Origin of the sequence: Leucobacter celer subsp. astrifaciens, from assembly GCF_001273835.1 — a bacterium.
Classification (GTDB): Bacteria; Actinomycetota; Actinomycetes; order Actinomycetales; family Microbacteriaceae; genus Leucobacter; species Leucobacter celer.
In genome coordinates this window covers 57,672-166,104 of the sequence record NZ_JHEI01000139.1, presented here as the reverse complement: position 1 = coordinate 166,104, position 108,433 = coordinate 57,672, and the positions used below count along the sequence as shown (strand labels likewise).

Here is a 108,433-nt window from a genome sequence, read left to right as displayed (position 1 = left end):
GTCATCCTACGCGGAGGCGAGACCCGGCACCCCGTCATCCTGCGCGGAGGCGAGGAACGAGCCGGAGTCGCAGGATCCATCGGAGCGGAGCTGACGGTGTGGATCCTGCGACTCGCTCCGCTCGCGCAGGATGACGGGGACCCCGCCGGTCGAGCGCAGCGGGGACCCCGCCGATTGAGCGAGCGGAGACCACGCCGATTGAGCGAGCGGAGCGAGTCGAAATCACCGACATCGCGGGTGTCGACCCCGCCCAGCTCGCGCAACCGGCGAGGGCGGCTCAGTGCCCCCGGTCGATCCACTCCTGCAGGTGGGGCTTCTCGGCGCCGATCGTGGTCGAGTCGCCGTGGCCGGTGTGCACGACGGTCTCCTCGGGCAGCGTCAGCAGGCGCTCCCGGATCGAGTCGATGATCGTCGGGAAATCGCTGTAGGAGCGCCCGGTCGCACCGGGGCCGCCCTGGAACAGGGTGTCGCCCGTGAACACGGCGGCGAGCGCCGGCGCGACGAAGCAGGTGGATCCCGGCGAGTGACCCGGGGTGTGCCTGGCGGTGAGCTGCACGCCCGCGACCGCGTAGACATCGCCGTCGGCGATCTGCGCGTCGGGTTCTTCGTCGTAGACCGCATCCCAGAGCATCCGGTCGTGCGGGTTGAGGAACAGCGGCGCCTGCAGCAGCTCGGCGGTCTCCCGCGCGGCGCGGATGTGGTCGTCGTGCCCGTGGGTGAGCAGGACCGCGTGCGTCGTGCGGTCGCCGACCGCCGCGGCGACCGCGGCGGCGTCGTGCGCCGGATCGATCACGATCACCTCGGTGTCGTCGCCCACGATCCAGACGTTGTTGTCGACCTCCCACGTACCCCCGTCGAGCGAGAAGGTGCCGCTCGTCACGAGCCGTTCGATGCGCGCGGCCATCAGAGCACCACCACCGACCGCAGGATGTTGCCGCCCGCCATCTTGCCGAACGCCGTCTCGACGTCACCGAGCCCGATACGCTCGCTCACGAAGCCGTCGAGATCGAGCCTGCCGAGCTTGTACTGGTCGATGAGCATCGTGAAGTCGCGGCTGGGCAGGCAGTCGCCGTACCAGGACGACTTCAGCGATCCGCCGCGGCCGAACACGTCGAGCAGCGGCAGCTGCAGCTGCATCTCGGGGGTCGGCACGCCCACCAGCACCACGCGTCCCGCGAGATCCCGCGCGTAGAACGCCTGCGTGTAGGTCTCGGGCCGCCCCACGGCGTCGATCACCACGTCGGCGCCGAACCCGCCCGTGAGCGCACGGATCGCCTCGACCGCGTCCTCCGCCTTCGAGTTGACGGTGTGCGTCGCGCCGAAGCGCTTCGCCTGCTCGAGCTTCGCGTCGTCGATGTCGACCGCGACGATGGTGGTCGCGCCCGCCAGCTGCGCGCCCGCGATCGCCGCGGCGCCCACGCCGCCGCAGCCGATCACCGCGACCGACTCGCCCCGCTGCACCTCGCCCGTGTTGATCGCGGCGCCGATGCCTGCCATGATCCCGCAGCCCAGCAGGCCGACGGCGGCGGCGTCCGACTCCTCGTCGATCTTCGTGCACTGCCCCGCAGCCACGAGCGTCTTCTCCGCGAACGAGCCGATGCCCAGCGCGGGCGACAGCTCCGTGCCGTCCTCGAGCGTCATCTTCTGCGTCGCGTTGTGCGTGGCGAAGCAGTACTGCGGCTGCCCCTTCCGGCAGGCCCGGCACTGCCCGCACACGGCCCGCCAGTTCAGGATCACCCGATCCCCCACCGCCACCTCGGTGACGCCCTCGCCCACGACGGCCACTCGCGCGGTCGACTCGTGGCCGAGCAGGAACGGGAAGTCGTCGCTGATGCCGCCCTGCTGGTAGTGGTAGTCGGTGTGGCACACGCCGCAGCTCAGCACATCGACCACGACCTCGCCCGGCCCCGGATCCGGGACGATGATCGTCTCGATCGCAGCCGGCGCGTTCTTCTCGCGCACCACCACACCCTGTACCCGATAGACCATGTGGGATTCCTTCCGAGAGTCTCTGCGTCGAGCCCGAACCTGAGATGGCCCGATCCCCTCCAGGCTATCGGTGGATCGCCGCCGGGGAGTCCGGGTGATCCACGGAAATCCCGGGGATCGACCCCGGTATTTCCGAGGATCGCGCCCGGGGATGCCGGGTGTCGGGCCCGGGTGACGCCTCTCCTCGGCCTGAACGGCGTCCGGTGTCGACCGTTCTTCCCGGTTGTTTCGGCCGTCACCGTTGTTTCGGATCGGATCACCCCGATTCCATCCGAAACAACGGTGACGGCCGAAACAGCAGCGGGGCCGGGACGTGGACGCGCGCCCTGTCTCGCCGCACCCGGCCCGCACCCGTTCCGCACCGAGCGCCCCGTAGCATGGAGCGGTGAGCGGCCACCGCAGGGCCGCGCACGAAAGGATCCCCATGACTCCCGAAGAGTTCCGCGCCCACGGGCATCAGCTCATCGACTGGATCGCCGACTATCGCGCGGGGCTCGTCGAGCTGCCGGTGCCGGCGCAGGTGGAACCGGGAGAGGTGGCGGCGAAACTGCCCGCCTCCGCGCCCGAGACCGGTGACGGCGGGCAATCCCTCATCACGGATCTCGACGAGATCGTGGTACCGGGGCTGTCGCTCTGGCAGCACCCCGGCTTCTTCAACTTCTTCCCCGCGAACAGCGAGCTCTCCTCGGTGCTCGGCGACATCGCCAGCGCGGGCCTCGGCGTGATCGGCCTCTCCTGGGAGTCGAGCCCCGCACTCTCCGAGGTCGAGTTGCGGGTGACGGACTGGGCGCGGCAGCTCTTCGGCCTCTCGGACGAGTGGCGCGGCGTGATCCAGGACACCGCCTCGACGTCGACGCTGCTCGCGCTGCTCGAGGCGCGGGAGCACGCATCGCAGTTCTCGATGACGGGCGGGGGCCTGGCCGCCCTCGATCGGCCGCTCGTCGCCTACATGTCGCGGTACGCGCACTCCTCCGTGCCGAAGGCGGCGCTGCTGGCGGGTTTCGGCACGGACCACATCCGCTGGATCGACACCGACGAGACCTTCGCGATGCGACCCGACGCCCTCGCCGCGGCGATCGCCGAGGATCGCGCGGCCGGGCGCGTGCCCGCTGTGGTCGTGGCCACCTGCGGCACGACCACGACGACCGCGATGGATCCACTGGCCGGCATCGGCGCGATCGCCCGCGCGGAGGGGCTCTGGTTCCACGTCGACGCGGCGATGGCGGGATCGGCGATGATCCTGCCCGAGTGCCGACCGCTGTGGGATGGCGTGGAACTGGCCGACTCGCTCGTCGTCAACGCCCACAAGTGGCTGGGCGTCGCCTTCGACTGCTCGCTGTACTACGTGAAGGACCCCGCTCATCTCGAGCGGGTGATGTCGACGAATCCGTCCTACCTGCGCTCTGCGCACGACGACGACGTGACGAACCTGCGCGACTGGGGCATCCCGCTGGGCCGGCGCTTCCGCGCGCTCAAACTCTGGTTCATGCTCAAGGCGGAGGGCGCCGAAGCCCTGCGCGCCCGCCTGCGGCGGGATCTCGACAACGCGCAGTGGCTCGCGGCTCGGATCGAGGAGGCACCCGGGTGGCGGGTGCTCGCTCCGGTGCATCTGCAGACCGTCTGCGTGCGCCATGAGCCCCCGGCCGACGACGGGGCCGCACTGACCGGCGAGGCGCTGGATCGGCACACGCGGACGTGGGCGGAGCGGGTGAACGCGTCGGGCCGGGCCTGGGTCTCGCTCTCCACCCTCGAGGATCGCTGGATGGTGCGCGTCTCGATCGGCGCACTCGGAACCGAGCGGGAGCACGTCGAGGAGCTGTGGCGGGAGATGCAGGCCGCGGTCTCCTGAGGCCGGCCCGCAGCCGCCCGACGCACGACGACCGCTGCGCTCAGTCCGGCCAGCGGTACCGCCCGCCGCGCGCGGCGAACTCCGCGGCGACCTCGGCGCGCAACTCCGCGTCGGCGAGGTAGTCGACCGCGGCCGACGCCAGCGCGGCGGCGGCATCGGCCATCGCGTCGAAGGCGGCCGGCTGCACCGTCCACTCCGCGAATGCGGCGTTGTGCGGTTGCACGTCTCCGGGTCCGCCGAGGCCGATCAGGGGGTGTATGGCAGGGATGAACTGGGTGACGTTGCCCATATCGGTGGATGCCCCGCCCTGCGACGGGATCGCAGGCGAGGGCGGGACGGTGCGCCCCCGCGCGGCGAGCGCACCGGCCCAGCGTTTCGTGAGTTCGACGTTGGGCTCCAACGGCAGATAGGGCGGCACCGGGTCGACCTCGATCTCGGCGCGGGTCCCGGTCGACAGCGCCGCTCCCTCGAGCGCTGCCACGACACGATCGGTCAGCGCACGCAGCGTATCGATCTCGCCCGAGCGCACGTAGAAGAGCGCCGAGGCCCGCTCTGGTACGACATTGGGAGCCGCTCCGCCCTCGGTGATGATGCCGTGGACGCGGTCGATCGGCAGGATGTGCTGGCGCAGCTGGGCCAACGACTGGTAGGCGGTGACGACGGCGTCGAGGGCGTTGAGTCCGAGCCACGGCGACGCCGCGGCGTGGGCGGCCCTGCCGTGGTAGGTCACGGCGACCCGGCGCACTCCCGTGCTGCGCTGCCCGGACACGGGCGAGACGGCGGAGCCGCTGCTCGGATGCACCATGCCCGCGGCGTCGACGTCGTCGAAGCCGCCCGCGCGGATGATGTGCTCCTTGCCGCCGCCGTTCTCCTCGGCGGGAGTGCCGATGAGCGACAGGCGGGCACCGAGCCGCCGAGCGATCGGGGCCGCGGCGAGGAACGCGCCGATCCCGATGCCGGCGATGATGTTGTGCCCGCACGCCTGCCCCACGCCGGGCAGCGCGTCGTACTCGGCGATGACGGCGAAGTGCGGCGCGCCCTCAGAGCCGACCGTGGCCCGCAGCGCCGTGTCGAGCCCGTAGGCTCCGACTTCGGCTTCCACGCCATGAGACTCCAGCAGCTCCGCGAGCTTTCGCACCGATCGGTGCTCCTCGAAGCCGACCTCGGGCTCGCCGTGCAGCGAGATCGCCAGCGCCTCGAGCTCCGGCCGCAGGGCATCGACCGCACGGCCGATCTCGCCGACGGTCTCCTCTCCTGCTCCCCCGAAGCGGGAGGGCGCGTCATCGGGCGGAGGCGGTGTCTTCTCGGCCCGCTGCTGATAGGCGAGGTAGACCTCGCGCGGATCGCTCACGTCGGTCCGCCCTCAGATGGTGACGCGCTCGCCGTCGGGGCGGCGCAGCTCGAGCCGGTACCCGGGACGGTCTCCCGCGACGACCTCCGCAGCCCCGTCGCCGAGGCCGAGAGCGGCGAGCGTCTCGCGCAGCGGCTCGGGATCGGGCTCGACGCGCACGAAGGAGACGAGCTCGATGGCAGGGATATCGCTGAGGCCCGGCTGGGTGGTCGTGCCCCAGTCGATGAGGAAGGGCACGTCGAGCCGAGCGGCGTCGGCACCGGTGAGCCGCCACTCCAGCAGGTCGCCGGAGGGCGTGCGCCGCGACAGGTCCCATACATCTCCCGGGTCGTACCCGCGCTCGCGCGCTCCGGCGACCGCCGCGTCGATGTCGTCGGGGTGTACGGAGTAGGCCTGCGCGCTCGGCCCCTCGAGCGCGTCGATCCCGAACGTCGTCGGCGGGCTCTCGTGCGTGCGGGCCGGATCCGGGCCGATGAGCTCGATGTACTGCGGCCCTCGCTCGCCGCCGACCGTCAGGGCGACGAGCGCGTTGGCGGTGCCGGTGGGGTGCGCTCCTCCCGGAGCCGCCGTCACTCCGGTGCGCTCGGCGAACCACGCGACGAGCGCGTCGAGGTCGGGGCCGGCGATGACGACGTGATCCAGCAATCGTGGGATGCTCATGATGAGAGTCCACCACAGACCACCGACACGGCGCCGTCCGACCGTCACACGCCGTAAAGCGGCTCCGATGAGAATCCCCGCACTTCTCTTCGCGCGCCACTAGTTGCTACCTCACTTCAGGTTTGGTGACAACTACTGGCGCGCGAAAGTGTCTCGCGGGCGGCGAAGAACTCACTCGGTCAGCGGAGGGTGTGCATCGGAGGGCACGAGGCTCAGATCGCCGTCGTGAGATACCCGCCGTCGACGGGCAGCACGGCTCCGGTGATGAACGAGGCCGCGTCGGAGGCGAGGAAGGCGATCACGTGCGCGACCTCCTCCGGCGCTCCGAAGCGCGCCAGCGGCGTGCGCGACAGGATGCGCTCTTTCGAGTCGTCGTCAAGACCGGAGGCGAGCGGCGTCTCGATCCACCCAGGCGCCACGGAATTCACGCGGATCCCGTCGCCCGCCCACGCCTCGGCGAGCGACTTGGTCAGCTGCACGACCCCGCCCTTCGCCGCCGAGTACGCGACGCGGGTGCCGCCCCCGAAGTAGGCGAACATCGACGCGATCGTGATGAGCGAACCGCCCGAGGCGCGCAGCAGCGGGCGCGTGAGCTCCGCGACGCGGTAGACGGCGCCGAGCTGGATAGCGAGCACCCGGTTGAACGGCTCCCACTCGAGCTCGCGGTCGCCCAGGCTGATGCCGGCGGCCGGCACGAGCACGTCGAGGCGATCGAGGCGGTCGATCACGGCCCGCAGCGCGGCATCGTCGGTGACATCCACCCCGTGCAGTTCGATCTCGACGTCGGGTGCGATCTCCGCCTGATCCGCCCCGAGCCCGATCGCGACCACCCGAGCGCCCAGGCGGGCGAAGACCTCCGCAGCGGCGAGGCCGATGCCCGAGGTACCTCCGGTGACGAGCACGGTCCTCCCCGAGAAGAGCCCAGGGGCGAGTGCTGGGACGGATTGCGCGATGGGCGGCTCTGCTGACACGAGCGGATCCTCTCTGATGCTGCTGCGACCGGTCGACCGGTTACCGCCATGCTACTCGCGGGGTTCCGGGCGGGTCGGCCGTTCGCCGTCAGAGTCGCGCGCCGCGCAATCGGCGGCTCCGTCGAGAGCACCTCCGCGAGCACCTTCGCGGGCGCTCGCGAGAGCGTCCGCGAAGCCGCGGAACCTCGGGTGCAGCAGCACGAACAGGGCGACCACCGCCATCAGCATCGCTCCGATGATGATCGGCAGCGGCGGCCAGAGCCCGTAGAGCGCGGTGCTCGCGGTCGGGGCGATGACGAAGGTGAGGCCGTTCGTGGCGCCGATCAGACCGGCGAGGCCGCCCTGCTCGTCTCGATGCACGAGCAGGGTCGGCCCGGCGGTGTACCCGGGCATCGCGATCCCGAGCCCGAGGCCGATCAGCAGCATCGAGACGATCAGCAGCCAGGGCCCCGCGTCGAGGACCAGCAGCACGAACCCGAGCAGCGCGGTGACGGAACCCACCCGCAGGAGGGCGGGCGGGCCCCATCCGGAGCGCGGCACGATGATGCTCTGCGCCGCCACCATGCCGAACCCGGCCGCGAGCAGCGTGCCGCCCGTGACCAGTCCCGTCATCTCCGCGTCAAGGCCGAGCCGATCCTGCACGATGAACCCCGAGATGACCTGTATGAAGCCGAGCGCGGTGAACATGCCGAACCCGGCGAGCAGGAACGGCCAGACACGATGATCAGTGGGTCTGATGCGCACGGGCTCCGGGATGAGCTCGTGGCGCGGCTCCCTGCGCAACCGCAGGGCGATGACCGCCAGCGCTACCGTGAGCAGCACCGGAACGACGACGATCGGGGCGAGCAGTCCGAACCCGGCGAGCGCGCCGCCGAGCACCGCTCCCCCGATCATCGCCACGCCCTGCACCGCGCCGATGCCGGCCATGCCCCGGGTGCGCGCCGCCTCGTCCCGGGTGACATCGGCGATGTAGGCCTGCGCGGTCGGCGGGATCGCCGCGATCGCCGTGCCGAAGCCGACTCCGCGCAGCAGCACGAACAGCACGAACACGGTCGTGCCTGTGAGCGCCGCCCGCATGCCGACGGCGGCCACGACCGCGAACGCCGCCATCGCCACGGCGCCCAGCCCGAGCGCCGCTACGAGCACGGGTTTGCGGCCCCACGACTGGGATCGCCGCCCCCAGAACTGGCTGCTGGCCACGACCATCACCGCGGCGACACTGATCGTCGCCCCGATCTGCCACTCGGCGAGCCCGACCTCCCGTGCCAGCGGTGCGATGATCGGATTGAGGGTCATCTGCCCGAGATAGGCCAGGAACACGGTCGCCAGCAGCAGTGGGATCTGCGGTGCCGCCGGGAGTCCGGCGGGCGTCGTATCGGTCATGTCTTCCTTCTCCGTCGGATCGGGTGCGGATGGAGCGGAGCCGGTCTGTCGGCTCGGGATCGGCGCGTCGGGTTCATGCTGCACGGGCCTCGGCGGGCGCGAGCACCAGCTGCTGGTCGGCGGCGAGCGCGAGCAGGTCCTCGTCGTGGCTGATGAGCAGCACGACGGCCCCGTCGTCGGCCACGCGCCGGATCTGATCGGAGATCGATCGCAGGTGGCGCCTGTCCACGCCCGAGCTGGGTTCGTCGAACACCACGATGCGCCGCGCCGCGAGACGCACCGCGGCGACGACGAGGCGCTGCTGCTGACCGCCGGAGAGCGCGAGCGGGTGACGTTCGGCGAGGTGGTCGAGGTCGAGTGCTTCGAGTACGGCAGGGGCGGCGGACGACGCATCGGAGCCCCTCCCGGATCCGACAGCCGCGAGATTGATCTCGGCGGCGACGCTGTCGGTGAAGAGCTGCCGCTGCACGTCCTGCATCACGATCGCGCTCGCCCGCTGCCGCCTCCGCGGGCTCAGCGGCCGGCCGTCGAGTCGCACGGCGCCCTCCGCGCGCTGCAGACCGACGACGATTCTCGCGAGGGTCGATTTGCCGGCACCGTTCACTCCCCGGATCGCGGTGACCTCGCCGGCGGCGAAGGCCACCCGATCGAGTTCGAGCACGGTGCGCCCCGCGATACGGCACCGTATCCCCTCGAGTTCGAGCGCCGCTGCCGGCACCTCCTCCCCCGGCGTCGACCGGGCCGTGCTCGCCCCTGCAGCGGGAAGATGCGGGAGGGACGCGGCGCGTATCTCACCGCGCAGCCCCTCGCGCTCGAGCTCGGTGTCGGAGACCTCGCGGAACCGATCGGCGCTCCACTCGCGGTCGATCCGTCCGCGCCGCATCACGATCACACGATCGACCAGCCGCTCGAGGTAGCGCAGCCGGTGCTCGGCCACGACGATCGTCACCCCCTGCGCCTTGAGCCGGGCCAACGTCGCCGCGAGCCGCTCGACGGCATCCACGGAGAGATTCGAGCTCGGCTCGTCGAGCAGCAGCACACGGGGATCGTGGGCGGCGGAGGCGGCGATGGCGACCTGCTGCTGCTGTCCGCCCGACAGACGCTGCAGTCGCGCCTCGATCGGCATCGTCGCGGAGAGGTCCGCGAGCGCCGCGTCGACCCGCTCGCGGATCAGCTCGGGCGCGAAGCCGAAATTCTCCATCGCGAAAGCGATCTCCTCCTCTGCGGAGTCGGCGAAGAACTGCCGGCGCGGGTGCTGCAGCACGCTGCCCGTGCGCAGGCCGATCTCGTCGAGCTCAGTGTCCCGTGCCGGGAGCCCGTCGATGGTGACCGTGCCGGTGCAGGACCCCTCCTCGTGGAAGTGCGGGATGAGGCCGTTCATCAACCGCAGCGCGGTCGATTTGCCCGAGCCGCTCGCGCCGCACAGCACCACGAATTCGCCGGGCGAGATGCGCAGCGAGAGCGCCTCGAGGCTCGCAGCCTCAGCGCCGGGATAGGTCCAGGTGACGTCATCGATGTCGATCATGTCTGCGGGGTCTCGATTTCAGTGTCGGGAGAGGCGATGGGTTGCCGAGGTGCGCGGGGTCACCCGAGCGGCGAGGGCAGCACCAGCGCGGCGACGGTGAGCGCGACGACGGCCAGCAGCAGGACGAGGTCGACGGATCCGAACCGCGGCGCGTGCAGCGCAGTGGGGGCGCGACGCGAGCCGAGTCCGCGCAGGATCGCCGACGCCGACAGGTCCTCGCTCGCCCGCAGGCTCGCCGCGATCATGGGCACCGTGAAGCGCTCGATGCCGAGCATCGGGTGCCGCATCAGACCGCCGGTGCCGACGAGTCCGCGCAGCCGCATGGCGTCGATCACGGCCGCCGCCTCGGACGCGACGACCGGGAAGAAGCGCAGCATCGTTGCGAGCGTGACGGAGAGCGAGCGCGGCGCGCGCCAGGCGCGGAGCGCCGCACCGAGCTGCGTGGGCGAGGTGGTCGCGATGACGTGCATGCCGATCCCGATCGCCACGACGAATCGCAGGAGATAGGCGCACGCGACCGAGATGATCGCGGTGAACCCGTTCGGCCACCAGAGCGGCAGGAGCCAGCCCAGACCCCACACGATCGCGGCGGTGATGGCCAGGCCGATCCCGCGTCGCAGCGCGCCTTCCCAGAGCGCGAGCGACACTCCGATGACGAGAACGGGCAGCACGAAGCGCAGGCCACCAGGACCCATGACCGCAGCACTCGCGACGACGACCAGCAGGATCTTGGTGCGCGGATCGAGTGCGCTCCGCCTGCCGACCGGCACGGAGCCGAGCACCGTCCGCTCGCGGACCGCCGCGGTGCCGTCAGGCAAGGCCCGCCTTGACGAAGTGCTTGCGCAGCATCGCCGAGCCGAGCAGCCCGCCCACCAGGCCGCAGACCACGGTGGCGAGCGCATAGATCCAGAGCGCCGTCACCGACACCGTCTGATCGAATACCGCGACATACTCCTCGCCCATCTGCTGCATCCCGGGCGAGTTCAGGTACTCCTCGCGGTTGAGCAGCATCGGGATCCAGGGTCCCACGTACCAGAAGGTGAAGATCGTGTACGCCCAGATCGCGGCCCATTTCGAGCGGTACCCGCCCGCCGCCAGCACGATGTCGGCGATCACCGAGAGCACGATCGTGAGCACGGTGCTCTGCCAGGGCTGTCCCGACATCAGGTACAGCAGGGCCACCACCGTGCCGAAGAGGGTGACCATGCCGGGATGCTTCACTCGGTTGAGGAACAGCATGTACGGGATCCCCGCGACGATGATGCTGAGCGGCAGAATGACGAGCATGACCAGCGGGCTGATGATGCCGAGCATGTTGATCGCGAAGACCACGACGAAGTAGATCACGGCGAAGATGGCGATGTTGACGAGGTCGCGCGCCGAGAATCTCAGCCCGCGGCGCGCGCCTTTCTCGGTCGTGGTGGGAGCGGATGCGTTGTTCATGCGGTGGTCCTTTCGAGCGCGGTGCGGAAGCGGCGGGTGTGGGCGAGGAGCGAGCGAGGCGGATCGGATCAGCCGCCGTCGGCGATCCGCCAGCCGGTGGCTCCGACCCGATCTCGCCAGTAGCGCGCATAGGGACCGGCGGCTGAGAGCAGTTCGGGGTGCGTGCCCTGCTCGGCGATGCCGCCCTCACCGTCGAGCATGATGATGCGGTCGGCCGTCATGATCGTCTGCAGACGATGCGCGACGACCACGAGCGTGCGTTCGGCGCGGATCGCGTCGATGGCCTCGCCGATCGCGATCTCGTTGCCGATGTCCAGCGCGGCGGTGGCCTCGTCGAGCAGCACGATCGGAGCGTCCTTCAACAGCGCCCGGGCAATCGAGACACGCTGACGCTCGCCGCCTGAGAGATTGGAACCGCCCTCGCCGACGCGAGCGTCCCAACCGCCAGGCAGCCGCTCGGCGATCTCGTCGACTCTGGCGCTGGTGGCAGCCGCGATGACCTCGTCGCGGCTGAGCTCGGGATTGCCGATCCAGACGTTGTTCAGAATCGTGTCGTCGAAGAGGTACACGTCCTGGAACACCGGCGCGACCGCGGCCTCGACCGCCGCGGTGCCGAGCTGCGGCAGCGGCACTCCTCCGATCGAGACGGTGCCGGCCTCGGCGTCGTAGAATCGCGCGATGAGCCTGGTGATGGTGGTCTTGCCGGATCCCGACGGGCCGACGATCGCGGTCATTCGCCCCGAGGGAATCTCGAACGACAGGTGTTCGAGCACGGACGCACCGCCGTAGCCGAACGTCACCTCGTCGAACACGATTCCCCGGTCGGCAGGTGCGCCGGGCTCGTCCGGCTCAGACAGCGGGGTGACCGCATAGAGATCGTCGAGGTTGTTGAGCGTGGTCTTCGCCACCGAGACGCCGCCGCTCAGGGCGCCCGACTCCGAGATCGGCTCGGTGAACCGCACCCCCAGCACGAGCAGCGCGATGAGTGTCGCGGGATCGAGTGAGCCGCCGATCGAGAGGTAGGCGCCGAGCACGATGACCACGGTGAGTGCGAGCTGCACGCAGCCCGCAAACGTCGCGATTCCCGCGCCGCCGGTGACGAGCAGCCCGCGATACGCGCGATGCTGCCGCTGAAGCGCGTCTTCGACGAGCCGGTCGGCCACGGAGTCGTCGCCCGCGGTTCTGAGCGCCGGTTGCACTCGCGCGAACTCGATCACGCGATTCGACGCCTCGCCGATCGCGACGACGTGCTCGTCGCTGTCCCGCTCCATCCCCCGGCTGAGCCAGCGGAACACGATCCACATGACCGGCACGGTCGCCGCCATGGCCGCGGCGAGACGCCAGTCGAAGAAGAGCATGCCGAGGAGCACCGTGGCCGGGGTGATGAAGCCGGTGAGGATCAGGCGCACGATCGTGTACGGCGTCGATGAGACGAACATCGCACCGCGGGTCGCGATGTCGGCGACGAGTCCGGATCGATCGGTGCCGAACCACGCGATCGGCAGTTCGACGAGGCGGTCCCCGAGTCGCTCGAGCAGGGAGGTGAGCACCTCGGTGCTGGCTCGCATACCGATCTGACTCGCGAACCAGAACGTGATCGCGTAGGCGACGGCGACGGCGACGATCGCGAGCAGCCAGGTCGCGGCGGCCCCGGTGTCTCCCAGGAAGAGGGCGCGCAGCAGTGGAACCAGCATGACGAACGCGACTCCCTGCAGCACCGCGGTCGCGACGATGCACACGAGCTCGGTCACGAGCATGCGCCGGGCGGTCTGCGACGAGTAGTGGAGCAGTCGACGGATCATCCCTGCACTCCTTCCGGTAGCGAGCGTGCGTGGTTCGCCTGATAGTCGGCCCACATCTTCGCGAAGGGACCGTCGGCGTCGACCAGCTCGGCGTGCCCACCGCGTTCCACGATCCGTCCGCCGTCGAGCACCAGGATCTGATCGACGCCGACGATCGTGTGCAGACGATGAGCGATGACGAGCACGGTGCGGTCGGCTGTGAGTGCGGTCAATGCCTCCTGGATGGCGGCTTCCGAGTCGGGGTCGGCGAACGCGGTCGCCTCATCGAGCACGAGGATCGGAGCGTCGGCGAGGAGCGCCCGCGCGATCGTCACGCGCTGCGCCTCGCCGCCGGAGAGGTTCGCGTCGTCCCCGACGACCGCGTCGTAGCCGCGCTCGAAGCACAGGATCCGGTCGTGGATCTGCGCCGCGCGCGCGGCTCGCTCGACCTCGTCGTCGCTCGCGCCGGGGCAGGTGAGACGGATGTTGTCGCGCAGGCTCGCACGCAGCAGCTGCACGTCCTGGAACACGAAGCCGACTTCGCGGTACAGCTCGCGCGAGGCGATCTCGCGTACATCGGCTCCCCCGATCGCCACGGACCCCTCGGCGACGTCGTAGAACCTCGGTACGAGCCGAGCGAGCGTCGACTTGCCCGAGCCGGAGGCCCCGACGAGAGCGGTCACGGTGCCCGGCAGGCAACTCGCCGCGATGTCGTGCAGCACTGGGTGCTCTCCGTCGTAGCTGAAGGAGACGCCCTCGACCACCACGGCGTGACCTTCCGGAGCACGGGGCGCAGTCGGCTGCGGCACAGCCGCCAGCGCGAAGAACGCCGCGAGCGACTCCTGCGCCTTCATCGCGTTGCGCAGGAACTGGGCTGAGGAGCCGAGCTTCATGAGCGGCGAGGACAGGCTGAGACCGAGCAGCACCCCCGGCAGCACGTCGATCGGCTCGGCGAGCCCCCCGTTCACGAGCGCGATCCCGACGGCGAGCAGATAGGCAAGCACCACGACGGGCGAGGTCACGATCTCGATAGCGCTCGACACGATCGACGTCTCGCGCGTCCACCGCGCGATGAAGTCGACGTAGTGCTTCGTCTCGTCGCGGTAGCGGCGGTGGCTGCGGCCGATCTGTCCGAAGCGCTTGACGACGGCGATCCCCTGCACGAACTCGACGGTCGCCCCCGAGAGCCGCTCGGTCGCCTCGTCGTACTGCTGGAACCGTTCGGCACCGCCCCGCATCATCAGCGAATAAAGCACGATCGTGACGAGCAGCGGGACGAGCGCCGCGAGCGCGAGTTGCCATTGCACGATGAACAGGTAGACGAGTGCGATGACGGGCACCGCCACCGCCGTGATGACGTCCTGGATCGCGTGCGCGACCAGCTGATGCAACGCATTGACGTCGTTCTCGACCATCTTGCGCACGGTGCCTGAGGCGCGGGAGTCGAACCAGCCGAGCGGCAGGCGCTGCAGGTGGCGGATGATGCGCTGACGCAGCGACAGCTGCAGTTCGGCGTCGGCGAAGTGGCTCACCATGCCCGAGGTGAAAGCGGCCCCGAACGAGACGAACAGCGCGACGATCGCGACGATCGCGATCGCCCAGACGCGCCCGGCGTCGACCTTCCCTCCGTCGAGGGCCGGCAGCAGTGCGCGAGCCAACTCGACGATCGCGATGAACGGCACGACGCTGCTCACCGCACCGAGCAGGCTCAAGCCGATGATCGCTGCCAGGCTCCCGCGCACCGGGGCGAAGAAGCTCTCGCCCCGGTCTTCGGCTGCTCTCTCGGACATCACGACCCCATCTCACTCATGAGAATGATTATCACATAGATAATAGAACACTGTTTACATCAGATGATACACACTCAGGTTAGGCTTGCCTCACCTGCTCGCCCGATCGATGTCGGGGATACTTGATCGAGAAGAGGGGGATCCCGTGACGCAGAGACCAGCAGCGCCGTTTCATCAAGGGATGACCCCCGAGCGGATCGTCGACGCGGCACTCGACCTCACACGGGAGTCCCACCTCTACGGCTGGTCGATCCGCGACCTCGCGCGCCGCATCGACGTCACCCCCTCCGTCATCTACCATCACGTCGGCGGCAAGGATCTACTCGCCCGAAGGGTCACCGAGCGGGTGCTCGCGCAGCTCCCTCTCCCCGCAGAGGATCTCGTCTGGCAGGCCTGGTTCCGCGAACTGGTGCGGGCCGTCTACCCGCTGCTGACTGCCTACCCCGGGGTCGCGAAGTGGCTGCTCATGCACGGCGTGCCCTTCCCGTCGCTCGCGCCGACCTTCGATGTCGGCGTGGGCAAGCTCCAGGTGGCCGGCTTCGGCGACGACGCGCTGTTCGCCTATTCGACGCTCATGAACAACGCGACGCTCACGATCTCGATGGGCGACGACCGGCTCCTGCACGAGGACGACGGCCCGCGCGACCACGCAGCCATGATGGCGGAGTATCGCGCGCTGGCCGTCGAGAGCCCCGGATTCGCCTCCCTCGGCACCGACTTCATCGAGCCGTTCGCGAGCGGCGGGGAGGCGGCTGCGCGCATGCGGGAGCGCTACTTCCGCTATGTCGTCGAGGCGACGATCGCGGGCGTCGAGGCGATCAGATCCCGGTGAGCGGCCCGGCCTCGCGCAGCTCCGCGATGGGCAGTCGGTTTCGCAGTCTCAGCCTCCTTGCGCCCCTGCACCGAGAAGACCCGCACCCGGTCATTGCGGCTCACGATGCCGTTGAGCGATGTCTCCTCCCCGGATGATCGGAGCAACCGGCTGCTCTGCCATTGTTTCGCCCGTTCTCGATCCCGACCCGTGACCGTGCTCGTGCTCGTGCTGGGGAAGAGCGCTTCGACCACGAGTTCAGGATCGACTGCGCGATCCTGCCGGCACGTCGACCATCACCCGGAGGGGCGGTGCGGGCGCACCGCACGCGTGGCTGCGGTGTCGCGGACGCCCCACCTCGACCGGCTCGGACGACACTGCGGCCGCCGGAGGGAGGCGCGCGGCCGCCTCCCTCCGGGACTCAGAAAGTCGGCCTGCGGGTGAGGTTGAAGTACCGCACCTCCTGATACTCCTCCAGCCCCTCAGAGCTGCCTTCGCGCCCGATTCCCGACTGCTTGACTCCCCCGAACGGAGCAGCGACGTTCGACAAGAGCCCCTGATTGATGCCGACCATACCCGTCTCGAGCGCCTCCGACACGTTGAGTGCGCGGTCGATGTTCTCGGTGAACACGAAGGCCGCCAGGCCGAAGCAGGTGTCATTCGCCTTCGCAACCGCCTCCTCCTGGGTGCGCACCCGGGTGATCGACGCAACGGGGCCGAAGATCTCCGTCGAGGTGATGTCGGCCTCGACCGGTACGTTATCGAGCACGGTCGCTTCGAAGAACGTACCCGCTCCGGGAAGGGCCCTACCACCGGTGCGGAGATCCGCGCCTTTCGCAACGGCATCGTCGACGAGATGCCTCAAGCGAGCCACGGCTCGATCGTCCACGACGGGGCCGAGCTCAACCTCACGGTTGAGCGGGTTCCCCTGCACGAGCCCGGCCATCCGCTCGGTGAACCCCGCGATGAAGTCGTCGGCAATTCCCTCTTGGACGAACATGCGGTTGGCCGAGACGCAGGTCTGACCTCCGTTGCGCATCTTCGCGAGCATCGCACCCTCGATTGCGCGCTCGAGATCCGCGTCGTCGAACACGAGCAGCGGTGCGTTCCCGCCAAGCTCCATCGAGCTCTTCACGATGTTCTGAGCGGCGAGCTGCATGAGTGTCGAGCCGACCGGAGTCGAGCCGGTGAACGAGACCTTGCGCACACGCTCGTCGGCGAGCACGGCCTCGCTGAACGCGGACGCACTTCTCGTGGTGATCACCTGCACGAGCCCCTCGGGAACTCCCGCCTCTTCGAACAGTTTGACAGTCAAGTAGGTCGTGAGCGGGGTCAGGGTCGCGGGCTTCACCACGCAGCCGCAGCCGGCAGCGAGCGCCGGTGCGATCTTGCGGGTCGCCATCGCCATCGGGAAGTTCCATGGTGTGATCAGCACCGAGAGCCCGACGGGGCCACGCGTAGTGATCATCGTCGCACCACCGGCGGGGGCCTCACGGTAGCTGCCGCCTGCTCGCAACGCCTCCTCGGCGAACCAACGCACGTAGTCGGCAGCGTACTGCACCTCGGCGTACGACTCGGAGATGGTCTTGCCCATCTCGCGGCTCATCACGAGCGCGAGATCGTCGCGCCGTTCGATGAGCTTCGCGTAGACCGCGTGCAGCACGTCGGAGCGGCGGCGAGGAGTCGTCCTGGCCCAGGCCCGTCCGGCGGCGTCCGCGAGCGCCACCGCTTCGAGCGCGGTCGCCACCGTGTGGTTCGGGATCGTTGCGATCTGCTCACCCGTCGCAGGATCATCGACGGGGATCGATCCGTCCATCCCGGCGAGCGGGCTGGCGGGGACGGCGGCGAGCGCCTCGACGGATCGTGCGAGCAGCTCCGGATCTGCATTTTCGTACGGCATATTGCGATTCCTCTCTAGAACACACCGTCGAGCGCACTGCGGACGCTGGCGGCGAGATCGATGATTTCGTGGTCTTCGGCGATGAACGGCGGACTGATCTGCAGCGCGTTGCCTGCCATCGGGCGCAGGATGAGACCCGCCTCGATCAACTCGTCACTGACCGCGACAGCACTCAGGTCATCGACGAGTTGGACGGCGCCCATCAGCCCCGCCGTGCGCACCTCCGCAACCAGCGGATGCGCGGCGAGGGCGGCGAGCTCTGCGCGGAGTACGCCGCCCAGCGCCTTTGCCCGCGCGACCAGCCGCTCTCGCTCGATGATGTGGAGGTTCATCAGGGCGAGCGCGCTGGCCGTCGCGTGCCCCGAGTAGGTCACACCGTGCCTGAACGTGGCGGACTCGGCGCCGCGAGCGAAGTAGGGCTCCCAGACCCGCGGCGAGACGAAGATGCCACCGAGCGGCGCATACCCCGAGGTGATGCCCTTGGCCACGGTGACCATGTCGGGGCGCAACCCGCACTCCTTGCTCGCGAACATGTCACCCGTGCGCCCGAAGCCGGTGATCACCTCGTCGGCGATGAGCAGGATCTCGTGCTCATCGCAGAGTCGTTGCAGCGTTTCTGCGTAGCCGGGCGTGAACGGGAATACGCCCCCGGCACCAATCACGGGTTCCGTGATGACCGCAGCGATGTTCTCCGGCCCGATCGCGCGGATCTGCCGCTCGAGTTCGGATGGGTCGTCGCGCGACACACGGGCGGTCTCGGGCACGAGTGAATCGCCGAAACCCTGCCGGTTGAAGTCGAGCCCGGCGACGGAGGTGCCGTACGCGTGCAAGCCGTGGTAAGCGCCCTCACGACTCAGGATGAACCGTTTCGACGGGCGGCCGACCGCCTGCCAGTAGTGCCGTGCGAGCTTCATCGCACCATCGTCCGCATCGGAGCCGCCGCTGTTGAGGATGATCTTCGGATCGGCGATCGGAGAGAGCTCGACCAGACGTTCCGTGAGTTCGACGGCCCGCTCGTTCAAGAACCGCCCGAAGACGTGGTAGGTCTCGAGTTTCCTGATCTGGTCGGCCGCCGCGAGCGCCATCTCCTCGCGGCCGTGTCCGATGTTCGTATGCCAGAGGCTTGCAGTGCCGTCGAACAGACGGCGGCCGTCTCGCGAGTAGAGGTAGGATCCTTCGCCCCGCTCGATGACCAGTTGCCGTCCCTGCACGGACGGCATGTGGGCTTGGCCGCTCCACAGCGCGCTGCCCTCATCGCTGGACGCTAGCATTCCGAGGCGCCTCCCCTTCTTCACCGTTGAACCCGTCGAGGCCGACCGGTCGCCCCGCTCACCGCGGCGGCGCGGGCACCCGCTTCGAATATACTATACAAAATAGTAAATCCGTAGAACCGAGGTGCCCGTCATCCTGCGCGAGCTTGCGGTCCCTACCGTCATCCTGCGTGCGTGAAATGCTCGGGCAGAACGCGCCAGCGTTCTGCGCATTTCGCGGTGGCGCCACCGCGCCAGTGCGAGTCGCAGGATCCAGACACGTGGATCCTGCGGCTCCGGCTCGTTCCTCGCCTCCGCGCAGAATGACGGAGTGGGGGCTGTTGCGTGTGCCCCCTTCGACAAGCTCAGGGGGCGGAACAGGAGCAGACTCACCCCAGACGAACCACGCCCCTAGAAGACCCGCTGCGCGCGATGGGCCAGCAGGAACTCCTCGACCAGGGCGACGACCTCCTCGTATCTCCCCTCCAACGCCAGCCGCATCATGTGCACCTGCAGCACTTCCTGCTCGACCACGTAGTCGAGGAATGCCGCGCCGTCCCCCGGCCCCATGTCGCGCAAGCGGCGCAACTCCTCCACGTACTCGACGGTCTTGGGGTAGGCGTATTTCAGGAAAGGGGCGATCAGCGCTCGCGGCGCCGCGCCGGAGACGGCGCCCCGCAGCCTCGTCCACGGGCCGGGATCCGGATCCAGGCCCCAGCGCTGCGCCGCCCGCCGGTATCTGGGCGCGTTGAACTCCTCGAGCCGCACGTACGCGGCCCAGAACGCCCGGCTCGGGTCACCCTCGAGACGCCGGGCGATGCCGCTCGTGGATCGCAGCGCCCACGACCGATTGGCGAGTTCATGGCGGAAGGCCCGGGCGAATTCTCGTGAGATCATCAGTGTCCTCGCTACTTCTTGTCGAAACGTGACGTCAGGGCAGCGCCCGGACTGGGCAGGGCGGCAGCGACCTCGCGGGCGGCGCGCTCACCCGACTGGATGGCCCCCTCGAGGTAGCCCGGATGCTCACTCGCGGTCTCCGCGCCGGCCCAGTGCACGTTGCCGACAGGCAGGTGCGCGTGCGGCATGATCCCGGCGGTCGTGCCGGGATCCGGCACGACGACGTATCCGCCGCCGACGTGCTCGTCGAGATGCCAGGCCCGCTCATGCCACTCCACCGGGTCGATGATGCGCCCGCCCAGGTGCGGCACGAGAGGGGCGAGCAGGATCTCCCTGCGCTCCTCCGCGGTCAGGCCGTCCAGCGCCCGAGCCTCGGGGCCCGACGCCAGCATGCAGAGGTGCCCCGGGCCGCCGGGCGCTGTGGAATCGACGACGAGGCGACCCGGGCGGTCGAGGATGAAGAACTCGGCACGCGCGCGATCTCGCCAGAAGGGACGTTCGAACACCGCGACTGCCTTGTAGACCGACCCCATGTGCGTGTCGCGCTCCAGCGCGTGGCGGTGCGCGGGCAACGGCGGGTCGTGCACGATGCGGCGGGCCACAGGCGGAGGCGCCGTGACGATGACCCGGGCCGCGCGGAAGGCGCGCGAGGCGGTCCGCACGATCACCACGCTGCCGTCCCGGCCGATCTCGGCGACCCGCTGCCCGGTCAGCACACGGGGGCCGAGCTCATCGGCCAGCCGGTCGATGATCGCGCCGACGCCCTCGACGAGGAGGGAGTCCTGAGCACCGTTCGCAGCGGAGAGCATGGTGCGCATCCCGCCCTGCATGCGCACCATGCGCAGCATCGCGTGGATCGAGTAGCGATCGAGATCGGCGGTCCAGGAGGTCAGGGCGATCACCTCGAGAATCCGGCGCGCGGTGCGTCCGGGCACCCTGCGCAGCCAGCTCTCGAGCGTCACGCCGTTCCAGCGCTCGGTCGCGCCGCTGCGGGACAGGAGAGCGACGACCGCCAGGGCGGCGCCCGCCGACAGCGCCCCGGGAGACAGCAGCGAGATCTTGCGGCCGCGATCGATGATGTGCGGCATCCACTCGGCGTGCATGCCGTACTGGGTGAGTCCGAGCTCGGCCGCGAGCGCGCTGATCCGGTGGTGATCGGCGCCGATCCACTGCCCGCCGAGGTCGAGCCGGGAGCCGAGCGACGTCGTCACGCCCATCGCTCGTCCGCCGACCCGGTCAGCCGACTCGAGCACGAGCACGTCGATGTCGCGGCGGCGCAATTCGCGCGCTGCCATCAGGCCCGAGAGGCCTGCGCCGACGACGATCACGGTGGCGTCCAGCGGAGCGGCGCCCGGCGACGGGGAGCCCGCCCGATCCTGTTCCTGCATGGGGTGTCCTTTCGAGGGGTGGGGGTCAGCCGTGTCCGATCAGGTCCGTGACGAACCGCAGACGGGCGCGGTCGTGGGGCGGCTGGATCACGCGCAGCGTGTCCGGCACGAGCGGCTTGCGCAGCACGGGCTTGAGGTGGGAGAAGGTGCGCCACGAGGCTTCGCCGTGATAGGCGCCGATCCCGCTGGCACCGACGCCGCCGAACGGCAGTCCGGTCGCCGCGACGTGGATCAGGCCGGCGTCGTGCACGACGGCCCCCGACGAGGTGCGCCGCTCGAACAGGCGGCGCGTGCGCGCCGAGGAGCTGAAGACGTAGAGCGCCAGCGGCTTGTCCCAGCTCGTGATGGCTGAGACCGCCTCCTCCGCCGAGGCGACCGGGACGATGGGCAGGATCGGGCCGAAGATCTCCTCCCGCAGCACGGGGTGCGGCGCCTCGGGCCCGAGCACCGGGGCGCCCACCGCCGGAGGCGCGAGCACGACGGTGGGAGCAAGATACCTGTCCGCACGATCGCGTTCACCGCCGACGAGCACCTCCGAGCCGTCGAGCAGACCGGTCAGGCGGTCGAACTGCCGCTCGTCGACGATGCGCCCGTACTCCGCGCTGGTGCTCGGGTCGCTCCCCCACATGTCGGCGATCGCCTCGCGCAGCGCTTCGGCCAGTGCCGTCACCCGGTCCGGGGTCGTCATCACGTAGTCGGGAGCCACGCAGGTCTGGCCGGCATTGGTGAACTTCGCCCACGCCAGGCGCCTCGCCGCACGGTGCAGATCGGCGTCGTCGTCGAACCAGGCCGGCGACTTCCCTCCGAGTTCGAGCGTCACGGGCGTGAGGTGCTCGGCGGCGGCCCGCATCACGATGCGCCCCACCCGTCCGCTTCCCGTGAAGACGATGTGGTCGAACCGCTGCGCCAGGAGTTCGGTGGTCTCCGGGACGCCACCGGACACGGCGCGCACCGAGCCGTCGGAGAAGTAGCGCTCGACCAGGCGGCACAGCAGCTCGGAGGTGGCCGGAGCGAGCTCGCTCGGCTTGAGAACGACCGTGTTGCCCGCCGCGAGAGCGCCGACGAGCGGGCCGAGCAGCAGTTGCACGGGATAGTTCCACGGCGCGATCACCAGCACGACGCCGAGGGGCTCGGATCTCAGCCGGGCCCGCGCCGGCCACAGAGCGAGCGGCACCGGTCCGCGACGGGGGCGGGCCCAGCGCTTCAGGTGCCGCAGGGTGTGGCTCACCTCGCCGAGCACGACTCCGATCTCGGTGACCTGCGCCTCTCCCGGGCTCTTACGCAGATCGCTCCACAGGGCGGCCTCGAGCTCCGACCGGTTCTCCAGCAGCATCGCCCGCAGCCGTCGCAGGCGCTCGGACCGGGCCCGCAGCGACCGGGTTGCGCCCGTGTCGAACAGCTCGCGCGCGCCGGTCACGGCGTCGGCGACCGCGGAGGCGGTCGGAGATGACGATGTCGGCATGATCCCACGCCCCCAAGTAGCTCTACCAGTTGTTATCTATAACAAATGGTATACCTACTTTGAGACTTCGTCCATGCCGCGCCGCTAGACTGCGGGCTGAGCACTCGTCCGAATGGAGACATCGTGAGCATCGAACGACCAGACGGTCGAGCCCTGCGGTATCAGCACCGCAGGGCGGAGCTCCTGGAGGCCGTGCTCAGCTATCTCCTGGATGAGGGGCTCCAGGGCCTGTCGTTCCGCAAGCTCGCGAGCGCCGTCGGAATATCGCACGTCACGCTGCGGCACCACTTCGGCAGCAAGGACGAGCTGGTGCTCGAGGTGTTCGAGTTGATCCGGGATCGCGAACCGGTGCCCGAGCATCTGCCCGAGGGCGAGCCGCCGGAGGAGGTGCTCCGCCTCCTGTGGTCGTGGTGGACCGCGCCGGAGAACCTGCGCTACCTCCGTCTGATGTACGAGGCCTACGGCGTCGCGCTCCGGCAGCCCGACACCTACCGCGAGTTCCTCCAGAGCACCATCCCCCACTGGCTCGACGACGCCCGACGGATGACCCTGGCCGCCGGCTGCCCGGCAGACCGAGCCGATGCGTTCGCGACGTTCATCGTCGCTCAGCTGCGCGGCCTCCTCCTCGACCTCCTCACGACCGGCGACCAGGTGCGCGCCGAGGCCGGGCTCGCCCTGCTGATCGAGAGCCTGCAGCTGATGAGCAGGACCTGGCCCGCCGTCGGGCAGCAGTCGAAGCACCCGAAGGCATAGCGAGCGCGTCAGCGGCTATCGGCGGTCGAGCGCATTGCGGCCCATCGCTTCTGGCGCGGCGACGGCGGCGCGGATCGCGCGAAATCGCGATGCGATCTGCGAACCACGGAGCGGGGTGGAAATTACCAGACCGGCACGGTTTCTGCAATTAGGATTTGGAATCGGGATGATCGCAATGACGACGTGGAGGAGCAACAGCGCACATGGCCTATATAGACGCGACCATACGGTCTTCGCAGATCGTGGCGGCGGCCCGTGAGGTGATGGTGCGCGACAGCGTGCCGCGCACCACGATCCGGGCGGTTGCCGCCGAAGCCGGGATTCCGCTCGGCACGCTGCAGCACGTGTTCCCCACCAAGGAGTTGCTGGTTCAGGCGGTCATGGAGGATGTCGCCGCGGAGACGATCCAGCAAGCGGGATCGTTGCCCGCCGGAGCCGGGGTGGCCGAAACCATCCGTCTGGGAGCACGCGCGTACTGGGCCGGCCTTGTCGCCGACAGCCTTCCCGAGCAGGTGATGCAGATCGAGCTCCTGAGCCACACATACAGGACCCCTGGGAGCCGGGCGTCTGCGCGGTGGCCCTTCGGCGAGCAGGCAGCCGCGCTGGCGTCGATCCTCGAGACGGTGGCGCAGCGCAGCGGAGAGATCTGCCAGACCTCGCTCGAACGCATCGCGCGCGTCTTCATCGCCGGCCTGGACGGCTTGATGCTGCAGTACATGAGCGACGAGAACCGTGTGCGTGCCGAGGAGGACCTCGAGGCGCTCATCGAGGCGATGATCGGCTACGCGAGGATCCGCCCCGCGGTGCCCGCCGACGCCTAGGAGGCAGGCTCGATGAGAAACGGTGCGGGCGGGTGCTCTCACCCGCCCGCACCGTTGTCACCCTGCGCTACGCGTCTCTGCTCTGCCGGTTCCGCCGAACGAAGAGGAGGGCACCCGCGGCGATCAGGGCTGCGGCGAGCGTGAGAGCGAACGCCAACGACGCGGCTCCGGTCTGAGACAGGCCCGAAGCGATACCCGCACTGGCCACCTCTTCCGGATGCGTGCCCGAGGGGCCGCCCTCGTTCTCGTTCCCGTTCTCGTTCTCGTTCCCGCCAGAGCCTTCATCGTCGTCCACAGGAGGCGTCGCGGGATTCAGGGTGAGGGTGTTCGTCACCGTCACGGTCACCGTCTCGTCCTCGCCGATCGTCAGCTCCGTGGTCGACAGCTCAGGCTCAGCCCAACTCGCACCCGGCACATCCTCCGGAGCTCGCTCCGACAACGTCAGCACCGCGCCCACCGGCAGCGGCTCCGATGACACGACGTCACCGCCCGCAGGAAGCTCCAGCGTTCCCGAACCGGCCTCGAAACCGGGGCCCGCCGGATAGCTGTAATCGAGGTGGAACACCGCGCTCGGATCCACGAGTGCAGCACCGTCGCCGGCCAGCAGCTTCGATGCCTCGAACACACCGCGGTCGAGCATGAGGGTGTTCGTCACCGTCACGCTCACCGTCTCGTCCTCGCCGATGGTCAGCGCGGTGGTCGACAGCTCGGGCGCAGCCCACGTCGCGCCGGGCAGGGCGTCGGGGGTCTGCTCCGACAGGGTGACGACAGCACCGACCGGGAGAAGCTCCGACGACACGATGTCGCCGTTCGCGGGCAGCTCCAGCGTTCCCGAGCCGGCCTCGTAGCCGGGCCCGGCCGGGTAGCTGTAGTCGAGGTAGAACACGGCCTCGTCGTTCACGAGCGCAGCCCCGTCACCGGTCACGACCTTCGAGGCTTCGAACAGCGCACGGTCGAGCAGGAGCGTGTTCGTCACCGTCACGGTCACGGACTCGTCCTCGCCGATCGTCAGCGCGGTGGTCGACAACTCGGGCTCCGCCCACGTCGCACCGGCAATCGCCTCCGGGGTCCGCTCCGACAGGGTCAGCACCGCACCGAGCGGCAGCGGCTCCGATGACACGGCATCGCCGCTCGCGGGAAGCTCGAGAGTGCCCGAACCTGCCTCGTACCCATCACCAGCGGGGTAGCTGTAGTCCAGGTAGAACACCGCGTCAGGATCCACCAGCGCAGCACCATCACCAGCCAGCAGCTTCGACGCCTGGAAAGACGCGCGATCGAGCATGAGGGTGTTCGTGACCGTCACGGCCACGGTCTCGTCCTCGCCGATCGTCAGCGTGGTGGTCGACAACTCGGGCTCAGCCCACGTCGCACCGGGCACAGCCTCGGGAGTCTGCTCCGACAGTGTCAGCACGGCACCCACCGGCAGCGACTCCGACGACACGACCTCACCGTTCGCGGGAAGCTCCAGCGTTCCCGATCCCGCTTCGAAGCCAGGCCCGGCCGGGTAGCTGTAATCCAGGTAGAACACCGCATCGGAGTCCACGAGCGCAGCACCGTCACCGGCGATCGCCTTCGAGGCCTCGAACGCTCCGCGATCCAGGGAAGCCTCGTTCGTCAGGGTGACCTCGACGGTCGTGCGATCCCCGACCGCGAAGGAGTCGGTCGAGAACTCTGGAGCGGCCCAGGTGATGTTGCCCGGCTCGCTCGGCAGGATCTCCTCGAGGTGCACGATGGAGCCCGTCTCGTAATCACCGCTGAGCCACGTGGCCCCCTCTGCGACCTCGAAGACGCCCTCATCGATCGTCGTCGCGCCGTCGGGCGTCGTCACGGTGTAGTTGCCGGTGAAGACGATCCCCTCGACGCGCTGATCTTCCCAGTTCACCGTCTTCGAGATGGAGAAGTTGCCGAAGCCCTCGCCGGAGCCGGTGCCCCCGCCGCCCTGGCGGACGACCTGGTCGCTGACGGCAACCGTCTCCTGACCCTCGATAGTGATGTCTGCGGCGTTGGTGTAGGTTCCCGCACCCTGCGCTCCCGCGTTGGTCACGTTCACGAATACGTCGAGCGAATAGAACCAGCCCTCCTCGGTGACGAAGGTCACGAGCCAGCCTTCCGGCGTCTCCTCGAGCTCAAAGTCGACAACGTCCCAGTACTCCGGGTTGCCGTTCCCATCGAACTCGTTCGTGCCGAGCACCTGGATGGAGGGCATACCGTCGAGATCCTGGAACTCCTGGTTGGGGCCCAGGCGCTCCAGCACCGTCACGGTCTGGCCACCGGCCATGCCCGTGGCCGGCGCCTCGATGTCGATGATCCACCAGATGGTGTCATCATCGCGGTCGTAGAAGCCGTACTTGTCGTGCCACATGCCGTCGAACACGCAGTCCGTGCACGGACCGCCCCAAGGAGTGACGGTCACGCTCCCCGAGACATCGCCGAAGTCGTAGGTGATCTCGGTCGCTTCGGTCACGGTGGTGGTGACCGTGGCCCAGAAGAAGAAGGTGCCCGAGAGGTTCAGGGGGTTGGCCGCGATGTAATCGGAGTCGATGTCGCAGAAGAGCTGCGTCGCCGTCACCGTGCACGATCCCATGGCGTCCCCGTCGGGGTTGAGGAGCGGGAAGGAGTCGGTGAGGCCCTGCAGCCCGGCAGGCAGATCGACGACGAATCCTGCGGGAGTGGTGGGGTTGTTGGGAAGAGACCATGCTCCATCGATACGCGCGCTCGATCCCGACTGGACAGTCGACTGGGCGAACTCCATCGAGGTCAGAGTCGCATCGGTCTCATAGGGCGGAGCGGCGGAGGCGGCTGTCGCCGCTCCTCCGATGGTCATGGCCACCGCGAGCAGGATCGCTCCCAAGCTGCGCCATCGTACTTTCTGCTTCACAGATGGTCCTTCCTTTCAGAAGTTGTTTCGTTCGGCACGATGCGGGCATCGCGCAATCTCGACCCTCCGACGGGATTGGTCCCGGGACATTCGAGATGAACGCCGGCCAAAGCCCTCCAGCCCGGGTGGGGATCCCCCACCCCACCCGGGTGCGGCCCTCAGGAGAGAGATTGGGGTCTCGGGCCGCCCGTCCGACAGCGAAGAGCTGCGGACGTTGTGGAGAAGAATGCCGTTGATGACGCGAAAGGCTTCGCACCCACGTCATTCCTCAATTTTCATGTCATACGACTGACTGACTTTAACAAGACTTCGGCCATTGCGCTAGACGTCAACGTCCTCGCGCCGCTCGGGACAACCCCGTCAGGCGATCAGCTGGCGGCGCCCCAGACGTTTTCGCACCCCGGCGACGAACCAGTCGAACAGCACCTGATGCTCGGCCATCTTCTCGGGGTGCCACTGCACGCTGAGCAGGAGCCAGTCGCCGTCGACGGGCTCGACCGCCTCTACGACGCCATCTTCTGAGCGGGCGACCACGCGCAGACCGGGGGCGCACACGTCCACGGCCTGATGGTGGATCGAATTGACGCGTGCCGACTGGCCGAGCACTTGGCCGAGGAATCGGCTGTCGGGTTCGATGCTGATCGAATGCTCGGCGACTGGAGACTCACCGGGTGCAGCGGGGCCGGGCGAGTGCTGGATCGGCGCCTGCGCGATGTCCTGATGCAACGTGCCGCCGAGCGCGACGTTGACCAACTGCTGGCCGCGACAGATCGCGAACAGGGGAAGATTGCGCCGGCGCGCTTCGTGCACCAACGCAAGGTCGAAGGCGTCGGCCTCGGGGGTGGTGCTCTTGCTTCCCCGGTCCTCCTGGCCGTAGAACGAGGGGTCGACGTCCTCCCCGCCGATCAGTACAAGCGCATCCGCCCCGGCCAGCACGCGCGCGACGCGCTCGGGAGCGTCCCGGGGAACCTGCAGCACGATGGCCCCGGCGTTCTGGGTGCGCTGGACGTAGTCGGTGATGGAGCCCTCGATGTCGAACACACCGTAGGGGGCGATGTCCATTGTCTTGCGCCAGGTGCTCACGTAGATAACCGGTGTCACTTCTCCATTGATTTGATCAACCATGACTGTTAGCGTATACCGTACTCGGTGTTTTGTCTCGCGGCTTTCGCGATCTCACGCCGGCGCAGATACCCACTCGAAGACGAGGGCACCTTCCGATGCACTGCTCTTCAGAGCCTCCGCCGGAGCACACCGGGTTTCCTAACGGATTTTCGACAGGGTCGCCCACTGGAGGACGATCCTTCAAGAAAGGTGACGATGGTGTCCTCTTCAACAAGCGATGCGCCGGCGACCCAGTCGCTGCGCAGCGGAGCAGTGGGTGCTCCCGCGATCGCGTTCTTCGTGATCGCAGCGGCCGCACCGCTGACTTGCGTCATGGGAATCACTCCGCTCCTGATCGGCTACGGCGTCGGGATGTCGGCTCCACTGATCTACATTCTCATCGGCCTGGTACTGCTGCTCTTCGCGGTGGGCTACGTGGCGATGAGCCGTCGCATCCGCAACGCCGGATCGATGTACGCGTACATCGCTCAAGGGCTCGGCCCGTCTTGGGGAGCCGGAGCCTCGTTCGTCGCGCTGGCGGCGTACTTCTGCTCGATCATCACGCTGCTCGGTTTCTTCGGCTTCGTGACGAACGGCCTCATCCGGGATATCGTCGGCGTGGACATCCCCTGGTATCTGCTCTGCCTCGCGGCGATCGCCGTCTGCGTAGTGCTCGGCAGGAGCAATCTCGAGCTGGGTGCGAAGGTGCTGGGCCTGCTCCTGATCGCCGAACTGTCCGTGCTGCTCGTCCTCGCCGTCGCCGTGATCTTCACTGGCGGCTCCGAAGGAGTGACCTTCGATTCCTGGAACCCTGCCGGGTTGTTCGGTCCCGGTCTCGGGGTGAGCCTCGCATTCGGGTACGCCTCCTACATCGGATTCGAGCAGACCGCGATCTACTCGGAGGAGGCGAAGGACCCGAAACGGTCGGTGAAGCGCGCCACCATCGGCGCCGTCATCTTCACATCGCTGTTCTACGCACTGATGACCTGGGTGATGGTCCTCGCGTTCGGACGCAGCGAGGCAATGCAGGTCGCCCTGGAAAACCCGGGAGAGATGGTGGTTCTGGCCGCCAGCGACTATCTGGGGCAGGGAGTCGTGTGGGTCGTTCAGATCCTCGTGGTCACCGGCTCCTTTGCGGCGATCCTCGCTTTCCACAACGCCATCTCCCGCTACTTCTTCTCGCTCGGCCGCGAGAAGGTACTCCCGCGCAGCCTGGGCTATGTCCGCGAGGTCGCCCAGTCTCCGCACCGGGGCAGCATGACGGTAGGTGCGGTGAACAGCGTGGCACTCCTCGCGCTCTTCCTCCTTGGCGCGGACCCCTATCTCGACATCTTCACCTGGGGCGCCGCTGCGTCGACGGTCGGATTCGTCTTCCTGCAGACGCTCTGCTCAGCGGCAATCGTCGTCTACTTCCGCAGACATCGGGATGCCGAGGAGGGACTCTGGACCACCACAATCGCCCCCGTGCTCGCGACACTCGTGCTCGGGTCGGGGGTCGTGCTGATCGTCGCCAACTTCGGCAATCTCGTGGGTGGCGAGGTGGGCATCGCCCCGTTCATCGTCGCCCTCCTCTACCTCGGCATGGGCACCATCGGCTTCATCATCGCGGAGGTGATGAAGCGCAAGCGCCGCGCAGAATGGGCCGCCATCGGCACCGGCAGGGTCGAGGTGGTCGCCGCCCCCCAGGAGGCACCGGTCGCGAACTGAGGTCCCGGGCGGGGAGGGCGCAGGCGAAAACCGCCTCGGCGCCCTCCCCGTTCGCATACCCGACTCCTCCCGCTCATGACGGGGTGTCACAGGGGTCCGCAACCCGAGCCCACTACGCTGAAGAGAACACCCCGAGGAAAGCGATCGATTTCGTGGCCATTCAGAAGATTTCCCTCTCGCGAGAGACACTCGGTGAAGCCGCCTACCGGCACCTCTTTCAGGGATTCCTGAACAAGGAACTGGTGCCCGGCACCCGCCTGCTCATGGACGAATTGGCCGAGCAGATGGGTATCAGCCGCACACCCGTACGCGAGGCCCTGCAGCGCCTCGAGCGCGAGGGCGTCATCGAGCCGCACGGTGGCAGAGGCTACGTGGTGTGCGAGACGACGACCGCCGAACTCGACCATCGCTACGAGGCCAGAGAGGCCATCGAGGGGTACGCCGTCCGCCGTGCGGCCGCACTTGAGCCCGGGGCCCGTGCAGCCCTGCGCGCCGAGTTCGAGCAGTTGCTGATCAAGCCCCAGACCACCGCGGAAGAAGTTTTCACCGTCAACCGCGATGTGCATCGCATGATCGTCGAGGCCATCGACAACACCTACCTGGAGGAGTCCTTCGATCTCCTCTGGAACCGGGTGCTCACCTCGGACATCTGGACCCGCATGCTCGACAGCGACGACGTCTCGGGCGACTTCGATCGCGCCCACCGCGAACTGTTCGACGCCATAGATTCAGGTGACCCCGCTCACGCGTACGAGGTCATGCTCAGGCACATCCACAGCGGACGGACGCTCCACGAGATCTGATGTCTCGCCGCGCCGCACGCAGAAGGCGGGCCGATCTTCACAGATCGACCCGCCTTCGCCTGATTCCGGCTATAGCGCCCCGATGTAGCGCGTGCGCTCGAGCTCGGAAACTGGCTGCGTGATCGCGTCGTACTCCCGCTGCACCGTGTCGACATAGGTGTCGATGAGGAGTGCGGGGAATGCCTCGCGCGCGAGGTCGGACCCGTTCAGGGCGTCGATCGCGGCCGGCACGGTACGCGGCAGCTTCTTCGCGTTGGGGTCAGTGTAGGCATTGAGCTCGCAGCGCGGTCCGGGCTGCAGACGATTGCGCACGCCGTCGAGGCCGGCCGCCAGCTGCCCCGCCACCGCGAGATAGAGGTTGCTCGTGGAGCAGGGATCCCGCTGCTCGAAGCGGTAGCTGCCCTCGGCCTCGATCATGCGGATCGCCACGGTGCGGTTGTCGCCGCCCCAGGAGTCGGTCGTCGGGCTGAGCGTGAAGTCCTGCCGGCGCTTGTAGTCGTTCACGCTCCAGGACCCGAAGAGCGAGAATTCGCCGATCCGGCGCTGCAGACCGCCGAGGTAGTGCATCGCGTACTCCGAGGGCCCGTCGGCCGAGTCGAAGAGGTTCGTGCCGTCGCGCCACATCGACTGGTGGATGTGCAGGCCGCTGCCGCTCTCCTCGTCGAAGGGCTTCGCCATGTAGGTCGCGACGAGCCCGTGCTTCGCGGCGAGCTCCTTGACAGCGCCGCGCATCAGGATCGCGTCGTCCGCCGCCTTCAGCGCGCGGTCGTAGCGGAGCGTGATCTCCATCTGGCCGGTGCCGTACTCCTGCATGCCGGCCTCGACCGGGAGTCCGTACGCGACGAGGTTCGTCATGATGTCGGTGAGGATCGCGTCGTAGGGCGACCCGTCGTAGACACCGTAGGTGTTCATCTGCGAGATGAGCGGCCGGTGGGTCTCGGGATCGAGCAGGTAGAACTCCATCTCGAGCGCGATCTGCGCGTCGACGCCCTCCTGCTCGAATTCTCCGAGCACCGACACGAGGGCGTTGCGCGGACAGAGCTCGGAGGGCGTGCCGTCCGGGTTCTCGATCGCGCAGAACACCTGCGCGACCCCCGGCCGCCAGGGCACCTCGCGCAGCGTGCCCGGGATGGGTTTGATCACGACATCCGGATAGCCCTCGTCCATGCCGCCGGCGGGCGACTCGTCGGGGCACTCGCAGCGCACGCCCCAGTAGAGCGGCGCTCCGGGGATGTGCGAGCCCTCGTGCTCTACGCGCGGCCACTGATTCGCGGGAACCTTCTTCCCGCGCAGCACACCGAAGACATCTGCGAAGATCATCTCGACGGTGTGGATCCCCTCGGGGAGTTTCGTCTCGGACACCAAATCCTCCTTGATTGGCTCGGATCGAATCGGGACAGCGTCGTCCGATCACATATATACCGTATACTAAATATTATATTGCAGCAACCGGAATCCTGCTCGCCGCGAAGCACTCCGGGCGCTCCTCCGGTCACCCGACGAGTTCGGCGGCGAGCTGCTGGCGCAGCAGGCCTCCCTCCGCACCTCCATCGACGACGAGGTCCTCCCCCGAGATCCAGGAGGCCTCGTCCGAGGCCAGGAACGCGATCGCCGCGGCGATCTCCTCGGGGGTGCCGTGCCGACCGGCGAACTCCTTGAGCGGGTCGAGCTGCTCCTCCCCGATCGAGTCGTAGAAGTCCTGCAGCAGCGGTGTCTCGGTCGGACCGGGGCTGACCGTGTTCATGCGCATGCCGGGCACCAGCCGCCGCGAGGAGATCATGGTCCAGACAATGACGGTCGCCTTCGCCAGGTTGTAGGCCTCGAACGATTCCTGCCCCTCAGGCAGATACGGGGCGACGTTGACGCGGGCGTCCTCGAGGCTCCGGGAGCGGATCAGCGCCTTCACCCCCTCGATGCGCCTGCGCCACTCGAATCCGGTGGTCGACGCGATCGTCACGACGTTCGACTCGGAGGTCATCCGCTGCACCGCCAGCTCCGTGAGTCGACGCATGCCGAGGAAGTTGACCGCGAGGGCGGCATCGACGCCGCTCTTCCCTGAGATCCCCGCGGCGTTCACCAGCACGTCGATGTGCTCCGGCAACCGGGTGGCGGCCGCATCGATCGCGTCCGGATCGGTGAGATCGACGATCACCGTCGGGACGTCGCGCGGGGAGGGGTTGCGATCGACCACGACCACACGGTCGCCGTCGTTCAGGAAACGCTCGACGACCTTGTCGCCGATGCCGGATGCGCCGCCGGTGATGACGACGGTCCTGGATGCTGTCATGTTCGTCTTCCTCTCGGAGTGTGCGGCGCGCCGCCGCAGTGCGGCGCGCCGGGGTGGATCGTGGGGCCGGCGTCACCGGGGATCGATGAGCACCGACTTGCTCTTGGTGTACTCGAGCACGCTCTCGCGCCCGAGCTCGCGGCTGTTGCCCGAGAGCTGCTGGCCGCCGAAGCTGACCCCCGGATCGAGCTTGCCGACGGTGTTCACCCAGACGAGGCCGCCCCGCAGCCGCTGGGTCAAACGATGCGCTCGAGAGATGTCGCGCGTCCAGATCGCCGCCGCGAGGTCGTAGTCCGAGGCGTTCGCGAGGCGCAGGGCCTCATCCTCGTCGCGGAAGGTGATGACCGACAGCACCGGGCCGAAGATCTCCTCGCGCGCCACGCGCATCTCGTTCGTCACGCCGGTCACGATGGTCGGCTGGAGGAAGTAGCCGGTGTCGCCGACGGTGTCGCCGCCGACCGCGATCGCACCGCCCTCGGCGCGAGCCGCATCGACGTATCCGCGCACGGTGCCGAGCTGCTTCTCGGACACCAGCGGCCCCAGCGTGGTCGCCTCGTCGAGCGGATCCCCGACCCGCAGCTTGGCCGTCTCCTCCGCGAGCAGCTCCAGCATCTCCCGCTCGATGCTCTCGTGCACGAAGAGGCGCGTGGGCGCGATGCATACCTGGCCGGCGTTCTCCCACACGGCCTCAGCGGACCCGGCTGCGGCCTTTCGCAGGTCGGCGTCGGGGAAGACGAGATTGGGGGTCTTCCCCCCGAGCTCGACGCTCACCTTCTTCATCAGCGGTGCGGCCGCCTCCAGGATGCGCCTGCCGACGGGGGAAGAACCGGTGAAAGACACCTTCTTCACGTCCGGGTGGGTGGTGAGCGCCTCCCCGACGATCCGGCCGGCACCCGTCACCACGTTCAGCACGCCGTCGGGCAGTCCGACCGCTCGAGCGAGATCCGCGAGGTAGAGCGTGGTGTATGAGGACAGCTCGGCGGGCTTCAGCACGATCGTGTTCCCGGCGGCGAGCGCGGGACCGATCTTGTGGGACGCCATCACCAGCGGGAAGTTCCAGGGGGTGATCGCCGCGCAGACGCCGATCGGCTGGCGCACGGTCATGCCGATGAACGGCTGACGCACCGGATTGAGGTCGCCCTCGATCTTCGTGGGCCACCCCCCGTAGTAGCGGAACACCAGCGCCACTCCCCCGATGTCGTCGCGCGCCTGCGTGATCGGCTTCCCCATGTCCAGCGATTCGAGTTCCGCGAGCGTCTCGAGGTGCTCGTCGACGGCGTCGGCGAGGTCGAACAGGTACTGCGCGCGGGTGGCCGGGCTGATGTCGCGCCACGCCGGACTCTCGAGTGCGCGGGCGGCCGCGGCCACCGCGACATCCACGTCCGCCGCGGTGGCCGCGGCGATCCTGCCGAGGGGCAGCCCCGTCGCCGGGTCGACGGACTCGAAGGTGCCGCCGTCCCCCGCCGGCACGTCCCAGGCCCCGCCGATGCGGAGCCCCTGCAGGCGGTCGAGGAAGGCCAGGGTCGCGTGTCCGAGCGGCCGGCAGTGGCCGCGGGTCGGGTCGGGTCGATGATTCATCGTGTGCTGCGCTCCGGTTCTCGGGCCGCGCTCAGGCGGCGATCCTGGTGAGGCGGACGGGAAGGTGCTTCACGCCGTGCGTGAGGTTGGATCGCAACCGCTTCACGTCGCCGACGAGCTCGAATCGCTCCACCTGCTCGATCTGGTGCTGCAGCAGCACCTTCAGCTCGAGGCGGGCGAGGGAGTTGCCGAGGCAGCGGTGCGCCCCGCCGCCACCGAACGCGAGGTGGAAGTTCGGCTTCCGCTCGATGTCGAAGGTGTGGGGATCCTCGAACACCCGCTCGTCGTAGTTCGCGGAGGCATACCACATGGCGATCTTGTCGCCCGCTTCGAGCTGCTTGCCGTGCATCTCGGTGTCCCGGGTCACGGTGCGGCGGAAATGGTGGATCGGAGTGGCCCAGCGCAGGATCTCCTCCACCGCGCTGTCCACCAGCTCGGGGTTCTCGCGCAGCTTGGCCCACTGCTCGGGGAAGTCGCAGAATGCCTTGGCCGCGTGCGAGAACGCCATGCGGGTGGTCTCGTTGCCGGCGATCACCAGCAGAGAGAAGAAGTTCGCCAACTCGTGCGGGGTCAGCTTGCGGCCGTCGACCTCGCTCGTGATGAGCAGCGAGAAGACGTCGTGGCCGAGATCCTTCTCGCGGCCGATGCGCAGTCTGTCGCCGTACTCCCAGAGTTCGCGGCCCGCGGGACTCGAGAACTGGTACTTGCTGTTCTCGGCCAGCACCTCGGGGGTGAGTGCGGTGCGCGGCGCGTGATCCGGATCGGAACTCGCGATCATCTCGTCGCCCAGCTCCATGATGTAGTGCGCCTCCGTGTCGGGCACGTCGAGGAGGGCGGCCAGCACCCGCACGGGGATCTCCGACGAGATCTTCGAGACGTACTCGATCGTGTCGTCCTTCAGCGCCTCGGACAGCGTCTCCGTGACGATCCGGTCGACCTTCTCGTCCCAGTTGCGGCGCACGATCCCCGGGTTGAAGCTCGGGGCGAGGATCTTGCGATATCCGGTGTGCAGGGGCGGATCGGTGTCGATCATCGTGCGGCGCCCCTGCAGGTCGGCCTCGGGGATGTCCTCGAGCGTGGTCCCGCCTTTCTCCGAGGAGAAGGTGGCGGTGTCTCGGCTCAGCGCGACGACGTCGTCGTAGCGGGTGAAGGACCAGTATCCGCGCGAACCGTCGCCGGGTTCCGTCCAGTGCACCGGGTCCTCGTCGCGCAGTTCCCGGAAGAACTCGTGCGGCACGGACTCCTCGAACGCGAGCGAGGAGAGCAGGTGGTCGTTCTCGTGACCGACAGTCATGGTGGGGTCCTTTCGAATGGTGCGGCAGCGCTGCCGCGGAGTTCCGGGAGTGACGCGACGCGTCAGACGAGCTGCGCCTTCAGCTCGGCGAGCACGCCCGGCACCCAGGCGAGCGCGAGCTCGGTGCCGTCGTCGATCGATGACGCGTCGTGGCGGCCGTAATCGCCGATGCGGGTCGCCCCGAGCTCGGTGAGTTTGCGGTCGATGATCTCGCTGCCCCGGCTGTAGGTCTCCGCGTAGAAGGAGTCGCCGAGACCGAACATGGCGTAGCGCACGCCGCTCAGGTCGGGGGCCTTCGCTTCGAGCTCGGCCAGGAACGGGATCGCGGTGTTCGGGAGTTCGCCATCCCCGTGCGTCGAGCAGACGATCAGGTAGGCGTGCACGTCCGGATCGACGTTGGTGGGGTCGGTGTCGGCGAGATCGGCGAGCTCGGCCTCGTAGAGTTCGCCGGTCAGATAGGCGACGAGATCCTGAGCGATGAACTCGGAGTTGCCCGACTCGGTGCCGTACAGAACGCTGAATTTCATGGGTTGATCCCTCGTTTCGGAGATGACTGCTGAGTGCTGAGGTCCGCGCTACGCCGCCGGAGCGTTTTCTCGGGCGACGTGGAGCATCTGCGCGGAGGAGCGCAGTTTGGCCCTGATCCTGCCGAAAGGTGCGCTCTCGCGCTCATGCCGATCCACGGCGAGCCACTGGTCGTAACTGACCGCCGCCACTGCGACTTCCTCTGGCAGGATCGGCGTGCCGGCTTCGACGCGATCGATGGCCCCGCTGCCGAAGTCCGAGACGATCTCGGCCGCCACCGCGACCGCGTCAGCCCGGTTCTCCGGGATCGTGCCTCGAGGCCCTCTGCGAAGCCATCCGACCCGGTAGAGTCCGGGCCGGATCCGACCGGACCCGGCGTCGGGCGTCGCGATGGCGAGACAGCCCGGGCCGGCCTCGAATCCGATGGCCGAGATGATGCTGTCCGCGGCGACCTCGAGGCGGCTGCCCTCGCCCGTGGAGACGAGCAGTCGCTCGACCCGGTCCGTCCCGACCACCCGCTCGGGTCTCGCGCCGAAGTGCAGCCGGAGTTCGATGCGCACGTCGTCGGGTACCGCCCTTGCTGCGAGCTCGCGCAGCGCCTCGACGCGCGATTTCTGAGTGCGGTCCGCGACCGTGTCCGTATCGACGCCGACGGCTCCGTGCAGTGTGACGTGAAGTCCCGCGATCTGCGACAGCTCTCGGATCATCTGCGCATCGCATTTCGCGAGTTCGATGGGTGAGCGCGAGAAGACATCGACCGACGCGACCTGCGATCTGCGGTAGGCGTCGAGCGCGGCATCATTGATGTCGCTGCCGTCGAAGTCGGTGTCCTCCTTCGCGAGGAAGCGGATCAGGTCGATCGCAACGTTGCCCATCCCCACGATCGAGACACGCTCACCGAGCCGAGCGAGCGCGTCTTCGGCGGCTTCGCCGTCAGGGTGGCTGTTCAGCAGCCCCGTGATCGCTCCGGAGCCGTAGACCCCGGGCAGGTCATCTCCCGGAACACCGAGGGGACGGTCTGCGGCAAGACCGGTCGCGAGCACCACGGCGTCTGCGACGTCCACGAGTTCATCGAGGGTCACCGCACCCGCCTCCGGCTCGCGGACGACCCGAACGTTCCCCGCGAACTCCACGCCTTCGCGGGTGAAGATCCGATCGAACTGGCGCGTGATGCTCTTCGTGCTCTGGTGGTCCGCCGCCACGCCGTAGCGAACCAGACCGAAAGGGCAGGGCAGGCGGTCGATCACCACGATCTGAGCGCCGGGAAGCGAACGGCGCAACGCGCCCGCGATGAAGCAGCCGCTGGGACCGGCGCCGACGATCACGATGCGAGGCTCGCGTTCGGCAATGTCTGTCATCTCACCACTCCTTTATGGGATACCGTATACGGTACTCCATTGAGAGATATCACGCAATTCGCGTTCTGATTCGTCAGGCCGCGGCACCCGAAGAATCGCAGGACCGCGAAGACCGGCCGAAGCCGGCACCCAACCGGAATCGACCCGGGAGGAGCAAGGTCCGGGTCAGATCAGGCCGAGCTCGACAGCCCTGACCGCGAGCACGACCCGTGACGATATCCCGGTCTTCGCAAAGATGTGCTCGAGGTGCGTAGCGACCGTGCGCCGGCTCACGCTGAGCACCGCCGAGATCTCCGCGTTGCTCCGGCCGTGGGCGACGTAGCGCATAACCTCGAGCTCCCGCGGGCTCAGCAGGAACAGCTGCCGCTCTCGGTGATCATCGACGACGAGTCGACTCTGCTCGGCGAGCCGGGCAAGGCCCTCCCGCTCCAGTTCGCTCACCCGATCCCGGGCGAAGCTCACGTGCAGCATGCTGGTGATGCGCCTCTGCTCGATCTCGAGCGCGATCGTGGATCCCTCGTGGTATCCAGAAGGTCGCAGCACGCTCTTGGCTGTCACCGTGCTGCGGAAGCCGCGCACATCCTCCCAGCAGAGCGGGGACCCGTAGGCAGAGCGCACGATGTCGAATACCCCCGGCTCATCGGCGAAATCGCGCGTGAGGTACTCCGCCACTCGGGGGCGGTATCCATGGTTCGCGAGCACCCGGTAGTCGCGCTCGTCTGCTTCCCGGTACGAGATGATGGCCGCTTGGAAATCGAGTGCTTCGCTCCAGCGGGCGAGGAGGCCGCGCGCGATGGTGGCCGGCGACCGGTGCTCGGGCCGGTCGGCCACCATCGCGTCGATCCCTGACATGGTCCGAACCTTAACAAGCGGCGCGCCCGGACGCGAGCCCTCAGCCGACCGGACGCCGATCGGCCCACGGTCGCGCCGCCTCGAAATTGGAGGCGACCCGCAGGAGCAGGCCCTCGGCTCGGTGACGCGCCGCGATCTGCAGGCCGACCGGGCGTCCGTCCGCGGTGAATCCGGCGGGAACGGTGATCGCCGGGTTGTTGAGCATGTTGTAGGGGTAGGTCAGCAGCCAATCGAGGATCCGCTCGCGCAGCGACGCCCCCTCGAGCCAGTCCGGCGCGAACTGCGTGAGCGGGAACGTCGCCGAGGCGAGTGTCGGCGAGACGATCACGTCGTAGTCCTCCATGAACGAGGTCCACGCATCCCACATGGCGCCGCGCACGACATCGGCACGGCCGACGTCGACGCCGCTGAGCGTCTCCGCCTCCTCCATGATGCCGATGAGCCCGTCGTCGACCTCTCCGCGCAGCCGCTTCCAGTCGAGCAGATCGTACTCGCTGGCGAAGCCGGGCACCCACACCCCCTGCCACATCGCGACGGAAGTCCCCGCCCACCGCGGGGAGGCCTCCGAAACCTCCGCGCCGAGCTCGGCGAATGCGCTCAGCGCTTCGAGGCACACCCGCGCGACCTCGGGTTCGACGTACTGTCCGAGGCCCATGTCCGGGGACCAGGCGACGCGAAGCCCTCGGATATCGCCGCGCATCGCCGCGACGTACGAGTCCTCCGACCTGGGGGTCGACAGCGGGTCGGCGTGATCGGGCCCGGCGATGACGTCGAGCATCAGCGCGTTGTCGGCCACGGTGCGGGTGACGGGCCCGTGATAGGCCCAGTTGTAGTAGCGTCCCGCGAGGATCGTCTGGGGGACCGCCCCCGTCGTCGGCTTCATCCCCACGACCCCGCACAGCGCCGCGGGGATCCGCACCGAACCGGCGCCGTCGCTGCCCTCCGCGAGCGGCCCGAGGCCCGCGGCGACGGCGGCAGCGGCTCCCCCGGACGACCCGCCTGCGCTGTACCCGCGCTTCCACGGGTTGTGCGTCGGCCCGAACAGATGGTTGTCCGTCCCTCCGTAGTATCCGCTCTCGGGGGTGTTCGTCTTGCCGAGGAAGAGTCCGCCGGCCTCTCTCAGGCGGCGCACCACGACCGCGTCGTGCTCCGGGACGTTGTCCTTCAGCGGCTTCATGCCGAAGGTCAGCGGACGCCCCGCGACCGCGGTCAGGTCCTTGATGGTGAAGGGCACGCCGTGGAGCGGGCCGAGCGGGTCGCCCCGCCTCTGCCGTCCGGCCAGTTCCGCCGCGTCGGCGCGCACCTGGTCGGCGTCGAAATCGATGATGGCGTTGATCTCCGGGTTGATCCGCTCGACGCGATCGATCATCTCCTCGGCGACCTCGTTCGGCGAGAGTCTGCCGCTCGCGATCTCCGCGGCCATCTCTGCGGCGGGCATCCAGCCGAGTTCTGCGTTGCTCATGTGAAACATCCTTGTTCTCATCCAACGGGTGGATCTCACATGCTAGAAACGCCGTGCCCGGTGCGCGATCGGTCGGATGACCGATGGCGCTCGGCGAGGATCAGGCGTCCGGGTCGTCGGGCGGAGGATTGTGCTCGCCCAGTCGCGGTACCAGCCCGGGCTGCGCGTGCTCTCCGTCGAAGAGGAGCGGCAGTCGCGGGAGCGACAACCGGGTGCCGTCCTCTCGCGTGGCGACCGGATCGGCCATCGGCACGAACAGGCGGCGGTGAGCGAGATGCGGGTTCGCCCGCACCTCGGCGATGTCCTGCACGAACCCCACGGGCTGGCCCGCGAGGCGCAGCGCCTCAGCCGCCTCGTCGCGTGTGAGACCGGCGGCCCACGCCTCGAACGCCGGGATCACGCGGTCGCGCATGCGGTCGGCGCGCTTCAGCACGGTGTCGAGTTCGGGGTCCACGACGAGCTCCGGGCGCCCCATCGCCTCGGCGCAGCGCCGCCACATGTCGTCGGTCGGGATCACGATCGACAGCCAGCCGCCATCGCCCGCGCGGAACATCCCCACGGGGCTGAAGCGATCGATCCCGCGACTCGGAACGGCTCCCGTGAACTCGTGCAGGGTGAGCGGCCGCTCGAGGAAGGCGGCGGTGATGTCGAGCATCGCCGCGTCGACGAGGCTGCCCTCCCGCGTGCGTTCGCGCTGCACGAGCGCCATCAGGATCCCGATCGCGGAATACACCGCGGTCAGCATGTCGGTCGTGCCCATCGGGGTCAGGGTCGGCGGGCCGTCGGCCTCGCCCACGAGGCTCGCGAGCCCCGACATGCCCTGGATCACGGAGTCGAACGCCGGCCAGTCCGCGGCCTCTCCGCCCGTGCTGCCGAAGCCCGTGATCTCGCAGATGACCAGGCGGGGGTAGCGCTCGCGCAGCGTCGCCGGGGCCAGCCCCATACGCGTGAGCGATCCGGGCCGCAGATTGCACACGAGCACGTCGGCTTCGGCGAGCATCCGCTCGAGTTCGGCGACGCCGTCCTCCGTGTTCAGCGCGAGCTCCACGGAGCGCTTTCCCCGGTTGTACGAGGCGAAGCCTCCGCTGATGGCCTCGTCTCCCGAGCCGATGCGCGGATCGTAGGCGCGCCGCGGATCTCCCACACCCGGCCGCTCGATCTTCGTCACCTCGGCACCGGCATCGGCGAGCATCGATGTGCAGTAGGGACCCGCGATGAACTGCTCGAGCGATACCACCCGCAGGCCCTGCAGCAGCGTCAAACCGCTCATGGTGTCCTCCGGCTACGCCTGCTGGCGGCGCTCGAAGTATCCTGCCAGCTTCTCACCCGCGTTGCGGATGTGCTGCGCCATGGCCTCGCGCGCCGCGTCGGCGTCGTGCGAGACGATCGCGTCGCATACCGCCGAATGATCCTCAGCCGTTGTCTCCGGCCAACCGTCGATCTGAGCGTAGAAGGCGCTCGGCACGTACTTGACGAAATTTCCGAGCGCCCAGCGCAGGCGCTCCGACCCGGAGGCGAGGTACACCCGGCGGTGGAACTCGTCGTTCAGCTGCTCGAGGCGAGGGGTATCCCCGTGTTTGGCGGCGGACATGAGCCGCTCATGATTCTCCACGAGTTCCGCCGTCTGCTCCTCGGTGATCAGTCGTGCGGCTCGCGCGGCAAGCTCGCCTGCGACGAGCGCGTGGGCCTCGAAGATATCCCGGATGTCGGTCGCGGTGAGCGCCCGAACCGTGAAGCCTCTGCGCGGCACCAGCTCGAGGAAGCCCTCGGCGCGCAGCGCGTGCAAAGCCTCCCGCACCGGAGTCGCGGAGACGTCGAGTGCCTCACCCACCGCCTCCGCGCGCACAGAGGTGCCCGGAGCGAGCTCCCCCGCCATGATGGATTGCCGCAGATAGGAGGCGACCTCATCGCTGAGCTGGCGTCGTTGCATATGGTTCTCCTCTGGCTGCAGCCCGGTCGCTTCGCATCCGCGCACGCATCCGCCGGGCAGGGGCGTACTCGAACAATTCTATTGAGGTCGCACGGCGGCGTCCGCCACCCGAGGCTGGCCCGCGAGGATCATCTGTCGGCGAAGCCCGTGCGTGGGATCTCCCCGAGACTTCATTTTAAATATTTTATATAGTAAATTGAAGATATTCGATACCCCGTAAGTTTCCCTCCTGGAAGGATCCAGCATGCCTCACCTCAACGAAGAAGAGAGTTTCCTGGTCGAAACCGTTCGCGCGTTCATCGATCGCGAGGTCAAGCCGACTGTGCGCGAGGTCGAGCACGCGAACGAGTACCCGGAGCGCTGGATCGAGCAGATGAAGGAGATCGGGATCTACGGCCTCGCCGTACCCGAGGAGTACGGCGGGATGCCCGTTTCCATGCCCTGCTACGCACAGGTCGCAGAGGAGTTGGCCCGCGGCTGGATGACCCTCACCGGCGCGATGGGAGGCCACACCGTCGTCGCGAAGCTGCTCGACGCGTACGGCACGGAGGAGCAGAAGCAGAAGTACCTTCCGCGCATGGCCACGGGCGACCTGCGCGCGACGATGGCGCTCACCGAACCCGGCGGCGGCTCCGACCTGCAGGCGATGAGCACGACTGCGCGCCAGGACGGCGACGACCTCGTCATCAACGGGTCGAAGATGTGGATCACCAACGCTCGCCGTTCCGGCCTTGTCGCGCTGCTCTGCAAGACGGACCCCGCCGCCGAACCCCGGCACCGGGGCATCTCGATCGTGCTCGTCGAGCCCGGTCCCGGATTCGAGGTGTCCCAGGACCTGCCGAAGCTGGGCTACAAGGGTGTAGAGACCTGCGAGCTCATCTTCACCGACTACCGCACATCCCGGGCGCAGATTCTCGGCACCGTGCCGGGCCAGGGGTTCGCTCAGATGATGCGCGGGCTCGAGACCGGCCGCATCAACGTCGCTGCACGCGCACTCGGCGTGGCGTCGGCCGCACTCGAAGACTCGCTCAAATACGCGCAGGAGCGCGAGTCTTTCGGCAAGCCGATCTGGAAGCATCAGGCGATCGGTCACTACCTTGCGAATATGGCGACCAAACTCACCGCCGCACGTCAGCTCACCCGCCATGCGGCAGAGCAGTACGACAGCGGCGCCCGCGCCGATATGGAAGCCGGCATGGCGAAGCTCTTCGCCTCGGAAGTCGCCATGGAGATCGCTCTCGACGCCGTCCGCATCCACGGCGGCTACGGCTACTCGACCGAGTTCGATGTCGAGCGGTACTTCCGCGACGCACCGCTCATGATCGTCGGTGAAGGCACGAACGAGATCCAGCGCAACGTCATCGCATCGCAGCTGATCTCCCGCGGCAGTATCTGAAGCAGCGACGCATGGCAGGTTTCGACGAGAAACGTAAGGAAGTGGATCCGGTGTCAGCACTCCCCCTCGAGGGCATCACAGTAGTCTCAATTGAGCAGGCGGTCGCAGCGCCTTTCGCGACCAGGCAACTCGCCGATCTCGGTGCGCGTGTCATCAAGCTCGAACGGGAGTCGGGTGACTTCGCACGCAACTACGACACGACCGTCGACGGCGAGGCCAGCTACTTCGTGTGGCTGAATCGCGGCAAGGAGTCCGTGGTGATGGATCTCAAGTCCGAGGCTGATCAGCAGGTCCTCAGATCGATGCTCGCACGAGCCGACGTGTTCGTCGAGAACCTCGCACCCGGAGCAGTCGAGCGACTCGGCTTCACTGAGCAGGTGCTGCGCAAGATCAATCCCAGACTCATCAGCGTGTCGATCTCCGGCTTCGGGAAGGGCGGCCCGCACGCCCGCAAGAAAGCGTACGACCTCATCATCCAATGCGAGGCCGGGATGCTCTCCGTGACCGGCACCGAGGGGTTCCCGGCGAAGGTCGGGGTCTCGATCGCCGACATCTCCGCCGGGATGTACGCCTACTCCGGCGTGCTCGCGGCGCTGATCAAGCGTGGGCGCACGGGAGAGGGCTCCCACGTCGAGGTGAGCATGCTCGAGGCACTCGGCGAATGGATGCAGCAGACCTACCTGTACGCCGAGTACTCCGGCGCTGCTCCCAAGCGCTCGGGTGCCGCGCACGCCAGCATCGCTCCGTACGGACCGTTCCGCGCGTCCGATGGAGTCGTGTTCCTCGGACTGCAGAACGAACGCGAGTGGGCGCTGTTCTGCGACCGCGTCCTCGACCGACCCGAACTGACCGGCGACACAGCCTACGCCTCGAACTCGCTTCGCGTCGCGAACCGCGAGCGTCTGGGAGAGACGATCGAAGACCGGCTTCGGGACCGGACAGTCGCGGAGGTGCAGGAACTGCTCGACGAGGTCGGCATCGCGAACGCGCAGATGCGCACGATGGCCGATTTCTCGGCCCACCCTCAGCTGGCGGCTCGCGACCGATGGCGCACCGTTGACACCCCGTCGGGCCGAGCGCGGGTGACCCTACCGCCCGTCACGTTCGGTGACGAGCCGCCCATGGGAGCCGTCCCCGCGCTCGGTGCGCACACCGAGCGCGTCTTCGCTGAATTCGGGACCTAGAACCACGAGTCGCCCGCGGCGGCGTTTCGACGCCGCGGGCGACTCACCTGTGCACCGCGGTCCTCGCGGCGCTCCGTCGTCCCTGCCGTGCTACCGGGCCTGAGCGAGAATCCGCGCGGCGCGATCCCGTATCGGCTTGTCGACCATCTGCCCGTCGATCTGCGCCGCACCATCCGCGCTCTCGGCGGCAGCCACCACGCGGCGGGCCCACTCGAGACGCTCCGCGCTCGGCAGAAAACCGTCGTGGATCGCTGGGATCTGGGCCGGATGGATGCTGAGCTGAGCGGTTGCCCCCAGCCCGCGCAGGCGCGCAGCCTCGGCGGCGACGGCGTCGAGGTCCTTGATCTCGAACGGAGGCGACGCGACGGGCGCGACGAGACCGGCCAGTCGGGACTCGAGCACGAGCTTCGCATACACCCAGTCGACCGTCGCGGACGCGATCTCGACGTCGAGGTCGACGGAGAGATCCGCGGCCCCGACGGCGAAGCGGGTGAGCCCGGGCACTCCGGCGATCTCTCCGGCTGCGGCGACACCCGCAGCGCTCTCAATGAGCGCGATCGTCTCCGCCCCGCTGCCCGCTCCCCCCAGCACCTCGACGATGCGCCTGACGTCGGAGGCCCGCTCGGCCTTCGGCAGCAGCACTCCCGCGAGGGAACCGCGCGCGATGGCTGAAAGTCCGGCGATGGTCTCGACATCCCTCGCGAACCAGACCGAGTCGGCGGCGTTGATGCGCACGTGCGCCGGGCGCTCGAGACCCCGCTCGAGCGCCGCGAGCAGGTAGTCGAGCGCCGCCTCCTTCTCGTCAAACGCCACCGCATCCTCGAGGTCGATGATGACCGCGTCGGCGGCGCTCGCGAGCGCCTTGTCAAATCGATCCGGACGCGAGGCCGGCACGAACAAGTAGGAGACGGCGGCGGCCGCAACCTCGGATCGACTCATCGGAGGACTCTCTTTCTATCGTTCACTGACTCTGCCGAACACACCCGCGATCGGCGCGAGGATCAGGGGCCTCGCCGCCCAGGTGGCGGCCGCCGCGACGAGCAGACCACCGGCAAACCAGGCGAACCCGGTCCAGCTGACCGCGTCAGTCCCGGCGAACATGTGGTTGAGATTGCGCAGCGCCCCTGTCGCGAGGACGAGGGTGACGTGCACCACCACGAAGAGCGTGAAGAACAGCATCACCGGAAAATGAATCGCCCGTGCCACCGGCGCCGGGTAGATCCGGTTCAGACGATCCGCGTGCTTCGGCCACCACTCGCTCATGCGCACCCCAGAGATCGCGGCGAGCGGAGCTGCGATGAACACCACCATGAAGTACATGATCTGCTGCAGGCTGTTGTAGTTCACCCAACCGTTCTCCGTAGGCCAATCGAGGGTGAGGTACTGCAGCATCGCACTCGCCGCGTTCGGGAACACTTCCCAGCTCGTCGGCACGATACGCGCCCAGTGCCCGCTCGCGAAGAGCAGCACGACGAAGACGAGGCCGTTGAGCAACCAGAGCAGGTCGATGCTGGTATGCAGCCAGAGGTAGATACTGACCTTCTTCCCGCCGCGCTTGGGCGCGAAGAAGGCAGGCGGCTTCTGCTGATGGCGCACCAGCAGCCCGGTGCGCACGATGAGCACCATGAAGAAGAAGTTGAGGAAGTGAGTCCAGCGCGCCCAGCCGGGGAATCCCGGCTCGGGGTGTGCGGGCGATTCGTACTCCCCCGGGTGGCGATCCAGGAATTCGGGCACCCCGGGAAGGGTCGTCACCCCGCGCGCCGCCAGCACGATCACACCGGCCGCCGCGATCGCCCCGATCACCCACAGCGACAGGTATCGCACCCGCTGCGCGAGCGTCCGGGGTGCAGTTCTCGTGATGTCGGCGACCTGCGGCGTCGATACCGACGCCGAGGCGTCCGCCGCGACCACTGCTGCTCCAGGAGCCGGGATCGGCGCCGACACCGGAGCGGCGGAACGAACCGGCCCGAGATCCCGGGTAGCGGTGTTCGGAAGGGGGCCCCGATCGAGCGTTGCCGCGATCGAGGCGGACTCCGGTTGCGGCTCGAGAACCGCCGGCGGCCAGGGATCTCCGCCGGTAACCCTCGGAAGTCCTCGGCGCAGCCGAGCACCGCTCAGGGACCCCGTGACCGCTGACGATCCGAGCTCCGACTCCGAAGCGGCGCCTGAAGCCGATGCGTTCGGCGCAGTCGCCCCCGCGGACGGGAGGCTCGGCCCAGCACCGGAACCCTCCGCGGTCAGGACCGCGGCGGGCGGCACGAGCGGCACACCGACTGGACCTTCTCCGAGAGCGCCCGGCCCGGCGCTCGCGGAGGGCGGCCACGGATCTCCCCCGGGCACCCGGGGCAAGCCCCGTCGAAGCGTACTCCGATCGCTCGACATCTCAGGCCCTCAACTTCCCGATCTCGGCGATGAGACGCGGGACAATGGAGTGCGCATCACCGACGATCCCGAAATCCGCGATGTCGAATATCGGCGCGTCGGCATCCTTGTTGACTGCGATGATGAATTTCGAGGTCTGCATCCCTGCTTTGTGCTGGACTGCGCCGGAGATGCCGAGTGCGATGTACAGTTGCGGCGCAACCGAGACTCCGGTCTGCCCCACCTGATAGCTCTGCGGCACCCATCCCGCGTCCACTGCGGCGCGGGAGGCGCCGAGCGCCGCACCCAGTGCATCGGCGAGGTCTTCTGCGATTGAGAACTGCTCCTTCGACCCCAGACCACGGCCACCTGAGACGATGGTTCTCGCGCCTCGCAACTCCGGTCGCGTCCCCCCGGCGTCCATCGGTTCGATCGAGAGCACCTCGACCTCCCGCACGGCACTCGGTGGAAGGTCGAGCAGCATCTCGTTCGAAGGCCGGGCCGCCGCGCGCACGTCCATGACACCCTGCCTCACTGTGATGACCGGGGCCCCCAGGGTCACCGCCGAGACGACGGTGTAGGCACCTCCGTAGGCTGCGTTGACCGCGGTGACTCCCTCGGCGTCGCGACCGACTTCGACCGCATCCGCGATCACTCCCGAACGGGTACGGACGGCAAATCGCGCGGCTGTCTCGCGCCCCTCGATCGAGTGCGAGACGAGCACTGCATCGGGCCGGACGAGCTCGGAGGCCGCCACGAGCGCATCCGCGGCACTGGAACTCGTACCGGCTCGGATCACGGTGGCTGCACCGATCTCGGCGAGTTGCCCGGTGATCCCGGCATCGTCGGAGATCACCACGGCGACGGGTGTGCCGACCGTCGCCGCTGCACCCAGCAGGGCGGCCGCGGATTTTGCTGGTTCTCCGCCCCGGGCGAGATCAGTCAGCACGAGAATCGAATCGGTCGCGAATTCCATCTTCAGTTCCTCTGATTTCTGCGACGTGCGCGGTCAGACGAGCCGGTTCTCGGCGAGGAAGCCGGCGAGCCGCTCGACCGCATCGCCGTCGTCGGTGATCTTCACTCCGGCAGCGCGCGGGGGCCGTTCGGAGATCGCGGTCATGATGGTGCGGGAGGCGCTCATGTCGGTGGCATCGATGCCCAGATCGGCCAGACTTCTCACGGTGAGCGGCTTCTTCTTCGCCGCCATGATCCCCTTGAAATTCGGGAAACGCGCATCGGGCAGTTGCTCGGTGATCGAGATGACAGCCGGGAGAGTCGTGGCGACCTGCATCGTCGCGAGGTCGACCGCTCGCGCGCCCGACACGCGTTCCGCATGGATCGTGACGCTCTCGAGGTTCGTGAGCACGGGTATCTCGAGCAGTTCGGCGATCATGGCTGGCAGCATGCCCGCAGCGCCGTCGGTCGATTGGTTTCCGGCGATGACGAGGTCGAAGTCCTCTGCCCGGAGGGCCGCGGCGATCGTCTCGGCGGTCAGACCGAGATCTGCTCCGAGAAGCTCCTCATCGACGACGTGGACCGCTGAGTCGGCCCCGATCGCGAGCATCTTGCGCACGCTGCCGGTTGCGGTCGCCGGGGCGACGGTGAGTACCAGGACCTCCGTGCCCTCGACGACATCTGCGTACCCGAGGGCGACTTCGAGCGCACGCTCTCCGATCTCATCGATCACCGCTTCCGAAGCCCCGCGGTCGGCAAGCCCGGTCTCGAGGTTGAGCTTGCGGTCACCATAGGTATCGGGAACCTCCTTCACCAGCACCACGATCTTCATCGACATGTCCTTCCCGTGGTAGCCCGGTCAACCGGAGAAACCGGTTCATCTGCTTCCATCGTGAGATTAATATATAATATTTTCTATCCAGAAACAAGGGCCCGCACTCAAGTCCGACATCCGGAGAGTGGCGTTGCTTTCCTCCATTTTATATATTATATTTACGAAACGAACCGCGGCCGCAACGTCGCCCGACGATCGCAGAGGAGATCACGATGGCCGAGCACCCGGCATTCGAACAGGACTTCGGCCACTGGATCGGACGCAGCGAAACGCTCCACGACATCGCATCTCGATCCGCCGCCATCGGACTCGCCGCCGTGCTGGAACGGCCTATCGCACCCGCTGCCATGGACACCACCCGCGTGTTCCCGCTGGGCCACTGGCTGCAGTTCACCCCGACCGCGCCCATGAGCGAGCTCGGCGACGACGGACACCCCGAGCTCGGCGGCTTCATGCCCCCGCTCGATCTCCCGCGACGCATGTGGGCGGGCAGCAGAATCGACTACCACTCCCCGATCGTCATCGGGCAGCATCTCGAACGCCTCTCGACCATCGAATCGATCACCCCGAAGATCGGATCGAGCGGGCGCCTCTGCTTCGTTGTCCTGCACCATGAGATCTCCGCGGACGGTGAACTCGCAGTCACCGACCGCCAGACCATCGTGTACCGCGATGCCGTCAACGTTGACCCGACCAGCCCCTCGCCCCGCCGCCCGCCCCGCCCGGACGGCCCGGTACCGGCGGGCTGGGACTGGAGCCTCGCCCGGCACCCCATCGAGACGACGCTGTTCCGCTACTCCGCGCTGACCTTCAACACGCACCGCATCCACTACGACCTGCCGTACACAACAGGCGTAGAGGGATACCCCGGTCTCGTCGTGCACGGCCCACTGCTCGCCACCTATCTCATGGACGGATTCCTGCGGGCGCATCCCGATGCGGAGGTCGCATCATTCGAGTTCACCGCGCGCTCGCCGATCTTCTGCGGTGAGCAGATCCATGTGGCCGGCCGCGCGAACGGCGAGAACGCCGAAGAGCTCGCGGTCATCGCTCCGGACGGCACGGCAGCACTGACCGCGCGCCTCACCTACCGGTAGCGCGCGCAAGCTCCGCGCGGTCGTCCGGCCTGACGGAATGCCCACCCGGTGGGCTGGGCGACCGCACGGTACATCCGTTCCGTTCCGATCCGCTCTGCGGTCCGGTCTCTCAGCCCAACAGCTCCGACAGCTCAAGCCAGCGCTCCTCGAGCGCCGCGACCTCGTCCTCGATGGCGGTGATCTTCGTCATCTCCGCGTTCAGCAGCGTGTAGTCGCTCTGATCCAGGAGCGCGAGCCCATCGCGGGACTTCGCGGCGTCCGCCTGCAGGCGCTCCATCTTGCGCTCGACCGCGGAGAGCTCCTTCTCGGCGGTGCGGCGCTCGGCACCTGAGAGCCCCTCCGTCATCCTGCGCGAAGTCGCAGGATCCATACCGGGGTGAGATTCTGCGACTCGCTTCGCTCCCGCAGAATGACGGGAGGGAGCAGCGGAGACGGCATCCTCCGCGGCGCGGAGCTTCAGGTACTCGTCCACCCCGCTCGGCAGGTGCCGCAGGCGCCGATCCAGGATCGCGTACTGCTGATCCGTCACGCGCTCGAGGAAGTACCGGTCGTGCGACACCACGATCAGCGTGCCCGGCCACGAGTCGAGCAGATCCTCCATCGCGGCCAGCATGTCGGTGTCGAGGTCGTTGGTCGGCTCCACGAGCATGTTTGGGGCTGACACAGAAAGAGCACCTACTCGTTATGAACACTACACGCGCACTTATCTACACCAGAGCTTCCATGGATCGCCTCTATCTGAAGCGGTCCGTCGGCGATCAGGAGACCGACTGCCGCGCCTGGTGCGACCAGCAAGGCTGGGACGTCGGACGCGTTATCACCGACGCGAACCGCTCCGCTTCCCAGTGGCGAACCCGCGAACGAGAGGGCTTCGAGGAAGCGCTGCACCTGATCCGTTCGGCAGCCTTCGACGCGTTCGTGACGTGGGAGCCGTCCCGTGCCGGACGCGAGATGCCGGCGTATGTGCGGTTACGGGCAGCGTGTCAGGAGGCGGGGGTGCTGTATCTGACAAAGGGGCGGGTCTACGATTTCTCCCGCAGCGACGACGCGTTCATGATGGGGTTGGAGTTCCTCACTGCCGAGAAGGACGCCGCGACCATCCGCGAACGCCAACTGCGCACGGTCCGGCTGAACGCGCAGAAGGGCCGCCCACACGGGCAGCTCCCCTACGGGTACCGACGGGTCTACGACACCACCAGCGGGGTGCTGCTGCGGCAGGAAATCGACCCAGTCCAGGCGAACCTGATCCGCACCGCGGTCGAGGAGATCATGCACGGTGTCCCGGTCAACCGGATCATCACCCGCCTGAACCGGGAGGGCGTGCCAACACCAAAGAAGCCGCTGACCGAGAATTCTCGTGGCTGGATGACCGCGACGCTGCGGCAGATCATCAAGAACCCACCATCGCAGGACTCCGTGTCTACCGGGGCGAGATCATCGGGGAGGCCGACTGGCCCGCGATCCTCACCGTGAAGCGGTGGGAGGAGGTCAACCAGGTCCTCAACGACAGCGCCCGCCGCGTCCGCTACGTCGAGGAAGATAACCACAGCCACCCGAAATGGCTGCTGTCCCACATCGCAAAGTGTGGGTACTGCGGGCGCGCGCTCGTCCGCCTCAGCGGCGTCATCCCCCGAAAAGACGGCAGCCTCCGCAACAACTACGCCTGCCCACAAATCGGCTGCCGCAAAATCAGCATCGACCTCGAACGCACCGACACCTACGTCACCGGAGTCCTCATCGGCTGGCTCTCCACACCAGAGAACCTCGCCATCCTCTCCGACCCCGAAGAACAATGGATTGACCGAGTCAAAGAAGCACAGGAACTCGTCACCGAACTCCAACGGCGACTCGACGAAGCAGCGAAGGAGTATGCGGAGGGCCGAATCAGCCTGTCGATGCTCTCCAACGTCGAGCAACGCCTCACCCCGCAGATCGAACAGGCCAGCAAAGCCCCCGTCCCGCCCATCACTGACGAGAACCTCGCCGCACTCCTCCGAGCCGACGACATCGAAAAGGCCTGGAAGGGGCTCGCGATCGTCGACCGGCGACACATTTTGAAAGCACTCCTCGACATCCGCATCGAGAAAGCACCCCAGCTCGGCGGCAAATTCCACACCGGACGGATCAAGATCGCGCCCCGGTTCGCGCCGTCGACTACATATCAATGGCGACAGCAGGCCAACTGAGGACCTGCGAGAGAAGTGCAGTGCGTCCGACGAGGGAATGCACTTGGATCACAGAGTTCTGGAAAACACCATATTCCAGCGTCAGCGGAATCCGTAGTTTTCCAGAAAGCATGCTACATTCGGTAAACCACGCAGTTCCGCTGACGGCGGAGATCCAAGGTTTCCAGAACGGAGGGCCACGATGGGCGAGATCATCACCATGCCAGCGCCTGAGTCGACGCGGCAAGTCCTCCGCGCCTGCGTGGATGCGCTCAGCTCCAGGCTGCCGACCGGATGGACTCTGGTCGAACGCGAGGAAGAGTCGCTCGGCTCAAAGCGTGTAGACGCCGCGCTGCATCTCACGGACCCTGCAGGAACTGTGATCGACTTTGTCGTCGAGGCTAAGCGCGTCGTCGAGCGACGCGACCTCGGGCGCATCCGCGACCAGCTCAACGACATCATCCGCGAGGTCGGTGGCGAGGCGAAGGGACTGGTCGCCGGGCGTTACCTCTCTCCTCAGGTTCGTGCCGAGCTAGCACAGCTCGGTCTGGCCTACGTCGACGCCACGGGCAACATGCGGATCGCGCTCGACCGCCCCGCGATCTTCCTCTCCGACCGCGTCACCGACCGTGACCCGTGGCGTGGCCCCGGTCGCCCTCGCGGCAGCCTCAAGGGTGAACCGGCCGCCCGCGTCGTTCGGACCCTCCTCGATTACCGGGGACCGCTTTCCATCTCCGAACTCCTCAAGCTGTCCGGCGCGTCAACTGGCGGCACCTACCGGGTACGCGACTACCTCATTGAGGAAGGCCTCCTCGAGCAGCTCTCCGACGCCACTTACCGGGTGCCGGACTGGCCGAAACTGTTGCGTGAATGGGCCGCCGACTATGCTCTACCTCCCGTCTCGACCCAGGCATTCATTGCTCCTCGTGGCATCGAGTCTCTCCGTGCCAGGGCGGCAAATGTTGACGGATTTCGCTACGCCGTGACGGGGAGCTTCGCCGCCAAGGAGTGGGCGCCTTACGCCCCCGCGAGGCTCGCTCGCGTCTACGTCCAGGACATCGCTGCTGCCGCTACCTGGCTTGATCTTCGTCCGACCGATGTTGGACAGAACGTGCTGCTCGTCGAGCCGAAAGATCCCCGCAGCAACGTTTTCGAGAACTCCTGGACCGCGCGCGACGGCGTAACGCTCGCGGCCCCATCGCAGGTCGCTGTGGATCTCTTGAACGGTCCGGGCCGCAACCCCGCCGAGGGTGAGGCGCTCATTGCGTGGATGCTGGCAAACGAGGAGGTATGGCGGAAATGACTGACGCCGTCTCCCTGGCCCGCCGGGGTCTGCTCGACGCCATCGAAGCGCTCCAAGACCACCTTGATGCGATCATCCTCGTCGGCGCTCAGGCAATCTACCTCCACGCCGGCGAGGCGGACGTCGCGCTCGCGGCTTACACGACCGACGGTGACCTGGTCATCGACCCGACCATCCTCGGCACTGACCCACTCATTGAGGACGCCCTGAAGTCAGGCGGCTTCGAACCTCTGAAGAACAAGGACGGGCAGCGCGTCGTCGGATCATGGATCACCGACTTCGATGTCGCCGTCGATCTGATGGTCCCTACCGAGGTCGCCGGCCCCGGGAAGAAGACGAGTCGCGGCGTCGAAGCGCCTCCGCACGACCGGTACGCGATGCGCCGCACCCACGGGCTCGAAGGCGCCATCGTCGACTACTACGTGAAGACGATCACCTCGCTGGAGCCGAACGATTCACGCTCCTTCGAAGTGAAGGTCGCCGGCCCAGCGGCGCTGCTCGTCGCAAAACTGCACAAGATCAACGACAGGCTCGAACAGCCGCAGAATCGGCGCGACGACAAAGACGCGCACGACGTCTACCGCCTGCTCAGGACGATCGAAACAGCGACGCTCGCAGATACACTTCAGCGTCTACTCACTACGCCAGTGACCAAGGCCGTTACCACCGAGGCTGTCGGAATGCTTCGCGAGCTCTTCGGATCGAGCAGCGCACAGGGTTCGCTCATGGCCGGACGATCCGAGGAAGGCGTCGGCGACCCAGAGCAGGTCTCGCTCGCGGCGAGCTTCCTGGCAACAGACTTGCTCGCCGCGCTCGCAGATCAGTCGGCGTAGGGATTCCGTCCATCTGCCCTGCCAATGCCAGAAATTGGAGCGCGACCTGGGGCTTTGAGAATCGGTCGATACGGATTCTCAGCATCAAGGTCAATAAATGAAACGTCGGCATCAAGCAGCGGTTGGAACTCGGCGTAATAGTCAGCTGGCACCTTCTTGAACTTCAAATTCGCCAATGCGAGCTGGTAGTAAACAAGCCAATACTCGTCTCGCATGTATGCAGGGGGGTGCCGTTTCTCGAAGCTCGTCACAAATGTCTTGACGGCCGGAAGATACTCGGTCGCGCACGTCAGAAGCGCGAGCGGAAGGCAGTCACCAGAGCGGACAATTTCTTTGACGCTCTCTTCATCAACCTCTACCTGGTTCACGAGAAGCAAGTAAATGATCCATGTAGCTGCGTCAGTCCGCCGGTTACTGACGTGCTCCCGCAGGATCTGGTTGAGAGCCTCGGCGCGTTCCGAGACGGCACCGGAGCCGACTTGCATCAAGATTCGGCAGACCGTTCCCATCGCGATCGGCCGCAGGAAGCCGATCGTAAGGAGACGGTCGGCGACTTCAATACGGACTGCATCCTCGACTGAATCAAGTGCGAGAGCGTTCTCGATAGTAACAAGCGCGAAGCGCAGAGCTCCGTCCTCGTCAGCACCCTCCTGCGACTCAATCGCCTGGTCGATCAGGTCGAGCAGCTTTCCCGCAGTATTCCCTCCGCGGAGCGCAATCCGCAGCTCGCGCATCCATCGAGGTCGTACCGGTATTGGCAGTTCTGTGATCTTGGTCTTGCCCGGGTGGACGGTGAGTTTCAGCACGGCAAGCGCGTCGCGGAGGTCCCTTACGAAGGCTTCCGCCCCATCCCGACTCGGCCCAACGAAAAAGTAGTCGTCGATGAAACGGCGGAATTCGTGACCTTGGTTGCGGAGATGCTCGTCCACCGCGCCAAGCATGATCTCTCCAACGACTGCCGAGGTACCAGGCCCGATTGAGATGCCGGTTGTCTCCTTGCGGCGAGCCTGCCGCAACTCGATGTCGAGCCGGTTTGCCCAATCAGCACCGTCATCCTGTTTGTCCTTCGCAGTTTCAACGCCATGCACGGCCCAGGGGATCGCGTGAGTATAGATTGAGCTATAAAAATTCGTGACGTCGGCTTTCGCAAGAAATCGACTGCCAGGCACGATGAGATCCTCCGCGCTGGCCTGCTCAATCATGGAGAAAACTCGCCCGTCGGCATGCTCCGCAAGCCGCAGCGCACTTGAGGGGTTCGCCTCGATGTGCTTCCAGTCATCCCATGTGATCCGCAACTGCCGCACGAGCTTGGCGAAGGCTCGGGGATGGAGCACCTCCATGCTTCGGGGTGCAAGGTCGTACCGCGTCGAACGAAGCGCGACAATGCCATAGCCATCTGGGCGATCTACCGACAAAGCAATGAGCTTGCTGGCGATGTCAGAAGCGAGAGAGGTGGAAACGAAGCACGGTGGAAATTCATCACCGCGCTTCGCAATCCGGGGGAATAAGTGATGAGCGAGGAGCCTGTTCTCGAATTTTCGGGCGCTTAGCGTCATGTCGCTTCCTCTCTTTACACGGTCCTCGCGTCCAATTAGCGAACTGTCGTCCTCATCGGCTGGCTTTCCAAGTCCGAAACCTCGCCATCTTCCCACATCAACGACTCAACAGAGCAAAGAAGGCTCGGATTCTCGTCACCGAACTGTGCCAGGTCAACGGTGAGAAGCCCCAACAGGCCAGCAAAGCCACTGTCCCGCCCGTCACCGACGAGAACCTCGCCGCACTCCTCCAGGCCGACGACATCGAACAGGCCTGGCACGATCTCGGACTCATTGACCGACGCCACATCCTGAAAGCACTCCTCGACATCCGCATCGAGAAAGCACCACAGCTCGGCGGCAAATTCCACACCGGACGGATCAAGATCGCGCCACGGTTCGCACCCGCCGAAACGTATCAATGGCGGCAATTGAGCAACCTCGACTAGATCCGCACTGTCACCTTCCGCAAGAGCAGCCGAACCAGGACCTCCCGCTGAAGCCCCTTGACCCCCAGGTGGCAGGAATAGACCTCATAGACAACTTGACCAGGTATTTTGTTCTTCAGGAGTGCGCTCTGCGTATCACGTTTTGCAGGGTTTGCAGGCCGTTGTTCACCTAATTGGTCCGCTGCCCCAAGCCTCGGCCCGCCGAACGAGCGGCCGATGATCGGACGGATATCTGGGCCAGGATTGACCATGTGTCGGGGTTTCCCGCATCACTTCCAAGGGTGGCCGCGTCCTACGACTCCGGAGGAGGACTGACCCGACCAGAAGCGAACCTGCGGCGGTTTGCCCAGCTCATATCCCGAACGTCAACGTCCTGAATTGGTTCGTCATACCAAGGATCCCCGCCCCGCGGCGCAATCTGGTTGAAGGTCTCCTGGTCGAAATCGTCCGACAACTTCCAATCTGGCTTGATGCCGGCGATCGTTCGAGCCGATACGAGTCTCGAAGCGAGGATCGAAAGGTCCGCCTCCTTGGAGCCAATGAGCTCGCGAACAGCGAGCCGGAGCTGCTCCGCACGGTGCCGCAGAATAAAGTGGACTTGGTATCCGACGCCAGAACCAGTCGCCGCATCGTCGCCCTGTTTGAGGTGATCCAAAAAGTCCGAGATCGACTCATCGACCAAAGCCTCCGTCGCCTGGTCATACCAGGAGGGCTTCTCAGCCCGATACAAATGATCAATGCTGCTCTCTATTCTCCTCCACGCTCGGATGCGAAGCACTGGACCGTTGATCTTCGAGAGCAGAGACTTAACGGTCTCGGGTGACGTGTCCTTGTCGAGCGCGACGAGCAACTCCCCAATCCAGGAGAGAAGCTGGTCAAGGTCACTGAATGGCGCGCTGTCTTCTGAAGGAAGGTCATTAGCGATCTCAGCGAGAACTTCAGCCAGCCGAACCCTGTCAGTATCCTTGGCGGGCTGGTTCGACGGGCGCAGACATTTTCCAAGCACCAAGCTCCGGAATTCTGTCTCCGTCCCGACAAGCAGGCGCCCTAACGACTCTCGGTCCCCCTTAGTCGCAGCCGCGACTGCCGCGTCGACGGTCGCATCGCTGACGTCGTGATCAAGGATGCCCATAGCAAAGTAGCGGTCAAAGTACTCCTCGTGCTGGACGCTCTGGCTACGAGTGCTCGCATGAACCGAGAGCTGTCCCTTCGTTCGGTTCTTTGGGAACAGCGAGACGAGTAGCTCACGGGCAGTGCGACGGCCTTCGGGCGGGACAACCATAAGGAGCGGCTCGATATCGAACGGCTCATACTCAATTGAATTAGCATCGAACTTCATCTCCCCGGTATGCCCGGAGATCAGTTCGCTTCGGTATCGCGGAATAGCGTTGAAGAGAGCCGGGAAGCTGACGCGGATGAGAGTCAACAATTCAACGTCTTCGTCATCGATCTCGTTCGGAGGCAGAAGCGGGATATGGTGCTGCAACTGGGCGACATAGCGATCGATTGCTCGCGGAGTCGTCAACAGGTCCGTGAAGCAGTCAACCAGGGCGCCAATACGTTGACCGGAGGAACCGTCGTCGACAGTCTCTCGCGAGATCCGAGCAAGGCCCATGTTCAGCCGTGCAACCTGCTGGTGACGCAACAGCGGGGGCACGAAAAGTGGATACTGGACGATCTTCTCCATGAATCGCTCAGCCGAACCATCATGGGAGTTGACCGCACTCGATGCGGTCATGCTCCGATACAGAGTCTCATCGTCGTAGGCGAGCAGGTACTGAACGCCATCGAACCTGCCGAGCAACCGAACCACTTTCAGCAAAGCCAACAGCTCATCGCCATGGAGCCGGTCGATGTCGTCGACAACCACGAGTATTGGTTTCTTGAGCCCCTTGAGCTCCTCCGATGCCTTACTGAATGCGGCCTGCCAGGACGGCAACTTCGCCAATGCCTCACTCACGAGCCGAACCCCTTCGGCGGCGGCACCGCCAGCGATCGGAATTAGGTTCGCAGCGGGTGCAGCGACGGACGCTGTCACAGCAAGAGCCCGTCGCACCTGCTGCCCCTTCTTCTTGGGGAGAACCTCCGCGAGCGACGAATAGAACTCGCCTAGGAGCCCGGAGACATCACTCGTTGCCCAGGGGGTGAACCTCGCCACGGCCCATCTGGGGTGCTCGCTCTGCAGCTCCTCAACGATCATGTTCACTAACGACGTCTTACCACTGCCCCAGGGCCCGCTGAGACCGAATACCGCGCTCGACTCGAACGAGTGGGTCCCGTGGATCAGGTCCGCGGCTCGCTGTGCATACGACAGCCGCCCCAGAGTGTCATGCTCCTTCGAATGGAGCGCTTCGTCGGTCCATGCAGTCTCTCCCATAAGCTGATCATCCTGTCATTTATTGTTGACAGACTTAGATTCGTTACGTCGAGGGCCGATGCAGATCATCGGGTCGACCTGAATCCTCTGAACCTTTCGAGTTCTTGGCAGTCACGTTTCCATTTTCTCCAATCGTGGCGAGAAGCTGCGTCGCGGTCAACACTTCGTAAGGGCGCGAGGTCACATATCCGGCCGGCGTGAGGTGGCGAGTTACGAACCGCGTCTGGAGAATGTGCACATTCGCACCGGGAGGTGCGACTATCCCGAGCTTCTTTGCAATTTCTTCAACGTAGGGCTTCAACTCTGCCTCCTTGCGTGCGAGCTGAGTGGCGTAGCAAGGCTTGATTCTGCCTTTGCTCTCCGAGTCGCTGTAGAAGGTCCGCAGCTGGCGCGCTGTCTCCGCAAAACCGTAGACAGATGCGGGGTCCTTCGCTTCGATCAGCCAGATGTTCGGGTCGCCGCTACGCCCACACACAAGATCCACTTCTGTTGTCAGTTCCGGGACGCCCAAGCGAGCGTTGTCGCCAGGCTTCACTCGCGCGATTGTCTTGAACCCAACTTCTTGAAGCTGTCGTTCAAGTGTTCGCTCGAATGCCTTGTTCCGCCCCGATCGTCTCTCAGCAAGCGCCTTGGATACCTTGTCAGGCACCTCGCCCGTCCAGGGAAGAACGCCCTGTGTCAGGTGATTGTTGTAGACGCTCAGGGTTGTCAGAAGATACTGCGGAGCGATCAGGATGGTGCCATCCGGGTGCCTGACAAGTGGTTGAACAAGCAGACGATGTCTCCGGGTCCGGGTCTGCCACGGCTCCCAACTACTGGATCGTAAGATGCCTGAGGACACTGTGAGCATTTGAAATGCGTGCCGGAGACGCGACCGCTGTTCTTCATTGGGATCACCGGCTGCTTCAAAGACCCAGCCGAGAGCCTCGTCCTCTGAGGCAAATGCGATGCTTCTGCCATCGTCGAACGAATCCCACTGCGCAAGCGCCATCAAGACCATGAAGAGATCGGAAGTGGACGCACCGAAAGATTCCAGCATCGCCGGGTCGACGGCGTCCTCAAGTCCTCCTGCATCTGCCTCGTCGTCATCGAATACCGAGCCGAGGCGGATAGAGGCTGCCGCAGTGTTGAGAGATCCGCCTTCCAGTGCCCATGAATCATCAGTCACGTGCTCGTCGTCTTTGAATGTGAGCTCGTATGCAGAACTGATCTCAATGATCGCGGGAGCAACGCGGTGATGCAGCCGCTCGCTCAACGTCGTCATGGTGCGATATGCGTCCGCGGCAGCTAGGAGCGCGCTCCAGCTCTGAGCCGTCACAGGCTGTTGCCCCTCAACATCCGGGTCCAGTCTCAATGCCGCTTCGACGATGATCTCGTTGCACTGCCGTAGTCCGAGCGTTTCGCTGGCGAGCTCGGCCATGCGCGCCACTGGATCCCACTCTGTGGTCAGATTCTGGGCGACGCGGGTTAGGTTTCCTTGTTCTTTCTGGAGATGGTCATAGACACGATTGAGTTGCTCCATACCCGTGGCGATGATGGCATCGGTGTCGTGCAATGCAATTCGGTCGTTGAGCTGCTCCAGGGCTGCGGGCGCGAGATGCGTTCTGACTAGCGCATTGGCTTCGACCCCGCGGTACTCGCCGGGTTGTATGCCCGTCGCGTGCAAGCGACGGGCGAAGGATGCAGTTGCCGCTGACTCGTCAGACGGGCTCAGCTGCCAGGGCCTCGGCAGATAGTTCAGTGTGGTTTGCGCGGTCTTGGTCTCGAGTATCAGGAATGGTCGGCAGGTGAGCCATTCGCGTCCAATCTCTCCCACGACACCCTCACCGACGCCACCGTACACAAGGAGCTGCTCGACGGCTTTGGCGGTGAGCGCATTGGCTGCGAAGGGTTTGCCGTCCGCCTCTTGCACGAACTCCTGCAGGTCGAAACTCCAGAGAGCCACGCGCGGAGCACCTTCCGGTCGAGTCCGCGAAGATGAGAACTCAACCACCTCATCGGCTCCTTCAACCGTCCGAAGCCAGAGCCGATATCCGGGAGTTCCGAGAGCTTCGTGGGCGCGTCGCCACAACTCAGCGATTGCGTCAAAGGCGAAGATGAGCCCTCCACAAACGTCGAACAGGAACCGATAGTCCTGGCCGTCCGCCCAGTCCGGGTCGGATCTCACGATTGCGATCGGAGGCGTGATGAGAGGCAGAGACCAGCCAATGCGATTGGGGGCATGGTGGGTTCCTTGGCGATAGTCGTATTCGCTCTCGGAGCCAAGGAACGATACCGACGCGGCGTTGCCGGATGAGATTTCAGCCATCTCTGCGTGCCGCAGAGGCGGTAGCCCAGTTCCATGAAGCGCGACTTCTAAACTCGAGAGAGCAACCGCGCGTTCCCACTCGGCTTCTCCTGCGTGCGCCTCGAAGTACATGTGGGTTGGGCTGACCCCGCCTTTGAAGAAAGTCTTGTCGTTCGCCCTCCATGGTTCCCAGTAGTTGATTGCCTCCCAGCCGAAGCCGGAAGGGAACTCTGGTGAGCTCAAGTCGCGGGCGAATCGAAACAGGTCATCATCAGCTGTCGCTGTCTCAGCAATCCAGGTGAGGTCTTCCAAAGCGAGGGTTGCTTGGCCAGGCACCTGAGGCGCCATCAAATGGGACGTACCTGCGACGATGACAAGCGGAACGACGCTTGCGCCGGGGAGCAACTTGATGGTGCCGCCGCCAGAGACCTGCACCGAGATCGGACCATCGGCCGGGTCATGGTCTCGGACCCGATCTGCCAGCGTTACGCACGCGGGCGACCACGGCCCAGTTCTAGGAAGGTCTTCTGTGAAGAGAATCGACACCGCGATGAAGTTTGGGCCGTCGACCGGAACGAGCCACTGGATTTCGTTCCCTATCAGTCGAGGCGTCTCATCGAGCGTTTTGGGCGGTGCCTCGATCAGGGTATTCGAGAACCGCCAGAGTGCGCCGCGGATCGCACCAATGCAGGAAGCCCGGAGCGCCCGCCTAGCGTGACTATCACGTTCAAGACTATCGACAAGTTCCGTGACCGCGTGAGCAAGCACTTCGGGGATGTAGGTCGGTGGCAACCATCGATAGTGCGGGTCAGCCGTTGAGAGGCGATAACGCAGGGTCCGCCCGAAGGGACTCGTCGGACTTTCGTGGTTATAGTTTGCCGAGACCGCCGGCGAGGTCATCCATTCAAGCGCGAGCAGATCCGCCTGGTCGAGTTGGAGCGACGCAAACGGGTCAGCAGAAACGAGTCTGCCGGCGGCGTCCAGCTCGTTTGCTGGCAGGTCGATTTCGTCCCCGAGCTCGATGTTCGGAGCCGGTTGCCACTCCGTCAGCAGTGTGTTCAGGCAGTAGTCCACATACCTGATCGCTACTCGAACGATGTTGATGATCCCAAACTTGTGCCGCCGCACGAGTCGATCATCCACCGCGTCGGCAAGTCGCAGAGCCCGGGAAAGATCAGCTATTGGCCTCTCGACCAAACCCGGCACGTAACGCAGCAACTCGTCATCGACGCGGACAGTGGCGACATTGGTGGGATCGGTCGATATGTAGTCCTCGTGCATCACACCGATGCCCTTGGACTCCGCCGCCGCGTCAACTAACTCCTGTATATCGGGGAGCGGCTCTCTCGGACTCCCGTTAGTAATGGAGCTCGCTCGAAGGCTGGCAGCGAGCGCCACGCCTATCGAGGTGGCACGATGCCGGGCGGCCGGCGACGATGCCGCTGCAAACAACGTGGCCCACAACTGGTCAGGATTGAATCGACCATAGATTTGTGCGAGTTCGTCGTGTGTGGGTCCCGAAGGCTTGGTATGAGTGTGCTTCGGCTTTCTTGCCTTGCTCCGGCCCATGCTATCTCCCTGGCCTACATCGAAGATATAGAGCGTTGTCGCTCTCGGGTGGCTGCGGGCGAATCAGACGCCCGGACTCCGAGCTACCGGGCCCCGCTCCGTCTATCATCAACGCCGAGAACGGATATCCGATGAACGTCCACGACATGCTGGTAGTGCTGCCGGCGGAAAGGTCAGCCATGGATACCGCCCGGAAGCTCCTGGCCCTCAGCTTCAAGCGCGACGACCAAGCTCGATACCACCGATGACAGCGCTGTTGCTCTCCTAATCACCTCACCGTTCCAGTCTGGACTCTCGGCATCGTGTTCGCTGCCATTGGCGGCGAAACGAATGCGACGGAGTGTTTGCAGCGCCCCGTCTCCGAGCTTCTCCGCGTGTTTGGTCCACGCCGCGCCATTTTCCTCGGCGAGTGCAGCCGCGCGGCCAATCAGCCCATGGACGAGATCACCAGCGAGTCGATCGACGAGCTGTGCAGCTTTCAGAGTGGTGCTGGTCTCGGTCTCCTCTGGGCTTGGCTCGGTATCAGCGGCGAATGCGCCGAAGTAAGCCCACGGTCTTCGTCCGGGTGTAAGCCTTTCGATTGCCGCCTCCACCTCGTCCACTTCAGCGAGAGGTAACCGGCCGCTAGGCAGCTGACGGCGAAGCGACCAGAGGCGGAAGATCAGGTCGGCGACCTCAGCTTCAGCGGTGTCCCTCTCAGATCCAGTCTTCTTTTCAAGGCTGGTCATGCGATCCGCAAGATAGTGAGCTATCCAGCGTCCGAGAGTGTCGGTCTGCTCCAGCTCAGCCGCCAGCAGCTTACCTAGTTCCAACACGGCCGTTGAAGTCGTTCCACCCTGTTCCTGGTTGATAGGAGAAGACTCGGAAGTCGTTGTCATGATCGGCGCCACCTCCTTCATTGTCGTCGTCTGAGATGCTGGCATAGCGAGAGCGACGATCTTCGCGCCTCACTCGTACTTCCACGATGAGCGCGGTACCGAGGCGTCCCAACATCTTGTCGAGCGCTTCGGTCGTGATCCGGAGCCGACTGCCTGAAGGTCCATGTGGTTCACGGCCCACGCTAATCTCCGCCCAGGTTTCAGATGCGAAGACGGCGGCGCCGTCTTCGCTGTCCCAGCGAAGGCCACCGTCCTCTGATGCGATGCTGAGTGTCTCCGCAATGTCTGCGGAAGGGCGAGGAAGCTCGGGCGTGAGTTCGATGGAGAGGAGGTCCAATCGATCGATGCCGCCTTCAGAGCGCGGCGTTGACACCCAGCCTTGAAGTTGGAATGGCTGTGAAGAGAACTGGAAGTCTTCGTCGTCGTGGTCAGCTGACGGGATTCGGAAGCTCCAGTAACCGTCAGCAGTTTGCAGGGCACGCACAAGCGCCCCGGCGGTCTCCGGGTTGACTAGAGCTGAAGCGATGTTGATGCTTAGGGATCGGTCGTACTCAGTAACAGACGCTGACTGCCAGACCGTCACCCACCCGTCGGCAGGCTTGAGGGCAGCCAGGAACTCGGATTCGTGAACTTGGTTGCTTCCTCGTGGGCCGACGGTCGCCAAAGGACCAGGAACCGAGCTTCGCTGATCTGTAATCCATCGCCCGTCGTGACGCGCAATGTCGAAATCGGCGAGCCACTCTAGGACGTCCAGATGTTCCTCATCAGGGTCGCGGTACGGAGCAGCAGTCCGCATCAGTCTTCCGGCGATCGTGAGTGCCGCGTGGCGTTCTAGGTAGTAGTCGAGATCCTCAGCTTTAGGGATCTCCCACTTATATCCGTAGGTTTCACCGCTTTCATACACACCTGCGGTCCGCCTCGGGTCCTCTAGACGTTCACCTTTGTCTCTCCATCCCCACTCATCGAGAATGAGAGCGCTCGCCGCATCAAGCACTTCTTGGTGGGTTACGACGAGTGCTTTCGTCAGTTTGCCGAGGACATACTCTTCGAAGTCGGAATCGAATCGGTGCTCACCTCGCGGCGCGCCTTTCATCATTGGGCTGGGGTACGTGGGACGGTGCCAGCTTTCGAGGAGCACGGGCTCTGCAAGCGTGGCCTCCCAGTCGGTCCCAATAGAACGGCCAATTGCTGTGGAGGTCAGTCGCGCAATTGATGAGCAGTGCCCTTGAATCACGACGTGGTCCGGATAACGACCGCTTAGTTCGATCACTGCGGGCACGAGTGCGTCGATGGCGGACGGATCGTCTCGCGCTACTCGCTCGACAGCGACCAGGAACCACTCTGCCGCGCTCATCTCGTATAAGAGGAATCGTTCATCGGCGTACCCAACTGCACCGCCCCGTATGACGGCCAAGTCGAGCGCATCGATCACCTTGCTCGCGCCGAGCTCAATGGCAGTACGCACTGCGTGTGCAGCCTGCCAACGAACTGCTGAGCGCGGGTCGCCTAGCGCGGCCCAGAGGAAGTTGGCTACAGCGATATCGATTGGGTCCGTTAGCACCTTCTCGATGGCTGTCCTGGGGCCGATCCCTAGTTCTCCTTCGAAGGCGGTGAGAGCTTCGCTGAGCACACGGGCAGCCGTGGAAGGTTCAAGGATGACTGAGGCGCCAGCTGCGAGCATGTAGCAGTGATCGGCATCGGCCAATGCCTCCTCAAGACTCAGGTGCTCGAGGGCGCGTTGGAGGAGATCGGTCGTGCGCACCTCCAAGAGATCTGCCGCCGCAGGCAGGTCAAAGCTCATCCAGTTGTGGTGAAGTAGACGGACGCCATGTCGATCGATATAGGTGCCGACTGACTTCTTCAGCGAGTCGACGAAGGATTGAGCCGTTCGAGGGCGCGCGAGGGCCTCGTTCAAGAGCTTGGCCTGCTCATAATCGCTGAGAGCGTCAGAATCCAATGCGGCATCCAGGATCGGGCCCCATTCAAGCGCGGGACGCGTAAAGACCTCTGTGATGAAGAGACTGACACCGTATGAATGAGCCTCTTGCTGAAGTCGGACCGCCGTGTCCACGCCGCTTGTCTGAGTGAGGTCGAGTGCCGCGATCTGCACTTTGCATTCTTCCAGCTGAGCGGCGCGTTCTGCCTCCTCGTCTGGCGTGAGGTCAAAGGTGCTGCTCTGGAACTCGTCAGAGTCAGTGGCACGCGGGGGGTCAGGAAGCGAGGTTTGCGCGAACTCGACGCCGAGCGAGCGTCCAAGTCGATTTGCGAGATTACTTGCAGTAGACAGGGTTCGAGCGTTGAGGGCGCCAGACGCGTCAAGTTCACCGAGCGCGGCGTCGATATCAAGGTTGGTTGAGAAGGGCGCCAGAACGATCGTGAGGTCTGGCCGTCCCGCGAACAGGGCATCATCCCCTTCAACAAGTCCTCTGAACTGCCAGTCGAGTGTCCCAAACCGGCGATCCCTCCACTGCCCAAGAACTCGGAGGACGTTGGTGCCGGAGACGAGCGCGAGTGCAGAGACAAGCTGGTGCTGGTTGAATCCGTCGTACACGATCGGGTCGACAGCCTCGCCGAGGCGAGCGACACGCTGGGCGAGTGCGATCGCATCCAGAGGATCGATCCCAGCAGCTGCCCGTGTGAGGGCGACTATTACATCCCAACGTTGAAGCGCGTCATCGCCCACTCCGGTAGCAGCTTTGGCAGCTCGGTCGAAGTAGCTTCGAGCTTCTGCCTGGCTGAAGCGGTGCAGTCCCCGAGCTATCCGCACTAGCGTGTCGGCCTTGCTGTCGGCCCCTTCATCGCTGCCGGCCAGAGCTTGGCGCGCCGCGTTGGAGAGGTCGAGAACCGCCTGCGCGAAACGGGTGTCGCCACGCAAACCCAGGATCAGGTCGAGCGCACCGGCAATCGGAGCACGAGCAGCGATCGTCTGAATCGCTTGATTGCAAGCGACTGTCACTTCTTCTTCCTCGGAGGCCGCGCTGAGTAAAGGTAAGACCTGCCGAGCGATTCGATTGGACATCGACCAGATCTCATCTTGCGAGTGGTGTTTGGGGTAGCTCGCGATCAGTGCTGCTGCGGTTTGCGGGTCGAGGTTGCCGCGAGCGTACTTTGCCCAGGCGCTGAGCCAGTTGAGCGCGGGACTCAGATAACGATTGAGGGCCTCGTCATTGGACTTCGCGGGATCCTGCTTGCCACGCTTTGCTGGAACTGGAGTCGGCCGGTAATGATTGACGTCGAGTGCCTCGCCCATGAGTTCCGCGCGCAACGCGACTGCGAAGAGGAGGCCCGATCGTCCTGGGCCGTGTCTGTCACCAAGCCCATTGGGCATCGAAGGTGGTAGGCATTCGCGAAGTCGTGCTGCGGCTACGGTTGCGTCGGCGATCGAGTGACGGACAGCAAGTGCGCAAAGCCATGAAGCACCGCGGAACGCGGTATCTTCGGCATTCCGGTGGTCGTATTCTTCGGCGAGAAGGCAGGAACGGAATCGCTTCAGTTTTGTCCATGCGTCGCCTACGACATGCGCATCGATGGTCATGCCAACGCGCTGCATCTCGCCAAGGACGCCAAGCAGTAGTGCGGGATGGGTGGAACTCGCAATCAAGCCCGCCACGTCCTCATCGCTGCCCGATGAAATCAGCATCCGAGCGAGCGCTGCGCTCGATTCCAGGGCGAAGCGAGCTGGACGGCAACCGGATAGATATCGAGCAGCCGGGGCAGGCCCGTCCGTTCGCAGGACCGCCAATGCGATGTGTGCCACTTGCTCCGGAGTGATGCTCTCGTCCCGCGAATACCGCTCCCTCGGGGCGCGTACCCAGGCGGCGATGGCTGACGCTGCTTGCCGTGCTCTGCTCCTGGCTGCACTCGCACCTCCAGTGGTGTGCGCAAGCAAGGCTGCCTCGGAGCCGAGTGTCGATCCCGGCCAGGTCTCTGGGAGTTCTCGCGACGCTATTAGTTCACCGAGCACTCGAGAATCCATCCATGAGCCGGCAAGGTCAGGGTTGTCTCTGATGATCGTGAACTGGCGGCCCTTTCCTGCGCGGCCGGCGCCGGCGCGCATGGCGAGCTGGACGATCGAATCAGGACGGCGTAGCTGGACAGCGGCACGAAGACCGAACTCCACTCGCAGGTTCTCAACTTGGGCACGCTCGACGTCACTCGTTGACGGCAAGGCATCGTCGGTGGAGACAAGGGCGAGGAGTTCGTCATGGAGACTTGCACTCCAGAGAACCTCAGGCAGGGATGACGCGGCGTAAGCGGACGATCCGCTCAGCGCTCGTAACTGCGACGCAGCCTGGGCCGCGACTTCTTGTGTTGCCGGGTGCCGGTCTCGGAAGTATGTTTCGGTTGGCTCGTCGAGGAATTGAACGCTTTGCCCATCCAAGATCAGGCCTCTACCAAGGTCCGATATGAAACTCCGAACGCTCGCGGCCTGCGTGCCGGCAAGTTCCGCAAGCACGTCCAACGGAACACGCGGACGCAAGAGCGTAAGGAGTTGCGCCGCGTGTTCAAGTTCTGCTCGCGATCTGCCAGCGTTGTTAAACGCGTTCGTGACCCGCTCTTGCATGAGGGCGTCAAGCGCCGATGTGGCGCTCGCTAAGCCCGCGACTCGACCAAGAGCGTCATGAATCGTCGCGGTTTCAAACAGCACCGTTGACACGACTCGCGGATTACCCGCGGTTCGATCATGAATCTCTGTAACGTCCAGATTGGTCGCCGACGGGTGAGAGCTTGAAACTACCTTCGCTGTCTCTTCGGGAGTAAACGCTGGCAGCTCGAATGAAACCAGGCCGACGGGAGCCTCAAGGCGGTCGAGACGCTCTGGTCGACAGGTGAGCACGATTCGAACATTCGGGGGAATATCGGACTGTAGCCTGAGGAGGTCGCGCACGAACGATCTGGAATCTGCGTTGTCCTCGGCTGCGATCACAGCGTTGTCGGCCGCGTCCACCACGACGACCAACTGGCGATCTCCGCTCTGCGCGAGCATCTCGCTTGCCTGGCCGAGGCGGCGAACGAAAGCCTTGGTGTATTCCTCGGGCGCGAGATTTCCGCCATGAACAATCGGAAAGCACAGTCCCAGTCCGGCCATCTCAGTCGCGAGTTGAACCAGCCCATCCCGGTGACGATGTCTCGGGCGAGCTGGATTCCGATAGTCACCGTTCCCGAAGCAATCGTAGATAATGACGTCGGCGCGATCAGATAGCAGCTCTGGTAGTGCCCTAGCGAACGTGCTCTTGCCTACGCCGCCCTCTGCAGTAACAACCATCGATCCAGCGGCTTCAAGAATCCGGTCCGCGAGATCCCCATAGGCCTCTCGCGTGATGAAAGGTACGTCGTCGACCAGGCACGGAGCCGGGGAAAGCTCATCCTCTCGACACCCAAACGCGGTGAGGACATCTGCCCTCAGGATTGGGCCGTCCGACTCGGTGCTCGCTCGCGAAGCGACAAGGTCGACAAGAGAGGCAGACACGCGAAGGTCAGCATCGGCCGTGAGGCCACCAATCTCTCGGTCAAGCCCACGCCGGAGAGCTGTAATTCCGGGCTCATTGCCTCGAAGGTCGAGCCGTGAACATAGAGACGCCGCCGCGGCGACGGTGAGTTTCGCAGCATCCCTCAATTTGGCTGCTGGCGATCCTTCTGCGGGCGGCTGACCAGTCGCCAGATCGCACACAGCAACGATCGCTTCTGGGGCAATCGGCTTGTTCGTGACGATAGAAAAACGAACGGTGGCATGGGGATGCTGAGTGTGTAGCGCATCGTCAAGCTGAGCGAACTTGCTGAAGACCTTGCCGACCTCGCCCAGAGTGAGGTTCTCGTCAGAGCGCAGCGTCGAGTGCTTGAACTGGCGCACTTCCAGGGATGTGAAGTTCTCCTCTGGGGGGCCGTAAAACTCGGTAAGGTCTATGACTTCGGAACCGTCCGGTTCTTCCTCCGAAGAGGTTGAGCCAGCTCCCTCCACGACCACTTGCTGGAGGTTGGATGCGGGGCTCAACAGATGCAGTAGACGAGCCGCACCCCAGGTGTAGTGGAATCGATCACCGTCGCGTGATGCGCGCACGCGCTCCGACGCTGTGGATCTGTTTCGCCGAGCGGACGAGCCCTTCGTCGCTGCCACTCTTCATCGCTCCCAGAAAAACGGACAGCGCCAAACTGAACTCGGGTGGCGACTTGCTGTGTCAGTACTGGGCGACATCACCTGGCGGGAACCTCCTACCGGTGACCGGGTCACCTACTGTTCGTTCGACATCACTTCATTCTCCCTCATCTGGGTCTCCGGTCCCGGGCGACACGCATCAAGCGGCCGTTGGCACCGACTCCTCATCCCGCTGCTCCCGCTACACAGAACGTATTTGGTCCTCCACGGCGCATCGCGCCACACTTACTGCGATTGATTCGGCTAAAAGGATGGGCTGATGAGCAACATCGAAACACTGGTTCCAAAGCCGGCCGACATCGGGCTGGCGGCATCTGCTCCACGCGGGCTCGACGTCGCGCTCGGCACCGAGGATCCATTACGACCGTATCTAACTTGGCAGGCCGACGAGGTGGAGGTGCCCCGGTCCGCGCTGACCGCGCTGACGCAGGTGCTCTATAGCTTCACGTACGGCGTCGGTGTGACTGTTTTCTTCACACGCAGGCAAAGCTGGCCACCCAGCGGACTGCTGATGCACTGCAAACATCGCGGCCTTTCATGATCGGTCTGCTTAATGCCGGGTAGAACGAGTACCGCACAGTCAGCACTCACGGCCGAGCGAAGGCAGCGTCGCTGATCCGATATCTGCGCGAAGAGGGCGAGCGCCGCCAGGCTGCGGCTGACACGCCGACTGTGGAGACTCGTGAGCTCGGATTCGCTTATGAAGGTCGTCGGCTACGTCACCAACGTGCGCTATTCCTCCACCCTGCGGGATGTTCTCTGATCCGGGTTGGACTCACCCGACTGGTGTCCACATAGCACAGACCTCCTGCTCCATGCACTCGAGGGGCAGCCTGCAGGGCACACTGTAGCGTCAGATCCGCGATCAGGACGGAATTCCAGCACACTCAGACACCGGTGCGACCTAGCAATCACAACGGCCGACGACGACCTCGACGCAGTCAAGGCTTAGCAGCATCACACCACCGAAGTCCGCCAAGCCCCACAGCTCAACATCTCATTGTTCGCAGCCATGCCTCTCTACCCATCACTCCAATAGGGCAGACAGCTCCAACCAGCGCTCTTCGAGGGCGGAGACTTCTGAGTCCATGGCAGTGATTTTGGCCATCTCAGTGCCGAGGAGCTGATAGTCGGACTGATCGAAATCGGCGAGCTTGGAACGGGATTCCGAGGCCTGCTGTTGGAGCTTCTCAATGCGGCGCTCCAGCGAGGCGAGCTCCTTTTCGGCAGCGCGCTGTTCGGCGCCAGAGAACGCGGACAATGGCTTCTGATCTGGATTTTTTGCGGGTGGCACAGGCGTGGCATCCGACGCGGCGCGGAGCTTCAGGTATTCGTCGACCCCGCTCGGCAGGTGCCGCAGGCGCCGCGACAGGATCGCGTACTGCTGGTCGGTCACGCGCTCGAGGAAGTACCGGTCGTGCGACACCACGATCAGCGTGCCGGGCCACGAGTCGAGCAGATCCTCCATCGCGGCGAGCATGTCGGTATCGAGGTCGTTGGTCGGCTCGTCGAGGATCAGCACATTGGGCTGATCGAGCAGGATGAGCAGCAGCTGGAGCCGCCGCTTCTGCCCGCCCGAGAGGTCCTTCACGGGTGTCGAGAGCTGCGCGCTCGTGAAGCCCATGCGCTCGAGCAGCTGCCCCGGAGTGAGCTCCTGGGCCTTCGATCCCGCGCCCACCGTGAAGCTCGTGCGCAGTCGCCCGATCACCGTGCGCACCGGCTCGTTCAGGTGCGCCTCGAGCTCGTCGAGCCGCTGCGTCAGCGTCGCCACTTTCACGGTCTTGCCGCGCTTCACCCGCCCCGAGGTCGGCTCGACGTCGCCCGAGATGAGGCCCAGCAGCGTCGACTTGCCGGCACCGTTGACACCCAGGATGCCGGTGCGCTCTCCGGGCGCGAGCAGCCACTCGATATCCTCGAGGATCACCCGATCCCCGAAGACCACGCCCGCGTCGAGCAGGTTGACGACCTCCTTGCCGAGGCGCTGCACGGCCATCGACTGCAGGGACACCTTGTCCCGGATCTCGGGCACGTCGGCGATGAGCTCGTTCGCGGCGTCGATGCGGAACTTCGGCTTCGAGGTGCGGGCCGGAGCGCCGCGGCGCAGCCAGGCCAGCTCCTTGCGCGCCAGATTCTGGCGCTTCTGCTCGACCGCCGCGGCCTGACGATCCCGCTCCACCCGCTGCAGGATATAGGCAGCGTACCCGCCCTCGAAGGGTTCGACGATGCGGTCGTGCACCTCCCACGTGGTGTTGCAGACCTCGTCGAGGAACCACCGGTCGTGCGTCACGACCAGCAGTGCCCCCTGCCCCCTCTGCCAGCGCCGCTTCAGGTGCTCCGCCAGCCACGAGATGCCCTCGACGTCGAGGTGGTTCGTCGGCTCGTCGAGGAAGAGCATGTCGTAGTCGCCGACCAGCAACCGTGCGAGCGCTACGCGCCGCCGCTGCCCGCCCGAGAGCGCGTCGAGCGGAGCCTCCCAGCCGAGATCGCCCACGAGCCCCGCGATCACCTCGCGCGTGCGCGGATCCCCCGCCCACTCGTGCTCGGGCCGATCGCCGACGATCGTGCGCCCCACGGTCTCACCGGCCTCGAACACGTCGGCCTGATCGAGCACGCCGATCGTGGTGCCCCCTCGCATGGTCACCTGCCCGCCGTCCGGCTCGCGGCGACCTGCGAGCATCATCAGCAGCGACGACTTGCCGTCGCCATTGCGGCCGACGATACCGATCCGATCGCCCTCGGCGACGCCCAGCGTCACCGAGTCGAACACGGTCTTTGTCGGTACCTCGAGGTGCAGGGCCTCGGCCCCCAGAAGATGCGCCATAACCTCTCCAGTCTAGAGCGCTCGCCTGACGGCGGCGCCTCCCCTATGCCAGAGTGGTACACAGCGGCGATCGCAGGGGGGCGCATGGGGAACTCACGTCAGGAACACGATCGCCACGATGGCCGGCTACCCCTGAGGATCCTGCTCGGGGTCGCCGCAGCGCTTGCAGGCGCCGCGCTGATCCTCGCACCGCTCTCGCCCCGGGCGATCGCCGTCGTCACCGGCATCGGCCTCGTGTTCACAGGGGTCGCCCTCCTGCTGCGCGCGCAGCGGGAGCGCGCCGAGCCGAGCGCGCCGATCGACCGTCTCGGCACCGCACTCGGCATCGCCGTCGTCGCGTTCGGCGCCATCATCGCGCTCTGGCCGAGTGCGGGCGCGCCGTGGCTCGCGTTCCTGGTCGGAGCCGGGCTGATCGCGCACGGCCTGTTCGCGGCGGTGCGAGCGGTGCGCACCCGGAACGCCGGTCGCGCGGCGGAGATCATCGCGGCGAGCGCGGCCGTGATCTTCGGCGCGCTGAGTTTCACCTGGCCCGTGCTCACCCTCGAGATCTTCCGCTTCGGCGTGGGCGCCTGGTTCGTGTTCTTCGGGCTCCAGACGCTCGTGTCCCTGCTGCTCCACCGGGATCGGTCCGCACCGCGGCGGCGATCCCGGGCCCCCGGCTGGGTGCGCACGATCGGCGCCTGCGCCGCGCTCGCCCTCGCGCTCCTGTTCGCCGCGGGCAGCGGCGCGATACTCGGCGGCGCACCACTGCCCGCACCAGGTCCGTTCTACGCCGCACCCGCGGACGCACCCGCTGAGCCCGGGCGACTGCTGCGATCCGAGCCGCTCGTCGACGGCGTGCCGGCGGGCGCCCAGGCCTGGCGGATCCTCTACACCACCGCACACCCCGATGGCTCGCCCGCGATCTCGAGCGGTACCGTACTCGCCCCGAAGCAGCGCGGCGAGGATCCACTCCCCCTGCTCACCGTCGCGCACGGCACCACCGGCGTCGCGGCCGAGTGCGCCCCGTCGCTCAGCGCGACCCCGTTCGCCGACGGCGCCGGAACCGCGCTCGAGGAGATGGTCGTGCAGCACGGCTGGGTCGCGGTGACGTCCGACTACATCGGACTCGGCACCTCCGGAACGCACCCGTACCTGATCGGGGACGCCGAAGCGCGCAACGTACTCGACGCGTCCCGCGCGGTGCAGCAGTTCGAGCAGATCCGCACCACCGCGGACACCGTGGTCTGGGGTCACTCGCAGGGTGGCCAAGGAGCGCTCTGGACCGGCCAGATCGCGGACGACTACGCACCCGAGCTCTCCATCAAGGGTGTCGCCGCCTTCGCTCCCGCGGCCGACCTCTTCGGTCTGGCGGAGGCCGATAAGACCGAAGCGGCGGGCAAGACCGTGTCGGCCTACATCGCCGCCACCTGGGACCGCATCTACCCGGAGCTCGAACTCGAGCGGCATCTGACGCCGGGGTCGGCGGGCGGTGTGGAGAAGATCGAGAAGCTCTGCTTCAACGGCGCCGACGTGCTCGCGGCGATCCTGCGCGGCACGCAGGTGCCGAACCAGATCTTCCCCGACAGCCTGCTCGACGGGGCCTTCGGCGACCGGCTCAAGGCTCAGGAGCCGAAAGGGCCGTTCCCCGCGCCGGTCATGGTCGCCCAGGGCCTCGCCGATCCGCTCGTCAAGCCGGGGATGCAGCACGACTGGGTCGAAGCACGATGCCGGGCGGGTGAGCAGATCGACTATCGCACTTTCCCGGGGCTCAGCCACAACTCTCTGGTGGCCGCGGACTCGCCGCTCACCCCGCAGATCGTGCAGTGGACGCTCGACCGCTGGAGCGGCGCACCGGCTACTCCCAACTGCGACGAGCTGCCGGAGTAATCGCGCCCGGTGCCCGCGGTCCGGCCTGTTCCTGGGCCTGAGCCCGGGTCCGGCCTGCACTGGTACCTGCACCTGTGCGCAGCCGGATCCTCGCCCACGCCTCTCCGGCGCCGTCTATGCTGGGACTCCACAGACCGATCACAAGGGGATCCCGGATGGACAACGACGTCGCCTCTTCCGCTTCCGTGCGCACCGTAGAGAGCCGTGAGATCGGCGAGTACGCCGATCTGGTATCGGAGCGGTTCGCGCCGTTGCAGATGGAGACCGACCGTCGCGGCGATTTCCGCGGACGCCTGCGCGGGCGGCGGCTCGGCGAGATCGAAGTGTTCGATGTGCGTGCGACGCAGCACCGGGTCGACCGCGGAGCGCGCATCGCCTCGAGCACGCCCCAGCAGAAGTACATGCTGCACCTCCAGTTGTGCGGCACCGGCGTGATGGAGCAGGAGGGCCGCGAGGCCGTGCTGCATCCCGGCGATCTGGGGTTCTACGACAGCGACAAGCCCTATTTCCTGAGCCTGGACGACAGGTTCAGGAACGCGATCCTCGTCTTCCCGCAACGCCTGCTCGCGCTGCCTCCGATGGTCACCGCGCAGTTGACCGCCACCAAGGTCGCCGGCGCTGCCGGGGTGGCCGGCATGGTCGCGTCGATGCTCAACGGGCTCGCCATGAACATGGAGAGCCTTCCCCGCCACAGCAGCGCTCGGCTCGCCCACGGCATCGTGGATCTTCTGACCACTGCGATGCAGAACGAGCTCGGTGCGACCCCGGAAGAGGCTCCCCGATCCAGCGGGGCGCCGATGCGGGAGATCCTCGCCTACATCGAGGACCATCTCTCCGATCCGGATCTCGGGCCGGATCACGTCGCCGCTGCGAACTTCATCTCCGTGCGCACCCTGCATGCGTACTTCAGGAAGGCCGACACGAGCGTGGCCGCCTGGATCAGGTCCAGGCGGCTGGAGCTGTGCCGCCAGGATCTGTCGGATCCGATGCTGGATCGACTGCCGGTGAGCACGGTGATGACGAGGCGCGGATTCGTCAGCATCGCGCACTTCTCCCGACTGTTCAAATCCGCATACGGGCAACCGCCTACCGAGTTCCGCAGGCGGATGCTCGACGCAGCCGGAGATGCGTCGTCGATCCAGCGCGGGATCTGACTCAGCGTCGTCAGACGCTGCAGCAGGATCCCCCGCAGCACGACCCGCCCGACTCGTCGCCACCGAGCAGGTTGAGGATCTCGGCGCTCTCGGCGGCCGCTGCGGCGGCGACGCCGGCGTCCTGGTTCAGCTCGGTCGTTTCGGTGCGTGTGTTCTCGCTCATGCGTTGGCTCCTGAGGTCTCTGATCCATTGGTCTCGCGCAGTCCGAGCACCTGCTCGAACGCTCCGGCGAAAGCGTCGGCCGACTGCGCGCCCGAGACGCCGTACTTCTGATCGATCAGGAAGAACGGTACGCCGTTCACACCGAGCATACGTGCGCGGGTGATGTCCTGCTCGACGGCCTCGCCGTAGGCGTCATCGTCGAGGGCTGCGCGCACCGCATCGGGATCGAGGCCGGCATCGGCGCCGAGACGGGCGAGCGCATCGGGATCCGACATGTCCTCGCCCTCCGAGAAATAGGCGCGGAACAGGCGCTCCTGCAGCGCCGCCTGCACTCCCTTTTCCTTCGCGAGATGCAGGATCCGGTGCGCCCGCGCCGTGTTCGCGTGCTTCACGCGGTCGAAGGCGAATGCCACGCCCTCCGCTTCGCCCAACTGCGTCATCTGGCCGAGCATCTGGTCGACCTGCTCGGCCGGCATGCCCTTGTGCTTGACGAGGAAGTCGATCTCGCTGCCGGCGAAGTCGAGCGGGGTATCGGGGGCGAGCTCGAAGCTGTGGCTCTCGACCTCGACCTCGATATCCGGGTGGCCCTGCCGGAACGCCGCGACGCCGGCTTCGAAGCGATGCTTCCCGAGGTAGCACCACGGACATGCGATGTCGGACCAGATATCGACGCGGATCTTCTCACTCATGCCGGGTACAGCACCGAAGCGGACATGACTATTCCCGATCGGCGCGAATATCGGGCGGACCCGCCGCGCGCGCCGGGGGCGGGCGTCAGCCCTCCAGCACCCGCGCGCCGGGCACGGGGCCCGTTACCGTGAGCGCTTGCACTCCCCCGCGGGTCAGGGCGCTGCGCAGTTCGGCGGCGGACTGGGCGCTGTCCACGAGGAAGGCGACGGTGGGGCCGGATCCCGAGACGATGCCCGCGAGTGCTCCGCGCGATTCGCCGAGTTCGAGCAGCTCGGTGAGCTCGGGGGCGAGCTTGAGCGCCGCCACCTGCAAGTCGTTGTGCATGGCCTCCGCCAAGGAGTCGGCGTCGCCCACGCGCACCGCCTGTAGCACCGCGGTGTCGACCTTCACCAGATCGGGCTGGCGGCCGAGGTCGACCACGTGCTCATCGCGGTGCCGATCGAGCGCGCGGTAGACGACGGGGGTGTTGAGCCCCGTATCCGAGAGCGCCAGCACCCAGTGGAAGGCGCCCTTGGCGAGTGCGGGGCTCAGCTCGTCGCCGCGGCCGGTGCCGACGGCCGTGCCGCCCTCGAGCGCGAAGGGCACATCGGCGCCGAGTTCGGCGGCGAGCGGCAGCAGTCCGGATCGCCCGAGGCCGGTGCCCCAGAGCTCGTCGCAGGCGACCAGCGTCGCTGCGGCGTCGGCGGATCCACCGCCCATGCCACCCGCGATCGGCACCCGCTTGAGCACCGTCAGCGCGACGCCGCCGGCGTAGCCGGTGCGCTCGGCGAGCAGTTTCGCGGCGGCGACCGCGAGGTTGCTGTCATCGACCGGCAGGCCGCTCGCATCGATCGGGCCGCTGAACCGCACCGAGAAGCCGTCCGCCTCGGTCGCGGTCACCTCTTCGAACAGCGATACGGCCTGGTACAGCGAGGCCACGTCGTGGTACCCGTCCTCCTGGATCGCACCGACGCGGAAGAACACATTGACCTTGCCCGGTGCACGCACCGTGATCGATCGCAGCCCCCTCGTGCCCATACCCTCCACGCTAGCGCACCGTCAAGCTCGCGCGTTGCACTGATCTCAGCTGCTTCGGGCGCGAAAGCGCGCGATCGCGAGATAATCTTCGATGCCGAACTGCTCGGCTCGGGCCGTCGGGTCGAGGCCGGCTCCCTCGATCACGGCGACCGCGCGGTCGAGCGGCCCCAGCACGGGCTGCAGCGCTTGGCGCAGCATCTTGCGGCGCTGCGCGAAGGCCGCGTTCACGAGGTCGAAGGTGAGCCGTCGCTCCGCCTCATCTCCGCGCGGTTCGGCGAGCCGATCGTACCCGACCAGCACCGAGTCGACGCCGGGGACCGGCCAGAAGATCCGCCGGCTCACCGTTCCGGCGATCCGCCAGTTCCCGTACCAGGCGGCCTTCGCACTCGGCGCGCCGTACTCCTTCGAGCCGGGGCCCGCTGCGATGCGATGGCCGACCTCGGACTGCACCATCACCAGGCCGCGGCGCAGGCCCGGGATGAGTTCGAGCAGGTGCATGAGGATCGGCACCGACACGTTGTAGGGCAGGTTGGCGACCAGCACCTCGGGAAGGAGACGGGCTGCGTCTCCAGCGCCCCGCTCCCCGTTCCCCTCGTCATCCTGCGTGACAGAGGAGTCGCAGGATCTCTTCAGCGGAGTGGATTCTGCGATCGACTCCGTCGCCGCGGAATGACCTGAGCTCTGGTCGAGAAGATCCTGCAGCGTCACCTCGAGAGCGTCGCTGCGGATCACACGCAGCCGCGGCTGCTCCGGATCGGCGAAGATCTCCGGCTGCATCGTGCGCGCGGTGCTCGACAGTTCGGCGGCCAGACGATGGTCGATCTCGACCGCCGTCACCTCGGCCCCGGCCTCGGTGATGCCGAGGGTGAGGGATCCGAGGCCCGGGCCGATCTCGATGACGCGATCGCCCGCCTCCACCCCGGCGAGGCGCACGATCTTGCGCACCGTGTTGGGATCGATGACGAAGTTCTGGCCGAGCTTCTTGGTCGGCGAGACCCCGAGGCGCTCCGCCAGCTCGCGCACCTCGGCCGGACCGAGCAACCCGCGGCTGTCGCTCACGCCGAGTCCCTGGCGGCGGCTGCCGGTTCCGGATCCCGCGCATCGGCTGCTCCATCGGGCTCCCACGAACCGTAGACCCGCTCGGTGTTGGCGGCGATCCGGGCGCAGACGTCCTCGAGCGGCTGCTCGAGCGCCTCCGCCATGCGGCGCACGGTGTGCGGCAGCAGATAGGGCGCGTTGGGACGCCCCCGGAACGGCTCGGGCGTGAGGAACGGCGAGTCGGTCTCGGCGAGCACCAGCTCGGGGCGCGCCACCGTCAGCGCCTCGCGCAGCACCGGCGCATTCCTGAAGGTGGTCGTACCGGCGAACGACATGTACCAGCCGTGCTCGTTGCAGATGCGGGCGAGTCTCGCGTCTCCCGAGAAGCAGTGGAACACCGTGCGCTCGGGGGCTCCGATGCGCAGCAGCGTCGCCACGACCTCGTCGTGCGCGTCGCGGTCGTGGATCTGCATGGCGATGCCGTTGGCCTTCGCGATCTCGATGTGCGTCTCGAACGATTCGATCTGCGCCTCGCGGCCGTCCTCCCCCGTGCGGAAGAAGTCGAGTCCCGTCTCGCCGACCGCGCGCACGCGCGGCTGGGCGGCGAGACGCGAGATCTCGGACAGGTGGGCGCTGAGGCAGCCCTGCGCGAAGAGCTTCGGGGCCTCGTTCGGGTGCAGCGCGACCGCTGCGAGCACACGCGGGTCGCTCTCTGCCAGCTGCGCGCTCCAGCGGCTCGTCTCGAGGTCGGTGCCGACCTGCACGACGCCTCGCACGCCCACCGCTTCGGCCCGTGCCAGCGAGTCGAGGGGATCGAGCTGGTCGATGCCGTCCTCGAACTCGAGATGCGCGTGATTGTCGTAGAGCGGGATCGGCAGCGGCTCGGGACTCGGGGGGCGGGTCAGGTCCCGGCCCTCCGTTTTCGCCCGCTTGCGCAGGCCGGCCTCGGGGACGCTCATCGGGAGTCGGCCTCGATACGGGGGAACAGCACCGCGAGCGGCTGCTGCTCGGTGCCGGCCGGGAGACGACCCCAGTCGCCCGCCTCGCGGATCGGCTGCGCCGAGAGCGCGCCCAGCGCGGTCTCCGCGCCCAGCGCCGTCCACAGCTTCGCGGTGGCCTGCGGGATCACCGGCGCCAGCAGCACCGCGAGCGCACGCAGACCCTCGGTCACCGTGTAGAGCACGGTGGCGAGGCGCTCGCGCTGCTCCGGATCCTTCGCCAGGGCCCACGGCTCCTGCTCGGTGATGTAGCCGTTGAGCGCGTCGACCAGTTCCCAGACGGCGGCGATCGCCTCGTGGATCGCGAAGGCCTCGATCCGCTCGTCTGCGCGAGCCGCGACCGTGGCCGCGAGATCGCGGATCCGCGCCTCGGACTCGGTGTCGGCGATCGTCGAGGGCTCGGGCACGCGGCCGTCGAAGTACTTCTGGTTCATCGCGAGCACACGACTGGCGAGATTGCCGAAGCCGTTCGCGAGTTCGGCCTGATAGCGGGCGGCCAGATCCTCCCAGCTGAAGGAGCCGTCATGACCGAACGAGATGGCCCGCATGAAGTAGTAGCGGAACGCGTCGCTGCCGAAGGTGTCGGTGATCTCGTTCGGCGCGATACCGGTGAGCTTCGACTTCGACATCTTCTCGCCGCCGACCAGCAGCCAGCCGTGCGCGAACACGTGGTCGGGCACCTGGAGTCCCGCCGCCATGAGCATGGCGGGCCAGATCACCGCGTGGAAGCGCAGGATGTCCTTGCCCACGAGGTGGTTCGCCGGCCAGCGGCGCTGGAACTCCTCGTCGTCCTGCCCGTACCCGATCGCCGTGACGTAGTTGAGCAGGGCGTCGAACCACACGTAGGTGACGTGCGAGGAATCCCACGGGATCGGGATGCCCCAGTCGAAGGAGGTGCGCGAGATCGACAGGTCCTCGAGCCCCTGCTGCACGAACGCGATCACCTCATTGCGCGCGCTCGCGGGCTGCACGAAGTCGGGACGCTGCTCGTAGAGGGCCAGCAGCCGGTCCTGGAACGCGCTCATCTTGAAGAAGTAGTTCTTCTCCTGCAGCAGCTCGAGGGGCTTCGAGTGGATCGCGCAGACCTTCTGGCCCTCGAACGCGCCCTCACCATCGACGATCTCGCTCTTCGGCTTGAACTCCTCGCACCCCACGCAGTAGAGCGCCTCGAACTCGCCGGCGTACACGTGACCGTCGTCGTACAGCTTCTGCAGGAACTTCGCGACGCCCTCTTCATGGCGCGCGTCGGTGGTGCGGATGAAGTCGTCGTTCGAGATGTCGATCGTGTCGAGCAGCGGCTTCCAGGCCGACTCGACCAGACGATCGGCCCACTCCTTCGGCGCCACCCCGTTCGCGGTGGCGGTGCGCAGGATCTTCTGCCCGTGCTCGTCGGTGCCCGTGAGGAACCAGGTGTCATCGCCGGCCTGCCGATGCCAGCGCGCGAGCACGTCGGCCGCCACCTCCGTGTAGGCGTGCCCGATGTGGGGGGCGTCGTTCACGTAGAAGATGGGCGTCGTGAGGTAGAACGAGGAGGGCTGCGCCTGCGCGGGCTGTGCCTGGGGGTCCGGTGCCATGAGTTCCATTGTATTGGGAACCGGCGACACCCTCGTCCGCTGTTACGCCGGAGCTGCGACCACGATCTCCGGCTCGTGCCGCACGGGGAAGTTGACTGAGTTCGCGATGAAGCAGACCTCGCGCGCCTCGGCGTGAGCGGCCCGGGCCGCGTCGGCCATCGACGCCTCCGCGACGGTGACGCGCGGGCGCAGCACGACCTCGGTGAAGGCACCGCCCGCTCCCTCCTGGCGCATGAATCCCACCGCGGCGTCCTCATAGGCGGTGACCACGACGCCGGCCCGCACGGCCATGTGCAGGTAGGACAGCATGTGGCACTGGGCCAGAGCCGTCACCAGCAGTTCCTCGGGGTTCCAGCGATCCGCGTCGCCGTGGAAGGTGCGATCGGCCGAGCCCTCCAGCGCGGCCTTGCCCTCCGCGCGGATGAGCAGCTGGCGGCCGTAGTCCCGGTACCCGCTCGTGCCCGATCCTCGATTGCCCGTCCACTCGATCTCGATGCGGTACTCGTGCAGATCCTTCATGCGCCCAGCCTAGCCCCGGCCGCACGGCTGCGGTGGGGAGAGACGACGCGGGATCCGCCGAAGATCCGGGATCTGCACTGGATATGGCGGATCCAGCGCCGAACGCCATATGCATTGCGGATCCCATATCCACCGCAGCGGATCCAGCGCCGCAGCGGATCCTCCACCGCAGCGGATCCCGCACCGCAGCGGATCCCGTGCCGCCGCGGATCCTCCACCGCAGCGGATCCCGGCCGAGCCGAGAGTAAGATCGAGCGTATGAGCGAAGCGACCCTCACCGAAACCAGCATTCCCCAGCAGCGTCTCGTCGTCACCGAGATCCCCGGTCCCCGCTCACGAGAGATCCACGAGCGCCGCCGGGCGGTCGTTCCCCCGGGCGTGCACAGCGTGCTGCCGGTCTACATCGAGCGCGCCCACGACTCGATCGTCGTCGACGTCGACGGCAACCACATCATCGACGTCTGCGGCGGCATCGGCGTGACGACCATCGGCCACACCGACGATGCCGTGGTCGCGGCCGCGACCGAGCAGCTGAACCGGGTCACCCACACCCTCTTCACGATGACGCCCTACGAGCCGTACGTGCAGGTGGCCGAGTTCCTGGCGAAGCACGTGCCGGGCTCCACGCCCGAGCGCCCCTACAAGACGCTGCTCATGAATTCGGGCGCCGAGGCCGTCGAGAACGGCGTCAAGATCGCTCGCAAGCACACCGGCCGCCCCGGCGTCGCCGTGCTCGAGCACGCCTACCACGGCCGCACCATGCTGACGAGCAGCATGAACCACAAGGCCGCCCCCTACGCCTACGGCTACGGCCCGCGCGCCGGCGACATCTACAAGGCTCCCAACTCCTACCCGCTGCACGACGGCTTGAGCGGGGCCGAGGCCGCGGCGCGCACCATCGCGCACCTGGAGAAGATCGCCGGAGCCGAGGATCTCGCCTGCCTCGTGGTCGAGCCGGTCCAGGGCGAGGGCGGATTCATCGTTCCCGCCGACGGCTACCTGCCCGCGCTCGCCGACTGGTGCCGCGAGAACGGCATCGTCTTCATCGCCGACGAGGTGCAGGCCGGCATGGCCCGCACCGGCACCGTGTTCTCGATCGAGCAGTTCGGCGTCGAGCCCGACATCGTGCTCTCCGCGAAGGGCATCGCCGGCGGCCTGCCGCTCGCCGGCATCACCGGCCGCGCCGAGATCATGGACAAGTCGCAGCCCGGCGGCCTGGGCGGCACCTTCGGCGGCAACCCCGTGTCGTGCGCTGCGGCGGTGGCGGTCTTCGAGCAGATCGAGCACGCCGACCTCCTCGGCGAGGCCAGGCGCATCGAGGCGGCGTTCACCGCGGGCCTGAAGGGCCTCCAGCAGAAGTACCCGGCCATCGCCGAGGTGCGCGGCAAGGGCGCGATGATCGCCATCGAGCTCGTGAAGCCCGGTACCCTCGAGCCCGACGCGGGCCTCGTCGCCAAGATCATCGACCACGCGGCGCAGAACGGTGTCATCCTGCTGAGCAGCGGCATCCACAACCAGGCCATCCGCTTCCTGCCGTCGCTCAAGATGAGCGACGAGCTGATCGCCGACGTGATCTCGGTGCTCGACGAGGCATTCGCCGCGGCCTGACACCGCGGGCGGAGCCCGCCGGTTAGGCGAGCGGAGCGAGTCGAAACCCGGAGTTCCGCGGTTTCGACTCCTCGCGGACTCGTCGCGGGCCGGCGGGACCGCTCTTTCTCCGAGCCCGTCGACCTGAGTCCAGGTCGACGGGCTCGAGTGCGTTCGACCCGACTCGCATCCAGTCGTTGCTTTTAGCGCAATGCATTGTCTTATGCGCTATAGTTATTCCTGCGAGACACGTATCGAAGGAGATAGCATGGCGGCAAACGGCTTGCGGGGCACGTTCATCGATGGAGAATGGCGAGCAACGGATTCGCGCTCCCCCGTTTTGAACAAGTTCACGGGCATTCCCGCCGCCGAGGTGGCCTCCTCTGCCCTGCAGGACGTCGAAGACGCACTCGAGGGCGCCTACCGGGCGTCAAGACGCACGATTCCTGCCGACGAACGCCAGGCCATCCTGCACCGCGTGGCCAACATCATGGAGGCCGATGAGGAACGCTTTCTCGAGGCGTACCAGCTGGATACGGGCTTCACCCGCTCCGACGCCACGGGAGAGTTCGCCCGGGCGGTGAACGTGTACCGCTTGAGCGCAGAGGAGAGCATCAGAGTCGCCGGCGAGCAGATCCCGCTCAAGCCCGCCGGTCCGGGAGACGACCGGCTCGGCTTCTCGCTTCGCGTTCCCGTCGGCGTCGTCGTCGCGATCGCACCCTTCAACGCGCCGCTGTCGACCGTCGCCCACAAGATCGGACCGGCGATCGCCGCCGGGAACGCGGTACTCCTCAAGCCCGCCGAGCAGACTCCGCTCACCTCCATCGAGATCGTGGAAGCGTTCGCCGAGGCCGGCCTGCCACCGGGATACCTGCAATTGTTGACGGGCCGCGGTCAGGTCATCGGCAACGCACTGTTGGGCGACAACCGCGTGCGCTTCTACACCTTCACCGGTTCGACCGGCATCGGTCGCGTGGTCAGCGCGCATTCAGGGCTTGCGCGCACGCATCTCGAGCTCGGCTCGAACAGCGCAACCATCGTCACCGCCAGCGCCGACCTCGACCGGGTCGCCCGGCAAGTCGCCCGCGCCGGGTTTCGCAAGGCGGGTCAGGTATGCACCAGCGTGCAGCGGGTTCTCGCGGATCGCACGATCATAGATGACCTCGCGGAGCGGCTGCGGGAGCGCATCTCGCGCCTCTCGGCCGGCGATCCGTGGGCGCCGGGCACCGACGTCGGGCCGCTCATCAGCCGCGGAGAGGCTGAGCGCGTGCACTCCTGGATCGGCGAGATCGGGCCGAGCGGAGCGAAGATCGCGGGCGGCGAGATCGACGGCTCGGTGGTCACTCCGACGCTGCTGCTCGATCCCGATCCAGACAGCAACGTCCTGAACCGGGAGATCTTCGGACCGGTCGCGTCGCTCGTGCCGACAGACACGACCGATCAGGCGATCGGCATGATCAACAGCGGCCCGTACGGGCTCCAGGCCGGTATCTTCACCGCTGATATCGGCGAGGCATTCCGGGCGGTCCACGACCTCGAAGTCGGCGGGGTGATCGTCAACGACACCTCGAGCTATCACGCGGACGCGATGCCCTACAGCGGCGTGAAGGAGTCCGGACACGGCGCGGAAGGCCCGAAATACACGGTCGAGGACATGACCGAAACCCGTATGGTGGTCTTCAACCTCGGACAGTGAGGATCTAGCGGTAAGCCGGTGTCTCTGGGATCGCCTCGGGGTCGACCCACGACAGCAGCGGGGGCCGCTCGGCTTCCGGCTGGGCCACACCGTCCGGTACACGAGTGGTTCCAAGCGCCAGGCTCGCCTGCCATGCAGCCCACTGCACGAGTGCGCGAACCGGCTCGATGCGGTCGGGGGTGATGCGCTGACTCGGCCCCGAGATGCTGATACTCACCGGCACGCTTCCGTCGGGGAGGTATATGGGCGCGGCAACGCATCGCAGCCCGATCTCGAGTTCCTCATCGTCGATCGCGTACCCGTGGTCGTGGATCCACTTCAGATTCTCGACCAGAGCGTCTATCGTGGCGATCGTCTTGTCCGTACGGGGCTGGAACGAACCCTCTGGGTACATCTCGCGCACCGCTTCTTCTTCGCAGGCCGCCAGAAGCGCCTTCCCCATCGAACTGCAGTAGGCGAAGTTCGTCTTCCCCACATAAGTGTGCATGCGAACGGTGTGCCAACCGTCGGTGATCGCAATGGTCTTAGCGAGCGGACCGTCAAGAACCGCCAGATGCCCGGTCTCCCCCGTCAGGTTCGTGAGCAGCTGCAGATGCGGCAGCACGGTCTCCACCAGGTCGAGCTGCCGCGAAGCGAGCGCGCCCAGCGCCGAGAGCCGCGCTCCAAGGCGGTACACGCCCTGCGCGGAGGAGCTGCGCAGGTAGCCCATCTGGGCGAGAGTCGAAGCCAGCCGCGAGGCGCTCGACTTATGAATGTCGAGGTGAAGAGCCATCTCACCGATTCCGATACTCTCCCGCTCCGCGGTGAACATGTCGAGAATCTCGAGCCCTCGGCGCAGCGACCCGACCGTACCCGCCGAGCTCTGGCCGCGTTCAGATACTTGAGCCATACCTCCACCTTGTAATCACGGGCCCCACTCAGCTGAGAGCGGGGCCCGACGACATGTTGGCTTTTCCCTATCTAGGATATAACTATCGCATCTCCAAGTCCCGGTGCGACTTGCCGAGTTGCGCCGGCGCGGCCGGATCCCAGCCGAACCGTCGGAAGTACTCGATATCCTCCATGATCCGCGGCATCGGCGGCTCGAGGTCCACGAGTTCGTAGATCGTCGGGGAGGTGTAGCCGATCTCCCTGATGGCATCGGCGTACGAGGCGAAATCGACTTCGCCGCGTCCCGGAGAGGTGTGGGCCCACCTTTCCCGCCAGGTGTCGCTCACGTGCACGAGGAGGAGCCTGGAGGAGACCGCCCGCAGCCCGTCCCCGGGATCCTCGTTGTTGATCGTGTTCGCGCAGTCGTAGGCGATTCCGAGGTTCGGATGGTTGAACCTGTCAGCCACCTCCATGAGTTCGGAGCCCCTGCCCATGTATCCGTATGGACTCGTTTCGAGCGCGATCTTCACGCCCAGCGGCTCCGCCCTGCGCAGCAACGTGGTGAGCGCCTGCTCGAGCCACCACTGGCATGCCTCAGCCGGCGCGGGCGAGAGACCGTGCCGGCGCCCGGGAATGGCTATGACGAACGGCGCTTCGATATCCGAGGCGAGCTCGATCTCGGCGAGCATGTGTTTCACGCTCGCTTCGCGGAAATCGGTGCTCGGGCTCATCAGATTGATGTCCATGAAACCGGGATTCACCGAGGTCGGAGATATCCCGAGGCTGCTCATCTCCTTCTTCAGCATGAAGCGCTCGTAGGCGCCGAAGTCCGGCGCCTGCAGGTGCGGAGCTGCAGTGGTGATCTCCGCATAGCTGAACCCGGCTTCTGCGAGGCCCCGCAGCGTCTCGGTGAGTGACGCCTGATACAGCCAGCTGTAAGTAGTCCCTCCGAGCGGGAGTGCATTCGTCATGGTGTTTCTCCTGTTCCTTTCTCCAGTTCCTGCTTCCGTCTCACGAACCGCGTTGCTTGCGATACCACTCGAGCGTCTTGCGCATCCCCTCATCGATCGAGACGCGAGGCTCATAGCCGAGGTCTCGCCGAGCCCGGCCGATATCGAGCGCGCCCTTCCGCGCTGCCCGAAGCCCCGGCGCCACCTCGAGCAAGCCGTCACCCATCTCGAGATTCCACTGCGGGCACTCGGCGCGAATCGCTTCGGCGACTCTGGAGAACGGGATCTCCGCTCCACTCGCGATGTGATAGGCCCGGTGGCGCAGCTCATCCGCTTCGACCGCGAGGACGAGCCCGTCGACGACATCGTCGATGTAGGTGAAGTCGATGAGCTGCTCAGCTCCGTGGGGCTCGACCGAGCTGCGGCCCGCAAGTGCATCGTCGATCCAACTCTGCGGAATCCGAGCACGCGGGAAGTCGGGCCCGTACACCCAGCAGAACCGCAGGGCGTGATACGGCAGGCCGCGCTGATCCGCGAAGTAGTTGCCGAGCCGTTCGACCGCGTGCTTCGTAATTCCGTATGGAGTGATCGGAAGAGCAGGGTCGTCCTCGGAGATCGGATCTGCGGAGAAGTCCCCATAGGTCTCCTCGCTCGATATATCGATGACGCGCCGGACACCCGCCGCCAGTGCGGCCTCGAAGAGATGCACCGACCCGAGCACATTCACCTCGACGCTCTGCGCGATGCCGTTGATACTCGCGGCGACACCCACGACAGCTGCGGCATGGACCACGACCTCCGGTCTCGCCGCCTCGAAGACGCCGTCGAGCGCCGCGCGATCGGTGATGCTTCCGACGTGCTGCTCGACCCCGAGCGCCTCCAGTTTCGCATGCAGCTGTACGTCGAAGGAAGCGACGGTGTGCCCGCGTTCAACGAAGGCGGTGGCCATTGCCACTCCGAGGAAGCCGGCTCCCCCGGTGACGAGGATGTTGACCATGGGTACTCTACTTTCAGTCGATGACGGGTGATGTTGGGAAGAAGCCGCGTGTGCGCCAGATGGAGAAGCCCCAGGACACGGAGACGGCCAGGAGCAGGAACAGAACGATCCAGGAGAAGGTCACGCCGAAGCCCACGAGCAGGGCCCCCGTCAACAACGGCACCAGTGCACTGCTGATACTCACCATCCCCTGAATCACGCCGGTGACGGCCCCGACGTGTCCTTCGGCGAGACGGGCCCCGACGAAGTGCATGATGCCGGGCCACGCCCACCCCGGCCCCTGTGCCAGGAGCATGCCGAGGTAGAAGGCCGCAGGAATGGGGATCGACATGATGAGCATCCCGGCGGCCCCGAGCGCGAGGATCAGCAGGAGCAGTCCCCACGCCTGGCGCAGGGACAGTCCCGGAATTGCGCTCGCAATGACCCGGCATATCGCGCCGACGAGGCTCGCCCCCGCCAGAGCGAGCGCCGCCGTCTCGATTGGCCAGTCGCGAAGGTCGGCGGCTGTGGTCGCGAGCGTCGTTGCAGCCGCAAACGCCCCGGCGGCGAACAGCGTGACGATCGAGAGCCGGATCGCCTTGCGCCGCACCGATCCGGGCATGCGCGGGGCACTCGCCCCGCCACCCGGAACGCCCGGCTTCGGCTCGCTGCGGACGGCCGCGAGAACCACCGCCGAGATCGGAATGCACAGCACGGCACCGGCGGCGAACGCGAATCGCCAGCCGATCGTCGCGCCGAGAAGCGGTACTGAGAGTCCGGCGATCACGGATGCCAGTGGAATGGCGGCCTGCTTGATCCCGAATCCGAGCCCCTGCAGCCCCTCGGGAAGGCGGAGTTGCAATTGAGAATTCGCCGGTGAGTGCCCGGTGCCGTTCGCGAAGCCCGTGAGCCCGATGAGTGCGAGCAGGTGCCAGCTCTGCCGCGCGAAGAGAGCAGCTGCGAGCAGGCCGAACGCCACGATCGCGAGCGAGATCGTCATCGCGGCGCGGTCAGTGAGGAGCCCCGCCCACCGCACAGAGACGAACGATCCGAGGGCGCCCGCGACCCAGTATCCCGCGAGCACCGCGCCGACATCCGAAGCGTCGAGCGGAAGATCCGCATTGATCTGAGGGGCAAGAGCACCGATGAGATACAGGGGAAGACTGCAGACCACAGTGACCGCCGCCGCGATGGCGATGGCTTTCCAGCTCTCGACCGCCGCGGCCCGCACGTCTTCCCGCATTCCTCGGCCCTACAGTTTGCCCTCGATGAAGAGCGTGCCGAGGTCGACGTCCCGCTCGATCTCCTGCGGCGTGCCGACGTACCGGACGTTCCCGAGAACGAGGACGATGATCGTATCTGCGATCTCGAGCGCTTTGCGCACGTTCTGCTCGACGACGAGCACCGTGAGCCCTCCGCGCGCGAGTTCCTGAATCTTCTCATAGACCTGGCCCATCATCTTCGGCGAGAGTCCGAGCGAGGGTTCGTCGATGAGCAGCATCTTCGGTTTGAGCATCGGAACCTTGCCGATACTCAAGAGCACCTGCTCACCACCGGAGAGGCTCCCCGCCAGGTTGCCCTTGCGCTCCCGCAGAACCGGGAAGAGCGCATAGGTCTCTTCCAGACGCTCTTTCACGACGTTCTTGTCGTTCACCGTGTAGGCGCTGAGCTTCAAGTTCTCCTCGACCGTGAGCGCCGGGAACACGACGCGCCCCTGCGGCACCATGCAGATACCGTTGTGCACGAGCTGATGGGCCGTGATCCCCGTGATGTCGTTTCCATCGAACTCCACTCTGCCGTCCCACGTACGGAGCAGACCGGCGAGCGCCTTCAGCAGGGTGGACTTGCCTGACCCGTTCGGGCCGATGATCGCTGTGATCTTGCCCTCCGGAACATCGGCATCGACCCCGTGCAGGGTCCGCACCCTCCCGTACCCGGAGATGAGGTCCCGCACCGACAGGAGCGTACGCGTGGCCTGCGCGGCCGCGGTTGCATCAGGATTCACCGAGGAACACCTCCTTCACACCGGGATCGTTCACGACGACCTCCGGCACTTCATTCATAGAGATCTGGCCGCCGCTCACGACGGCGACTCTGTCGCAGAGTTCCGCGACGATGGGCAGGTTGTGCTCCACGAGCAGGATCGTGAGTCCGCGGTCCCGCATCGTCCGGATGTGGCTCACGAGCTCTTCGATCAGACCTGGGTTGACGCCTGCGAACGGCTCATCAAGCATGAGCATCTCGGGACGGTGCATCAGCACCTGAGCGAACTCGAGTAGTTTGAGCTGCCCGTACGAGAGCGTCGACGCCTCGCGATCGTGCAACCCGATCAGGTGCACGAAATCCATCAGTTCGACCGCACGATCCTCGGCTTCCTTCTTCGTCTGGCGCTCATCTGCGCTCGCGAACACGAGGAGATTCTCCGCGACGGTGAGGTTCGGGAAGATCTTGGTGAGCTGAAACGTGCGGATCAGGCCGGAACGCGACACCTTGTGCGGCGCCATGCCCTGGATCTCCTCACCCTTGAACTCGACGCTTCCCTCGTCGGGCTTCTGATAGCCGGTGATGAGGTCGAACAGCGTTGATTTCCCTGAGCCGTTCGGACCGATGAGTCCTTGAATCGACCCTCGTTCGACCTCCAGATCGATGCCTTTCAGCACGTGGATTCCGCCGAAGCTCTTCTTGATACCGTTGAGCTTGAGCACGGGACCTTCGCCCGTCGGCTTGGCTACCATCCGATTACCTTCCTCCACTTGGTCGACTTGCGGAGCAGGCCGAGAACGCCGAACGGCATGAATATCATCACGAGAACGAGCACCAGACCGTAGATCGCGAGGTCCACGCCCGGGTAACCCTGCAGCACTGTCGCCAGCCACTGCATGATGGGGACGAGGATCAGCGCGCCGAGCGTGCCACCCAGATAGCTGTTCATGCCGCCGAGCGCCGCGATGAGGATGATCTGCACGGACATGGCCAGGCTCATCACGGACATCGGGTCGATATAGAGGTAGAACTGGGCCAGGAATGTGCCGATGGCTGCGCAGAGCGCTGCGCTGATGATGAAGGAGCCGAGCTTGGCCCGCATGACGCTGATGCCGCCTCGGGCGGCTGCAGCTTCATCGTCGCGAACCGCGAGCATCTCATAGCCCATCCGGGACTTCCTGATGCGGTAGGCGATCACCACGATAGCGAGCCACATCGCGAAGGCGACGTAGTAGTAGACATTCCGGTCGGAGAACTGGAACATCCAGGGGTTCGGCTCGTAGGAGATCGGGAGTCCCTGCGACCCCGCCGTCAGCTTCGGCAGCCCGTTCGCGAGTTCGTAGATCACCATTCCCGCCGCCACCGTCGCAAGTGTGAAGTAGTCTCCGCGCAGCCCTGACCGGAACGTGAGATAGCCGAGAAGCGCAGCCACGAGGCCGGCGACCACCATGCCGAACAGCATGCCGATCCACGGCGAGAGGTTGAAATCGCGCAGCAGGATGGTCGAGGTGTATGCCCCGAGGCCGACGAATGCAGCGTGGCCCACCGAATGCGATCCCGCGTATCCTCCGGCGATGCTCCAAGCCGTGGCGAGGCCGCCGTAGACGAATACGAGAATGATCACGCTCAACGAGTAGAACTTGATGTCCGGGACGAACGGGATCAGCAGCACGCCGACGAGAACGGCGACGATCACGATCAGGAACGGTCTTCCCGCGCTCGTCAGACCGGGCTGCGCAAGCACCTCCTCACGATTGGCGACGTTCGACTGCAGGTTGATGGGGGTTGTATTGATGCTCATGAGTTAGGCCACCCTTAGTGCTCGTCCGAAGAGGCCCTGCGGTCGGACCAGCAGGATGAGGATGAAGAAGAGGAACACGAATGCCAGCGAAAGCTGGAAGCTGACGAATGTCGCGAACAGGTTCTGCACGACGCCCAGTGTCAGACCGGCGAGTGCGGCTCCCTGGACGTTGCCCAGGCCGCCGAGCACCACGACGATGAACGCCATAATGCCGAAGGCCTCGCCCATCGACGGGTTCACGTCGTAGAGAGGTGCCATGAGCACGGCGGCGACGCCGGTCATCGCCATGCCGATACCGAACGCGATGCCGTAGATGCGCTTCACGTTGATACCAGCGAGTTCGGCCGAATCCGGTTGCTGCGAGACGGCGCGGATCGCGGTGCCGAGCTTCGTGTTGTTGAGGTAGAGGAACAGGGAGATGATGCACACGACGGTCACCGCGACGAGGACGAGACTCTCGTAGCTCACCCTCGCGTCCGCGATCGCGAGCGTCTTGCCTCGCAGGAAGGTGTGCACGCTGCGCACGTCCGGCCCCATGATCGCGAGCACGGTGTTCTCGATGAACATGCCGAGCCCGAAGGTGATGAGCAGCTGGCTCGTGCGCTCCTTCTTGAGTACCGGATTGATGATGCTGGACTGGATCAGATATCCGGCCAGCGCCATCACGATCACAACGACCGGGAGCGTGAGATACGGATCCACTCCGGTGAACGTCACGGTCCAATAGACCACGTAGACGCCCAGCATGAGCAGTGCGCCCTGCGCGAAGTTGATCACACGCACGACACCGAAGATGAGGTTGAGCCCCGCTCCGATGAGCGCATAAATCGCTCCGAGGACGATGCCGCTGACTAAGGCAGATACAAGCAATTTCTCACACTCCCGATCAATGTGTTGTTCAGTTCGGCGCCTTAGCGCCCACTCCAGGACGGCATCTCGATCGGATCCGCCGAGGCGATGGCCGAGGGGAAGACGACCTTGAGCTCGCCCGTCTGCCACTGCATGATGGACGCGATTCCTCGTGAATTGTCGCCGCTCGTGCTGTCGCCCTTGGTCGCGGGGGTGTTGAAGCTCGCGCCGAAGCCCTGCGGCGTACCGCCGGTCTCGATGTCGGTCTCGCTCGCGGCCGCGATGATCGACTCCGCCGTGACCTCGCCGCTGTCGGCGATCGCACGGGGAAGCACATCGGTCACCAGGATGTACGCACCGCCGATGCCGTCGCCGCAGTGCACCAGGCAGGCCTTGTCGTACTTCTCGGAGAAGGTGTCGAGGAACAGCTGCGTGTCCTCGCCGACCTGGGGGTCGAGACTCTCGAGGCTCATGTTGGCGAGCGCGGGAGGCTCGATGCCGTAGACGCCTTCGATGCCATCGTCGCCGAAACGCTCGGGGAACGCGGTCGAGGTGAAGCCCGAAGTGCCGAACGCCGCACGCAGATCCAGTTCCTGGACGGCTGCCTGCTCCCAGAACAGCAGCGAGTCGGCGACCGAGGGGATCAGCAGCAGCACCTCTGGATCGGCGGCCTTGACCTGCGAGATCATCGGCGTGAAATCGGGTGTGGTGATCGGGTATGTCTGACGATAGACGACATCGAGACCGGTGTCGGGCAGGATCTCGTCATACGCCTCTCCGACGCTCATGCCGAACGCGCCGTCCTCGTTGATGACCGCGACTTTGATGTCCTCCGGCTGCTGACCCCACTCCTCGGTGAGTACCTCCAGAATGTAGTCGACGCTCGCCTGGGCATAGGTAGCGGCGTTGCCGATGGTTCGGAAGAAGTTCGAGTTGCCGTCGGCATTGATGCTCGTCGAGACTGATCCGACCTCCCAGAGGATGACGTCATTGCGCTGTGCGACCGGAAGCATCGCTGCGGACAGGCCGGACGAGTACGAGCCGATGATGATGTCGACGTCGTTCTGATCGATCAAGCGCTGTGCGACGTTGGAGGCGACCGCGGCATCCGACTGCGAGTCGGCCTCGAAGTATTCGATGGGATGTCCATCGATACCGCCGTTCTCGTTGGCCCAGTCGAGCACGACCTTCACCGCGTTGCCCTGGTCCTGCCCGAGAACGGACATCTGTCCGGTTGTCGGCATGATGACGCCGACGCGGATGGGCTCCTTGTCCCCTCCGGCGGCTCCGCCGCCGCCCGAGCCTCCCGAGCAGCTGGCCAGCAGCAGAGTTGCGGCTGCGACCGTCGCGATTGCTCCTACTGAGCGGCGTTGCTTGAAGAATCTCATAATCGCTTTCTCTCCGTTGAGTGTTGTGAGTGATCTTGATGGTTGTGGACGGACGAGGGCCTGCGGGTCTACGGCACCAGCATGACCTTCGTCGCCACCCGATCTTCAACGAGCCGGATGGCCTCTTCGATTTCTGACATCGAGAGCTTGTGAGTGACCAGTCGCGAGAGCCCGGGACTGGCCGCGAGCAGTTCGGGTACGCTGTCCCAGGTGCTCAAGTCGTATGCGCGGGATCCGAGGATGATCTTCTCCTCACGCGCGAGATCCGCTGTGTCGATCTCGACGGCCTGCTGCGGAAGGCCGACGCACACTACGCGTCCCCCGGGTCCGATGAGGGAGACCGCAGCGCTCACCGCAGCGTGGTGGCCGGCGGTTTCGATGACGATGTCGAAGTCCCCTCTCCGGCTCGCGAGGGCCGCCTCGACCGTGAGCGCCTCGCTCGCCCCGAGCTCGACCCCGAGCGCCAGCTGCTGCTCGTCCGCGGGCAGCCCGATGATGGTGGATCGTATGCCGGCCGCGGCGAGAGCACCCGTCGTGAGCAGCCCGACGGGCCCCGGGCCGATCACGGCGACGCGCTCACCGGGCTGATGCCGAGCGAGCTCCACCGCGTGCAGAGCCACAGCGAACGGTTCGGCGAGCACCGCGAGCTCGAGCGGCATCGTGCGGTCGATCCGCCGCACGATGAGCTCCGGGAGAACGAAGCGCTCCGCGAGCGCGCCGTCGATGTCGAGCCCGATGAGCCGCTTGTTCCGGCAGAGCTCGCTGCGTGCCCGCAGACAGTGCGCGCACCTCCTGCACGAGATATGCGATCCGGCCACGATGCGGTCGCCCGGGGACACCGAAGTCGCACCCGCGCCGACCTCGACGACCTCTGCGACGAACTCGTGTCCGAGCACGAGCGGATAGCTCGGCGCGTAGCCCGCTTGGACCGCCGCGTATCCCCTGATCACCGATACATCGGTGTGGCAGAGGCCGATCGCGATTGGCGCGCACAGCACCTCTCTCGCGCCGACGGTCGGAGCCTCGATCTCGACTTCCACGGCCTTCCCCGCTGCGGGGTGCTCAAGGACTATCGCACGCATCACCAACGCCCCTCGACGATCTCAATAGGCCAGATCAGGATCGGGCCAGCCCACACCCGGCTCCGGGAACGGCAGCGGCGGAAGCTCCCAAGTGGCGACCGGGGGCACCGCCACGGTATCGTCCACCTTCACATCCACGATGAAGGGCACATCGGAATCGAGCATTTTCTGGAATGCCGGGATGAGATCCTCAGGGTTCTCGACTCGGATGCCGTCACCGCCCATCGACCGGGCGAGAGCGACGAAGTCGGCATCATAGCGCTCGCCGGTGTCGTCGTGCAGGAACGAAGTCGCGAGTTCGCGGTCCTCTCCGAAGTACAGGCGTTGCTGGTCGCGGATGGCGGTGAACCCCCCGTTGTTCCAGACCACCCACTTCGCCGGGATCTTGTACTCGACGGCCGTGGCGACGACCCCCGGAAGCATGAGGAAACCGCCATCGCCCACGACCGACACAGAGGGCGCATCGGGAGCTGCGAGATGCGCACCGATGGGGCCCGAGACTCCGAAACCCATCGATGCGAATCCCCAGCTCTGCTGCAGGGTCCGAGGCCCTCGGGCCTCCCACTCCTGCACCACCCAGTTGTGGTGCACGCCCACGTCGCAGAAGACGATCGTCTCATCGGGCATCACGGCACGCAGATCGGCGAGCACTCGTTGGGGCTGGATCGGGCTCGACTCGGAGATGCGCGGCGGCGCCACGGCTTCCGCCCACTCCGATTTCCAGGTCTGGACCTGCCTGCCCCAAGCACCCCAACGCGCCCCCACACCGCGCTCCTCGAGTTCCTCCAGCACCTGCGAGATCACCAGGCCGGGCGAGGCCGGCACGCCGACGGCGACGGGGAAGTTGCGTCCGAGCTCGAGAGGATCGATGTGCACGTGCACCAGCTTCGTCTTCGAGAACTCATAGGTGAATCCGGGAAGCCAGGAACTGGTGGACCGGTCGTCGAACCGCGTTCCGAAGGCGAGCACCAAGTCGGCGTTGCGCGTGGTGCGGTTCGCGACGAGAGTACCGTTTCGGCCCGTCGGCCCGACCGCGAGCGGATGGCGGTTGTCGATCACGGCCTTTCCGAGCGGACTCGTCGCGACGGGGATACCGGTGAGCTCGGCGAGCACGAGCAGTTCGTCGTTCGCCCCGTCCCCTTCGACGCCGTGACCGGCGACGATCACGGGCCGCTCAGCTGAAAGCAGCAGCTCGATGATCTGGTCGATGTCGCTCCTCGCTGCTGCACTGAGGTTGCTCCCGGTTCCCCGCCACTGGACCGAGGGATGGATCTCCGCGCTCGTCCGCTCGACGAAGACATCGAGCGGGACGTCGAGGTGCACCGGGCCTTTGCGCCCCGAGGTCATGATGCCGAATGCCTGCCGCAGCATGAGCGGAAGTTGCTCCGGTCTGGTGGCCTGGAAGCTGCGCTTCACGTACGGGCGCACGACCGATGGGAAATCTGCCTGGTAGAAGCGCCCGCTCTCCTGAAAGGGTCCCCGCCCGAACTGGGTGGTCGCCACGTTCCCGGTGATCGCGATGAAAGCCGCGTCGTCCATGAGCGCCGACCCCAGCGCCACGGGCATATTGGCGGACCCCGGACCGGACGAGGTGAATGTGGCGATCGGCTTTCCCGTGATCCGGAAATAGATCTCTGCGACGAACCCGGCCACCGACTCGTGATGCACCGATATGGTCTTGATCTCGCTCTGACGGTCGTAGAGTGCGTCGAGCAGTCCCAGATTGCCATGTCCGCACAGCCCGACCGCATAGGGAACCCCTTCAGCAATGAGGTGGTCGACGATGATCTCCGCGCCGTTGCGTTCCAATTCTCGGCTCCTTTGCTCGCCCTCGTTGCTCTATGCCCAATGCATTGCGCAATTCGTAACATCACCGTAATCTGTTCCTCGAAGACTTGTCAAACAAAAAGTTTGGGCCTGGAGCACATCGCCGTTGCTCACTCGCCCGAGCGGATGAAATGGAGAACTCACGATGCACCGGAACAGTTCTGCGCTCGACGTCGACGTGCTCGTCGCGGGCTCTGGAGCCCCGGGCCTCCTCGCAGCACTCGTCACCGCGAAGAGCGGCCTCGACACGCTCGTCATCGAGTCGGCCCCGCAGATCGGCGGCACCACCGCGATCGGAGGCGGGCGTGTATGGATCCCCGCGAATTGGACCGAGCGCAACGCGGGGGACTCGAGGGAACTCGCTCTCACCTACCTCGAACAGGTGTTCGGAGACGAGTACCCGGACATGCTCGAGGCTTTCGTCGATACGGCCGCCCCGATGGGCCGGTACGTCATGACGCACACCAAGCACCGGTTCAGAGTGTGCGAGAACTATCCGGACTATCTGCCGCATCTCGCAGGGGCCGTCACCGGCGGACGTTGTTTCGATGCGGATCCGCTCCCCCTCGACAGCGTCCACCCGTTCGCGCGCAACACGCTGCGCGCGAACGGATACCTGCCGATCTCGCACGCCGAGTGGGAGCGATGGCGATACCCGGCGAACTTCGACTGGGATCTCATCGCTCAGCGGCAACGCGATGACGTCGTCACCGGCGGGCCGGCCCTCGTCGCGGCCCTCGCAGACGCCGTGCTCGAGGCTGGGGGCAGAATACTGACCGAGACCGAGCTCCGGGACCTCGTCTTCGACGACGTGGGGCGCATCGAAGGAGCGACTGCGAGCACGCCCGACGGAGAGATGCACGTGCGTACCGCGCACGTCGTGCTCGCGACCGGCGGCTACGACAGCAACCCGTTTCTGCGAGAGGCGCACCTGCCCGCGGGTCTCGGCAAGTCCGCTTCGAGTCCCGCGAACACCGGGATCGCGCTCCGACTCTCCGAACGACACGGCTTTCAGGTCGCCAATCTCGGGCAGGGCTGGTGGATGCCGATGATCCAGATCCCCGGGGAGACGCTGCTCGGCGAGAGCTATCCGCGTGCAGTCATCCGGGAACGCGGGGTTCCGCACCATGTCATCGTCAATCCCGCAGGTCGACGCTTTGTCGACGAAGCCGCTCCGTACAACGAATTCGGCAAGGCCGTGCACGAACTCACGGCGGACGGGAGCACGCCGAACAAGCAGGCCTGGATGGTGTACGACGACCGTTTCCGGGAGAAGTACGGGCTCCCCGGGATCCCGCGCGAAGCGCCGTTCCCGGAGAACGTCATCGTCGCAGACACACTCGAGGATCTGGCACGCACGACCGGCATCGACCCGCAGGGACTCACTGCGACGATCCGCACCTTCAACGGCTACTGCGAAACGGGCGTCGACGTTGACTTCGGCCGTGGCGGCAACCCCTACGACAGGTATTACGGGGATCCGCGCCTCGAAGGCAACCGCTGCCTCGGCACGGTCGAGCGAGCCCCCTTCTACGCGGTGCGCATCTACTCGGCTTCGATCGGTTCGAAGGGCGGCCCGGTCACCACTCCGAACGGGCAGGTCAAGTCCTCGAGCGGCGCACCCGTCGAAGGCCTCTACTCGGTCGGAAACGCATCGGCCTTCTGGACCCGGGACGGCTACCCGGGCCCCGGGGCGACTCACACCGCCGGCATGGTCTTCGCCTACCGGGCCGGGATCGAGATCGCCGCCGGCGCAGCTCCTCGCTGAAGCTCCCCCGCTGTTCCACAGACCTCAACCACGACGCATGCATTCAACGATGAAAGGCCTCAACATGATCGTTTCACCACGGACTCTCGGCAACTCGACGCTCGAGATCTACCCGCTCGTCCTCGGCGGGAACGTCTTCGGCTGGACCGCAGACGAGTCGACGTCGCATCAGGTGCTCGACAGCTTCGTCGCGCGCGGCGGCAACATGATCGACACCGCAGACTCCTACTCGTTCTGGCACGACGGGAATCGAGGCGGAGAATCGGAGACGATCATCGGCCGCTGGCTGCAGGAGCGGGGGAACCGCGATGACGTGCTCATCGCGACGAAGGTGAGCCAGCACCCGGAGTTCACGGGCCTCAAGCCAGCGACGATCACCGCCGGCGTCGAGCAGTCGCTCCGGCGATTGAACACCGACCGGATCGATCTCTATTACGCTCACTTCGATGACGCCGAAACGCCGCTCGAGGAGAGCATCGAGGCTTTCTCCGAGCTCGTCGACTCCGGCAAGGTGCGATACCTCGGTATCTCGAACTTCTCCGCGGCTCGCATCGCCGAATGGCTCCGCATCTGCGAGGAGGGAGGGTATCGCTCGCCGGTCGTCGTGCAGAAGGAGTACAGCCTCGTGGAACGAGGGATCGAAGCAGATGTCCTCCCCCTCCTCGCGGAGCACGGCGTCGAGCTGCTCACCTACTACTCGCTCGCACGCGGATTCCTCGCGGGCAAGTACCGCGACGGCCGTACCGACACGACGAGCCCGCGCGCCGGGATAGCCGCGACCTATCTCGACGACCGCGGCAGGAGGATCCTCTCGACCCTCGACGAGCTCGCCGCGGCCCACGGAGTCGACGTCGGCGCCGTGTCACTCGCCTGGCTGCTCGCACAGCCCGGCATCGCCGCTCCGATCGCAAGCGCGCGCAACAGAGAGCAGCTCTCGACGCTGTTCGCCGGCGCCGGGCTCTCACTGTCCTCGGATGAGGTCGCAGCGCTCACAGAGGCTTCGGAGGCGGAACCCGCGTGACCCTTCGCGTCTCGTCCGGCACCCGGCGACTCGCCGAGTCGGGAGCCTCTTTCAGAGGCTCCCTGCTCGTCGTGGTCACGTGGGAGACGGCGCAGCCGGATCTGGTATCGGAACGGTACCCGGAATTGCAGGCGGCCGTCGAAGCCGAGCCGGGCTGCCTCTCGTTCGAGGTGTACCAAGATCCTCGCGCTCCGGGCCGCTTCAAAGTGGTCGAGCGCTATGCGAACCTCGTCGCGTTCGACGATCACCGATCGAGCGCTCACTTCCAGCGGGTGATGCAAGAACGCATCGCCCCACTGCTCACCAGTCGAGACATCGTCGTGCACCAGCTCTGACGGTGTTTCCGCGAACCACAGGAATACTCATGCCCTCGCCTTTCCTCGAACCCCTCACCCTTCCAAACGGTCAGGTGATAGCGAATCGCATTGCAAAGGCGGCGATGGAGGAGAACCTCGCCGCGTCCGGTCAAGTACCGAGCGCGGCGCACCGAGAGCTCTACCGCTCATGGGCGGGCGGAGGAGCGGGACTGGTGCTCACGGGGAACGTCATGGTCGCAGCCGACCACGTGACGAGCCCGCACGGCATCGTGCTCGACGACAAGCAGGATCTCACGCCCTTCGTCACCTGGGCCCGGAGCTCCGTTTCCCGCACAACGCAGTTGTGGATGCAGATCAACCACACGGGCAGACTCGTGCGGAACGATCTCGGCGTGACCCCGCTCGCTCCGTCGAGCATCGGGGCCCGGGGCCCTGCCGGATTCTGGGCGGTACCGACTGCGATGTCGGAGGCAGACATCGAACGCGCGATCGAGCAATTCGCCACCACGGCGGCACTCGCCGCTCTCGCGGGCTTCTCGGGAGTGCAGCTCCACGGGGCGCACGGATACCTCATATCGCAATTCCTCTCGCCGCTCTCGAACCAGCGATCCGATCGTTGGGGAGGAGACCTCGCAGGTCGCAGCCGATTCCTGTTCGAGACGCTCCGGGCCGTACGCGAGGCGCTGCCCCTGCACACCGCCCTCGGCCTCAAGCTCAACACCGCCGATTTCCAGCGCGGCGGGTTCGATCAGCAGGATGCGGCCGAGATCGTCTCCGAGCTCAACACAGCGGGACTCGATCTTCTCGAGTTCTCGGGAGGCAACGCCGAATCCCCCGCGATGCACGGCACGGGCCTCCCCGAGTCGTCGCGGCAGCGGGAGGCCTATTTCCTCGAGCTCGTCGGCGACCTCGTCGGGATCGCCGAGATGCCGCTCATGCTCACCGGAGGCGTGAGCTCGCGGCGAGGAGTGGAACAGGTGCTCGGAAGCGGGATCGACATGGTCGGAATCGGGACCGCGCTGGCCGCGATCCCCGACCTCCCCCTGCGGTGGGCACACGGTGAACAGCGCTTCTCCGGACCCGAGCATCCGGTCGGCGCGAGTGCGCCGACGCGTTCGAGTCAGAAGCAGGCGTGGGTGCGGGCAGCAATGAAATCGCAATCGGCCGGAACAGGGTTCGACCACTCGAACATCGACCTTGAGGCCTGCTCGCGCGTCGACGCGAGGCGCCGCGAGCTGAGAATCGAGCAATACCGCAGTTGGCTCAGCGCTCGATGACCTGGCCGAAGAGCGAGAGACGCAGATCGCGCGCGGTGCGCATGTGCTCGGCCATCACCGCAGCGGCCTCCTCTGCATTCTGACGATCAATCGCCTGCAGAATCCGTTCGTGCTCGTCGAGTGCGTCGGACCACCGACCCCCGATCGACAGCGTCGAACTCGGTTTGTGGATCGCATGCAGCGACAGACGCTCGAGGACGTCGAGGAGTACCGCGTTGTGGGCGGCCTGCCAGATCACCTCGTGGAATTCGATGTTCGTGCTCGTACGGATGGCATCCTCGGGATGGACCAGGGCCCGGTCCCGTTCCAGCAGGCCTCTCAAGGCGACGACATCGGTGACGTGACGGTTCTTCGCCGCCTGGGCGGCAGCCTCGCTCTCGAGGAGGATCCGCAGATCGTACACCTGGATGATCTCCTCGGGTGTGACCCGGCGGGGCCGCAGCCCCTTCGACGTCCGCACGAGGAGACGTTCGAGCACCATGCGGTTGAGCACGTCGCGCACCGGCGTACGACTGACGCCGAAGCGCGACGCGAGGTCCACCTCCTTGAGGTAGCCGCCCTCCGGGATCCTCCCGGCCTGGATATCGCGCAACAGCAGGGCGTAGATCGCTTCTCCGTCCAAACGCTGCTGAATCAAGATGCCTCCCCGAAGTCGCTCCGACTCTACATGAGATCAAGCGATCTTCCCGGCGCGGCGGCCGAAGACGTAGCCGGCGACAAGCCCGGATCCACCGGGGTAGTTGCCGCTGAACAGCCCTCCGAGCGCCTCGCCCACCGCGAACAGACCAGGGATGACCTCGCCGGATTCGCTGAGCACACGGCCATCGAGATCTCCTTTGAGACCTCCGAAGGTGAACGTGATGCCGCAGGTCACACCGAAGGCGTAGAAGGGGCTCTCGACGAGCGGGCGCGCCCAGTTGCTCTTCGGCGGGTTCGTGTCGGCCGCTCTGCCGTCCTTCACCGTCGGGTCCCAGCCCCCCGTCGTGTCGATCGACTCGTTGTAGGCGCGGATGGTCTCCACGAACGCCTCGGCAGGCACTCCCATCTTCTCCGCGAGTTCTTCGAGAGTGCCCGCGACATCGACCGAGATTCCGGGCATGTCATACTCCTCGGTGCGCAACATGGGACGCAGCGCGGCGTCGAACACCTGCCATGCGACCGAACCCGGCTGCTGCAGGATGACCTTGCCGTATTTGGCATAGGTGTAATTGCGGAAGTCCTCTCCTTCGTCGAGGAAGCGCTCGCCGTTTCGGTTCACGATGACGCCGAGAGGATAGCTCTGACGCGTCAGCCGGTTCGTGAGTTCACGGTTACTCTCGTTCTCGGGCATGAACGCGTCCCACTGCACGCTGTGGCAGGAGTTCCAGTCACCACCGCGTGCTGCGCCGAGCGCGAGCGCCGCTCGGAGCAGCTCGCCGGTGTTGTAGGGAGTTCCACGCACCTTCGCGTTCTGCCATCCTTCGCCGAGATACTCTTCACGCATCTCGGGGTTCGCCTCGAAGCCTCCCGCCGCCAGGATGACCGATTCCGCCCGGAGCTCCCACTGCTCCCCGGATGCGTTCCGAGCCGTCACGCCGCGCACGGTTCCGTTCTCGGCCACGAATCCTGTGACCTCGATCCCCCAGCGCTGTTCGACTCCGTTCGCTTCGGCGATGCGCTCGTAGTCGGCGATCATGCCCTCACCGCCGCCGACGTTTCCTACATGGAGTCCGCCCCAGAACAAGTACCCACCGTCCGGCCGCTCATACGCCTGGCGCTCATACATGAGGCGATACCTGCACCCGAGACCGTTGAGCCAGCGCATCGTGGTCTGCGACTCGGCGACGAGCACCTCGCTCATGGCCTTGTCATTGCGTCCGCTCGTGACCTTGTCCAGATCGCCCAGATAGTCCTCGGCCGTATAGGGCGGAACCTCGGTTCTCTCGTGACGCTCGTCCTGCTCGATGAAGTCCTGCAGATCGGTCAGGCCATTGTGCACGATGCGCGAGGCCCCCGCGGTGTAGAAGCTGTTACCCCCCTGCATACCCCGCTCTCCGCGCTCGAGCAGCACGGTCCTGCGTCCACGAGTCGCCGCGGCGAGCGCCGCCGCGTAACCGGCGTTCCCGCCCCCGACCACGATCACGTCGAAGTCCAGTGCTCCCTCGGTCATAATTATCCTCCGATGCTTCAGTGTATTCTTATGTATACACAATTATACGCAGATGTCCATTGATTGACCACGGGAGATCCCGGATCACACGGAACTCATTCACCCGTCGCCGTGGCTGCAGCCCACTCCCCCGCAAGCGCACCCATGACGACCGCAGGCCCGAGCATCGCGCCGTATCCCGGGTACGCGCCCCCGAACGGACTCACCGCCGCAGTGCCCGCGGCGTAGAGTCCCTCGACAGGCTCTCCGGACTCCCCCAGCACACGCGCATGACGATCCACGTCGAGACCGACGAACGAGCCGAGATCGCCAATGGTGATCGGACTCGCGTAGTACGGCGCCCTGCCGATCGGCCCAAGGCTCGGGTTCGGCCGATGCCCCTTGTCTCCCCGAAACCTGTTGTAAAAGGTCTCCCCTCGCCCGAAACGCGTGTCGATGCCCTGCTCAGCATCGGCGTTGTACTCCGCAACCGCGCGCCTCAGCACCTCGGCATCGACACCGCATTTGCGCGCGATCTCGTCCAGAGTGCGACCCTTCACCAGATATCCGTTCCGGTAGTAGGCGAGTCGAGGAATCGGCAGCGGCTTGGCATATCCGATCCCGTAGGTGTTCATCGTTCTCGCGTCTGCGATGAGGTAGGCCCTCGCGGCGGATCGCCCCTCGCCGTCCGCGATGAGTGCCTGCCCGAAATCATGATACGAATCCGCTTCGTTCGTGAACCTGCTCCCGTCCGCGTTCACTGCGATGAGCCCCGGCAGTCCGATGCTCCGCAAGTGCGGGAAGACCTCTCTCCCTTCGACGCCGAACGCGGTCACGGGCGCCCACGCCGCCGGCTGTTCGACATCTTCTGCGAACCTCGACGCGAACGGAGCGCTCAGCCGCACAGCCTCCCCGTCGTGCTCCGCAGTCGTCACGGAGCAGTGCGCGAGGCCGCGTCCGACGTGGGTGAAGTACTTGGCGGCGAGGTCGCCATTGTGCGAGATTCCACCGCAGGCGAGAATCACCCCGCCCCTCGACGAGAGGCGCAGCGACTGCCCCGCCCTCACCGCGACGACTCCGTCGACCCTGGCACCGGTCGCCGTGAGTTCCTCTACTCGCGCCCCCAATACGAACTCGGCCCCCGCGTCCAGCGCGATCCTGTAGAGCTGTGCCACGAGCGAGTTCCCGTTCGTGAGCCTCGTGGGGCGGCCGAAACATATAGTTTGCAGCGCGGCCGCCGCGATCTTCACCGCGACGCGGGCGAAGGAGCCGAGAGACCGATTGGCCTGCACGAAATCGTTCAGCTCATCACCGAGCTGAGGCACGACGCCGAACACCCGCATCGATCTCAGCGGCCTGCGCACATCGCGCCGTCTCCTGCCGAGCCCGTGCGCGCTCCAAGCGTCAGCGCTGATCGCACGCCCTCCACTGACGGCGCCGGGCGCATGCTCCGAGTAGTCGGGTGCGGTCTCGGCGTGCACGGCGCGCAATCCGCTCCGCTCGAGCACTTCGAAGACTGGGGGGACACCGTCGAGGTACGCGGCGACCAGGTCCGAGCGATAGCGATCGCCCGCGATGCTTCGGATATAGGTTTCCGCCGCCTCCCGGGAGTCCGCCTGCGCGGCTTCCGCCCGAGATGCGCCGGGAAGCCACATCCACCCCCCGGAGAGAGCGCTGGTGCCGCCGATGCTCGCAGACCGTTCGAGCACCAGCACGCTGGCACCGGATTGCGCCGCGAAGATCGCAGCCGAGAGGCCGGCCGCTCCAGCGCCTACCACGATGACGTCGTAGGACCCGGTCCCACTCATGGAACGTGACGACGACATCGGCGACCCACCTTCACTGGTCTTGTGCAAAGCGCAATGTCTTGCGCATTACGCTACAGCCTAGTTCTGCGCGAAATCTCTTGTCAACCCCAGCGCCCCGCCCCACCTGGCCTGCATCCCCGAAGACACTCGGTTCCACAACTCGCGGACATGCTCCGGCGCCCCCTCCCGCGGAGGGGCCTCGACGCGAGCAGAGCCCGCCGGCCCGCCGGTTGAGTGAGCGAAGGGAGTCGAAACCCGAGGTTCCGCAGTATCGACTCCTCGCAGGTTCATCACGGGCCGACGGGAGGAAGCGCGCGACTCAACCGGCGAGAAACATCCGCTCGACCGGCGAAGCAGGTCACATGGTGATCTCTTCGGTGCGGTCCTCGCCGACGGCGTGCACGTCGATCACGATCACCGTGACGTTGTCGCGGCCGGCGTTCTCGAGCGCCTGCTGCACGAGCGTGCGCGCGGCCTCCTCGGCGGTCGGCTGGGTCGCCAGGAAGTGCTGGATCCCGATGTCCGTGAGCTCCTTCGTCAGCCCGTCGGAGCAGATCAGCAGGCGCTGGCCCGGGATCAGGGCGAGCGCGGTGTAGTCCGGGATCGGCGCCTCGTTGAACCCGACCGCTCGGGTGATCACGTTGGCGTGCGGGTGGACCTCCGCCTCCTCTTCCGTGATGGCCCCCGTGTCGATGAGGTGCTGCACGACGGAGTGATCGACGGTGATCTGGCTCAGCGCACCCTTGAAGTACTGGTAGACCCGGGAATCCCCGATGTTGAAGACCTTCCAGGTCGGCGCGTCCTCGGCGCTGATGCAGACCCCGGTCACCGTGGTCCCCGCACCGAGTTCGGTCTCTCCGGCGTCGAGCTCGATGTCGTCGACGGCGTCGCTGAGCACCTCATCGATGTCGGACTCGCCGACGCTCGTGCTGCCGCCGAGCTCCGCGAGTCTGCGCACCACCGCGGCCGAGGCGATCTCTCCGGCCGAGTGCCCGCCCATGCCGTCGGCCACCGCGAATATGGGCGGCAGAGCGACGTAACTGTCCTGGTTCGTATCGCGCCGACGGCCGACATCGGTCATCCCGAACCAGGAGAGCTCGATCTCGATATCGCTGTCTTTGCGGTAGCGCAGTCGCCGGTGAGACGCGTTCTCACCTCGGGTCGTCACTGCTTACTCTCCATGGACATCTTGAACATCCTATCGCGCCTCGCAACGGCCACGATTCACGGGACCGGACTGGAGTCTCCCGGGACGAACTCCGGGACCACGAGTTCTCGTCGCGAGCTGTCGGGCTGCGACCCATCGGAGATCAGCTCGAGGACCGCACGGCTCATCTCCTCGACCGGCTGACGCAAGGTGGTCAAGGCCGGCAACGCATAGCCGGCGACGCCGACGCCGTCGAAGCCGATCACTCGGAAATCGCGTGGAACGCCGATCCCGTTCGCCTGCAATTCGCTCTGCACACCGAGCGCGATCACGTCGGCCGACGCGACGATCGTCCCCGACCGGATCCCGCGCTCGAGCAGTTCGCGCGCCGCGCTGTGCCCCCATTCCACCCCGAAGGTTCCGTTCATGAAGATCGCCTCAGGCATGAGCGCTTCGAACGCCTCCCGACGCTCACGGGCCGACGACGAGATGATCTCGGCCCCGATGAAGATCGTCGGCTGCCCGGCCGGCGTGACCTCTCTCACGTGACTGGCGATCATCTCGATCCCCCGGACGTTGTCGCATCCGACATAGGGAACGTCCAGATCCTGCACCTGCCGATCGAACTGCACGGTCGGCACGCGCTCGACCGCCAGCCGCAGCGCATCGGCACTGGCGCGCTCATCGCTCGGGATCACGATCAGCGCGTGGATCTGCTGCCCCAGAAAGGACTCCACTGCCCGCCGCTCGACCGCCACGTCGTCTCCGGCGCTGCTGACGAGCAGGTCGAACCCCGCTCCTCGCAGCACGCTCCCGAGCTCCTCGGCGAGCGCGGCGAAGAACGGGTTCTCGAGGTTCGGCATGATGAGCCCGACGACGTTGAGCCGCTGCGTGCGGAGCGCCCGCCCAAGCAGATTCACGTGGTAGCCGAGCTCAGAGGCGCTCGCGAGCACACGCTCACGGATCTCGGCCGACATCGATCGGCTTCCCGTCAGCGCTCGGGACACGGTTGCGGACGATACGCCCGCGTGATCGGCCACGTCGCGCATCGTCACGTTCCGTCCGCGTGTCGCCACCGCGCACCTCCGTTACCGAATCGATATCTCCGAGCCCATTCTCTTCGCTCGGTTCCCAGGGTATCGTCGAACATCACTTGGCAATCGATTGCCAAGCACATACCAACGGAGGTATTCCATGCGCACTCGGTTCCCACGACGCACAGCGCTGATCGCTGTTGCAGCCACCGCGGCCCTCGCGGTCCTGCCCGGATGTACCACGGGCAACGAGTCCCCCGCCGCGGACGGCGGCTCCCAGACCAGCGATTCCTGCACCATCGGGATGACCCAGATCAACCAGACCGCCATATTCTTCACGGAGATGAATGCGGGCGCCCAGGAAGCGGCCGACGAGCTCGGCTGCGAGCTCACCATCGCCAACGCCAACAACGATTCTGCGCGACAGAGCTCCGACATCGAGAACTTCGTCACCCAGGGCGTCGACGCTCTGATCGTCGTCGCGATCGACGTCAACGGCGTGAAGCCCGCCGTCGAGGCGGCCCAGGCCCAGGGCATCCCCGTCATCGCCATCGACGCGGAGGTCGAGGGCGTGGACACCTTCGTCGGCGTCGACAACGAGGCCGGCGGCGTGGAAGCCGGAGAATGGATGATCGACGCGGGCCTCGTGGAGGGCAGCCAGTACGGCGTCGTCGACGCGAAGAACTCGTTCATCCAGAATCAGCGCGAAGACGGCTTCCGCGCCACCATCGACGCTGCCGGAGCGATCCACACGCAGAGCGTCAACGGCGACAACGTCCAGGAGAAGGCGGCGACCGCCGCGCAGGATCTCGTGACGGCGCAGCCGAACCTCAAGTTCATCTACACCACCGGCGAGCCCGCGACCGTCGGCGCCGTCGCCGCGCTCTCGGGCGGGAGCTCCGCGACCAAGATCATCGGCTGGGATCTCACCGCCGAGGTGATCAAGGGCATCGACAGCGGGCTCGTCGAGGCCGTGATCCAGCAGGATCCTCGCCAGGAGGGCGTCGAAGCCGTCGGAGAGGTGAAGGCGATTCTCGGGGGCGCGTCCCCGAAGGGTTTCATCGACGTCCCCATCACCATCGTGACCTCGGACAACGTCGACGACTACCGCGAGATCTTCAACTAGTCCCCCGTTGCGGGGCGGCTCTTCCGCCCCGCAACCCGTCGAAAGGCACGCGATGAACGCAGTACCCCGCGTCGAGATGGTCGATATCCGCAAACGGTTCGGCGCTGTCAAGGTGCTCAGAGGAGTGAACCTCTCCGTCGCTCCGGGCGAGGTCATCGGGCTCGTCGGCGACAACGGCGCCGGCAAGTCCACCCTCATGAAGATGCTCGCCGGCGCAGTGACCCCGGACTCAGGCAACATCCTCGTCGACGGCGAGCAGATGAGCAGCTCGGATCCGAAGGCCGCCCGGCGCGCAGGGATCGAGATGGTCTATCAGGATCTCGCCCTGTGCAACGACATCGATGTCGCCGGGAATCTCTTCCTGGGCCGTGAGCACTACCACCCGCTCACCCGGCGGCTCGACCTCGCTCGGATGCATCGAGAGGCCGCCGAGGATCTGCAGAAGCTCCACATCCGCATCTCCGACACCACGCAGGAGGTCGGCACGCTCTCAGGCGGACAGCGCCAGGCGATCGCGATCGCTCGCGCGGTCACCTTCGACCCCAAGGTGCTCGTCCTCGACGAGCCCACCGCGGCTCTCGCCGCCCGAGAAGTCGAGATGGTGCTCCAGCTCATCAGGGATGTCTCGGCCCGGGGTGTGAGCGTCATCCTCATCACTCACCGGCTCCAGGATCTCTTCGAGGTCTGCGATCGGCTCGTCGTGCTCTACGAGGGTGTGCTGCACCGCGAGTTGAAGCCCGAGGACACCGACCTGTCCGAACTCGTGACCGCGATGA

The 108,433-nt window shown here is 66.3% G+C and carries 86 protein-coding genes and 1 pseudogene (1 of these 87 running past the window's edge); 24 read left to right on the top strand and 63 right to left on the bottom strand.

The genetic code is table 11. The features are described 5' to 3' along the window. Window positions 1-277: 277 nt before the first annotated feature. Both AMS65_RS12895 and AMS65_RS12890 read right to left on the bottom strand, forming a co-directional pair. The gene (locus AMS65_RS12895) at window positions 278-904 is read right to left on the bottom strand and encodes an MBL fold metallo-hydrolase (RefSeq protein ID WP_053384576.1); all 627 of its coding nucleotides are present in this window, start codon (window positions 902-904) and stop codon (window positions 278-280) included. Beyond that, window positions 904-1,989, bottom strand: coding sequence for an S-(hydroxymethyl)mycothiol dehydrogenase (locus tag AMS65_RS12890; protein WP_053384575.1), 1,086 nt, complete (start codon window positions 1,987-1,989; stop codon window positions 904-906). The genes AMS65_RS12895 and AMS65_RS12890 overlap by 1 nt, the downstream gene beginning before the upstream one ends. 424 nt (window positions 1,990-2,413) lie before the next feature. On the opposite strand from AMS65_RS12890, the gene AMS65_RS12885 reads away from it, so the two are divergent. After that, complete coding sequence (locus AMS65_RS12885) at window positions 2,414-3,838, top strand: pyridoxal phosphate-dependent decarboxylase family protein (RefSeq protein WP_053384574.1); 1,425 nt, start codon at window positions 2,414-2,416, stop codon at window positions 3,836-3,838. A gap of 40 nt (window positions 3,839-3,878) precedes the next feature. Here the strand turns inward: AMS65_RS12885 and AMS65_RS12880 are convergent, their stop codons facing one another. The 9 genes from AMS65_RS12880 to AMS65_RS12840 form a co-directional block, all read right to left on the bottom strand. Further along, window positions 3,879-5,189, bottom strand: a complete 1,311-nt coding sequence (locus tag AMS65_RS12880; protein ID WP_083451693.1) for a M20 family metallopeptidase — start codon at window positions 5,187-5,189, stop codon at window positions 3,879-3,881. 12 nt (window positions 5,190-5,201) lie between these two features. Beyond that, window positions 5,202-5,849: a VOC family protein gene (locus AMS65_RS12875; protein WP_053384573.1), complete on the bottom strand. Its 648-nt coding sequence runs from the start codon at window positions 5,847-5,849 to the stop codon at window positions 5,202-5,204. 212 nt (window positions 5,850-6,061) lie between these two features. Beyond that, window positions 6,062-6,820, bottom strand: coding sequence for an SDR family NAD(P)-dependent oxidoreductase (locus AMS65_RS12870; protein WP_083451692.1), 759 nt, complete (start codon window positions 6,818-6,820; stop codon window positions 6,062-6,064). 51 nt (window positions 6,821-6,871) lie between these two features. Continuing rightward, window positions 6,872-8,203, bottom strand: coding sequence for an MFS transporter (locus AMS65_RS12865; protein WP_083451691.1), 1,332 nt, complete (start codon window positions 8,201-8,203; stop codon window positions 6,872-6,874). Window positions 8,204-8,276: 73 nt separating this feature from the next. Next, complete coding sequence (locus AMS65_RS12860; protein WP_053384572.1) at window positions 8,277-9,728, bottom strand: ABC transporter ATP-binding protein; 1,452 nt, start codon at window positions 9,726-9,728, stop codon at window positions 8,277-8,279. Window positions 9,729-9,787: 59 nt separating this feature from the next. Further along, window positions 9,788-10,546, bottom strand: a complete 759-nt coding sequence (locus AMS65_RS12855) for an energy-coupling factor transporter transmembrane component T (protein WP_241489441.1) — start codon at window positions 10,544-10,546, stop codon at window positions 9,788-9,790. Next, window positions 10,539-11,171 carry an MptD family putative ECF transporter S component gene (locus AMS65_RS12850; RefSeq protein WP_053384571.1) on the bottom strand — a complete coding sequence of 211 codons (633 nt, stop codon included), beginning with the start codon at window positions 11,169-11,171 and terminating at the stop codon, window positions 10,539-10,541. Before AMS65_RS12850 ends, AMS65_RS12855 begins: the two co-directional genes overlap by 8 nt. Window positions 11,172-11,239: 68 nt before the next feature. Beyond that, window positions 11,240-12,973, bottom strand: a complete 1,734-nt coding sequence (locus tag AMS65_RS12845) for an ABC transporter ATP-binding protein (RefSeq protein WP_053384570.1) — start codon at window positions 12,971-12,973, stop codon at window positions 11,240-11,242. Continuing rightward, window positions 12,970-14,742, bottom strand: coding sequence for an ABC transporter ATP-binding protein (locus AMS65_RS12840; protein WP_053384569.1), 1,773 nt, complete (start codon window positions 14,740-14,742; stop codon window positions 12,970-12,972). The genes AMS65_RS12845 and AMS65_RS12840 overlap by 4 nt, the downstream gene beginning before the upstream one ends. A gap of 181 nt (window positions 14,743-14,923) precedes the next feature. On the opposite strand from AMS65_RS12840, the gene AMS65_RS12835 reads away from it, so the two are divergent. After that, on the top strand, window positions 14,924-15,574 hold the full coding sequence (locus AMS65_RS12835) for a TetR/AcrR family transcriptional regulator (RefSeq protein ID WP_241489440.1): 651 nt from the start codon (window positions 14,924-14,926) through the stop codon (window positions 15,572-15,574). Between the two features lie 400 nt (window positions 15,575-15,974). Here AMS65_RS12835 and AMS65_RS12830 read toward each other — a convergent pair whose 3' ends face one another. The 5 genes from AMS65_RS12830 to AMS65_RS12810 all read right to left on the bottom strand — a co-directional run bounded on the left by AMS65_RS12830 (window position 15,975) and on the right by AMS65_RS12810 (window position 22,450). Then, on the bottom strand, window positions 15,975-17,453 hold the full coding sequence (locus AMS65_RS12830) for an NAD-dependent succinate-semialdehyde dehydrogenase (protein WP_083451689.1): 1,479 nt from the start codon (window positions 17,451-17,453) through the stop codon (window positions 15,975-15,977). 14 nt (window positions 17,454-17,467) lie between these two features. Then, window positions 17,468-18,724, bottom strand: coding sequence for an aminotransferase family protein (locus AMS65_RS12825; RefSeq protein ID WP_053384567.1), 1,257 nt, complete (start codon window positions 18,722-18,724; stop codon window positions 17,468-17,470). Window positions 18,725-19,114: 390 nt separating this feature from the next. Beyond that, window positions 19,115-19,600, bottom strand: a complete 486-nt coding sequence (locus AMS65_RS12820) for a hypothetical protein (RefSeq protein WP_053384566.1) — start codon at window positions 19,598-19,600, stop codon at window positions 19,115-19,117. Window positions 19,601-19,611: 11 nt separating this feature from the next. Then, on the bottom strand, window positions 19,612-20,988 hold the full coding sequence (locus AMS65_RS12815; RefSeq protein WP_053384565.1) for a flavin monoamine oxidase family protein: 1,377 nt from the start codon (window positions 20,986-20,988) through the stop codon (window positions 19,612-19,614). A gap of 25 nt (window positions 20,989-21,013) precedes the next feature. After that, complete coding sequence (locus AMS65_RS12810) at window positions 21,014-22,450, bottom strand: aldehyde dehydrogenase family protein (protein WP_053384564.1); 1,437 nt, start codon at window positions 22,448-22,450, stop codon at window positions 21,014-21,016. 123 nt (window positions 22,451-22,573) lie between these two features. Here AMS65_RS12810 and AMS65_RS12805 point away from each other — a divergent pair, with 123 nt between their 5' ends. Next, window positions 22,574-23,203, top strand: coding sequence for a TetR/AcrR family transcriptional regulator (locus AMS65_RS12805; protein WP_053384563.1), 630 nt, complete (start codon window positions 22,574-22,576; stop codon window positions 23,201-23,203). Between the two features lie 203 nt (window positions 23,204-23,406). Next, window positions 23,407-24,024, top strand: a complete 618-nt coding sequence (locus AMS65_RS12800; protein ID WP_053384562.1) for a TetR/AcrR family transcriptional regulator — start codon at window positions 23,407-23,409, stop codon at window positions 24,022-24,024. A 67-nt stretch (window positions 24,025-24,091) separates the two neighbouring features. Here AMS65_RS12800 and AMS65_RS12795 read toward each other — a convergent pair whose 3' ends face one another. Together AMS65_RS12795 and AMS65_RS12790 are read right to left on the bottom strand one after the other, a co-directional pair. Further along, window positions 24,092-26,902: a DUF5979 domain-containing protein gene (locus tag AMS65_RS12795; protein WP_157502267.1), complete on the bottom strand. Its 2,811-nt coding sequence runs from the start codon at window positions 26,900-26,902 to the stop codon at window positions 24,092-24,094. Between the two features lie 360 nt (window positions 26,903-27,262). Then, the gene (locus AMS65_RS12790) at window positions 27,263-28,027 is read right to left on the bottom strand and encodes a gamma-glutamyl-gamma-aminobutyrate hydrolase family protein (RefSeq protein ID WP_075200987.1); all 765 of its coding nucleotides are present in this window, start codon (window positions 28,025-28,027) and stop codon (window positions 27,263-27,265) included. Window positions 28,028-28,225: 198 nt separating this feature from the next. Here AMS65_RS12790 and AMS65_RS12785 point away from each other — a divergent pair, with 198 nt between their 5' ends. Beyond that, window positions 28,226-29,713 (top strand): APC family permease, encoded by a 1,488-nt coding sequence (locus AMS65_RS12785; protein WP_162231770.1) that lies wholly within the window; start codon window positions 28,226-28,228, stop codon window positions 29,711-29,713. A 152-nt stretch (window positions 29,714-29,865) separates the two neighbouring features. Continuing rightward, window positions 29,866-30,516, top strand: a complete 651-nt coding sequence (locus AMS65_RS12780; RefSeq protein WP_053384558.1) for a GntR family transcriptional regulator — start codon at window positions 29,866-29,868, stop codon at window positions 30,514-30,516. Window positions 30,517-30,585: 69 nt separating this feature from the next. On the opposite strand, the gene AMS65_RS12775 is transcribed toward AMS65_RS12780, so the two are convergent. The 10 genes from AMS65_RS12775 to AMS65_RS12730 form a co-directional block, all read right to left on the bottom strand. Continuing rightward, a complete protein-coding gene (locus AMS65_RS12775; RefSeq protein WP_053384557.1) occupies window positions 30,586-31,878 on the bottom strand; it encodes a glutamine synthetase family protein in 1,293 nt (430 codons plus the stop codon). A 130-nt stretch (window positions 31,879-32,008) separates the two neighbouring features. Then, on the bottom strand, window positions 32,009-32,803 hold the full coding sequence (locus AMS65_RS12770) for an SDR family oxidoreductase (protein WP_053384556.1): 795 nt from the start codon (window positions 32,801-32,803) through the stop codon (window positions 32,009-32,011). A 72-nt stretch (window positions 32,804-32,875) separates the two neighbouring features. Beyond that, window positions 32,876-34,381: an aldehyde dehydrogenase family protein gene (locus AMS65_RS12765; RefSeq protein WP_053384555.1), complete on the bottom strand. Its 1,506-nt coding sequence runs from the start codon at window positions 34,379-34,381 to the stop codon at window positions 32,876-32,878. A gap of 31 nt (window positions 34,382-34,412) precedes the next feature. After that, a complete protein-coding gene (locus AMS65_RS12760) occupies window positions 34,413-35,675 on the bottom strand; it encodes a cytochrome P450 (RefSeq protein WP_053384554.1) in 1,263 nt (420 codons plus the stop codon). Between the two features lie 62 nt (window positions 35,676-35,737). Beyond that, window positions 35,738-36,202 carry a flavodoxin domain-containing protein gene (locus AMS65_RS12755; RefSeq protein WP_053384553.1) on the bottom strand — a complete coding sequence of 155 codons (465 nt, stop codon included), beginning with the start codon at window positions 36,200-36,202 and terminating at the stop codon, window positions 35,738-35,740. A gap of 48 nt (window positions 36,203-36,250) precedes the next feature. Then, on the bottom strand, window positions 36,251-37,558 hold the full coding sequence (locus AMS65_RS12750; protein ID WP_053384552.1) for an FAD-dependent oxidoreductase: 1,308 nt from the start codon (window positions 37,556-37,558) through the stop codon (window positions 36,251-36,253). Window positions 37,559-37,723: 165 nt separating this feature from the next. Further along, entirely contained in the window at window positions 37,724-38,410 is a 687-nt protein-coding gene (locus tag AMS65_RS20355; RefSeq protein ID WP_053384551.1) for a helix-turn-helix transcriptional regulator, read from the bottom strand. A 40-nt stretch (window positions 38,411-38,450) separates the two neighbouring features. Beyond that, on the bottom strand, window positions 38,451-39,872 hold the full coding sequence (locus tag AMS65_RS12740; protein ID WP_053384550.1) for an amidase: 1,422 nt from the start codon (window positions 39,870-39,872) through the stop codon (window positions 38,451-38,453). A 100-nt stretch (window positions 39,873-39,972) separates the two neighbouring features. Next, a complete protein-coding gene (locus tag AMS65_RS12735) occupies window positions 39,973-41,142 on the bottom strand; it encodes a CaiB/BaiF CoA transferase family protein (RefSeq protein WP_083451686.1) in 1,170 nt (389 codons plus the stop codon). 12 nt (window positions 41,143-41,154) lie between these two features. Further along, window positions 41,155-41,802, bottom strand: a complete 648-nt coding sequence (locus AMS65_RS12730; protein WP_053384548.1) for a GntR family transcriptional regulator — start codon at window positions 41,800-41,802, stop codon at window positions 41,155-41,157. 244 nt (window positions 41,803-42,046) lie between these two features. Between AMS65_RS12730 and AMS65_RS12725 the strand changes: the two genes are divergently transcribed. Together AMS65_RS12725 and AMS65_RS12720 are read left to right on the top strand one after the other, a co-directional pair. Further along, complete coding sequence (locus tag AMS65_RS12725; protein WP_053384547.1) at window positions 42,047-43,198, top strand: acyl-CoA dehydrogenase family protein; 1,152 nt, start codon at window positions 42,047-42,049, stop codon at window positions 43,196-43,198. Between the two features lie 50 nt (window positions 43,199-43,248). Next, entirely contained in the window at window positions 43,249-44,382 is a 1,134-nt protein-coding gene (locus AMS65_RS12720) for a CaiB/BaiF CoA transferase family protein (RefSeq protein WP_206541992.1), read from the top strand. 90 nt (window positions 44,383-44,472) lie between these two features. On the opposite strand, the gene AMS65_RS12715 is transcribed toward AMS65_RS12720, so the two are convergent. From AMS65_RS12715 to AMS65_RS12700, 4 genes are all read right to left on the bottom strand, one after another. Next, window positions 44,473-45,321 carry an HpcH/HpaI aldolase/citrate lyase family protein gene (locus AMS65_RS12715; protein ID WP_053384545.1) on the bottom strand — a complete coding sequence of 283 codons (849 nt, stop codon included), beginning with the start codon at window positions 45,319-45,321 and terminating at the stop codon, window positions 44,473-44,475. Window positions 45,322-45,336: 15 nt separating this feature from the next. Beyond that, window positions 45,337-46,293: a cytochrome b/b6 domain-containing protein gene (locus AMS65_RS18795; RefSeq protein ID WP_241489439.1), complete on the bottom strand. Its 957-nt coding sequence runs from the start codon at window positions 46,291-46,293 to the stop codon at window positions 45,337-45,339. Window positions 46,294-46,765: 472 nt separating this feature from the next. Then, the gene (locus AMS65_RS12705; protein WP_053384544.1) at window positions 46,766-47,719 is read right to left on the bottom strand and encodes an electron transfer flavoprotein subunit alpha/FixB family protein; all 954 of its coding nucleotides are present in this window, start codon (window positions 47,717-47,719) and stop codon (window positions 46,766-46,768) included. A gap of 33 nt (window positions 47,720-47,752) precedes the next feature. Next, complete coding sequence (locus AMS65_RS12700; protein WP_053384587.1) at window positions 47,753-48,529, bottom strand: electron transfer flavoprotein subunit beta/FixA family protein; 777 nt, start codon at window positions 48,527-48,529, stop codon at window positions 47,753-47,755. Between the two features lie 215 nt (window positions 48,530-48,744). On the opposite strand from AMS65_RS12700, the gene AMS65_RS12695 reads away from it, so the two are divergent. Beyond that, window positions 48,745-49,629 (top strand): FAS1-like dehydratase domain-containing protein, encoded by an 885-nt coding sequence (locus AMS65_RS12695; protein ID WP_053384543.1) that lies wholly within the window; start codon window positions 48,745-48,747, stop codon window positions 49,627-49,629. 109 nt (window positions 49,630-49,738) lie between these two features. Here the strand turns inward: AMS65_RS12695 and AMS65_RS12690 are convergent. Further along, window positions 49,739-50,284: pseudogene (locus AMS65_RS12690) on the bottom strand (ABC transporter ATP-binding protein); the annotation flags it as partial. 29 nt (window positions 50,285-50,313) lie between these two features. On the opposite strand from AMS65_RS12690, the gene AMS65_RS12685 reads away from it, so the two are divergent. The 4 genes from AMS65_RS12685 to AMS65_RS12670 all read left to right on the top strand — a co-directional run bounded on the left by AMS65_RS12685 (window position 50,314) and on the right by AMS65_RS12670 (window position 53,930). Then, window positions 50,314-51,102, top strand: coding sequence for a recombinase family protein (locus AMS65_RS12685; RefSeq protein ID WP_157502265.1), 789 nt, complete (start codon window positions 50,314-50,316; stop codon window positions 51,100-51,102). Then, window positions 51,099-51,815, top strand: a complete 717-nt coding sequence (locus tag AMS65_RS12680) for a hypothetical protein (protein WP_053384540.1) — start codon at window positions 51,099-51,101, stop codon at window positions 51,813-51,815. The genes AMS65_RS12685 and AMS65_RS12680 overlap by 4 nt, the downstream gene beginning before the upstream one ends. A gap of 181 nt (window positions 51,816-51,996) precedes the next feature. Beyond that, a complete protein-coding gene (locus AMS65_RS12675; protein ID WP_075200984.1) occupies window positions 51,997-53,097 on the top strand; it encodes a hypothetical protein in 1,101 nt (366 codons plus the stop codon). Beyond that, entirely contained in the window at window positions 53,094-53,930 is an 837-nt protein-coding gene (locus AMS65_RS12670; RefSeq protein ID WP_053384539.1) for a GSU2403 family nucleotidyltransferase fold protein, read from the top strand. The genes AMS65_RS12675 and AMS65_RS12670 overlap by 4 nt, the downstream gene beginning before the upstream one ends. On the opposite strand, the gene drt4 is transcribed toward AMS65_RS12670, so the two are convergent. From drt4 to AMS65_RS18785, 6 genes are all read right to left on the bottom strand, one after another. Next, window positions 53,918-55,486, bottom strand: coding sequence for an antiviral reverse transcriptase Drt4 (gene drt4, locus AMS65_RS12665; RefSeq protein WP_157502263.1), 1,569 nt, complete (start codon window positions 55,484-55,486; stop codon window positions 53,918-53,920). The genes AMS65_RS12670 and drt4 overlap by 13 nt on opposite strands. 35 nt (window positions 55,487-55,521) lie before the next feature. Further along, on the bottom strand, window positions 55,522-55,896 hold the full coding sequence (locus AMS65_RS12660; protein WP_157502261.1) for a hypothetical protein: 375 nt from the start codon (window positions 55,894-55,896) through the stop codon (window positions 55,522-55,524). A 310-nt stretch (window positions 55,897-56,206) separates the two neighbouring features. Next, entirely contained in the window at window positions 56,207-58,291 is a 2,085-nt protein-coding gene (locus AMS65_RS12655) for a KAP family NTPase (RefSeq protein WP_053384536.1), read from the bottom strand. 43 nt (window positions 58,292-58,334) lie between these two features. Beyond that, the gene (locus tag AMS65_RS12650; RefSeq protein ID WP_157502259.1) at window positions 58,335-61,859 is read right to left on the bottom strand and encodes a hypothetical protein; all 3,525 of its coding nucleotides are present in this window, start codon (window positions 61,857-61,859) and stop codon (window positions 58,335-58,337) included. Between the two features lie 461 nt (window positions 61,860-62,320). After that, window positions 62,321-63,025: a hypothetical protein gene (locus AMS65_RS18790; RefSeq protein ID WP_206541990.1), complete on the bottom strand. Its 705-nt coding sequence runs from the start codon at window positions 63,023-63,025 to the stop codon at window positions 62,321-62,323. Then, window positions 62,946-69,017, bottom strand: coding sequence for an ATP-binding protein (locus AMS65_RS18785; protein WP_206541989.1), 6,072 nt, complete (start codon window positions 69,015-69,017; stop codon window positions 62,946-62,948). The genes AMS65_RS18790 and AMS65_RS18785 overlap by 80 nt, the downstream gene beginning before the upstream one ends. 421 nt (window positions 69,018-69,438) lie before the next feature. Between AMS65_RS18785 and AMS65_RS12630 the strand changes: the two genes are divergently transcribed. Then, window positions 69,439-69,720: a hypothetical protein gene (locus tag AMS65_RS12630; protein ID WP_053384531.1), complete on the top strand. Its 282-nt coding sequence runs from the start codon at window positions 69,439-69,441 to the stop codon at window positions 69,718-69,720. Between the two features lie 486 nt (window positions 69,721-70,206). Here the strand turns inward: AMS65_RS12630 and AMS65_RS12625 are convergent, their stop codons facing one another. Next, a complete protein-coding gene (locus AMS65_RS12625) occupies window positions 70,207-72,000 on the bottom strand; it encodes an ABC-F family ATP-binding cassette domain-containing protein (RefSeq protein WP_053384530.1) in 1,794 nt (597 codons plus the stop codon). 84 nt (window positions 72,001-72,084) lie between these two features. Between AMS65_RS12625 and AMS65_RS12620 the strand changes: the two genes are divergently transcribed. Both AMS65_RS12620 and AMS65_RS12615 read left to right on the top strand, forming a co-directional pair. Next, the gene (locus tag AMS65_RS12620) at window positions 72,085-73,869 is read left to right on the top strand and encodes a lipase family protein (RefSeq protein WP_053384529.1); all 1,785 of its coding nucleotides are present in this window, start codon (window positions 72,085-72,087) and stop codon (window positions 73,867-73,869) included. Window positions 73,870-74,024: 155 nt separating this feature from the next. Beyond that, complete coding sequence (locus AMS65_RS12615) at window positions 74,025-75,023, top strand: AraC-like ligand-binding domain-containing protein (protein ID WP_053384528.1); 999 nt, start codon at window positions 74,025-74,027, stop codon at window positions 75,021-75,023. A 10-nt stretch (window positions 75,024-75,033) separates the two neighbouring features. On the opposite strand, the gene AMS65_RS19460 is transcribed toward AMS65_RS12615, so the two are convergent. From AMS65_RS19460 to AMS65_RS12585, 7 genes are all read right to left on the bottom strand, one after another. Then, window positions 75,034-75,186: a hypothetical protein gene (locus tag AMS65_RS19460; RefSeq protein WP_157502257.1), complete on the bottom strand. Its 153-nt coding sequence runs from the start codon at window positions 75,184-75,186 to the stop codon at window positions 75,034-75,036. After that, a complete protein-coding gene (locus AMS65_RS12610; RefSeq protein ID WP_053384527.1) occupies window positions 75,183-75,875 on the bottom strand; it encodes a DsbA family oxidoreductase in 693 nt (230 codons plus the stop codon). Before AMS65_RS12610 ends, AMS65_RS19460 begins: the two co-directional genes overlap by 4 nt. An 85-nt stretch (window positions 75,876-75,960) precedes the next feature. Continuing rightward, entirely contained in the window at window positions 75,961-76,893 is a 933-nt protein-coding gene (locus tag AMS65_RS12605; protein WP_053384526.1) for a 4-(cytidine 5'-diphospho)-2-C-methyl-D-erythritol kinase, read from the bottom strand. A gap of 45 nt (window positions 76,894-76,938) precedes the next feature. Then, window positions 76,939-77,952: a ribosomal RNA small subunit methyltransferase A gene (locus tag AMS65_RS12600; protein ID WP_053384525.1), complete on the bottom strand. Its 1,014-nt coding sequence runs from the start codon at window positions 77,950-77,952 to the stop codon at window positions 76,939-76,941. Continuing rightward, window positions 77,949-78,890 carry a TatD family hydrolase gene (locus tag AMS65_RS12595; RefSeq protein WP_053384524.1) on the bottom strand — a complete coding sequence of 314 codons (942 nt, stop codon included), beginning with the start codon at window positions 78,888-78,890 and terminating at the stop codon, window positions 77,949-77,951. Before AMS65_RS12595 ends, AMS65_RS12600 begins: the two co-directional genes overlap by 4 nt. After that, the gene (metG, locus tag AMS65_RS12590) at window positions 78,887-80,503 is read right to left on the bottom strand and encodes a methionine--tRNA ligase (protein ID WP_053384523.1); all 1,617 of its coding nucleotides are present in this window, start codon (window positions 80,501-80,503) and stop codon (window positions 78,887-78,889) included. Before metG ends, AMS65_RS12595 begins: the two co-directional genes overlap by 4 nt. Before the next feature lie 42 nt (window positions 80,504-80,545). Beyond that, a complete protein-coding gene (locus AMS65_RS12585; protein WP_053384522.1) occupies window positions 80,546-81,022 on the bottom strand; it encodes an OsmC family protein in 477 nt (158 codons plus the stop codon). Between the two features lie 258 nt (window positions 81,023-81,280). Here AMS65_RS12585 and AMS65_RS12580 point away from each other — a divergent pair, with 258 nt between their 5' ends. Together AMS65_RS12580 and AMS65_RS12575 are read left to right on the top strand one after the other, a co-directional pair. Then, a complete protein-coding gene (locus AMS65_RS12580) occupies window positions 81,281-82,630 on the top strand; it encodes an aminotransferase class III-fold pyridoxal phosphate-dependent enzyme (protein WP_053384521.1) in 1,350 nt (449 codons plus the stop codon). 247 nt (window positions 82,631-82,877) lie between these two features. Then, window positions 82,878-84,305, top strand: coding sequence for an aldehyde dehydrogenase family protein (locus AMS65_RS12575; protein WP_075200982.1), 1,428 nt, complete (start codon window positions 82,878-82,880; stop codon window positions 84,303-84,305). 4 nt (window positions 84,306-84,309) lie between these two features. Here AMS65_RS12575 and AMS65_RS12570 read toward each other — a convergent pair whose 3' ends face one another. The 11 genes from AMS65_RS12570 to AMS65_RS12520 all read right to left on the bottom strand — a co-directional run bounded on the left by AMS65_RS12570 (window position 84,310) and on the right by AMS65_RS12520 (window position 96,013). Beyond that, window positions 84,310-85,194 (bottom strand): IclR family transcriptional regulator, encoded by an 885-nt coding sequence (locus AMS65_RS12570; protein ID WP_053384519.1) that lies wholly within the window; start codon window positions 85,192-85,194, stop codon window positions 84,310-84,312. 82 nt (window positions 85,195-85,276) lie between these two features. Further along, window positions 85,277-86,146 (bottom strand): sugar phosphate isomerase/epimerase family protein, encoded by an 870-nt coding sequence (locus AMS65_RS12565; RefSeq protein ID WP_053384518.1) that lies wholly within the window; start codon window positions 86,144-86,146, stop codon window positions 85,277-85,279. A 40-nt stretch (window positions 86,147-86,186) separates the two neighbouring features. Further along, a complete protein-coding gene (locus tag AMS65_RS12560) occupies window positions 86,187-87,122 on the bottom strand; it encodes an NAD-dependent epimerase/dehydratase family protein (RefSeq protein WP_053384517.1) in 936 nt (311 codons plus the stop codon). Between the two features lie 13 nt (window positions 87,123-87,135). Next, window positions 87,136-88,344 carry an MFS transporter gene (locus tag AMS65_RS12555; RefSeq protein ID WP_053384516.1) on the bottom strand — a complete coding sequence of 403 codons (1,209 nt, stop codon included), beginning with the start codon at window positions 88,342-88,344 and terminating at the stop codon, window positions 87,136-87,138. Window positions 88,345-88,353: 9 nt separating this feature from the next. Further along, window positions 88,354-89,106, bottom strand: coding sequence for an ABC transporter ATP-binding protein (locus tag AMS65_RS12550; protein WP_053384515.1), 753 nt, complete (start codon window positions 89,104-89,106; stop codon window positions 88,354-88,356). Further along, the gene (locus AMS65_RS12545) at window positions 89,096-89,836 is read right to left on the bottom strand and encodes an ABC transporter ATP-binding protein (protein ID WP_053384514.1); all 741 of its coding nucleotides are present in this window, start codon (window positions 89,834-89,836) and stop codon (window positions 89,096-89,098) included. Before AMS65_RS12545 ends, AMS65_RS12550 begins: the two co-directional genes overlap by 11 nt. Then, window positions 89,830-90,885: a branched-chain amino acid ABC transporter permease gene (locus AMS65_RS12540; protein ID WP_053384513.1), complete on the bottom strand. Its 1,056-nt coding sequence runs from the start codon at window positions 90,883-90,885 to the stop codon at window positions 89,830-89,832. The genes AMS65_RS12545 and AMS65_RS12540 overlap by 7 nt, the downstream gene beginning before the upstream one ends. A 3-nt stretch (window positions 90,886-90,888) precedes the next feature. Beyond that, on the bottom strand, window positions 90,889-91,884 hold the full coding sequence (locus tag AMS65_RS12535; protein WP_083451682.1) for a branched-chain amino acid ABC transporter permease: 996 nt from the start codon (window positions 91,882-91,884) through the stop codon (window positions 90,889-90,891). After that, entirely contained in the window at window positions 91,797-93,122 is a 1,326-nt protein-coding gene (locus AMS65_RS12530) for an ABC transporter substrate-binding protein (protein ID WP_053384511.1), read from the bottom strand. Before AMS65_RS12530 ends, AMS65_RS12535 begins: the two co-directional genes overlap by 88 nt. A 68-nt stretch (window positions 93,123-93,190) precedes the next feature. Beyond that, entirely contained in the window at window positions 93,191-94,204 is a 1,014-nt protein-coding gene (locus tag AMS65_RS12525) for a zinc-dependent alcohol dehydrogenase (protein WP_083451681.1), read from the bottom strand. A 21-nt stretch (window positions 94,205-94,225) separates the two neighbouring features. Continuing rightward, the gene (locus AMS65_RS12520) at window positions 94,226-96,013 is read right to left on the bottom strand and encodes a thiamine pyrophosphate-binding protein (protein ID WP_053384509.1); all 1,788 of its coding nucleotides are present in this window, start codon (window positions 96,011-96,013) and stop codon (window positions 94,226-94,228) included. A 163-nt stretch (window positions 96,014-96,176) separates the two neighbouring features. Between AMS65_RS12520 and AMS65_RS12515 the strand changes: the two genes are divergently transcribed. From AMS65_RS12515 to AMS65_RS12500, 4 genes are all read left to right on the top strand, one after another. Further along, window positions 96,177-97,799 (top strand): FAD-dependent oxidoreductase, encoded by a 1,623-nt coding sequence (locus tag AMS65_RS12515; protein ID WP_053384508.1) that lies wholly within the window; start codon window positions 96,177-96,179, stop codon window positions 97,797-97,799. Between the two features lie 64 nt (window positions 97,800-97,863). Further along, on the top strand, window positions 97,864-98,820 hold the full coding sequence (locus AMS65_RS12510) for an aldo/keto reductase (RefSeq protein ID WP_053384507.1): 957 nt from the start codon (window positions 97,864-97,866) through the stop codon (window positions 98,818-98,820). Beyond that, a complete protein-coding gene (locus AMS65_RS12505) occupies window positions 98,817-99,155 on the top strand; it encodes a putative quinol monooxygenase (protein ID WP_053384506.1) in 339 nt (112 codons plus the stop codon). Before AMS65_RS12510 ends, AMS65_RS12505 begins: the two co-directional genes overlap by 4 nt. A 29-nt stretch (window positions 99,156-99,184) precedes the next feature. Further along, window positions 99,185-100,414, top strand: coding sequence for an oxidoreductase (locus tag AMS65_RS12500; RefSeq protein WP_053384505.1), 1,230 nt, complete (start codon window positions 99,185-99,187; stop codon window positions 100,412-100,414). Here the strand turns inward: AMS65_RS12500 and AMS65_RS12495 are convergent. From AMS65_RS12495 to AMS65_RS12475, 5 genes are all read right to left on the bottom strand, one after another. Then, window positions 100,401-101,051 carry a GntR family transcriptional regulator gene (locus tag AMS65_RS12495; protein WP_241489436.1) on the bottom strand — a complete coding sequence of 217 codons (651 nt, stop codon included), beginning with the start codon at window positions 101,049-101,051 and terminating at the stop codon, window positions 100,401-100,403. The genes AMS65_RS12500 and AMS65_RS12495 overlap by 14 nt on opposite strands. Window positions 101,052-101,087: 36 nt before the next feature. After that, window positions 101,088-102,563, bottom strand: coding sequence for an FAD-dependent tricarballylate dehydrogenase TcuA (gene tcuA, locus AMS65_RS12490; protein WP_053384504.1), 1,476 nt, complete (start codon window positions 102,561-102,563; stop codon window positions 101,088-101,090). 95 nt (window positions 102,564-102,658) lie between these two features. Then, window positions 102,659-104,350: an FAD-dependent oxidoreductase gene (locus AMS65_RS12485; RefSeq protein ID WP_053384503.1), complete on the bottom strand. Its 1,692-nt coding sequence runs from the start codon at window positions 104,348-104,350 to the stop codon at window positions 102,659-102,661. 358 nt (window positions 104,351-104,708) lie between these two features. Continuing rightward, window positions 104,709-105,518 carry a PP2C family protein-serine/threonine phosphatase gene (locus AMS65_RS12480; protein WP_083451678.1) on the bottom strand — a complete coding sequence of 270 codons (810 nt, stop codon included), beginning with the start codon at window positions 105,516-105,518 and terminating at the stop codon, window positions 104,709-104,711. Between the two features lie 56 nt (window positions 105,519-105,574). Further along, on the bottom strand, window positions 105,575-106,573 hold the full coding sequence (locus AMS65_RS12475; RefSeq protein ID WP_053384502.1) for a LacI family DNA-binding transcriptional regulator: 999 nt from the start codon (window positions 106,571-106,573) through the stop codon (window positions 105,575-105,577). 118 nt (window positions 106,574-106,691) lie between these two features. On the opposite strand from AMS65_RS12475, the gene AMS65_RS12470 reads away from it, so the two are divergent. After that, window positions 106,692-107,657 carry a substrate-binding domain-containing protein gene (locus tag AMS65_RS12470; protein WP_075200981.1) on the top strand — a complete coding sequence of 322 codons (966 nt, stop codon included), beginning with the start codon at window positions 106,692-106,694 and terminating at the stop codon, window positions 107,655-107,657. A gap of 52 nt (window positions 107,658-107,709) precedes the next feature. Beyond that, on the top strand, window positions 107,710-108,433 hold the 5' portion of the coding sequence (locus tag AMS65_RS12465; protein ID WP_053384501.1) for an ATP-binding cassette domain-containing protein. Its footprint extends 11 nt past the window's final position; 724 of the gene's 735 nt are visible here — the first part of the coding sequence; it begins with the start codon at window positions 107,710-107,712; its stop codon lies beyond the right edge, outside the window.

What these genes read in the sequence shown, in the direction of transcription:
- AMS65_RS12895 (WP_053384576.1), bottom strand. Translation starts at nt 904, where the DNA reads ATGGCCGCGCGCATCGAACGGCTCGTGACGAGCGGCACCTTCTCGCTC.
- AMS65_RS12890 (WP_053384575.1), bottom strand. Translation starts at nt 1,989, where the DNA reads ATGGTCTATCGGGTACAGGGTGTGGTGGTGCGCGAGAAGAACGCGCCG.
- AMS65_RS12885 (WP_053384574.1), top strand. Translation starts at nt 2,414, where the DNA reads ATGACTCCCGAAGAGTTCCGCGCCCACGGGCATCAGCTCATCGACTGG.
- AMS65_RS12875 (WP_053384573.1), bottom strand. Translation starts at nt 5,849, where the DNA reads ATGAGCATCCCACGATTGCTGGATCACGTCGTCATCGCCGGCCCCGAC.
- AMS65_RS12865 (WP_083451691.1), bottom strand. Translation starts at nt 8,203, where the DNA reads ATGACCGATACGACGCCCGCCGGACTCCCGGCGGCACCGCAGATCCCA.
- AMS65_RS12860 (WP_053384572.1), bottom strand. Translation starts at nt 9,728, where the DNA reads ATGATCGACATCGATGACGTCACCTGGACCTATCCCGGCGCTGAGGCT.
- AMS65_RS12850 (WP_053384571.1), bottom strand. Translation starts at nt 11,171, where the DNA reads ATGAACAACGCATCCGCTCCCACCACGACCGAGAAAGGCGCGCGCCGC.
- AMS65_RS12845 (WP_053384570.1), bottom strand. Translation starts at nt 12,973, where the DNA reads ATGATCCGTCGACTGCTCCACTACTCGTCGCAGACCGCCCGGCGCATG.
- AMS65_RS12840 (WP_053384569.1), bottom strand. Translation starts at nt 14,742, where the DNA reads ATGTCCGAGAGAGCAGCCGAAGACCGGGGCGAGAGCTTCTTCGCCCCG.
- AMS65_RS12835 (WP_241489440.1), top strand. Translation starts at nt 14,924, where the DNA reads ATGACCCCCGAGCGGATCGTCGACGCGGCACTCGACCTCACACGGGAG.
- AMS65_RS12830 (WP_083451689.1), bottom strand. Translation starts at nt 17,453, where the DNA reads ATGCCGTACGAAAATGCAGATCCGGAGCTGCTCGCACGATCCGTCGAG.
- AMS65_RS12825 (WP_053384567.1), bottom strand. Translation starts at nt 18,724, where the DNA reads ATGCTAGCGTCCAGCGATGAGGGCAGCGCGCTGTGGAGCGGCCAAGCC.
- AMS65_RS12820 (WP_053384566.1), bottom strand. Translation starts at nt 19,600, where the DNA reads ATGATCTCACGAGAATTCGCCCGGGCCTTCCGCCATGAACTCGCCAAT.
- AMS65_RS12815 (WP_053384565.1), bottom strand. Translation starts at nt 20,988, where the DNA reads ATGCAGGAACAGGATCGGGCGGGCTCCCCGTCGCCGGGCGCCGCTCCG.
- AMS65_RS12810 (WP_053384564.1), bottom strand. Translation starts at nt 22,450, where the DNA reads ATGCCGACATCGTCATCTCCGACCGCCTCCGCGGTCGCCGACGCCGTG.
- AMS65_RS12800 (WP_053384562.1), top strand. Translation starts at nt 23,407, where the DNA reads ATGGCCTATATAGACGCGACCATACGGTCTTCGCAGATCGTGGCGGCG.
- AMS65_RS12790 (WP_075200987.1), bottom strand. Translation starts at nt 28,027, where the DNA reads ATGGTTGATCAAATCAATGGAGAAGTGACACCGGTTATCTACGTGAGC.
- AMS65_RS12770 (WP_053384556.1), bottom strand. Translation starts at nt 32,803, where the DNA reads ATGACAGCATCCAGGACCGTCGTCATCACCGGCGGCGCATCCGGCATC.
- AMS65_RS12765 (WP_053384555.1), bottom strand. Translation starts at nt 34,381, where the DNA reads ATGAATCATCGACCCGACCCGACCCGCGGCCACTGCCGGCCGCTCGGA.
- AMS65_RS12760 (WP_053384554.1), bottom strand. Translation starts at nt 35,675, where the DNA reads ATGACTGTCGGTCACGAGAACGACCACCTGCTCTCCTCGCTCGCGTTC.
- AMS65_RS12755 (WP_053384553.1), bottom strand. Translation starts at nt 36,202, where the DNA reads ATGAAATTCAGCGTTCTGTACGGCACCGAGTCGGGCAACTCCGAGTTC.
- AMS65_RS12750 (WP_053384552.1), bottom strand. Translation starts at nt 37,558, where the DNA reads ATGACAGACATTGCCGAACGCGAGCCTCGCATCGTGATCGTCGGCGCC.
- AMS65_RS20355 (WP_053384551.1), bottom strand. Translation starts at nt 38,410, where the DNA reads ATGTCAGGGATCGACGCGATGGTGGCCGACCGGCCCGAGCACCGGTCG.
- AMS65_RS12740 (WP_053384550.1), bottom strand. Translation starts at nt 39,872, where the DNA reads ATGAGCAACGCAGAACTCGGCTGGATGCCCGCCGCAGAGATGGCCGCG.
- AMS65_RS12735 (WP_083451686.1), bottom strand. Translation starts at nt 41,142, where the DNA reads ATGAGCGGTTTGACGCTGCTGCAGGGCCTGCGGGTGGTATCGCTCGAG.
- AMS65_RS12730 (WP_053384548.1), bottom strand. Translation starts at nt 41,802, where the DNA reads ATGCAACGACGCCAGCTCAGCGATGAGGTCGCCTCCTATCTGCGGCAA.
- AMS65_RS12725 (WP_053384547.1), top strand. Translation starts at nt 42,047, where the DNA reads ATGCCTCACCTCAACGAAGAAGAGAGTTTCCTGGTCGAAACCGTTCGC.
- AMS65_RS12715 (WP_053384545.1), bottom strand. Translation starts at nt 45,321, where the DNA reads ATGAGTCGATCCGAGGTTGCGGCCGCCGCCGTCTCCTACTTGTTCGTG.
- AMS65_RS12705 (WP_053384544.1), bottom strand. Translation starts at nt 47,719, where the DNA reads ATGGAATTCGCGACCGATTCGATTCTCGTGCTGACTGATCTCGCCCGG.
- AMS65_RS12700 (WP_053384587.1), bottom strand. Translation starts at nt 48,529, where the DNA reads ATGAAGATCGTGGTGCTGGTGAAGGAGGTTCCCGATACCTATGGTGAC.
- AMS65_RS12695 (WP_053384543.1), top strand. Translation starts at nt 48,745, where the DNA reads ATGGCCGAGCACCCGGCATTCGAACAGGACTTCGGCCACTGGATCGGA.
- AMS65_RS12685 (WP_157502265.1), top strand. Translation starts at nt 50,314, where the DNA reads ATGAACACTACACGCGCACTTATCTACACCAGAGCTTCCATGGATCGC.
- AMS65_RS12675 (WP_075200984.1), top strand. Translation starts at nt 51,997, where the DNA reads ATGGGCGAGATCATCACCATGCCAGCGCCTGAGTCGACGCGGCAAGTC.
- AMS65_RS12670 (WP_053384539.1), top strand. Translation starts at nt 53,094, where the DNA reads ATGACTGACGCCGTCTCCCTGGCCCGCCGGGGTCTGCTCGACGCCATC.
- drt4 (WP_157502263.1), bottom strand. Translation starts at nt 55,486, where the DNA reads ATGACGCTAAGCGCCCGAAAATTCGAGAACAGGCTCCTCGCTCATCAC.
- AMS65_RS12655 (WP_053384536.1), bottom strand. Translation starts at nt 58,291, where the DNA reads ATGGGAGAGACTGCATGGACCGACGAAGCGCTCCATTCGAAGGAGCAT.
- AMS65_RS12650 (WP_157502259.1), bottom strand. Translation starts at nt 61,859, where the DNA reads ATGCACGAGGACTACATATCGACCGATCCCACCAATGTCGCCACTGTC.
- AMS65_RS18790 (WP_206541990.1), bottom strand. Translation starts at nt 63,025, where the DNA reads ATGACAACGACTTCCGAGTCTTCTCCTATCAACCAGGAACAGGGTGGA.
- AMS65_RS12630 (WP_053384531.1), top strand. Translation starts at nt 69,439, where the DNA reads ATGAGCAACATCGAAACACTGGTTCCAAAGCCGGCCGACATCGGGCTG.
- AMS65_RS12625 (WP_053384530.1), bottom strand. Translation starts at nt 72,000, where the DNA reads ATGGCGCATCTTCTGGGGGCCGAGGCCCTGCACCTCGAGGTACCGACA.
- AMS65_RS12620 (WP_053384529.1), top strand. Translation starts at nt 72,085, where the DNA reads ATGGGGAACTCACGTCAGGAACACGATCGCCACGATGGCCGGCTACCC.
- AMS65_RS12615 (WP_053384528.1), top strand. Translation starts at nt 74,025, where the DNA reads ATGGACAACGACGTCGCCTCTTCCGCTTCCGTGCGCACCGTAGAGAGC.
- AMS65_RS19460 (WP_157502257.1), bottom strand. Translation starts at nt 75,186, where the DNA reads ATGAGCGAGAACACACGCACCGAAACGACCGAGCTGAACCAGGACGCC.
- AMS65_RS12610 (WP_053384527.1), bottom strand. Translation starts at nt 75,875, where the DNA reads ATGAGTGAGAAGATCCGCGTCGATATCTGGTCCGACATCGCATGTCCG.
- AMS65_RS12605 (WP_053384526.1), bottom strand. Translation starts at nt 76,893, where the DNA reads ATGGGCACGAGGGGGCTGCGATCGATCACGGTGCGTGCACCGGGCAAG.
- AMS65_RS12595 (WP_053384524.1), bottom strand. Translation starts at nt 78,890, where the DNA reads ATGAGCGTCCCCGAGGCCGGCCTGCGCAAGCGGGCGAAAACGGAGGGC.
- metG (WP_053384523.1), bottom strand. Translation starts at nt 80,503, where the DNA reads ATGGCACCGGACCCCCAGGCACAGCCCGCGCAGGCGCAGCCCTCCTCG.
- AMS65_RS12585 (WP_053384522.1), bottom strand. Translation starts at nt 81,022, where the DNA reads ATGAAGGATCTGCACGAGTACCGCATCGAGATCGAGTGGACGGGCAAT.
- AMS65_RS12580 (WP_053384521.1), top strand. Translation starts at nt 81,281, where the DNA reads ATGAGCGAAGCGACCCTCACCGAAACCAGCATTCCCCAGCAGCGTCTC.
- AMS65_RS12575 (WP_075200982.1), top strand. Translation starts at nt 82,878, where the DNA reads ATGGCGGCAAACGGCTTGCGGGGCACGTTCATCGATGGAGAATGGCGA.
- AMS65_RS12570 (WP_053384519.1), bottom strand. Translation starts at nt 85,194, where the DNA reads ATGGCTCAAGTATCTGAACGCGGCCAGAGCTCGGCGGGTACGGTCGGG.
- AMS65_RS12565 (WP_053384518.1), bottom strand. Translation starts at nt 86,146, where the DNA reads ATGACGAATGCACTCCCGCTCGGAGGGACTACTTACAGCTGGCTGTAT.
- AMS65_RS12560 (WP_053384517.1), bottom strand. Translation starts at nt 87,122, where the DNA reads ATGGTCAACATCCTCGTCACCGGGGGAGCCGGCTTCCTCGGAGTGGCA.
- AMS65_RS12555 (WP_053384516.1), bottom strand. Translation starts at nt 88,344, where the DNA reads ATGCGGGAAGACGTGCGGGCCGCGGCGGTCGAGAGCTGGAAAGCCATC.
- AMS65_RS12545 (WP_053384514.1), bottom strand. Translation starts at nt 89,836, where the DNA reads ATGGTAGCCAAGCCGACGGGCGAAGGTCCCGTGCTCAAGCTCAACGGT.
- AMS65_RS12540 (WP_053384513.1), bottom strand. Translation starts at nt 90,885, where the DNA reads ATGAGCATCAATACAACCCCCATCAACCTGCAGTCGAACGTCGCCAAT.
- AMS65_RS12530 (WP_053384511.1), bottom strand. Translation starts at nt 93,122, where the DNA reads ATGAGATTCTTCAAGCAACGCCGCTCAGTAGGAGCAATCGCGACGGTC.
- AMS65_RS12525 (WP_083451681.1), bottom strand. Translation starts at nt 94,204, where the DNA reads ATGCGTGCGATAGTCCTTGAGCACCCCGCAGCGGGGAAGGCCGTGGAA.
- AMS65_RS12515 (WP_053384508.1), top strand. Translation starts at nt 96,177, where the DNA reads ATGCACCGGAACAGTTCTGCGCTCGACGTCGACGTGCTCGTCGCGGGC.
- AMS65_RS12510 (WP_053384507.1), top strand. Translation starts at nt 97,864, where the DNA reads ATGATCGTTTCACCACGGACTCTCGGCAACTCGACGCTCGAGATCTAC.
- AMS65_RS12500 (WP_053384505.1), top strand. Translation starts at nt 99,185, where the DNA reads ATGCCCTCGCCTTTCCTCGAACCCCTCACCCTTCCAAACGGTCAGGTG.
- tcuA (WP_053384504.1), bottom strand. Translation starts at nt 102,563, where the DNA reads ATGACCGAGGGAGCACTGGACTTCGACGTGATCGTGGTCGGGGGCGGG.
- AMS65_RS12485 (WP_053384503.1), bottom strand. Translation starts at nt 104,350, where the DNA reads ATGAGTGGGACCGGGTCCTACGACGTCATCGTGGTAGGCGCTGGAGCG.
- AMS65_RS12470 (WP_075200981.1), top strand. Translation starts at nt 106,692, where the DNA reads ATGCGCACTCGGTTCCCACGACGCACAGCGCTGATCGCTGTTGCAGCC.